The organism is Hymenobacter latericoloratus (assembly GCF_014199535.1).
In the GTDB taxonomy this organism is placed as follows: domain Bacteria; phylum Bacteroidota; class Bacteroidia; order Cytophagales; family Hymenobacteraceae; genus Hymenobacter; species Hymenobacter latericoloratus.
Window position 1 is genome coordinate 1 of record NZ_JACHNV010000010.1, and the last position, 85,924, is coordinate 85,924.

Below are 85,924 nucleotides of genomic sequence, written 5' to 3' on the forward strand. Positions count from 1 at the left end.
ACATCCGTCCATTGTGGGCGGACGCTCTTTATAGAGTTGGCAAAATCAATAGTTTATCATTCAAGCCAACTTTATTTTACTTCGCTGTCACGATGTGTACCCGCGCCGGTGTGGGCGGCGCTACCGTGCCGCGCTTGCGCAGAGCAGCCTCCACAACCTCCGTCACACCTTTATCCAGCTTCAGCACGTTCGTCCCCTGCGCGAAGGTGGTGTAGCGGTGAATGCCGGTGAGCATGCCGCTGTGCGTGACTACGCGGTAGCGGCGCTGGGCATCCAGCGGCTGCCCGTTCACCCGCACGTCGCTCACCCGCCGGCTCACGGGCAGGATCAGGTCGGCCGTCCAGTTCAGGCCGCTGGTTTGCAGCAGGCCGCCCACCCGTGCCATGTCGTTGCCGGGGTTCTGGTTAGTGGCCGTTTGCTCCAGCAACTGCCGCACCTGCGCGCCGGTCAGCGCCAGCGTGACTACTTTGGAGGGGTGCGGCAGCAGGGTATAGAGCATTTCGCGGGTGATGGGGCCCGGTTCCAAGGAAACGCCGTAACCCACGCCGGGCAGGAAGGCTAGCTCGGCGCCGGTGGCCTCGCGCAGCAGCTCGCCGGCGAGCTGGTCGAAGGGGCTGGCCGATTTGTATTGCCGCCCGATGCGGCCGGTAGCAGTGGCCAGCACTTCTTCCAACCGCGCTTTATGGGGCGCCCGCAGCGAGTCCACGAGCTGCGCCAGCTTCGTGTAAGCCGGGTATTCCGTGGTCCAAAGCGTGGGCGCGATGCCCTCGACGCTGGTTATTTTGCCCGCCTTCACCTGCACGGTAAGTTGACCCAGCACAGCCGCGTCTGACAGCGCCTGCACCACCCAGGCATTACCGACTTGGCGGGGCGGCGCAATCCGGTCGTGGGAGTGGGCGCCCACAATCAGGTCGATGCCCGGCACCTCGCGGGCCAGCCGCTCATCCACCTTGGTGCCCTGGTGGGAGAGAATCACGACCACGTCGGCGCGGGCGCGCAGGGCTGGCACGTAGCGCCGGGCTGCCTCAATACCGCTACCGAACGCCAGTTCTTTCGTGTTGTCGGGGTTGCCGGTCTGGGCCGTGTTGTGGTAAGCCAGGGCCAGCACCCCCACGCGCACCCCGCCCACGGTAAACACCTGAGCGGGCTCACCCAGAAACGGCTGGCCGGTGGCCCTGTCCGTAACGTTGGCCCCACGCATGGGGAAGTGGGCCAACTGCTGCAGCTCGCGGGTGCGGGCCGTGCCGTAGTCGAAATCGTGGTTGCCCAGGGCCATGAACTGGTAGCCCAGCGCATTCATGAGCTTGATGTTGGCCGCTCCCTTCGTAAGGTTGCCCAGCAGATCGTCGCTGAACGTGTCGCCCCCGTCGAGCAGCAGCACGTTAGCAGCCCCGCGTGCCTGCCGCACCTGCTGCACAGCCGTGGCCAGGTGGGCAAACCCGCCCACCCGCCCGGCGCGCTCGAACGAGGAGGGGCTACGGCCGGGGTCGCCGGTTTGGGCGGTGGCATTGCCGGGGCTCACGGTAAAGGGCCGGTGCCGGCCGTGAATATCGTTGGTGTGCAGAATGGTGAAGGAGCCGCTGGCTGAAGCGACACCCTGGCGGGAGTTGCTCTGACAGCTGCTCAGCGTTCCGGCGGCCGCCAGCACCGCGCTACCCAGCGCCAGCCACCGCCACGGGGCTAAAAAGCGGGTTGGAAAGGTAATAGAGTCAGTATTTGGGGAAGCTTGCATGAGCAGGTGAAATATTTTGGAACCAAAAAGAATGGGAAAGTTGTATACATGAACAAATGATCATACATTTGCAGCACCTTATGACACCGACTACCACCTCCGCCGATCTGAACCTGACCACTGAAAAGATGGAGAAGGTGGCCTTCATTCTCAAAACCACGGCCCACCCCACGCGCATTGCCATCGTGCAGCTGCTGGCGAATCAGGAAAGCCTTTCCGTCACGGACATCAGCGAAAAGCTGAATGTGGAGCAAAGCCTGCTTTCCCACCACCTGACGGGCATGAAGCTGAAAGGTATTCTGAGCAGCCACCGCGACGGCAAGAACATCTTCTACGCACTGAAGATGCGCGAAGTGGTCGACGTGATTCAGTGCCTGGCCGGCTGCACGTTCCTGTAAGGGAACCAGCCTTTTTTTTGCCAAAACGCATGAACAACTTTTCATAACTACATACGTTCACCCGTTCATCCATGTTACACATCGTCGGCTACTTCGCGGCTATATTCATCGGTCTTTCTCTGGGCATTATGGGCGGGGGCGGCTCTATCCTCACCGTGCCGGTACTGGTGTACCTGATGGGCGTAAGCCCGGTGCTGAGCACGGCTTACTCGCTCTTCGTAGTAGGCTCCACCTCCGTAGTGGGCGCCTCGGGTTATTTCCGCAAGGGACTCGTGTCATTGAAGACGGCCATTGTCTTTTTGATTCCCTCGCTGCTGGCCGTGTTTGCCGTGCGCAAGCTGCTGATGCCCGCCATCCCGCACGAGCTCTTTACCCTGGGCAGCATTGTCTTCACCAAGGACCTGCTGGTGCTGGTGGCCTTCGCAGTGCTCATGGTCGTGGCCGCTACGTCCATGATCCGCAGCAAGCAGGCCGAGGAAGTGCTCGACGAAGAGCTGCACCACAAGCACGCCTTTAACTACCCGCTGATTCTGGGCATTGGCCTGGTGGTGGGCACGCTCACGGGCTTCGTGGGGGCCGGCGGCGGCTTTTTGATTATTCCAGCCCTGGTGCTGGGGGCGCGCCTGCCCATGAAGCTGGCCGTGGGTACCTCCCTGGCCATCATTGCCCTGAATTCCCTGATTGGCTTTACCGGCGATTTGAGCGCCGGCACCCCCATTGCCTGGACGTTCCTGCTCGGCTTCCTGGCCTTTGCCCTGGCGGGCATCGTGCTGGGCACCTACCTGGCCCGCTTCATTCCCGGGGCCAAGCTCAAGCCGGCCTTCGGCTGGTTCACCCTAGCCATGGGCACCTTCATTCTGCTGCGCGAGCTGGTATTCACCCACTAAGCAGCTGGCTCTTATCCCGGTAGTTCTCGTTTCCCGGTTTACCTCTCTTTTAGTTTTTCCGCTTCCACTCACCTCCCAACCACTTTTGGTCATGAAAATCGAACAGTTTGAAGACAAGGGCTTGGCCCACTTTTCCTACGCTATTCTCAGCGAGTGCGCCCGCGAAATCGTGCTCATCGACCCCGCCCGCGATCCGCAGCCCTACTATGACTACGCCAAGGCGAACGACGCGAAAATCGTCAGCGTTATCGAAACCCACCCCCACGCTGACTTTGTGAGCAGCCACCTGGAAATAGCCCAGACCACCGGAGCCACCATCCGCGTGAGCAAGCTGCTGGGAGCTGATTATACCCACGAAGCTTTCGATGAAGGCCATTCCTTCACAGTGGGCAAACTGACTTTCCGCGCCCTGAACACGCCGGGCCACTCGCCCGACTCCATCAGCATCGTAGTGAGCCGCGAGGGCAAAGACGAAGCCGTGTTTACCGGCGACACGCTGTTTATCGGCGACGTGGGCCGGCCCGACCTGCGCGAAAAAGCCGGCAACATGACGGCCAAGCGCGAGGAGCTGGCCCGGCAGATGTATCACTCCCTGCGCGACAAGCTGATGCCGCTGGCCGGCACGGTGCTGGTCTATCCCGCCCATGGCGCGGGCAGCCTCTGCGGCAAGGCCCTCAGCGGCGCTAACAGCAGCACCATCGCCGACGAGAAATTCGGCAACCCTATGCTGCGGGAAATGAGTGAAGAGGAGTTCGTGAAAGAGCTGCTCGCTGACCAGCCCTTCATCCCGAAATACTTCGGCTACGACGTGGCCCTGAACAAAGCCGGTGCGCCCGATTACAAGCCGAGCGTGCAGAAAGTGAACCGCCTGGCTGCCGGCACGGCCCTGGAAGCCGGTACCATCCTAGTTGATACCCGACCCGAAGCAGAGTTCAAGCAGGGCCACATGGACGGCGCCATTAATATCCAGCAGGGCGGCAAGTTCGAAACCTGGCTGGGTTCCATCGTGGGGCCGGAAGAGCCGTTCTACCTGGTGGCAGCCGACGAGGCGACCCTGGAAGACCTGATCCGGAAAACGGCCAAAATCGGCTACGAGGCCCTGATCAAGGGGGCATTGGTCGGCTCGCCATCTTCTGAGGCGAAGCTACCGAAGCTGGATGTGGAGCAGTTCCGCCAGCATCCCGAGCAGTACACCATTGTGGACATCCGCAACGCCACCGAGCACCGCGACGAGCCCATTTTTGCGGACGCGCTCAACATTCCGCTGCCCGAGCTGCGGGAGCGGGCCCAGGAAATCCCCACCGATAAGCCCGTGGTAGTGCACTGCGCCGGCGGCTACCGCTCGGCCGCGGGCTCCAGCATCGTGGCCGATGCCCTGCCCGGTACGGAAGTGCTCGACCTGAGCGAGGCCGTCAAGTCTTTCCAGTCCGCCTCCGCCCAGCACTAATTCCCAACGGCCGACCGGGGAGCCGCCCTGCAGGCGGGCTCTCCGGTTGCCTGACGGCCTTATCCTATGCCTTCGCTCACGTTGCTTCTTCCCCTCTTGGCCATGCTGAATTTCTTTCAAGGCGCTACGCCCGCCTATAAAAACCTCACCCCTGCTCAATTCTCCGCGGCCCTGCGCCAGCCCGGCGCGGTGCTGCTGGACGTGCGCCGCCCCGACGAGTTTGCCGGTGGCCACCTGCCCGGGGCCGTGAACATCGACGTCACCGCGCCCGACTTCGCCCAGCGCGTGGCGGCGCTGGATAAAACCAAGCCCACCTACGTGTACTGCCGCAGCGGCGCCCGCTCGGCTAACGCCGCCGGGCAGCTGACCAAAAGCGGCTTTGCGCACGTGTCGAACCTGCTGGGTGGCGTGCTGGACTGGCCCGAAAAGCTGGTTCGCTAACCCGCATCCATTTTCCCTTCTTGTTTAGCAAGAATTCCGGCCGGCCGCTGCGGCGGGCGGGCCGGATGTCTATACTCCTGACCTTCTGACTTCATGCTTGAATTACTTCGCCAGCCCTGGCCCTGGTACGTGGCCGGTCCGCTCATCGGGCTGACCGTGCCCGCGCTGCTGCTCATCGGCAACAAGGCCCTGGGCATCAGCTCCTCGCTGCGCCACGTGTGCGCCGCCTGCGTGCCCGCCGGTATTCCTTTCCTGACCTACAACTGGCGGGCCGAACTCTGGAACCTGTTTTTTGTGCTGGGCATCGGCATCGGCGGCTTTATCGGCTACCAGCTCATGGGCCACGCCGATACGATTGCCATTTCCCCGGAAACCGTGCGCGACCTGAAAGCGCAGATGCACCTGACCGACTTCTCGGGGCTATTACCCAAAGAACTGTTTGCTCTGGAGAACCTCTCAAACTGGAAAGGCTGGGTGTTCCTGGTGCTCGGCGGTTTCCTGGTCGGCTTCGGCACCCGCTACGCCGGGGGCTGCACCTCGGGCCATGCCATTTCGGGTCTGTCCAACCTGCAGTGGGTGTCGCTGGTGGCCGTCATTGGCTTCTTCGTGGGCGGTCTGCTCATGACGTGGGTGTTTTACCCAATGATGTTTTAGCCCAGTACTGCTACCCCACCCGCCATGAACACTGCTTTCCAATCCGCGGCCGCCGAGTTCTGGGACGCCCGCTACGAAAGCGAGGCGTATGCCTACGGCACCGAGCCCAACACGTACCTCCGCCAGCAACTGGATAAGCTGCCGCCTGGCCGCCTGCTGCTGCTGGCCGAAGGCGAAGGACGCAACGCCGTGTACGCCGCCCGGCGCGGGTGGCAGGTAACGGCGGTGGACTTCAGCGACGAGGCCCGCGCTAAGGCCCAACGCCTGGCCGTATCCCAGGGCGTGCACCTGGACTACCAGGTGGACGATGTGACCAGCCTGCGCTGGCAGCAGCCCGGGCACTATGACGCCATAGGCCTGATCTATGCCCATCTACCGCCCGTGGCCCGCTGGGCCGTGCACGCGGCCGCGGCCCAAAGCCTGGCATCCGGGGGACACTTGATTCTGGAAGCCTTCAGTCCCCGCCAGTTGGGCTTGCCCTCCGGCGGCCCCCAATCGGCCGAACTGCTCTACGACCCCGACACCCTGGCCTCCGATTTCGCTGGGCTCACGGTACGGGAAAACCACGAGCTGGGTGTCGTTCTGCACGAGGGCAGCTTCCACTCCGGGCCGGCCAATATTGTGCGCCTGCTGGCCACGCGCTCCTAATTCCCTCTTCTATTACCTGACATGAAAAACCTGAAATACCTGGTGCTGGGCGTACTGTTCGGCATTATCCTCACGAAAAGCGAAGTGGTGAGCTGGTGGCGCATCCAGGAGATGTTCCGCTTCCAGAGCTTCCACATGTACGGCATCATCGGCTCAGCCATTGTAGTCGGCCTGATTTCCATTCAGCTCATCAAGCGCAACCGCCTCAAGACCATCAACGGCGAGGAAATCACCCTGGCCGATAAGAAGTACAACCACGGCACCTGGATCGGGGGCACCATTTTCGGCCTGGGCTGGGCCCTAACCGGCGCCTGCCCCGGCCCGATGTTCGCCCAGTTGGGCAGCGGCGTGGCCGGCGCGGCCGTGCTGATACTCGCGGCCCTGGCCGGCACCTGGACCTACAGCGCCCTGCGCGAAAAGCTGCCTCACTAACTACCGGGCACCGGTGCCCGCCTTCGCTACGCTGCCATGGAAACCCCGTCTGATTCCGTTGCCCGGCTGTCCCGGCTGGTGCGCATCCTGCTGCTGCTGACGTCTGCGCTGGTGTTGGTCGTGGTGGTGGTGGTGCTGACCCAGCTGTACGGCCCGGCCAGCCCGCCCCCGCTGGCCCCGGTGGCCGAAGCCAACGAGGGGCCGCCCCCTTCCGGCAGCTACCACCGCCCGGCCACGGCCGCCCCCGACACGGCGACCCTTCCCCACACCGCCGCCGGCCGGCAGATCCGCTACGGCCGCGACCTGATTGCCCACACTGCCCGCTACCTGGGGCCGCAGGGCTCGGTGGCGCACCTGACCAACGGCATGAACTGCCAGAACTGCCACCTCGACGCCGGCACCAAGGGCTTCGCCAACAACTACCTGGCCGTGGCCGCCACCTACCCCAAGCTGCGGGCCCGCTCGGGCACGATGGTCACGACGCAGATGCGGGTGAATGACTGCCTGGAGCGCAGCCTCAACGGCCGCCCGCTGGCCGACAGCAGCCGGGAGATGCGCGCCATCGTGGCCTACATCAACTGGCTGGGCCACGACATTCCTAAAGGGAAAAAAGTGTATGGTACCGGGTTCACAAAGCTGGCTTACCTGCCACGCGCCGCCGACCCGGTAATAGGAAAGGCCGTGTTTGCCGCCAAGTGCCAGAGCTGCCACGGCCCCCACGGGGAAGGCAAGCAGCTGGCCGACGGGCGCGAGTACCAGTACCCGCCGCTTTGGGGCAAGCACAGCTACAACGATGGCGCGGGCCTGTACCGCGTCACCAACCTAGCCCGGTACGTGAAGGCCGCCATGCCCTTTGGCGCGGCCTTCGACCACCCCCAACTCACCGATGCGCAGGCCTGGGACGTGGCCGCCTTCGTCAACTCCCAGCCCCGGCCGCACCTGAATACGCCCCGGGACTGGCCCGATATCAGCAAAAAGCCCGTCGATCATCCCTTCGGGCCCTATACGGACTCCTTCTCGGAGCGCCAGCACAAATACGGGCCCTACCAGCCCATCGAAGATGCCCACCCGCAACTGGCCAAGGCCAAATAAGTCGTTCGCGCTGCCGCGCACCCTCCGCCTGCTGGTGGCCAGCCTGCTGCTGCCGGCGGTGGCCTGGGCGCAACACGCCGAGCCGGCCCTGACCCGGCCGGTAACGGGGCGCACGCAGCTGCCACCCTACCCGGCGCCGACGGCGCCCGATACGGTGCAGGCCCGCTCCCTGCCGGAGGCCTTTGGCCGGGGACGCTGGCACGGGCGGGTGCGTAGCTACTCGATGGCCACCCTGAACCAAGGCCACTACCCCGACTACTACGCCCAGGGACTGGGAGCCGGGGCCCGCTTTGAAACGGCCTCTTTCCACGGACTGCAGGTGGGCGTGGGCGGCTTTTTCTGGGCCAATCTGGCCTCCAATGACCTGGCGACGCCGGACTCGCTGACCGGCGCCGTGAGCCGCTACGAGGTGGGGTTGTTTGATGTGACGAACCCCGGCCGGCGCCGGCTCACCGGGCGGGCAGAGGAGCTATTTCTGCGCTACCGCTGGCGGCAGTCCACCCTCACGCTGGGCCGGCAGTTGCTCACTACCCCGCTGCTCAACCCCCAGGACGGCCGCCTGAGCCCCAACTACGCCGAAGGGCTGTGGCTGGAGCTGCGGGAGCTTCCCCGCACCACCCTCTCCGCGGGCTGGTTAACCGGCTTGGCCGTGCGCTCCACCACCGACTGGACCTCAGTAGGCGGCTCCGTGGGCCTGTACCCGGCGGGTGTAACGGAAGCCGGTCAGCGGGCCCTGTACGCGGGCAACCTGCACAGCCGGGGGCTAGGGATTGTGGGCGTCAACCGGCAGGTAGGTGCGCGTACCACAGCCCAAGTTTGGAACTACTACGCTGACAACCTGTTCAACGCCAGCTTTGCGGAGCTGACCACCGGCCGGGTCCTGGGTATGGGCCAGCTCACGTTGGGTGGGCAGTACCACTACCAGCGCACGGTGGGCTCTGGCGGCAACCCGAATCCACAGCTGGCCTACAGCGCCCCCGGCCGCCGGGCCCATGCCCTGAGCACCCGCCTGGGCTACCAGCGCGGGGCCTGGAGCGTGAGCGGCAACTACACCCGCATCACCCGCACCGGGCGCTTTCTGTTTCCGCGGGAGTGGGGCCGGGAGCCGTTCTACACGTTTCTGCCCCGGGAGCGAGAAGAAGGCTTCGGGGGCGTGGACGCGGCGGCCCTGCTCGGGGGCTACACCTTCGCCCAAGTGCCGGGCTTGAAAGCCGAAGCCGGCTACGGCCACTACTACCTGCCGGACGTAAAAAACACCCGCCTCAACAAGTACGGTATGCCCTCGTATCGCCAGCTGAACGCTTCCCTGACCTATGCTTTCCCGGGCTGGGCCAAGGGACTGCGCGGGCAGCTGCTCTACGTGTACAAGGGCCGCCTGGGCAACACCTACGGCGAGGCCCGCTACGAAGTCAACAAAGTAGACCTGCACCTGGTGAATCTGATTCTCAACTACGATTTTTAACCCTTTCCCCTTCGCCATGAACGCTCCTCTCCGCTTTCTTGCGGCCTCTGCCCTGCTGCTGGCCAGCCTTACCACCACCCAGGCCCAGACCCCGACCGCCGGTAAACCAGCCGCCGAATTCACAGGTGCTGTGGCGGACAAAGCGGAGTACAAAGTGGTGTACCAGCTGGACAGTGACGACCCCAAGCTCATCAAGCAGACCCTGCGCAACATGAAAAACGCGCTGGAAGACCCGCGCCTCAAGGGCAAGCTGCAGATGGAGCTGGTGGCCTACGGCGGCGGCACGGACGTGTTCCGCAAAGCCCAGCCCTACGAGGCGGATCTAAAAGCCCTCCAACAGCAGGGCGTGTTGCTGGCCCAGTGCCTGAACACGATGAAAGAGCGCAAGATCAGTAAGGACGAGCTGTTTCCCTTTATCAGCTACGTACCCACCGGCAACGGTGAGCTGATCATCCGCCAGGCCCAGGGCTGGGCTATCGTGCACCCCTAAACAACTACGTTTCCTATACTTCCTCCCCCCATTAGCTACTAGCCATGACTACTCCGCGTCTGGGTCTGCGTGAAAACTGGCACCAGTTCAGCCTGCTGGTCCTGGTGAATGCCTTTGTGGGGGGCATGGTGGGGCTGGAGCGCACGATTCTGCCCCGGCTGGCGGAGCAGGAATTTCATCTAGTAGCCCGCTCGGCCATTCTCTCCTTCATCGTGGTGTTTGGGCTTACGAAAGCCGTGGCCAACTACTACGCCGGGGCCTGGGCCAATACGGTGGGGCGCCGAAACCTACTAGTTATTGGTTGGCTCATTGGTTTGCCCGTGCCCCTGCTGCTGCTCTGGGCTCCCTCCTGGGGCTGGGTGATTTTCGCCAACGTGCTGCTGGGCCTGAATCAGGGCCTGGCCTGGTCGAGCACCGTGGTGATGAAGATTGACCTGGTGGGCCCCAAGCAGCGCGGGCTGGCCATGGGCCTGAACGAGTCGGCGGGCTATCTGGCCGTGGCCGCTACAGCGTTTGCATCGGGCTGGCTGGCCACCGAGTACGGCCTGCGGCCTTATCCCTTTTATCTGGGCATCGCCCTGGCGGTGCTGGGCCTGCTGGGCTCCCTGCTGGTGCGCGATACGCGCCACCACGTGGCCCTGGAAGCGGCTCAGGCTCCGGCCGGCAGCTCAGCTGGGCCGCCGCTGTCCTTCTGGGACGTGACCTGGCGCCACCCCAACCTGGGCTCGGTCACGCAGGCCGGCTTGGTCAATAACCTCAATGACGGGATGGTCTGGGGGTTGCTGCCGTTGCTGCTGGCTTCCAAGGGATTCACCCTTACCCAGATTGGTACCGTGGCCGCCGTGTACCCGGCCGTGTGGGGGCTGGGCCAACTGGTGACCGGCCCGTTGGCCGACCGGCTCTGCAAAAAAGACCTGCTCTTCTGGGGCATGCTGCTGCAGGGGGCGGTGCTGCTGGCCATGCTGTTTACTTCTTCTTACCCGGTGTTTCTACTGCTGGCAGGTCTGCTGGGCGCCGGTACGGCCCTGGTATATCCCACCTTTCTGGCAGCTATTGCCGAGTATGCCCCCCTGGCCCAGCGGGCACACAGCGTAGGCATCTTCCGCCTCTGGCGCGACGCGGGTTACGCCATCGGCGCCTTGCTCACGGGCGTGCTGGCCGATACACTGGGCCTAGGGGCCGCTCTGGCTGCCATCGGAGGGCTGACGGTACTTTCCTCTCTCGTCATTCGCCGCCGCATGTACTGCCTGCCCGCGCCGGATAGCGTAGACGCCTCCACCGGCAGTTGCGCCCGGCCCGCTTCAACCTTTCACCTAAGCAGTAGGCGGCTGGTTCGCCCGCTAAGCTCCTATCTGTTTCAGCCCTTACTACGCTGCGCGTGAAAACGGCCCCGGTTCCCGTCTACTGCATCGACTCCTACCCGGAAGGCCACGGGCATGATGCCTTTCACGCCCAGCGGCTGGAAGATGTAATTGCCGGGTTCTCGGGTATCGACAACGCCCACACCCACGACTTTTACCTATTGCTCTACGTCACGGCCGGCACGGGCACGCACACGGTTGATTTTGTGACGTATCCGGTGCACGCCGGCAGCTTATTTTTGCTGGCTCCCGGCCAGATGCACAGCTGGAACCTGAGCGCCGACTGTCAGGGGTATTTACTGTTTTTTGAGGCCGGCTTTTACCTGCACCGCTACCCCAGCAGCCGCCTGCACGCGTATCCCTTCTTCAAGCCCCTGCACGCGCCCGTCGTGGAGTTGCCCGCGGGCGGCGGTACCTTTCCGGTGCTGCTGGAGCACGTGCTACAGGAAGCGGAAAGCCGCTTCGATAACCGGCTGGAAGTGCTACGTGCCTGCCTCTACGTGCTGCTGGAAATGGCTGCCCGCTACGCCCGCCCCGAGCCCGCCGGCAGCAGCCCGCGCCAGGTGCGGCAGCTGCACCAGTTCGAGGAGCTGCTGGAGCAACACTTCCGCACCGAGAAAACCGTGCAGGCCTACGCCCAGTGGCTCAACCTGACGCCGAATCACCTCAACGCCCTGTGCCGCCGGCACCGGGGCCACACGGCCAGCGACCTGATTCAGCAGCGGGTGGTGGTGGAAGCCCAGCGCCTGCTGGTGCACTCCCGCCAGCCCGTCAAACAGATTGCTGCCGAGCTGGGCTTCCAGGATGCGTCCTACTTCGGCCGCTTCTTCCGCAAGCGCACCGGCCTGACGCCCGACCAATTCCGTGAAAATCGTTGATCTGTACGCAAAACACCCTGTTTTGTGCCTTTACCCGCTTTTAGAGAAAGGGTAAATTTGTAAATGTACCAGAGCACCGGCGCCGCCGGTTTCATCCGCTTGGGTACTGCCCCACCCGTCCGGACGGGGTCCACTCCTTTCGCTCCTATTGGTTATGGCAACTTCCTCTTCGTCGCTGCTGGCCTTTGCAAACCAGCGCTGCCCCCGCTGCCACCAGGGCCGCGTGTTCAAAACCTCGGCCCTGAACCTGGCCCATTTTCAGGATATGCACCAGGCGTGCCCGGTCTGCCACCAGCACTACGAGCCGGAACCCGGCTTTTACTGGGGCGCCATGTACATCAGCTACGCCTTTTCGGTTGCCATCGTGGTGGCCGTGGGCATTGCTACCTACGTGCTAGGCCACGACCCCGACGCCTGGGTGTACATAACAGCCGTGGCCGTTACGACCCTGCTTATGGTTCCGCTTTCTTTCCGCTTCTCCCGCCTGGTCATGCTCCACCTGTTTGCCGGCGTCGACTACGACCCGGCCGTGGAGGCGCGCGTGACAGGCCACGGCGGCCGCCGCCACCCGGCCGCCCGGCCAATGACCGCCGAGCAGTAGGTTTTTATCCCCCTGCCGGGTATATCTCATGCTATCAGGCGCTTAGCGGCGCATTCCTTCAGGGTCTATCCGATTTGCCAGCTGCCATGTCCGTCGAAATCCTGTCCCGCATTCAGTTTGCCTTCACCATTGCCTTTCACTACATCTACCCGCCCTTGAGCATCGGGCTGGGCGTGGTGCTGGTGGGCATGGAAGGCATGTACCTGAAAACCTGCAACCCGCTTTACGAGCGGCTGACCCGGTTCTGGATTCGCATTTTCGCCCTGATCTTCGGCATCGGCGTGGCCACGGGCATCGTGATGGAATTCGAGTTCGGCACCAACTGGGCCACTTACTCTCGCTACGTGGGCGACATCTTCGGCTCGGCGCTGGCGGCCGAGGGCATCTTTGCCTTTGCCCTGGAATCGGGCTTTCTGGGCATCCTGCTCTTCGGCTGGAACCGCGTGTCGCCGGCCGTGCACTTCTTTTCCACCATAATGGTGGCCCTGGGCTCCATGTTCTCGGCCGTGTGGATTGTGGTGGCCAACTCCTGGCAGCAGACCCCGGCCGGCTTCCACATCGTGGGCTCCGGGATGACGGCCCGGGCGGAAGTGACGGACTTCTGGGCCATGGTATTTAACCCCAGCAGCGTGGACCGGCTCTCGCACACCATCATCGGTGCCCTGCTGGCCGGCTCCTTCTTGGTGCTGAGCGTAAGCGCCTGGTACTTGCTCAAGGGCCGCTTCGTGGAAAGCTCAAAAGCTGCTTTTAAGATTGCGCTGGCCGTGGCCACGGTGGCCGGTCTGGGTCAGCTCTTCACTGGCCACCATTCGGCCAACGGCGTAGCGGTCAACCAGCCCGCTAAACTGGCCGCCTTCGAGGGCCACTACGCCGCCTTCGCGCCGGCCGATATGTACCTGCTGGGCTGGGTCGACAACAAAACCCGAAAAGTCAGCGGGCTGGCCATTCCCGGCGGGCTCAGCTTTCTACTGCACGAAGACTTCAAAGCGCCGGTTACCGGGCTCAACAGCTTTCGGCCGGAAGACCGGCCGCCGGTCAACTTCGTGTTTCAAACCTATCACTTGATGGTGGCTATCGGCATGGCCCTCATCGGCCTGACGCTGCTGGCCAGCTTCCTGCTCTGGCGGGGCCGGCTCTGGCAGACCCGCTGGCTGGGGGTAGCACTAGAGAAGGAACAGAAATTCCCGCTAAGAGTATATACCGTTTCTAATACTCCGTGTGTGGATTCGGAAAAGCAGTCGGCAGAAGTTTAGACATCACCCGAAAATCACCCGGAAAAAGCGTTCGAAAAACCCTCTCAAAAACCGGCCACTAAAACGCGCTTTTCAGGGCCGAGAAGGCCGGTGCTAGAGATGTTCGAGAAACAGTAGTTTTGCGAATGGCCTTTTCATCACCCGCCCTTCGATGAGAGCTGCGATTTACGCCCGCGTCAGCACCAAGGATAAGGGACAGACCAACGAGAACCAGTTGCGGGAACTGCGCGACTTCGCTCAGCGGCTAGGCTACTCCATCTATAAAGAGTATTGCGACCAGGAAAGCGGCGGCAGCGCCGAGCGGCCCCAGTTTCAACAGCTGTTCGCGGAGGCCCATCAGCGGCGCTTTGACGTGGTGCTGTTCTGGGCCCTGGACCGTTTTAGCCGCGAGGGCGTAACCGAAACGCTTACTCACTTGCAGCGACTCACGGCCGCCGGGGTGCAGTTCAAGTCCTTCACGGAGCAGTACCTGGACAGCACCGGCTTATTCCGGGATGCCATCATCGGCTTTCTGGCCGCCATTGCCAAACAGGAGCGGGTGCGGTTCTCCGAGCGCATTAAAACCGGGCAGGCCCGCAGCAGCAAAAAGCCTGGCCGCCCCGCCCTAGCTCCGGAGGTGGTGGCCGAATTACGCCGGCTGCGTAGCACGGGCCTGAGCTTTCAAAAGATTCAGGTGGCGACCGGCATCCCCGTGGCGACGATGCACAAATACCTGGTGTAACGGCTCCGGTTGGTCTGCTGCCCGCTCCGTTATTCCACCGGGGCAAACCGCTCCTGCCAGTTTTCGGGATTGTACAACGGGCGCAACTGCCCGGCCGCAATGCTTTCGGGCAGCGTAAAATCGTAGCGGCCCAGCATGTTCACGTGCTCGTGCAACAGGGGCGAGAGGCGGGCCACATCGTCCGGTAGTAGGGCCGTTTCCGTTTCTGGCCACTGTTCCAGCGCCTGCTGCAAATACCGCGTGTTCCACAGCACCAGGGCGTTGACCACCAAGCCCAGTGCGCCTAACTGGTCCTCCATGCCCTCGCGGTAGCGTTGGCGCAATTCGCCTTTCTTGCCGTGGAAAACGGCGCGGGCCAGCGCGTGCCGGCCTTCGCCCCGATTGAGTTGCACCAGGATGCGCCGCCGGTAGGCCTCGTCGTGGACGTAGGCCAGCAGGTAGAGGGTTTTCTCCACCCGCCCCAACTCGGCCACGGCCCGGCCCAGGCCCGAGAGGGAACCGGCTCGTTGCAGCGTGCGCATGACGGCGGTAGCCTTGACCTTGCCGAGCTTGAGCGAGCCGGCCAGCCGCAGCATGTCGTCCCAGTGCTCGGCAATGAGCCGGGCATTGATGACGTGGCGGCTCAGCTCGTTGAGAGGGCCGTAGTCGTCCTCCTTTTGGAGGCGCCAGAACCGTTGGTCCGGCAGGTCGGCCAGCCGGGGGCTGAAGCGAAAGCCCAGCAAGGAAAAGAGCCCGAATACCACCTCGCTGAAGCCGTGCGTGTCGGCCATGATTTCCCTGGGGTCGAGGCTGGTTTGCTGTTCCAGCAGCCCGGCCAGGATGAAGAGCGAGTCGCGCAAGGTGCCCGGAATGACGATGCCGTGAAAGCCCGAGAACTGGTTGCTGGTGAAGTTGTAGTAGGTCACGCCCCGTTGGGAAGCGAAATACTTGCTGTTCCAGCCTGCGTAAATGGTGCGCACGGGCACGACGAAGCGCATTCCATCGGCGGAGGCCACTTCCCCGCCGCCCCAGGCCTGGGCCAGGGGCAACCCCGCCTGCCCGTCCACCAGCCGGGCATTGGCGGCCGTCAGGGTTTCCACCCGCACGTAGTTTTGCTGCACCCACGAAAGCCGGGGCAGCGTCAGGGCCGGCACCTCCGCTCGTGCCACCGTTTTCAGGCCGATGTTGCAGGCCTGGGCCAGCAGCACGGCGCAGATGCTTAGCGGTAGGTCATTCGCGGCAGTTTGCCCGTCGGCCACGTGGGTGAAGGCGCTGGCAAAGCCGGTGAACGCCTCCACCTCCAGCAGCAGCGCGGCCAATTCGACCGGGGGCAGCTGCCTCGCCAGTTGCTCGCGCAGGTGCGTCAGGCTGCCCGGCTCTTCCTGCGCGGCCAGGGGCGTTAGGGTGATGTAGGGCTGACCATCGGCCTGTAGCAGTTGCAAGGCCGTGTTGTGGGCCAGGTTGGTACCTACCTCTGTGTAGGCCGCGTGCAACTGCTGTTGCAGCCGGGCCAGCTCCACGGCCGGGTCAGTGGAGCGGTCCAGGGCCCGGGCCACCGAATCCCGCGCCGCCTCCCACGCTTCGCCCCGTAGCAATTCGGCGCGGGGGTCGCCAAACCGTTCGCTGCTCGGCACGAAGACCTCGCGGCGGCGCAGGGCCTGGTGCAGCCGGTCGAGCACGCACAGCGTGTACGCCTGCGGATTTACTTCGCCCTTGCCGGGAAAGACGCGCCGGGCCCAACTTTTGGGAATAACCGCCGCTGGCGCGGCGGCCCACTTGGGCCGGCCCCGGCCGGGCTGCTCCAGTTGCTGCAAGAAGTGCCAGGCATCCAGCAGCGGCTTGGCCGACGGGGCCCCCTCGAAGACCAAGCCATTGAGCAGCGCGGGCAAAAAGCGGCGAACCGTGGCGTAACTGCCCGCCAGCACCTGAAGCATCGGGTCGTCGTCGCTGCTGGCCAACGCCTGCACGGCATCCGCTGCTTCGCGCAACGCGGTTTCGCCCAGCGAGTTGAGCACCCGCTGCCGCAGGTCCGCATCGGGCACTGTCTCGTCGAGCAGGATACGCACAGCCTGCTGCAACAGCAGCGCGGCTTCGTCTAAGTCCTTCAGGGAGCGCAGCCGCTCGCGCCGGCGTTTGGCCTCCCCCCGCAGGGCCAGCGCACTCATCAGCCCGTCGAACAGGTCTAAAATGTCGTCGGTGGCCGTGCGTTCCAGCGCCTGCAAAGGCCAGCAGCGTGGCCAGCCGGCGCTCCGGCCCCATGCGCAAGAGCGGCTGGGCCCAGGCCAGCTGGGCGTGCCGGGCCATGCGGGCCAGCTGGGCTTCCGGCAGGTCGCGGATGGGTACGTCGCCGACGCCGATGGCCCGAATCTGGTTCAGGCGTTGCAGGGCAGCCACCAGCGCGGGCGCGGAAACCCGGGTGGGGGACGTGCGCAGCACCTCCAACGGGGTGAGCCGCTGGCCGGGCAACACCACGAGCAGCGCGTCCAGCGCGTCTTGTTGCGTCGTGCTCAGCCGGGCGGCCAACTGGCGGTAGATGTGGCGGCCGGAGCGCTCGCGCACCCGCGCAATCAGGCGGGCCAGCACCGTGACACCGGGCAGCACCACGCGCAGCGTGACCAGGTGCGCGGTGGCCAGGTCAAACAAGACGCTGGGCCGCACGGTGCTGGTGGCCACCTGCGCGTAGAGCCAGCGCGTGAGCCGAAACGCCTGTGCGGCTTCGAAAGGGGCGTAGCCCAGGTAGGCCACTACCCCCGGCTGGTGTTCGTACCAGGTGCTGAGGCGCTTGCCGTAGGCCGCCCACTCCGTGGGCGCGACGTGGAGCTGCGCGGCCAGCGTCTCCACGACGACGGCCGGCACCTGGGCGGGGTTGGGCAGGAAGGTACCCAGAAAGCGTAGCGTGCAGAGCTGCACGGCGCAACCGAGCTGATTGGGCCGGCGTCGTCGCCGGGCCACGAATGCCAGGTCGTCCGGGCTTAGGTAGAAGAAGCGGGCCAGCTGCTCGGGGCTGGGGTCGGCGTGGTAGCGGCCGTAGCGGGTAGCCTGCTCGTCGCTGAGAAATTCTACAGGCATCGGAAAAAACAAAAAAGCGAAGACGTAAACATACGCCACGCAATGTCGTATATTTGCGACATACTTCATACTTCCGATGACCTACGCCAAAACCGCTGCCTTCACCGCCGACCAGCAGCAGCTCGCCCGCGTGGCCAAAGCCCTGGCCCATCCGGCGCGGGTGGCCATCATTCAGCTGCTGGCCAGCAAGCATACCTGCATCTCGGGCGACATTGCCGCCGAACTGCCCCTCTCGCGCACGACCGTTTCCCAACACCTGCAGGAGCTGAAGGCGCTGGACCTGATTCGCGGCGAAATCGACGGGCTCACGGTCTGCTACTGCCTCAATATCGAGCTGTTGCACCAAGTGCACCAGCAGTTCACGGCCTTTTTCATCGAGGCCACCGCGACGGGGCCGGTCTGCGGGCCGGAAGACGCCTGCGCCTGCTAATTCCTTTTCCCATCCTAACCTCCCAACCCATGAACATTTCCGAAATGAAGCAGTCCCTGACGGGGCTGGACGCCGTGAATTTTCGCCTGCCTACGGGTGAATACCTGCCCCCGCACTTCCACGTCACGGAAGTAGGGCTGGTGAGCAAGCACTTCATCGACTGCGGCGGCGTCGAGCGCAAGGAAACGGTGGCCAACTTTCAGCTCTGGGAGGCCGGCGACTATGACCACCGCCTGGCCCCGCAAAAATTCCTGCACATCCTGAACCTGTCCGAGAAGATTCTAGGCAGCGAAGATTTGCCTATTGAAGTTGAATACCAGCAGGACACCATCGGGAAGTTCGGCCTCACCTTCGACGGCACCGATTTCGTGCTCACGCCCAAACAAACCGCCTGCCTGGCGCAAGACGCCTGCGGTATCCCCAATGCCTCCCTGGCCCTGCCGCAGCTGCAAGTGGCCAGCTGCACACCGGGCGGCGGGTGCTGCTAAGGCCTTCCACGGCGCAACCCATCCGGTTGCGCCGTTTTGCTTTTCATTCCTCATTATCTGTTCTTTCTAATGACGATTGCCTTCTTTTCCGACGTGCACGGCAACCTGCCGGCGCTGCAAGCGGTGCTGGCCGACCTGGACCAGCGCCGGCCGGACATGATTTTTTGCCTGGGCGACCTGGTGGGGTATGCCCCCTGGCCCAACGAGGTGGTGAACGAGGTGCGGCGGCGGGGCATCCCCACGCTGGCCGGCAACTACGACCAGGGCATTGGCCTGGCCAGCTCGGATTGCGGCTGCGCCTACCAGACGGACACCGATAAGAGCCTGGGGGCGCAAAGCATCGCCTACACCAATTCCATCGTGGGCGACGACGAGCGGCGCTACCTGCGCCTGCTGCCTAAACACATGCGCCTGGACTTTCAGGACGAGCCCTGCACGCTCAGCCTGCTCATGGTCCACGGCTCGCCGCGGCGCATCAACCAATACTTGTTCGAGGACTTCCCAGAAGGCAGTTTTTTGCGCCTGCTGGAAGGGGCCGGGGCCGACATTCTGCTCTTTGGACACACCCACAAGCCTTACCACCGGGCCATTCCCTACGAGGTGGAAGGCGAAACCCGCTACCGGCACGCGCTGAACATCGGCTCGGTGGGCAAGCCCAAGGACGGGGACGCCCGCGCCGCCTACCTGCTGCTGCACCTGGACCAGAACACCAAACTGACCGACGCCGGCAGCATCCGCTCGGAGCTGGTGCGCGTGGCCTACGATGTGGAGCAGGCCGCGCAGGCGGTCGAAGCCTCGCCGCTGCCCAACGAGTACGCCGATATGCTGCGCAAAGCCTATTAAGCCTTCGATGCCATGAAGCTGCACCCCCTCACGGCCGCCCACTGGCCCGCTGTCAAGGCCATTTACGAGCAGGGCATTGCCACCGGCAACGCCACGTTTCAAACCGACGCCCCAACCTGGGGCGAGTGGGACCGGGGCCACCTAGCGCATAGCCGCCTGGTCGCGGTGGATGCCGGCTACGGCAACAACGGCCAGGTGCTGGGCTGGGCCGCGCTTTCGCCCGTCTCGGGCCGCTGCGTGTACGGCGGCGTGGCCGAAGTAAGCGTGTACGTGGCCGGCGACGCCCGCGGGCGCGGCGTGGGCCGGCAACTGCTGGCGGCCATCGTGGCCGAATCCGAAGCAAACGGCCTCTGGACACTGCAAGCCAGCATTTTCCCGGAAAACACCACCAGCATCAGCATTCACGCTGGGGCCGGCTTCCAAACCGTCGGCCGCCGCGAACGCATCGGGCAGCTGCACGGCGTGTGGCGCTCCACGGTGCTGCTCGAACGCCGCAGCGCCATGGTCGGGGTTGAAGCTAGTCCCGTTCCTGACGCCCCTTCCTATCTTCTTTCCTCCCCCGTTCATGCCACCGCTTAGCCTCCCCACCCCCCCGGCCCCCGCCGTGCTGGCCGAAAAGAAACTCTCCGGCCTCGACCGGGGCCTGACGCTCTGGATATTCCTAGCCATGGCGCTGGGTGTGGGCCTGGGCTATTTCGTGCCCGGCATCAACGGGGCCATCAACTACTTCTCGGTGGGCACGGTGAACGTACCGCTGGCTATCGGCCTGATCCTGATGATGTACCCGCCGCTGGCCAAGGTGAAGTACGAGGAGTTGCCCAAGGTCTTCAACAACACGCGCATCATCGGCCTCTCGCTGGTGCTGAACTGGCTAGTGGGGCCGCTGCTCATGTTCCTGCTAGCTATCTGGCTGCTGCCCGACAAGCCCGAGTACATGATGGGCCTGATTCTCATCGGCATTGCCCGCTGCATTGCCATGGTGCTGGTGTGGAACGACCTGGCCGACGGCTCCCGCGAGTACGCGGCCGGCCTCGTGGCCCTGAATTCCATCTTTCAGGTGCTGTTCTACTCGGTGCTGGCCTGGCTGTTCATCACGGTGCTGCCGCCCTACTTCGGGCTGAAAGGCTACGCCGTGAACATTGGCATCTGGGACATCGCCCAGAGCGTGCTCATCTACCTGGGCATTCCCTTTGCCGCCGGCTTTCTCTCGCGCACCATCCTGCGCCGCCTGAAAGGCAATGCGTGGTATGACACGGTATTCATTCCGGCCATCAGCCCCATTACCCTCATTGCCCTGTTGCTCACCATTGTGGTCATGTTCAGTCTGAAGGGTGAAACCATCGTGCAGGTGCCGCTGGACGTGCTGCGCATCGCCCTGCCGCTGGCCCTCTACTTCGGGGTGATGTTCGTGCTCAGCTTTGCCGCCGGCAAGTGGCTGGGGGCCGACTACGCCGAGAATGCCAGCATTGCCTTCACGGCCACCGGCAACAACTTCGAGCTGGCCATTGCCGTGGCCATCGGCGTGTTCGGCCTGAACTCGGGCCAGGCCTTCGCCGGCGTGATTGGGCCGCTGATTGAGGTGCCGGCGCTCATTGCGCTGGTCAACCTGGCCTTCTGGTTCCGCCGCCGCTGGTACGGTGGTAAAACGGTCGTTGCTTCCTCTTCCACTTCCACCCCGGCCGTATGAACCAGCTGCTCGTTCTGACCGACTTTTCCGCCGCCGCCGATAATGCGCTGGCCTACGCCGCGCAGCTGGCCCAGCCCCTGCGGGCCGGTCTGCTGCTGCTGCATGTGCGCCGCACCTCGCTGTTGGACCCCGAAGCCCTGACGGGCAAGTACCCGGCCCGCACCGAAGCCGAAGCCCGCGCCTTGCTGCAGCAGCAGGCCGCGCACTGGCAGCAGCAGGGCATTGCCTGTACCGGGCAGGTAGCCGCCGGCGACGTGACCGAAGAATTTGTAGCCGCGGCCCGGGCGCACGGCGTCCTGTTGGCCGTAGCCAGCAAGTGCGACACCGAGGAATTGCCCGATGAGCTGGTCAACAGCACGGTGCTGCGTTTGCTGCGCCACACGCCCTGCCCGCTGCTGGTCGTGCCCGAAGCCTACCGGCAGCACGCGCTGCCGCTGCACTGGCTGGTAGCCCTCGACGAGCAGCCCGCCCAACTGGGGGCGCTGGCCACGGCCGTACAACCCTTGCTTGAAGCGGGCCACCCCCTCGTGCAGGGCGTGCAGGTCATCGGGGAGGGCCAGGCAATGAGTCCGGCGCATCCGGCAAACCTGGCCACGGCGCTCGGGGCCGAAGCTCCGGTGCAGGTGCTGCCCGGCTCCGATGTGGCGCTGGTACTCACCAAGCGGGCCCGGCAGCAGCTGGGCAGTTGGCTGGTGCTCTGGGCGCGCTCCCGCAGCCGGCTGAGCAACCTGTTTCACCGCAGCCGCACGGCGGCCGTCGTGCTGCACAGCCCGGTGCCGGTGCTGGTGCTGCCCGAAGCGGCAGCGTAACGCTTTCTTCCTCCTTAACTTCTTCTCCGATGAAACCCAACATCCTGGTGCTCTGCACCGGCAACTCCTGCCGCAGCCAGTTGCTGCACGGCTATCTAGAACAAGAGCTAGGCGACCGGGCCACGGTGTACAGCGCCGGCGTGGAAGTGCACGGCCTCAACCCGCGCGCGGTGCAAACGATGGCCGAAGACGGCGTGGACATCAGCCACCACACCAGCAACCACGTCGATGAGTACGCCCACGTGCCGTTCGACTACGTGCTGACCGTGTGCGACCACGCCAACGAGGTCTGCCCCGTGTTTCCGTCCACGGCCCAAAAGTGGCACCACAACTTCCCCGATCCGGCCAAAGCCACGGGCAGCGAGCAAGAAATCATGCAGCAGTTCCGCTCGGTGCGCGACCAGGTAAAATCCTACGCCCACACGTTCGTGCAGCAGATGGCTACGCCCTGACGACAGGGACGGAAGCGCTGTGCGGGCGCTGCTACTAGCCTGCCATGTGCGTGGATAGGCAACCGGACTATGCGTGCGCATTCTTAGGGCTGGCATGACCGCTAAAACCATTCCCCGCGCCCCGCGTTAAAGTCCCCAACAGTATTCGGTGATGGATTTCCACCGCGAACCGCTAACTCTTCGGAGTTGAGCTGATGATTCCTACCAAACGCGCTGCCCGTCCGGGCTGCGGGGTAGTCGTCTTGTTCGCTTGTTGCCGTGGTCATCGCCCCCTTCTTTTCTTGGTTGTTGCACGCCACTCCCCGCGCTGCCGGGCGGTGGCTTTGGCGTGGGCCCTGCCCGTCGCGTTTGGTTTCTCTGGCAGAATCGAAGGCGACGGGCTGGGCTTTTTCGTGGTGGCCCGGCCCGTTTTCGGCGCTGGGTTTTGTGTACCAATCTGGTTTACCGCACCCGTTGCACGATGGATACTTCGCCCCGCCCCGCCGTTTTTTCGCCGCGCCTGGCCTACCAGCTACGGCTGGTCGCCGCCTCCGTGCTCTGGTACGCTGCCCTGGCCATCGGGCTGCTCCGGCACGCGCCCTTTCCCCTGCCTCCGGTGTCGCTGCTGGGCCTGACGCTGGCTCCGGCCGCCCTGGGCTGGGCGGCGCTGGTGCTGGCGGCCCTGCTCTTTCCCGAATACGACGACAAAGCCGTGCAACGGGCCTGGCTTATCAGCCTGCCGCTGCTGCTGGCACTGCTGGTCAGCTGAATAGATGCTCCCTATTGACTTTCTTTTTCACCTAGTAGTTTCCTGATGACCAAACCCCTTTTTTGCGCCCTGTTGCTATCTTTTGGCTGCGATGGTCCGGCAGCCCAAACCCCGGCGGCAGCCCGCTTTGCCAGTAGCGCGGCCCCGGCAGCCAGTCCCACACGTTTCAGCCCCTATGCCTTTAACCGGGCAGCGGCTACGTATACCCTGCCGCCTGAGCTGGCCGAAATCTCGGGCGTGAGCCTGGCCGGGCCCGACCGCCTGGCCGGTGTGGAGGACGAATCGGGCACGCTCTACTTCTACAACCTGCGCACCCAGCAGATGGACAGCACGGTGAAGTTTGGCCCCAAGGGCGACTACGAAGACCTGGCCCGCCAGGGCGACGCCTGGCTGATACTGCGCAGCGACGGCACCATTTTCCGGCGCACGGCCACCCAAACCACCCTGCATGACACCGGCCTGACGGCCGCCAACGAGCCCGAAGGCCTGGCCTACGACGCGGCCAGCGGCCAGCTGCTGGTGGCCTGCAAAAGCGAAGCCGGCGCGGGCCTCGATGAGACGAAGCGCGCCGTGTACCGCCTCAACCCCCAAACCTACCGCATCGAGCCGAAGCCGGCCTACGTGCTGGACGTGCCCGCTATCCTGGCCGCCGACCCCGGCCAGCAACAGGGCAAGAAGGCGCCGAAGGTGAGCCAGTTCGCGCCCTCGGCCGTGGCCATTCAATCGGGCACGGGCCATGTGTTTGTGCTCTCGGCGCGGGGCAACGGGCTGGTGGAGCTGGACAAGCAGGGGAAGGTGGTGGCCGTGCAGACGCTGCCGGGTAAGCTGTTTCCGCAGCCCGAGGGCCTGGCCTTCGCGCGCAACGGCGACCTGTTCATCTCCTCCGAAGCCGGCAAGAAAGACGGACAGGGCCTGGTGTACCGCTTCACGGCCACGGCCGCGCTCAACTAACCCTGCTCCGGTGTTGACGACTCTTTTCGATATTCTCCGGCAGGCCGACCACGGGCTGCTGCTCGCCCTCAACGGACTTCACACGCCCTGGCTGGACTCCGTGATGGTATTTGCCTCGCAGGCCAAATCCTGGCTCAGCGGCTACCTGCTGCTCATCGTGGGGCTGGCCTACCTATTCCGGCGGCGGGCCTGGGCACTGCTGCCCATCATTGGGGCCTCGGTGGGGCTGGCCGATTTGATTTCGGCCCGGCTCTTCAAGCCCTTTTTCCACCGCCTGCGGCCCTCGCACACCCCGGATTTGGGGCCGCTGCTGCATTTGCCCGATGGGCCAGGCGGGCCGTTGGGCTTTCCCTCCTCGCACGCCGCCAACGTGACGGCGCTGGCCACGCTGCTGTGCCTGCTGCTGCCCCCGCGCTACCGGGCGGCCAAGGGATGCGCCGTGGCCTGGGCTACGCTTGTGTGCCTGAGCCGGGTGTACCTGGGCGTGCACTACCCTGCCGACGTGCTGGGCGGGGCGCTGCTGGGCGTGGCCCTGGGCTTCGGCGGGGCGGCGGTGTACGGGTGGGTAGGGCGCCGCCTGGCCAGGCCGGTGCCCGCGCCAACGCATGCGCTGCAACAAGTCTAGGTTTTCTGCCCGCCTCAACGCTTTCAATATCCCATAATCACTCGCAATACGCCATGAAAGACACCCTCGTAACCACCGCCCGCCGCGCCGCGCTCCTGCTGAGCCTGACCGCCCCGCTCACCCTGACGGCCCAGGCCCAGCAAGGCTCGCCTGCCACCATGAGCCAGGTGGAAATCCCCGCCAGCCAGCTGCCCACTGCCGTGCGCCAGGCCATTGCCAAGCAGTACGCAGGCTACCGCGTGGACGATGCTCGCAAAATCAGTGGCGGCAAAACCGGCACCACCTACCGGGTGGAGTTGGAAGGCACCGGCAAACAGGAGATGTACGTCATGTTCAACGCCGCCGGCAAGGTGCTGCGCAGCACCACTGAAACCGAGCGCGACGACGACTAACCCCGGCGCAGTCACAGAACGGTCCGCTGGTCGCCTGTTTACTCCACTTCCGCTACTTCACGGGCCAGTTGCTGCACGTCGCTTTTCATCAGGTTGACGGTGGATTCGAGCTGGTCGAAGAGGTTGGCGCGGATGCGTAGTGCGTCGGCTTTGTAGGTGCCGCCTGCGCCGAAAAGCAAGTCTTCGAGCTGCTGTTTCTCGTCCGCGTCTTTGGCCCCCAGCTCGCCGGCCGTGAGCCAGCGGCCCAGCAGGCGCTGGCGCAGCGGGGGCTGGTTCGCGCCCCGGATGCCGGGGCGGGAAAGAAAATTCCAGACCGCCGCCGGAAACACGGTCGATTCCGTAGGGCCGCGCCAGACGTCGCCCAGCGCGTTGCGGCGGTGCGAGAACGGAATGTCGGCCGCGGCCGAGGTGCGCAGGCTGCTGTAGCCCAGCGCCGCCCCGATGAGGCCAATGGCAATGCCCACGGGCCGGTAGATGGTTTTGCGCACGTCGAAGAGCGACATCAGGCCCGTGGCCACCGTGCCCAGCGCTCCCAGGAGAATGGCCAGGATGGTCAGGTTCTTGACCCGCGAGCCGGCCTCATCGAGCAGGAAGTCGGCAATCTGGTCGGCGCGCTCCTCCTCGCAGTCCAGCTCGCCGGCCGTGCTGGAAATCTCCAGCGCCACGTCGGTGAGGCGGCTGCTCACCTGCTGGCGGGCCACCACCCGCGCCAGCGTGCCGGGCGCGGTGGCCAGCATGGCCCGCAACTGGGGCACCAGCCCGCACACGTTGGCCGTGCGCAGGGCATCGGCCGAGAAGGTACGGGCCAGCAGCGAGTCGGCGGCCAGCACCGCCTCGGGCAGCACGGCGTAGCCCTTGGGCGCTACCACGGGCGTGAGCGGCGCGCACTCGCTCTCGTCGGGCACGTCCTTGGGGTTGAGCGAGCGGGGGGCGGTATTGCAGCTGCCCAGCAGCAGCAGGCCACTCAGCCCAATGACTTTCCAGAACAGCGCGGGCCGGTGGCCGGCGGGGGATGATTTCACCATAGGTACCAAACAGCGGAGCTAGGCTTACGCTAACGCGCCGCCGGGCGTGGGGGTTGGCCGGCCGCGCCGGCGCAAGTCCGCCGCCGGGTTTCCTACGGGGCCGGGCACGCGCTGCCCGTGCGGTGGGCTGGGAGAATCCGTGTACTTTTGGGAGCATCTTTCGCCGCTTCGCTTGGCCCGCCATTTCCTGTTTCGTCTGCTCACCCTGCTGTTCGGTATCGTTTACCTGGGCAGCGCGTGCGAGCTGGACGCGCAGGAATACCGGCAGCATTACGCCCACGAAACGCACGACTACCTGCCCGAAGCGGCGGGCATCGAGGTGCCCGCTCCGGAGGCGCAGCCCGCCACCCCGGCCGTTCAGCCGGAACGGCTCGGGGCCACCGACCGGCCCCGGCTGAGGTTTCGGGGCCTGCCCGGCTCGCCGGCCGCGTGGCCCTGGGTGGCCAACCCGCCGCCCCCGGTGCGCCGGCTCTACCTGCGCTACGCCGTACTGCAAGTCTGATTTACGGGTTTGAACTCCGCCACTGGCGGCTCTCGGATGAGGGTCGCCTGTCCGTGTTTACCCCGTTTTCAGCTCTATGGCGCGCGGCGCCCCTTCTCATGAAATTCTTATTTGTATTCCTGGCCCTGCTGCTGAGCAGTGCCGGCCTTGCCGTGGCCCAAAGCCCGCTGCGGGTGCTGGTGCGCGACGAGCGCACCAAAACCGCTTTGCCCGGCGTCACCGTGGCTATTCCTTCTCTCGGTCTCGGCGCGGCCACCGATGCCGACGGCCGCGCCACCCTGCCCGACGTGCCGGCCGGCCCCCAGCAGGTGCAGGTTGGAAGTATCGGCTACGAAACCCGCATCCTGACCTTCACCCTGCCCCAGGCTGGCGACGCGCCCGCCCTGGTTGAATTGGAACCCAGCAGCCTCGAATTGCAGGGCGTGGTCGTGGAGGCTACCCGCACCGGCTCGCGCATTGAGGACGTGCCCGTACGCATTGAGGTGCTGGGACCGGAAGAGCTGGCCGAAAAAAGCAGCATGCGGCCGGCCAACATTGCCATGCTGCTCACCGAAGCCTCGGGCATCCAGCCGCAGTTCACCTCCGCCAACTCCGGGAGCGTGGCCTTCCGCATTCAAGGGCTGGATGGGCGCTACACCCAGCTGCTGCGCGACGGCTTTCCCCTGTACGGCGGCTTTTCGCAGGGGCTGAGTTTGGTGCAGATTGCGCCCCTGGATTTGCGGCAGGTGGAAATCATCAAAGGCGCGTCCTCGGCCCTGTACGGCGGGGATGCTATTGCGGGCCTGGTGAACCTAGTGAGCAAAGCGCCCACCGAAACGCCGGAACTGAACGTACTGCTCAACCAGACGCAGAAGGGCGGCCGCGACCTGACGGCCTTCTACACTGGCCGCACCGGCCAGCTCGGCCTCACGCTGCTGGCCACGCAGAACACCCAGCAAGCCCGCGACGTGAGTGGCGACGACTTCACCGACCTGCCCCAAGTGCAGGCCACGACGGTCAACCCGCGCCTATTCTACTACATCTCCGATTCCACTACATTGTACGCTGGGCTGAATGCCACCGTGGAAACCCGCGCCGGGGGCTACCGGCCGGCCCTGGACAACCCGGCTACGGCCGGCTACACCGAGCGCAACCGCTCTGACCGCTACAGCACGCAGCTCCGGTTGGATACCCACCTGGGCCAAAAGCGGGTACTCACGGTGAAAAACAGCGTCAGCAGCTTTACCCGCCGCATTGAGGCCGGTAGCAGCTACTTTGCCGGCCGGCAGCTCTCGACCTACTCCGAAGCGTCGCTGCTGGTGCCCCTCGGCACGCACCGGGCCGTGCTCGGCGGCAACGTCCTCACCGATGACTTCCGCGAAACGGCGGCCGTGGCCGCTGCGGGTGCCCGCGACTACCAGTACCAGACCTACGGGCTGTTCGCGCAGGACGACTGGCGGGTACTGGAAAACCTGACGCTGCAGGCGGGCCTGCGCACCGACTACCAGCGCCCCTACGGCCTGTTCGTGCTGCCCCGCTTTTCGGCCCTCTACAAGGCCGGCGAGCACGTGAGCCTGCGGGCCGGGGGCGGCTTCGGCTACAAAGCGCCCACTATCTTCAGCAGCGCCACCGAGCAGCAGGCCTACGTGAACGTGCAGCCCCTCGATGTGCAGGGGCTGCGCGCTGAAACCTCGCGGGGGCTGAACGCCGACGTGACCCTGCGCGGCCGGCTCGATGAGCTGAACATCTCGCTCAACCAAGCCGTGTTCTACACCCGCCTCGACCACACCCTGATTCCCGACGCCGCGCAGCTGGCCACGGGCATCACCGAGTTCCGCAACGCGGCCTCGCCCGTCACGGCGCGGGGCCTGGAAACGAACCTGCGCCTGGGCGTGGAGGGGCTGCAGTTCTTCACGGCGTATACCTTCACCGACACCAAGCAGACCTACGACCAGAGCCAACCCGCGCAGCTGCCGTTTGTCTCGCGCCACCGCCTGGTGCTCACCACCGTGTACGAGCAGGAAAAGAGCTTCCGCCTGGGCCTGGAAGGCACTTACAACGGCCCGCAGTACCTGGGCGAAGGCACGCGGCAGGGGCGCGGCTTCTGGCTGCTGGGGGTGCTGGGCGAGAAGATATTTGCCCCACACTTTTCGGTGGTGCTCAACGTGGAAAACTTCCTCGACGTGCGCCAGACCCGGTTTGAGCCCGTCGTGCTCGGCACCCCGGCCGCGCCCACGTTCCGGCCGCTCTATGCCCCGCTCGATGGCATCGTGGGCAACATGGCGCTCAAAATTACCCTCTGAGCCAGCTGCAACTTAAAAAACCCCGCTCGCAGGGTGCGGGCGGGGCTTTGGAAAAGACTGGGCGCGGACGCTTACTTCATGCAGCAGCCGGGGCGGGGCGTACAGGTTGTGGGGGCTTTGGCAACCGGCTGGCACAGGCTGGCCGGGCAGTCTTTGGTGACGGGGCAGCTTTTGCGGGCGGCGGGCTTGGTAGCCGCGTGGGGGGCGGTGCCGGCCGCCAGCACCGAACCAGCGAAAAGCAGCACGCCAGCGCTCAGGGCAAACAATTTCTGTTTCATGGGAAAAAGGAAATGAGGGAAAGAGAAAAAAACAGTCCTTGCGGACGCAAAGGCAAGCAAATAAGCAGGGGGGCGGGGCGTGAGCAGCATCCAGGAATAGGAGTTAAGCAAAGTGAATTCTGGTTAGGAGCCGGGAGTAAATTCGGTTAGATAACTCAGTACCTGCGGCAAGTCCAGGTGGGCAAACTCTTTCTTGAGGCGTTCCACCCGGTCGCAGTAGTCGCACGCGCCGGGGCAAGCGTCCTGCGCGGCCACCAGGGCCAGGGCCAGCTTTTTGCGGAACAGCTCGTCGAGCACCTGCGCCACGGCCCGGTGGGCAACCCCTTCCACGGCCCGGAATTGCTGAAACAACACGTCCAGGCCCGTACCCGGGGCATCGAGCAAGGTGCGCAACCCGTCAAGTTGCCCGGTAAGGGCCGTGAGTTGCTGCATGACGACTTTGCGCTCGGCGGGGGTCAGCATAGATGGGCAGGGGAGCAGGGGAGGAACAGGACAAAGGTCTTTCGGGTACCCCGGGGTTTGTCAAGGGGAAATCACTTTTTTTTAAATTTATTTTTTTCTCCTGCCGGGGCGCTCCTGCCCCGGCTGTTTCACGCGTATGCGCCGTATCACCTCTCGCTTTTCTTACGTTACCCGCGCCGTCTGGCTGCTCTCGCTCATCAGCCTGTTCACCGATCTGGCCAGCGAGATGCTCTATCCGGTCATGCCACTGTATTTGCAGAGCATCGGGTTTTCCGTCTTCTTCATTGGCCTGCTTGAAGGCGTGGCCGAAGCCGTGGCCGGGCTCAGCAAGGGTTATTTTGGGCAGTGGAGCGACCGGCTGGGCCGGCGCGTGCCCTTTGTGCAGTGGGGCTACGGGCTCAGCGCCCTCAGCAAACCCTTACTAGCGGTGCTAGCCACGCCCGGGTGGGTGCTGCTGGCCCGCACCCTGGACCGGCTGGGCAAGGGCCTGCGCACCGGGGCGCGGGATGCGCTGCTCAGCGACGAAACCACGCCCGCCGACCGGGGCAAGGTGTTCGGCTTTCACCGCTCGGTGGACACATTGGGCGCGGTGTTGGGGCCGCTGGCGGCCCTGGGCTGGCTGGCCGCGCACCCGGGCCAGTACCGGCCGCTGTTTTGGTGGGCCTTCTTACCGGGGGTGGTAGCCATCGGCATCACCTTCGCGCTGCGGGAGCGGCGGGCCGAGCCCTCGGGCCGGCCGGTGATGCCGTTCTGGGCCTCCTTCAGCTACTGGCGGCAGGCCCCGCCCGCCTACCGGCGGGTGGTGGGCGGACTGCTCGCGTTTGCCCTGTTCAACTCGTCCGATGCGTTTTTGCTGCTGCTGGCCCGGCAGCGCGGGCTGTCGGCTCCTACCATCATCGGTCTTTACGTGCTCTACAACCTGACCTATGTGCTCAGCGCTTGGCCCCTGGGCCACCTGGCCGACCGGCTGGGGCCGCGCCGCCTGCTGGTCGGCGGCTTACTGGTGTTTGCCGGCGTGTACGGCGGCGTGGCCCTGGCCCACGAGCGGTGGGCGTTCGGGGCGCTGTTTGCCCTCTATGGCCTGTACGCGGCGGCCACCGAGGGCGTGGCCAAAGCCTGGGTGAGCACGCTCTGCAACAAAGCCGATACCGGGGCCGCGCTGGGCACCTTCGCCGGCCTGAGCAGCCTGGCGGCGCTGGGGGCCAGCACCGGGGCCGGGCTGGTGTGGCAATGGGTTGGCCCGCTGCCCACGTTCGGGCTGGCGGCGGCCGTGGCCCTGGCCGTGGCCGCGTACCTGGCCCGCGTGCGGGTAATGGTCAGCCCACCGCCCACGAGCCATCCCGGCGAAGCGTGACGGCTGCGCAACCACCCGCGCCCAGCGCGTAAAGCCGGCGGACGTGTCCGGGCAAACACCTATCTTTACCCTACAATTCGGTGATGGATTTCCACCGTGAACCGCCAACGCTTCGGGGTTGAGCTGATGATTCCTACGCATCCTCCGGGCTTTCGAGCCGGTGAGGAACCGGTTTTCGTTGGCTTTTACCTGCTGTTGTCCGTGGCACTCCCTTCTCCTTTTTCTCGCTTTCGGCGGCCTGCGCTGGCCCTGACGCCCGCGCCGCACCTGCTGTTTCTGTTGCGCTGGCTGCTGATTAGCGCCGCCGTGGGCGGACTCGTGGGTTCGGCTTCGGCGGGCTTCCTGGTCGCCCTCGACTGGGTGACGGCCTGGCGCGAAGCCCACCCCGGGGTGCTTTGGCTGCTGCCGGCCGGCGGCCTCGTCGTCGGGGCCAGCTACCACTACCTGGGCCAAGGCGTGGTGCGCGGCAACAACCTGCTGCTGGACGAAATCCACACCCCGCGCATCCGCATTCCGCTGCGCATGGCCCCGCTGGTGCTGTTCGGCACGCTGGTCACCCACCTGTTCGGCGGTTCGGCCGGCCGCGAGGGCACGGCCGTGCAGATGGGCGGGGCGCTGGCCGACCAGCTCACCCGCCTCTTCGGTCTGCGGCCCCGCGACCGAAAGCTGCTGCTCATTGCCGGCATCAGCGCGGGCTTTGCCTCCGTGTTCGGCACCCCGCTGGCGGGGGCCGTGTTCGGGCTGGAGGTATTTCTGCTGGGCACCCTGCGCTACGATGCCCTCGTACCGAGCTTCCTGGCCGCCGTCTGCGCTGACCTCGTGACCCGGGCCTGGGGCGTGGGCCACGCGCACTACCCCGAACTCAACGCGCTGCCCCTCACGCCGCTGGGGCTGGGGCTGACCTTGGGCTGCGGCCTGCTGTTCGGGCTTACGGCCCGGGGCTTTGCCACACTCACCCACCGGATTACCGACGGGTTCAAGCGCATCGGCTACCCGCCGCTGCGGCCCGTGGTGGGCGGGATGCTGGTGGCGCTGGCGGTTTTCGCGCTGGGCACCACCCAGTACATCGGGTTGGGCGTGCCCACCATCCTGGCCTCGTTTCAGACCCCGGCGCTACCGCAGGCCTTCCTGCTTAAGCTGGGGCTCACGGCCCTCACCTTAGGCTGTGGCTTCAAGGGGGGCGAGGTCACGCCGCTGTTTTTCATCGGGGCCACGCTGGGCTCGGCGCTGGCCCTGGTGCTGCCGCTGCCGGTGGCGCTGCTGGCGGCCATGGGCTTCGTGGGCGTGTTCGCGGGCGCGGCCAACACGCCGCTGGCCTGCACGCTGATGGGCCTGGAACTGTTCGGCACCCACGCCGGGGTGTACCTGGCGCTGGCCTGCGTAACGGCCTACCTGGTTTCGGGCCACACGGGCATCTACTCGGCGCAGGTCATCGGCCAGGCCAAGCACCTGCGCTTCGGCCGCGAGCAGGGCCAGTCGCTGGGCAACCTCCCAGCGCATCGGGAAAATGGCCGGGCCACCCCTTACGAGAAAGCTGAATGATGAATCGCTATAGCCCTCCCCCCAATATCCGCTATGCCATAAACTGGCACCCTTAGAGGTGGTTCCCCCTTTTCCGACTACCAGTCCAAGCTGAAAAATTATACCCCGAAAGACCCTTAGCGGGAATTTCTGTTCTTACTCTTGTGCTACCCCGGCTGCTGGGCGTATTTGTGTCGGCCGTGCTGCTGCCGCAGCTCGCCAACCAACTTGGGTGGTACTCGGCCGAAGTGGGCCGCCAGCCCTGGGTGGTGTACGGGCTGCTGCGCACTTCCGACGCACTGTCCAAGGCCGTGACGGCGGGCCAGGTGTGGTTTTCCCTGATTCTGTTCACACTGGTTTACGCCCTGCTCTTCGCCCTGTTCCTGTACCTGCTCAATAAGAAGATTCAGCACGGCCCCGACGAGGAGGAGCTCAGCGAGGCCCACCACCTCTCCCCGGCCTCCAAGCGCAACAACCCCGTCATTTCCCACGACGCGCCGGGCATTTCCGCCGCCGCGCTCCGCAACGTGTCCGACCTCTAACCCCCACCAGCTATGGCAACCTTCTAAGGACTTGACTTGGCTACCTGGTGGTTTCTAGTAGTCGGGGCCGTATTTACGGGCTATGCCGTGCTCGACGGCTTTGATCTGGGCGCCGGGGCCGTGCACCTGCTGCTGCGCAAAGAGGAAAGCCGCCGCATTGCTCTAAACGCCATCGGGCCCGTGTGGGACGGCAACGAGGTCTGGCTGGTGATTGGCGGAGGTACGCTGTTCGCGGGTTTCCCGGTGGTGTACGGCACCGTGTTTTCTGCCTTCTACGTGCCGTTCATGCTGTTTCTGGTGGCGCTGATTTTCCGGGCCATTTCCATCGAGTTCCGCAGCAAGGAGCCCATGCCGTGGTGGCGCTCGATGTGGGACTGGAGCTACTCGGTGGCCTCCGTGGTCATTGCCCTGAGCCTGGGCGTGGTGCTGGGCAACCTCATCCAGGGCCTGCCCATCGGGGCAGATCGGGAGTTTCAGGGCTCCTGGCTGACCTTCCTGAACCCCTACGCCCTGCTGGTAGGTGCCACCACGGCGGCGCTGTTTGCCCAGCACGGGGCCGTGTACCTGCTGCTTAAGACCGAGAACCGCATTTTTGCCCGCCTCACGCTCATCGTGCGCCAGACCCTGCGGGTGTTCGTGGCCCTGTACCTGGTGCTGTCGGTGGCCACGCTCTGGCACGTGCCCCACATGCTCACCGTGTTCCGCGCTCAGCCCTGGCTGTTTGCCGTGCCGCTGCTCACGCTCGGGCTGGTGCTGAGCATTGGCTGGCTGATCCGGCGCCGCCGCTACTTCGCGGCCTTTCTCTGCTCGGGCTCCATCGCTGCCCTGCTGCTGCTGACGGTGGCGGCGGGCCTATTTCCGGTGCTGGTGCGGTCCACGCTCAATCCGGCCTGGAACCTGACCATCTACAATTCAGCCTCTTCTTCCAAGTCGCTGGGCATTATGCTCACCATTGCCGCCATCGGCATCCCGCTCGTGGCTACCTACACTGGCTTCGTATTCTGGGTGTTCCGGGGCAAGGTGCGCCTGGATGAGGCCAGCTACTAGGCCTGCGCGAGCCTGCTAACCATCTTCCCCCTCTCGGGCGGGTTTTGCTCCGCCATGCTATCCTCGCCTCAATCATGTGAAAGCATGATCCTATTTACCCAGGTTCATGTAACTACCCAATTTGCCATTTCCCACTTCCCAAGTTTCTGACGCCATGCACGTACACCCTGCTTCCCATCACCAAGTGCTCATCATCGGGGGCGGCAACGCCGGCCTCTCGGTGGCCGCCCAGCTGCTGCTCGCTGACCGCCGCCTGCACGTCACTATCCTCGAACCCAGCGCCAAGCACTACTACCAGCCGGCCTGGACGCTGGTAGGCGGTGGGGCCTATGACATCCGTGACACGGAGCGCAACGAGGCCGACTTCATTCCCCAGGGCGCTACCTGGCTGCAGGACGCGGCGGCTTCCTTCGAGCCCGACGTCAACGTGGTAGTCACGGCCAGCGGCCAGCGCCTGGGCTACGACTACCTCATCGTGGCCCCGGGCATTCAGCTGGACTGGCACAAGATTAAAGGGGCTAAAGAAGCGCTGGGCAAGAACGGCGTGTGCTCTAACTACGGCTACGAGCTGGCCCCCTACACCTGGGAGTGCGTGAAGAATTTCCAGGGCGGCACGGCCCTATTCTCGGCCCCGAACACGCCCGTCAAGTGCGGCGGCGCGCCCCAGAAAATCATGTACTTGGCCAGTGACAACTGGCGCAAGCGCGGCGTGCTCCGCAAAGCCGATGTGCGGTTCACAACCGGCGGTGGGGTATTATTTGGGGTCAAGGTCTTCGCCGATGCCCTGCAAAAGGTGGTCAACCGCTACGGCATCAAGACCGACTTTCTGCACAACCTGAAGGAAATCCGCGGGGAGCAGCGCGAAGCGGTGTATGACGTGTATAAGGACGGTCAGGTGGTGGGTGAGGTCACCAAGCACTTCGACCTGCTGCACGTGGTGCCCCCCATGAGCGCCCCGGATTTCATCAAGAACAGCCCCCTGGCCGTGCCCGGCAACCCGCTGGGCTGGGTGGACGTGGACAAGCACACGCTGCGACACGTGCGCTACGCCAACATCTTCGGGCTGGGCGACGCCACCTCCACGCCCAATGCCAAAACCGGCGCGGCCGTGCGCAAGCAGGTGCCCGTGGTGGTTAAAAATCTGTTGTCGCTGCTGCGCGGGCAGCAGTTGGCCGGCAACCCGCCCTACAACGGCTATGGCTCCTGCCCGCTGGTAACGGGCTACGGCAAGCTAATTCTGGCCGAGTTCGACTACGACAACAACCCTACCCCCAGCTTCCCCATCGACCAGGCCCAGGAGCGGTTTTCCATGTGGCTGCTCAAGCGCTACGCTCTGCCGTGGCTGTATTGGAACAAAATTCTGGCCGGCAAAGCCTAACCGTTTCACGTTAGTCAGCATTCCCGCCTATCGGCCGAGGTCTGGCCGATAGGCGGGGTATCCCTGCCAGCCAACTCCCTAACTCACCCTTTCCCACCTTATGGCTACCACTCTCTCCTTCTTCCAGCTAAATGATGTGCACGGCTACCTGATTCTGCACCAGGAGCTGTTTTACGGGCCCACCGGCCCTGAGTACCGTCCCTGCGGAGGCTACGCCCGCATTGCCACCCTGCTGCAGCAGTGGCGCCAGCAGTACCCGGAAAATCTGCTTTTCGACGGGGGCGACACGTTTCACGGCACCCGGCCGGTGGTGGATACACAGGGCGAGATTCTGGTGCCCATCCTCAACGAGTTGGGCGTGGCCGGTATGACGGCCCACTGGGATTTTGCCTATGGACCAGACCGGCTGCGCCAGTTGGTTAAGCAGCTGAATTACCCCCTGCTGGCCGCCAATGTGTATGAGAAAGCCTCGGGCGAATTGGTGTATCCGCCGTATCAGGTCTACGAAACGGCTGGCCTACGCGTGGGCGTCATCGGCCTGGCCTGCCCCATCGTCGACAAGACCATGCCGGCCCATTTCGGTGAGGGCCTGCGCTTCACCGATGGCACGGCGGAGCTACCCCGCTACGTGGCCGAACTGCGCGGCCCGGAGCGCGTCGACTTGGTAGTATTGCTTTCTCACTGCGGCTTCCCCCAGGACGTGGCCCTGCTGCAGGCGCACCCCGGCGTGGACGTGTGCCTGAGCAGCCACACCCACAACCGCCTCTACGAGCCCTTCCGCGCGGGCGACTGTCTGGTAATGCAGTCCGGGGCCCACGGTTCCTTTGTCGGCCGCCTCACGCTCACCGTGGAAAACGGCCGCGTCACCGCCTACGACCATGAGTTGCGGGAAGTCAGCGCGGACCTGACGCCCGACCCGGCTCTGCAGGCGCGCATCGACGCGGCCCTGCTGCCCTATGCCAGCCTGCGTGAGGTGGTGGGCGTCACCGCCACCGGGCTTCACCGGGGCACGTCGGTGGAATGCCCGGCCGACGATTTTCTGTTGGCCAGCATCCGGGCGCTGGTGCCCGCCGACCTGTACTTCTCCAACGGCTGGCGCTACGGTGCTCCCATTCCCCCCGGCCCGGTGCAGCTCAACGACCTCTACGATCTGGTGCCGATGGACCCGGAGATTGAAACGGTCGAGCTCAGTGGCGCGGAGTTGCGCCAGATGCTGGAGAAGAACCTCGAGGGCACCTACAGCCAGGACCCGCTGCACCAGATGGGCGGCTACGTAAAGCGGGCCCTGGGACTGAAAGCGTACTTCAAAGCTGAGAACCCCAAGGGTAGCCGCTTGCAAACCGTGTTTATAAAAGACCAGCCTCTGGATCCGGAACGGACCTATAAGGCCGCGTATATCACCTCACAGGGCGTACCGCTCCAGTATGGCCGCAACCGCCGCAAAACCGGGCAGCATATAGTGGCCGTTATGCGGGCATACTTAACCCAGCACCGGCCCATGGTTGTGCATCCGCACGCGACGTTCGTAGTGGTATAATGCCCGGGGTAGCCCGGGCCTCCGCTTTACTGCTTCCGCATGCCTGCATTTCCTTCATTACCGCCCAACTATGACCAGCAGGGCCTGGCCGCGGCCCGCACCCGCATGGCCAATGAGCGTACGTTTCTCACCTACGTGCGCACCAGTCTGGCTATGCTGGGCTTCGGTCTGGCCCTGATTCAGCTTCATCCGGTGCGCGCCGGGTCGTTGGGCTACTGGGCGGTTGGTGCTGCCGGCGTTGTGCTGCTCACCGGGTGGCTACGCTTCCGGATGCGGCAGCGGGAAATTGAAGAGTGTCGGATAGCAGTCAATGCTTCTGCAACTAGCCTGCCTCGTTAGCTAGTGAACTTCTCGACGCCCGGCACCTGGCAACCCCTACCACCGGGGGCTGGTCCGGGGACGGTTTTCCGGAACTGGGGGCTTGGGCGCATGTAGCAGCTGCGCCGCTTGGCGCAACTGCAGTACGGCGGGGCTGGCTTTCAGCGTGTCCAGCGTATCCACCACCGCCAGAACCCTTGCGACATTCTCTTGGTTGATACCCGTCAGCGCCGGCCGGGTCAGCAGCTGCTTGCTGACTTCCTGCAGCCGGGCGGCCTCCAAGCCGGCGGCGCACACGCGCAGCTCGCGGACTACCTGCCGCGCCGCCTCGATGAAGTCCTGACGGGCCTGATCACGGGCGGGGGAGTCACTGGGCCGCAATGGCGGGCCAGCTTGGCGCTCCTGCTCCCGGGCGGCGGCCAGCTGCCGGCGCTCCACCGCGTCCTGCCCGGATTCTACCACCGTGACCCGGGGATTCTGCCGGAGCGCATCCACTGCGTCGCTGATGGCCGGCAACTGGGGTGATTGAACGGGGTAGCGCAGGGTCAGTTCCGTTAGTATTTCGCGGGCTACACCGGGCGGCTGCCGGGTGGCGTGGTCGATGTGCAGGCCGATGCGCTCCAGATTTTCGCGCAGGGTGGGCAGCAGCGCCGTTTCGTCCCGGCTTTCGCGCAACTCTACCACTAGCAGCCGCTCCCCTTGGGTCCGGGCCTCGGCCTGGGCTTGGTGCAGCTGGGCAATCTTCCCGCTGCCACTTATTTCCGGATTGTCCCAGTGCTGCTGGCCGAAGCCGTATTGGTCCTCGTCCACGTCACCCAGCTCGCGCCGCACCACCTGCTGCAGCTGGTCCTGCTTTAGATCCTGGTTCCAGTCCTTGCCCTGGCTTTTCACGAGTTCCACCCGGTGCTCGAAGGCCAGCGTCTGGCTGGCCGCCTGATTGAAGGCGTGCAGCGCCCCCGGGCTCATGGGCAGGTGAAACTGGTAGGTGTGGGCGCCCAGCTTCTGAGAGTGTATTAGCTCATCGCGCAGGGTCGGGCTCGTGGCCGGCGTACCGGGGGCTCCATTAGCCTGACTGAACTGCTGACTCGTCTGCTCGTTGTAAGCCTGCAGCCGCCGGCTCAATGCCTGCACGCCGGCCGGCTGGGGCGCCACGATTTCGACGGTCAGTTGGTGCTCATGCTCGCGCACCACTTTCATCGGATTCTGGTCGCTGGCCAGGCCTGCCAAGAGCCGCGTGTCGAAATGGTGCCCCTGGGTGTCATTGTCAAAGGCAGCCCGGATGGCCGGAATCTGCTCCTCGCGCAGCAGCCGTTTCAACTCGAAAATCTTATTCTGGGTGAGCGTGCCGGCGGTGGAAGCGTAGAGGGCGCTTTCCTGGGGGTGCAGCTGCGCATAGGAAAGCGTATCGAGGGCTGACTCGCTGACTACGAGCACCGCCGCCGGCCGGCCCTCGGGCAGCCGGCTCAGCCACAAGGAGCGGGAAAACTGGCTTTCCGGCGCCTGCCCCTTGAAGCCTGCGCCTTTCAGTTCCAGTCCCACTACCCGCCCCTCGTGGTAGGCCGGGAAGGCCGTGTTGACGTAGGTTTTGGGCGGCAGCCCGGCCCGCTGCACGGTGTGCCGGTGGTTGAGTATGCGCCCGACGAACTGCGGGTGCCGCAGCGTAGCTAGGCTGATGCCCCGCCCTTCGAGGTAGGTGGTGTCTTCCAGCGGCCGGCAGTCCTTAGTGAAGATGCTGTGGAACTTCTCGCCGGGCGCGGTTTCGGCAATAGGTGGCAAATCGAGCCGGGGCCGCTGCGGCTCGGGCAGGCTCAGGTAGGCGCGGAAGTGGTCGTTGACTGCCTGCCACAGAGTACGACCCGGCAGCTGGGCAATGCCAGCAATTCGTCCCGAGCTTACCCGGTTCTTCATCCAGTCGATGACGCTGCCCTTGTCGCGGTCATCCTGGGCGTTGAAATACATCCAGTCACCGCCCCGGCCCTTAAACACGACCAGGGTATCGTCGCCCTCGAATACATGCCACTTGCCTCGGCCCAACTGCTCGCCTTTTTTCAGGGTGTAGCCGAAATGGCTCAGCAGCTCGGGCAACTCCACCCGCTCCTTGATTTTTTGAAAAGTCAGCTCGTGTTCCATGGCTTGGGGATGGGTTAGACCGGGGGCAGCCCAGAAAAAAGAAGCCCGGAAAAGAGCTTCCGGGCTTGGGGTGAATAGATGATGGCGTGGAAGCAGTTGGCCCGCTTAGTGGCGCGGCCCCCGGGTTTTCACCTGCGTCGTTTGCTCCTTGGCCGGCGTGGCCACCACCGTCTTGGTAGCACCCGGTACCGCTTGCTGCACCTGCGGCGCCTGGCGCTGGATTAGCTCATGCGCGGCGGGGCGCACCTCGATGCAGGCCTTAGCAGCATTTACCTGCACGGTGCCGTCGAATTGCCGGCCACCGTCGCCGCTGGCCATGCCGGCCAGGGCCACGACTTTGCCCTCGCGCAGGTCGTGGCTCTGCTCGGGCGTGAGCTTGACGCCGGCAATAGTATCGTGCAGCGTCACCTTGTCTTCGGGCAGAATCACTACTTTGTTCATGGTCTTATCCACGGCCACGTAGCCGTTGTAGGTGCGGCCCTGCTCATCCTTTAGGCCGCGCAGCAGGCCGGCGTTGCCCTCGGCTTCCAGCCGCTGCCGCTGCTCGGGCGTGAATGGCAGCCCTCCAATCTCATTGGGAATCACCAACCGGGCCTGGGGCAACTCCATTTTCAGGGTGGCCGTGCCGTCAGCTTCGCGGCGCAGCACCATCTTCCCCGCAAACCGAACGGGGTCCTGATCCGGCCGGCCCGTCACCTGCATGGCCAGCAGGTCGGTTTGCCGCCCGCTCAGCAGCTTTTCCAGCTGCCCGCTCTGCTCCAGCATCTGCAGGGTCAGGCCCAGCGAAGCCAGCACCTGCTGCGGCACGTCGCTGGCCTGGAATGGCGGGGCACTGGGGGCCGGCGGGGCTACCACCTCGGCCGGAGCCGGCTTGCCGGCGTCGGCGACGGCCACTGCGTGGGCACCTAGGGCAGCTGGCGCCTGGTCGGGCAGAACTTCCGCCTGGGCAGTACCTGCCTTGCGAAGCAGGCGCGCCTGCAAATCCTGGCGGGTTTGCTCGTAGTCCACTTCCAGGTGCTGCCGGGTCTTTGGGCCGCCGTTCAGATGGGCGTAGAAGTTCTTCAGAAAGGCTGACGCCGGGTTGCCGCTGGTGTCAATGTCAAAAATGCTTTTCCCGTCGCGCAGCACCTGCTCGGTGGTCTTGCCCTGCTGCTGGGCCAGCTGCTGCACGCGCTGCTCGGCTGCGGCCTGCTGCCCCTGCTCCGGGACGGTTAGCGCGTGCTTGGGCACGGCCGCGAGCTGGGCGCTCAGCGCGTCCCACTGCCCGGCGCCGAATGCCTGCCGCACCTGCTTGCTGCGCGGGGGCTCATAGCTGTCATCGTAGCCCGCCTCCTGCCGGCGGGCGGCCGCCTGCTCCGGGTTTTCCATCACGCCCACGCCATTCCCTATCTGCCGGAAGCCCTGTAATGTCGCCTCCAGCTGACCCAGTTTGTTGGATTCGGGGTCGTAGCTGACCGCAAAGCCCCCCGTGAGTTTGCCCGCCGGGTTACGCTCGAACTGCAGTGCGCCCACGGCCACGCCGGCTTCCCGGAGTTGGTCGAGGTAAGCGCGCATTTCCAGCAGCGGGGCTACCTCATCGCCCTTCTGCTGCCAGGTGATGCGCAATTCGCCCACGGGCGCTGTAGCCATTGCATCGGTAGCAGGGTCGGCAGTGGGGGCCTCCTGCCCCTCCCTTACCGCTGTGGTCTGCGCCTGCGGGCCCTTGCTCGGCTGCTCATCGGGTGTCAACGCCGCAGGAGCTGTATCCCCGGCCGGCGCAACGCCTGGAGGTAGGGCCACCTCCTCGGCCTGGGGTACGGGTAGCGGCGGGGTTTGCGCCTGCCCAGTAGTCAAAGATTCGTTTGCGTCGCTGGCCTTTATCTGGGGCAACGACGCTGGGGTCATCTCGTCATCTTGCTCAGCCATTGGAAAGTGAAATAGAGGAAGGAAAAAGCCACCCTGACCGCTTAGCACGGGGCCGGGCAGCCCGGAATTCGACTTGTGCAAACCTATCGGCCACCACTAGGCGCGGAGCAGAAACTTGACGAGTGGTCAGAATTGGGGGGGTAAGGTGCCGGCTGGGTACACGAACGGCATCCTCAGGCAGGCCCACCACCGCACTATAAATGATTCTACTGCTCGGCCTTTTCCTTAATCAGATGGCGCAATGCTGGGTCCTGCTTGATGCGGGTCAGCTCGCGGGCGCATAGCTCTTTCACGTCCGTTTTCACCCGGTTGAAGTTGGCCTTAATCATCTCCTCGGCCTCGTCCTTGCCCGTAGTCGGATTGATGAAGCTGGTAATATCAGGGATGGGCTGGTAGCCGCTGGCTTCCGCCGCTACGGCCTTCACGTCTACCTGGATGCGGGCGTGAAACACCTTCTGGTCGATTTCCTCGCCGAAGTTGTCGGCTACCGCTCCCACGAAATTACCCTGGGTGAGGTTGGCAATGGTGCTGGCCGGAATCATGCTGTCCATCTGCGTGGAAAGGCTGGTGCTCGTCTCACGCATGTTGATGCTCAGGCTCTGGCGCCGCTGCAGAATCTTGCCGAACCGCTCGCTTAGCCACTTGCCGCTATTGCCCGATACCTGCCCGCTGAACACGTTGCCCACCGTGTTCTTGATGACCTCGGCCTCCTTCTGCCCGTAGTCGCGCTCCAGCTGCGAGAAGTCCTGGAAGCCCAGACAGGTGCTCACCTTGTTGCTGCGGGCCGTGGCAATGAGGTTATCGAGGCCCTTGAAGTAAATGGTGGGCAACTCGTCAATGATCAGCGACGACTTGCGCTTGCCCTTCTGGTTGACCAGCTTCACCAGCCGGGCGTTGTAGAGGCCCAGCGCGGCCCCGTAGATGGCTTGGCGCTCGGGGTTGTTGCCCACGCACAACACCTTGGGCTCCTCGTTGCTGTTGATGTCGAGCGTAAAGTCGTTGCCCGACATCACCCAGTAGAGCTGGGGCGAAGCCAGCCGGCTCAGCGGAATCCGGGCGCTGGCAATCTGCCCTTCCAGCTGCTCAATGGCGTCCTTCTGAAAGGCCGATACGAAAGGCTTCACCAGATTCTCAATTTCCGGGTACGAGGCCAGCACCGGGAAAATCTCCTCGTAGTCGCGGCTCAGAAACTCGATAACGTGGGGAAAGGTGCAGTACTTGCCCTTCTCGAACAGCTTCAGAAACCAGATGATGGCCGCCACGAAGTTGATGGGTGACTCCACGAAAAAGTCCCCCTGCTTCTGAATCCAGCTCTTGTTCAGGTTCAGCATGATGGTCGACGCGCTTTCGTAGGCGTCCACGATGTCGGTCATCAGCTCGGGCAGCAGCGGGTTGCAGCGGTGGCTTTTGCGCGGGTTGTCGAAGTTGATGACATAGAAGCCCACCGGCCTATCGAACTTGTCCTGGTGACGCAGCAGCGTGTTGTAGCAGATGCGGCTCAGGTCGTCAAACTTGTAGTCGTAGATGTACATGCAGAAGCCCTTGGCTAGGTGCTGCCGGATAAACTCGTTGATGATGGCAAAGCTCTTGCCCGAGCCGGGCGTGCCCAGCACCATCGTGGCCCGGAACGGATTCACCACGTTTAGCCAGCCGCGGTGCTTCTTGCCGCGCAGCCAGTACTCGGTGCGCAGATTCACCGAGTACTCGTTTTCCATCAGCCGCTCCTCCTGCGGGAAGCTCTCGTTTTCCTTGTTGAAGATGTCCTTCAGCAAGTCGTTGTTGAACAGCCGGCTCAGCCACGCGCCGGCACTCAGTAACAGCAGAAAACCGGCCGTCAGCAGTCCGGTGTAAAGCACCGTCGTCAGCCCGGCTCCCAGCGTCAGCCCGCGCACTGCATCCGCCCCGAAGAGCAGCAGCAGCCCCAGCGCGGCGGAGCCCGCCACCGTCCGGCCTCTGAGCTCCTGGTTAGCCCGCCCCCGCGTGCCCAGGCAGCTGAGCAGTAAGAATACCACGGCCAGGCTCTTGCTAACCCAGCTGGCTTTGAACAGAAAGGTATTTCGCGTGAAGCTCTCCAGCAGGTGCTCCACCACTCCCGTCGTCCAGCCCAGAGAGCGGAAGTATCCGAAGCAGTAGTAGTAGATGTTTACAGCCAGCAGCCCGATGGCAAACAGGCGCATAAACTCCATGATTTTCCGTAACCCCTTTTCGTCGTCCATTGCTTGAACCGCTTGGTGAATCAAGCAACTTACCGCCCTGCCTTACCTCTGGCACGGATTACTTGACGAGCGGTTCAAAGTCAGCGGTGAGATGCACGCTCAGCACACGAAGGGTGACACCCCCTGCCCCTACTGTCTACGCCCCTTCCGGCGGACTTGCTTCGGCCGTACAGGCGGCGCCGGCTGAGGCAGCGTGGTTGATACCTCGGGACGAGCCTTCCGCTCAGCTTCCGGCTCCCTAACCGGCTTCACGGATGCCGCCAGGGCCTCCCGCAGCTGCGCCCCTTTGTAGCCTACTTCCTGGCCCCTCAAAGCCACTCCTTCCGTTTCAAAGCTAACGCCGCGCAATACCCCGCCCTTGTCGTGGGTGTAGCGAATCTCGATGGCTAGTTTTTGCAATTGCAAAGCCAGCCACTGCTCCCCTTCCCTATCCGACTGCTGCAGCAGCTGCGCCAGCGCCTGACTTACCCGCTGCCGCGCCACCTCCTTGGTGGGGTCTAGTGTCTTCAAACTACGCCGCCTTTCGGGTAGCGGGTCCATGCCCAGCTCCTGGCTTATCTGCCGCGTGACGGCTGGCTGCCGGTAAAAATTATTATCCGTTCGCAACGCCGGGCCGCCGTCAATCGGCACCCGGTTCAGGTAGATGTGCACGTGGGCGTGCTGCTTGTCCCGGTGCTCATACACGACCACCTGGTGCCGATCAATCGGTGCTCCCATCAACTCACAATAGCGCTTGGCCGCCGCCACCTTTTGCGCCTGACTCACGGCTTCCCCGGCCTTCCACGAAAGGACCGTATGCCACACGGGTTTCCGCACGCGCTTGCTCCGGGCCGCCACGGCCTGCATATCCTGCGCCATCTCTTTCGGGCTTCCTGGAATTACGTTGGAGACCACTAAAAGTGGCGCCTCCCCTGGCTCCTTACCCCTCCCCTGCCGCTGCCCAGCCCCGTAAGTCAGCGCGCCCTCAAAGTCGCTACCCGTGGTTGTTTTCGCAATCATATCAGGTAGCCTCTAATAATGGTCAGCGCCTCTAACAGCTGCGCCTCATGGTTGCTAAACGACTTACCAGCCTGTGCCAGACGCGCAATCTGATTAAGGTTAGTACCAATGCCAACCAGCTGCCGTCGCAACTCTGCCGGGACGCTTTCTTTTATCTCTACCCCCCGTCCAACGTCCCGCAAATAGGCTGACACCTTCTTATAACCAGCTGCCGCCGCTTTCTCCTGCAGCTCCTTTTTCTCATCAGGACTTACGCGCACATCAATGCGTGAAGTGCGCGTAGACTCGGCAGTTGTTTCATCTTGATTCTCTGATTCCATAAGCTATTTACGGCGGTTGGTGAAGAATGGCTACTGAATAGTAATGTTCACCATTCAAGCAAATCTAAGCAGCTAGACCTAGCAAGCCAAGCCATGTGAGCCTGCGAACTTGGCGGTGTCATTGACTCTGGCAAACGAAGTTTGTCCGGACAATGACATGGCTTGCTGGTCGATGAACGAACGGATTGAACGAGGACGTTGAACGGGGCTAGGACTATAACTAGCGCGCTTCTTTGCATCATTGCTTCCTTGCTTCAATGAAGCACTTAAAACACGAATTAAACTTGGTGATGAAGGACCAGAACATTTGAATACACATTGCTACTATCTACTGCAATTTCTGCTTCAAAGAATCGGTGCTTCATTGCTTCATTGCTTCACACGTAGCTTTTATACTACTTGTAAAATTGCCACGTTACTATTGCTTCGTCGCTTCATTGCTTCATTGCTTCACTGCAGGTTTCTCAAAGTTTTATTTTTTGCTTCAGTGCTTCATTACTTCGGCGCTTCAATTTAATCATACTTCAATGCTTCATTGAAGCATTGAAGTATTGATGCGCTGACAGTCTGCTTCTATACTTCGATAATTCAACGAGGCTATGTATCTTTGATGCCTTGCTTCTTTGCTTCAGCGACTCTTGAACAGTTAGAAGCTCTGAAGCACAGAAGCAAAGAGTCAATGCTTCATTGGCACATTGTAACTTTGAAGCATTGACGCATTATGAACCGACTACCACTTTTTTAAAACCACTCACCTAATGAAAAACACTCGGGTAATTGCCTTTGCCACTCAGAAGGGTGGGGCTGGCAAATCCACCATCGGCACGCACGTCGCCTCGGCGCTCTGCTATCTCTACGGTTACAAAGTGGCGATGCTTGACTGCGACTATCCGCAGAACACCTTGCACGCCTACCGCAGCCACGAGCAGCAGCTTCTGCAATCCGACGTGGCTTTTCAGGAGCGGCTCATCAAGCAAGGGGTAACGCCTTACCCGATTGCTATTTCGAGCGTTGAAAAGGCCGTTGAGGCGATTGACACCCTAGCCGAGAAAGAGTTCGATTTTATCCTGGTGGATACGCCTGGTACGGTCAACGTTGTGGGGTTGAGCGAACTGCTAGAGCGAGTAGACTACATCTTTCTGCCCATGGAGCCGGATATGGGAACCATTGCCTCCACGATGTCCTACATGCACATTCTGGGCAACTTCACCCATAAGCAGCGGCCGGAATCCAACCTGGCAGGCTTTTACGCCTTCTGGAACAAGTTTCTCAAGGCGGAGAAGCGGACGGTTTACACGAAGACCGCCGAGCTGTTTCGTGAAAAGGGCTATCCGCTGCTCAACAGCCGGGTGGAGTCCCTGGTCAGCATCAAGGACAAGCGCTCCACGATGTTTCCTATGCCGGAAAAGGAGCTGGGCAAACTCGGCCTGGGCAGCCTGATTACGGAGATTCTGGAATTGGTGCTCGGCAAGGGCACGGTTACCCCCTCGGGCAAGACCATTGACTTCACGCCCACGGAATTCGAGCAGCCGGCCCCCGCTGCCCTTGAAACCCTCGACGACAACGCTAAATAACGCCCGCTCCCATGGCCAAGAAAACCACTGAATCCAAAGAAGCCGCGGCCGAGCGGCGCCAGCGTGAACTTGCTGCCCTCACCTCGGGCGTTGCTGCTTTCAGCCTGATGGGCGACGCCCCCCGGCCAGTGGCGCCGGCACCGGCGCCCGCTGAAGCATCCGCAGCTGCCGTTGCGGAGACTCCTGCCGCGCCGTCGATGCCCCCCGCGGCTGAAGTCGCTCCCCCCGCTGCTGCAAAGGAACCAGCGGGAAAAAAGGCGACGCCTGCGCCAGAGGTGGCGGCCGTACCCGCGGCACCCGTTCAGGCGGTAGAACCCGCAGCAGCGGCGCCGGCACCAGTAGGGGAGGAGCCCCGCGCGGCCGCCCCCGCACCACTGCCTTCGCCAGCTCCGGCCAGCGCGCCGGAAGAAGAAGACGGGGAGGAAGCCGAGGAGTTGCCCGTTGCCACACCGGTCACGGCAGGTGGGGAGCTTGACTTGGCGCAGCTGTTCGTGCCTTCGGCGGAGAAGAAAACGACCACCCTCCGCATCACGGCCGACCACCAGCAGTATTTCACCCAGCTCGGCTTTATCCTGGGCGGGGGCGCGTCGGCCCCGGATATCATTCATAACATTCTGAATCGCTTTCGGCAGGAGCACGAAGCGCAGCTGCAGAAGGCGATGAAAAAGCAGATCCGCCAGATGATGGCACCCAAAAAATAGGGCAGCCCTGGTATCCCAGGGCTATTTCATACGTATAGCGGCCGGCTCACCTTCTGTGGTTGAGCTGGCCGTTCCGTTTCCCGCTCTGGCCTTTTCCTAATACTCCACATTAACGGTGGGGGAGGGGAGAGGCTCTACTACCACCCCGCTATGTCTACACAAACCTTATATCCGTCATCACCTTACTCACAATCCGTTACCGCGTGAAGGGCGGTGCTATCTGGGCCGTGCTCGGCCTGCTACTCGTCAGCCCCGGCGCCCGGGCCAACACCCGGACGCCATCTTCCAATAAGACGCCGCAGACCATCGACTCGCTGCGGGCCTTGGTGCGCCACGCCCCGCTGCCAGATTCCGCTCGCTTTCAGGCGCTGTTGGCATTAAGCGATAAGCTATTTGCCCAGGATGTGGCCGAAGGTCGCCGGGTAGGAGAGCAGGCAGTAACGTTTGCCCGGCGCCGGCTTGACTGGTCAGGGACAGCCGACGCCTTGTATCAGCTGGTGGTAAACTGTGAGCGGGCTGCCGACTACGTGGCCGCCATGCACTACAGCCAGCAGGGCGTGGAACTCACTCGTGCGCACCGACCCCGCGACCAGTGGCGCTTCACCCAATGCCTGGGCCTGGTGGCCGTGGATACCAAGGATGCGGCCGGTGGCCTGCGCTACCTGCGCCAGGCTTACCGGCAGCAGGCCGCTACCCTCTCGGTAGGGCCCCGCGAGCGGGGTGGCCTGCTGCTGAACCTGGCCAATACCTTCCTGGTGCTGCAGCGCTACGATTCGGTGCTTCACTACGCCACGCGGGCTTTGCCTTACATGCAGCGCGCGGCCGACGCCCGGGGCCTGGGTTACGTGTACCAGTTTCGGGGCGAAGTGTATGCCAAGCTGATGCCCCGCTCGCGGGCCAGCCTGGCGGCCGCGGCCACGAACATGCAGCGGGCCCTGCGCATCATGCAGCACTACCGCTACCAGCCGCAGGCAGCCAGCTCGGCGCTTTCGCTGGCGCGCGTGTACCGCCTGCAGGGTCGGCCCCGGGCCGCCCAGCGGACGGCGGAGCTGGCCTTGGCCCTGGCCCGCGCGGAGAAAATGCCCGAGTACGAAGCGGATGCCCTCTCCAGCCTGGCCTGGGCCTATGCCGACCAGAAGCGTCCCGCTCGTGCGGATGAGCTCGACGCCCGGGCTGAGGATCTGCGCGATTCGCTCTTCAACGGCAATAAGGCGCAGGCCCTGGCCCAGCTGCAGGTGCGCTACGACGTGCAGCTGCTCACCGAGCAGAAAAAGGCGGCTGAGTTTGAACAGCGCAGCCAGCGGGCCCAGCTGCACTCACTCTGGCTGCTGCTGGGCGGCCTTGCCACGACCGTGGGCGTGGGTGGGGGCCTGTACTGGCGGCTGCGGCGGCAGAAAGCCCTGTTGGCCCTGGCCAACCAGGCCAACTGCCGGGCCGTGGCCGAGAAGGAAGTGTTGCTGCAGGAAATTCACCACCGAGTCAAAAACAACCTGCAGCTGGTCAGCAGCCTGCTGGCCTGGCAGCGCAGCACCCTGCCCGACCCCGTACTGCAGCAGGCCCTGGCCAGTTCGCAAGCCCGCATCCAGAGCATGGCCCTGGTGCACGAGTTTCTGTACCGGGCCGACAACCTCTCGCAGGTGCGCATGAACGAGTATCTGGGCGAGTTGCTGGAATCCCTGCACCGCTCGCTTACCACGCCCCAGCAGCGCATTCAGCTGAGCAGCAGCCTGACGCCCCTGGTCATGGACCCCAAAGAAGCCAGCGCCCTGGGCCTGGTGGTGAATGAGTTGGTGACCAACGCCTACAAGCACGCGTTCCAGGACCGGGACCGTGGTCATCTGCACGTGGCGCTGGCACAGACTGCTGCCGGCTTCCAGCTTACGGTGCAGGATGACGGGGCGGGCTTACCAGCGGCGGGAACTGTGCCCGAAACTCATTCGCTGGGCTTGCAGTTGGTGAATACCCTAGCTCGACAGCTAAAAGCCAGCGTGTCGACCGCTCCCATTCTTCCCACGGGCACCCAGGTTACCGTGGCCAGCGTTTGATGCCGGCCCCTCGCCTCGTCCCTTATTCCACTCTATGGCTACCATCCTCATTGTTGAAGACGAACTGCTGATTGCCGCCGAGATTGAACGCGCCCTGGTCCGGCTGGGCCACACGCCCCTGCCGCCCGTGGACAACAGCGACGAAGCGCTGAGTGTACTGGCCGCCCAGCCCGTGGAGCTGGTACTGATGGACATCAACATTGCCGGCGACTGCGACGGCATTGCGGCCGCGCTGCTTGTGCGGCGGCAGTTTGCCGTGCCGGTGGTGTTTCTGACGGCCCGCTCCGACTCGGCCACCCTGAACCGGGCCAAGCTGGCCCAGCCCTACGGCTTTCTGGTCAAACCCTTCACCGATGATTCGCTGCGGGTACAGATTGAGCTGGCCCTGTTCAACGCCTACGAGGCCGGGCCGGTGGGGCCAGTGCTGGACACGGCCGACGCCGGCACGGAGGTGCTGGGTCCCGCCGAGCGCTGCCCCAAGTTCAAGGACTACCTGTTCGTGCGCAAAGGTTCGGGCCACGTCAAAGTGCTGCTCAGCGACATCCTCTACTTCGAGGCCCTGCAGAACTACGTGCGCCTGCACACGGTGCGGGAGCGGTTTGTGTTTGACTCCACCCTTAAGGAGCTGGAGCAAAAGCTGCCCGACCAGTTTTTCAAGACCCACCGCTCCCACATCGTAAACCTGGACCACGTGCAGGCCTATGAGGAAAGTAGTGTGCTGCTGGGTACCGAATACGTGCCGGTGAGCCGTTCCTGCAAGGACGAGCTAAAGAGCCGCATTCACTTGGTAGGGTAGTCCTGCCACACCCCTATCCCCGTTTTCTGATGCCCGGCTGGCCGGCGACTGTCAGTAGTTTACCTTCGGGCTGGTATCTACGCCATTCTATCCAATCAATGAAAACACCCGAGGAACGCCACGCGCACCTGGAAACCTCCAAGGCCATGCTGGATGAGGTAATGAACGAGGCCGGGCTCAGCAACGGCAGTCAGGGGCCGGACCGGCTGGATGAACTCACCAGCAACCTCTATAAGCTGGCCGCTTCCAAAGCCATGGATGTGGCAAATGCCCGGCTGGGCGAGTTTGAAGAGGTATTGACTGCGGCCGGGCTGCCAGCGGATACCGTTATGGCAGAAACTGAAGCCTGCAGGACCGAACTCATCCACCACCTGCGGCAACTAATCCGCGAACGACTCTAATAAGTGAGCTCCTATGTGGGCCGCTACAACCCACCGGGGACCGGGCCAATTGGCTTGTTCTCCGGTGGGTTGTTGTGCTTGGGAGAATAACGGGGCCCTGCTTAGCCCAGAGCACATCGTGCCGGGGCTGGTCAGGTCCATGGGAGGCAGCAGAGATGAGGCCATTCAGCGCGAAAACGGCCAGGAAAGGACTTCCATTCGTGTGGAGTCGCTGCACCTCACCACCCGATTTTAACCGTTCGTCAACTTTCTACTAATCGGGTTTTGGGGCCGGATATGTTTGCACAAGTCAAACCTCGGTTTGGCACGCCCACGCTCAGGTCGGCCGACCCGAGGTGCCACGCTTGATTTCTGCCGATGCTCAGCGCTTACTCCTGGAGCCAGTTTGGCCTGTTTATGCTGGTCGTGGTTCTGCTCTACTACCTGATAGTCGGGTTACTCTACTACCGCGCCGAACTCGCCCCGCTACTCGCACTCGGTAAGCGCGGCGCGGGCAGCACTCCGGCCACTGTCACGGCTCCGCCCGCCCTGGTGCGCCCGACCTCGGCCTTTGCGCCACCGCAACCGGCTGCCACGGAGGCAGCACCGGAAGCTACGGTAGAGGAGGAAGGCGCCGCCGAGAACCTGCCCCCGGCCACCGAATCGGTAGTGGAAGGCCAGTTACCAGCCTCCACCGCCACGGCCACCGGCCAGGACCAGAGTGCCGACGACAGTACGCCCATGGATGCTGCTTCGGCCTCAGCTGAGGAACAAGCCGCGGCGCAGGACCAGACCCGGACCGAAGCCCCCGATCAGGCCGATGAACGCCTGGCCGAACTGGTGCGGCGCCAAGCCCACGCCGAAGCGGACCCGCCGGCGGCCGTCGACCAACCCGCTGAACTACTCGACGCCGAGCCCGCGCTTCAGCAGCGGCTGCTGGTGAGCTACGAGCCGCTGGCTTCATTCGAGGAGCCGGTCGCCTCCCCGCTGGACATCATCACCGCCGGGCCCGCGCCGCGGCTGGTGGCCGCCGAATCAGTCAGCGAATACATCGCCCTGCTGCAGGCGGGCCAGAACCCGCCCGCCCCGGCCGGCCTGCAGGGCAGCTGCCTGGCCGAGCAAATGGCCCAGCACCTGGAAGAATACCAGGCCGAGCTGGCCGCCCTGTTCGGGGCCGACGAGCTGTAGAGCCCGGCCCACCCATACCCACACGTCTCATTCTTTCCCATTCGTATGAACCAGAAGCGTTTTAGTACCTCGCTGGCCATCCTGGCCCTGCTCCTTAGCTCGCACCTGCTCTACGCCCAGACCGGGGCCGGCAACGGCACGGCCGGCATCCAGGATGCCACCACGCAGGTCACCAGCTACTTCGACCCGCTCACTAAGCTCATGTACGCCATCGGGGCGGTACTGGGCCTGGTGGGCGCCATCAAAGTATACAGCAAGTGGAACTCCGGCGACCAGGACACCCAGAAAACCGCCGTGTCGTGGTTTGGCTCCATGATTTTCCTGGTTATCGTGGCCACGGTGGTGCGCTCGTTCTTCCTGTAAGCCGGCCGACCATGCCCGTCTACGACCTTAATCGCGGCATCAACAAGCCCGTCGAATTCAAGGGGCTGGTGGGCAGCAACATCTACTTTTTGGTGGCTGGCATCGGGCTGGTGTTTGCCCTGTTCGTGACCTGCTACCTGGCCGGCGTGCCGCTGGCACTCACCGTGCTGCTCACCTTTCTGGCCGGGGGCGGCATGTGGGCCGGGGTATTTGCCCTGAACCGCCGCTTCGGCGAGCATGGGTTGATGAAAGCCGCCGCCCGCCGCTCCTCGCCCCGCTACATCACCAACCGGCACAGCCGCCTTTTCCAACGCCTCAACCAGGACCCGCCCGGCCGCGCGTAGCGGCCGGCACGGGTGCTTTCCCGCCTATGAGCAACAAGGTTCTGCCCTCCGTTTCCCTGGAATCTAAGCAGCCCATCTACAAGGTGGAGAAGGACTGCCTCGTCTCGAAAAACGCGGACGTGACGGTGGCGTTCCGGCTGGAGCTGCCGGAAATCTTTACCCTCTCGCGCGAGGACTACGCCCAGCTGCAGGCCGCTTTCGTGAAGGCCGTGCGCCTGCTGCCCGACCACTGCGTGGTGCACAAGCAGGACTGGTACGTGGAGGACAAGTACGCGCCGGGCTTCGAGGCCGAGCGCACGCTGCTCTCCGCCGCCTACGAGCGGCACTTCAACGAGCGGCCGTTCCTCAACCACTTCTGCTACCTCTACATCACCAAAACCTCGTCGGAGAGGCCCAACTGGGGCAGTACCTCGGGGCTGCTGGCCCGCCGCCACATCGTGCCCAAGGACATGCTCGACACGAAGGTGCTGGAAAGCTTCTTCGACAGCGTGGGTCAGTTCGTGCGCACGCTGGAAGGGGTGGGGCCTACCAACGCCCCCTTTATCCGCTCGCACCGGCTTACCTCCGATGAGCTGGCTGGCACCCAGGAAAAGGCCGGGCTGCTGGAAAAGTACCTCTCGCTGGACCTGTCCGACCAGGCCCTGCAGGTGGACCTGGACCTGACGGGCGGGCTGAAGGTGGGCCAGGATTTCTGCCAGATGTTCTCGGTGGCCAACCTCGATGACCTGCCCACCTCGGTGGAAACTGACATCCGCTACGAGGCCTACAGCACCGAATACTCGGACTTTCCCATCTCGTTTGCCGCGCCACTGGGGCTGCTGCTGGGTACCAGCCACATTCTGAACCAGTACGTGTTTCTGGATAACACCCAGAAAACGGTGAAGACCTTCGAGCAGAAGAAGGACCGGCTCAACTCCCTTTCGCTCTACTCCCGGCAGAATGCCATCAACGTGGAGTACTACCACACCTTTCTCAACGAGCTGATTGCCCATAAGCGCCGCCCGGTGCGGGTGCACTGCAACGTGCTGACCTGGGGTAGGAGCGAGGAGGAGCTGACGGAGGTGCGCAAGCTGGTGAATGCCGCCTTTAACCAGATGAACTGCAAGCCCCGGCAGAACACCGTGGACATTGCCGCGCTCTACTGGGGTGGCATTCCGGGCAACGCCGGCGACTTTCCCAGCGAGGAGACCTTCTACACCTTCATCGAACAGGCCGTCTGCTTCTGGGCCTCGGAGACCAACTACCGCTCCACCGGGGCCACCAAGGGCATCAAGCTTTCCGACCGCCTCACCGGCAAGCCTGTGCTGGTGGACATTTCCGACGAGCCCATGAAGCGGCAGGTCATCTTCAACCGCAACAAGTTCGTGCTCGGCCCCTCGGGCTCGGGCAAATCATTTTTCACCAACCACATGGTGCGCCAGTACTACGAGCAGGGCGCCCACGTGCTGCTGGTGGACACGGGCAACTCCTACAAAGGCCTCTGCGAGCTGGTGGGCGGGGTGTACTTCACCTACGAGGAGGATGCGCCCATTGCCTTCAATCCCTTCCTGATTTCGGGCAAGCTGGACGTGGAGAAGAAAGAGAGCATCAAAACGCTGCTGCAGGCGCTCTGGAAAAAGGACGACGAAGCGGTCAGTCAGTCGGAATACGTGTCGCTCTCCACAGCCGTGAGCCTGTATTACGTGATGCTCGAAGCCAACCCGGCTATTCAGCCCAGTTTCAACACGTTCTACGAGTTTGTGAAGGGCACCTACCGCAAAGTGCTGGAGGAGGAAAAGGTGCGCGAGAAGGACTTTGATATCGACAACTTTCTCTACGTGCTCGGGCCCTACTACCGGGGCGGCGAATACGACTACCTGCTCAACTCCGATAAGGAGCTGGATCTGGTGCAGGCCCCGTTCATCGTCTTCGAGCTGGACAACATCAAGGACCATCCCATTCTGTTTCCGGTGGTCACGCTCATCATCATGGAAACCTTCATCTCCAAGATGCGCAAGCTCAAGGGGGTGCGGAAGATGATTCTGATTGAGGAGGCCTGGAAGGCGCTGACCACGCCCGGCATGGCCGCCTACATCAAGTACCTATTTAAGACGGTGCGCAAGTTCTTCGGCGAGGCCATTGTGGTCACGCAGGAAATCGACGACATCATCGGCAACGAGATTGTCAAGGATGCCATCATCAACAACTCGGACTGCAAGATTCTGCTCGACCAGCGCAAGTTCATCAACCGCTTCGAGGAGATTCAGGCCCTGCTCTCGCTCACGCCCAAGGAGAAGGACCTAGTGCTGAGCATCAACCGCGACAACCAGCCCGCGCGGGGCCGCTACACCGAGGTATTCATCTCGCTGGGCGGGGTGGTGTCGAAGGTGTACGCCATCGAGGTGTCGAAGGAAGAATACGTGACCTACACCACCGAGGAAACCGAGAAAGTGCGGCTGTTCGAGAAGCTGCGCCAGACCGGCGACATGCCCACGGCCATCAAGCTCTTCGCCGCCGAGCTGCGCGAAGGGTAGGGGAGCACACCATCATCAACAAAAGGGAAAAAACGATGCGCAATCTATTGTTTCACCTGGCCCTGCCGCTGGCGCTGCTCAGCAGCTGCGGCAGCGATAAATCCCCAGCCGACTCGCCGGCTACGACGACCCCTGCGGCAGATGCAACGGTACCTGCGTCCACCGAGGTAGCTGCCGCGCAGGCCCTGGCCGACAGCCTAGTGGCGTTGCCCACCGCAGACCCGGCCGACAAGGCGGCGGCCCGGCGCTACGCCCAGTTCGTAGCGGCCTGGCAGGGCAGCGACCTAGACGCCTCAGTGAAGGAGCACCCGGTGGTACGCAACGGCTGGGCCCGCTACCGCTACGTGCTGCGCACGGTAGCCCGCTCACGGGGCCTGCCCCGGGTGCAGCCCGAAGACGTGGCTACCTGGAACGGCCTGGCCGGCCGCTGCGAAACGGTGGCCACGATGCTGCTGGCCCTGACCAAGGAGCCCAACATGACGGCAACGCAGGCCCTGCCCACGCTGCTGGGTTTTGAGGGCGGTACCGGCCAGGCCCGCTTCGCAGCCGAGCGGCACCTGAAGTACCTGCTGCACCCGCAAACCCGGAATCAGTAAGCCAACCACCACGCAAACGTGCCGCCCATGCAGAAGAAAATCATCCTCCTCAGCCTGGCTCTGCTGGGCCTGAGTGCTACCCGGGCCTCGGCCCAGCTGGTGGTATCGGCCCCGCTGCTGGAAGGGCAAAGCGCCGTGCAGACCGGCCTGCAGAAGACCATGAAGGGGCTGGAAGCCGCGGCCAACAAGCTGGTAGCCTTCGGGGTGAAGGAGCAGGAGCTCACCAAAACCTTTGCCCGCAAGAACCTGGAGCAGCACAAAGAATGGTACGACGGCCTGCTCAAGGTCAGCGCCGCCGTGCGCGACTACCGCCGGGTGCGCTCCATCTACGCCAAGCAAACCCAGATTATCCAGCAGTACTCGGATGCCATCAACGTGCTGCGCACCTCGCCCTACATCAGCCCCCAGCAGCTCACGCAGATGACCAGCATGTACGCCCAGCTGCTGGCCGAGGGCGCCAACACCGTGGCCGACCTGCGCACCGTGGTCAGCCCGGCCATGCTCAAGATGACCGACGCCGAGCGCATGGAATTCATCGACCAGCTGGACGCCAAAATCACCGACCAACTGGGCTTGGTCAGCTACTTCACCCGGCGCAACATGCTGCAACTGCGGGCGGCCCAACAAATCGAGCAGGACCGCCAGACCCTTCTATCCTTCATGGGCGCCAGTGCCCGCTAACCCCACCCGCTGCCGATGAAAACTATCTCCTTCTTCGTGCTGCTGGCGCTGCTGGGCCTGGTGGCCCGGCCGGCGCGGGCCCAAACGGTGATATCGGCGCCCATCTCCGAGCAAATCTCGCGCAAGCAGATTCTCCACCAAGGCGTATCGACCACGCTGAAAGGCCGGGCCAAGGTGCTGGCCGGCGACATCAAACAGCTCAGCACGGCCATCAAGGGCATCACCGACCAAACCCAGGTCCTGCACGCGCAGTGGTATAGCTCGCTGCTGCAAATCAGCGCCGGCGTGCGCAACTACCGCCGGGTGCGGGAAATCTACGACGCCCAGGCGGCCATGATTACCCAGTTTTCCAGCGGCGTGACCGAGCTGCGCACCCGGGGCCTCACGCCCGCGCAGGTCAGCGAGGCTTCCACCATGTACCAGGTGCTGCTGCAGGAAAACGTGTCGCTCATCACCGAGCTGGCCACCATCATGACCACCAACCGGGCGCAGATGACGGACGCCCAGCGCCTCAAGTTCATCAACCGCATCGCCGACCGCATGCAGCAACAGCAGCACCTGATGACTTACTACACCAACAAGTGCCGGGCCGTGGCCTACCAACAGCAGCAGGCCCGGCAGGACCGGGCCTCGGTACTGGCCCTGATTGGGGCCGCAGACGCCGCCCGCTAGCGCCCCGCCGCTTTTCTCCCACCGCATTTCCCGCCGCTATGGACATGAACTCAATCACCATGCAGATGCTGCAGATGGAGCAGATGCTGGGTCGACTCTACGATTCGATGCTGCCGCTGGTCGCGCAGTTCGTGACCCTGGGCCGTGCCGTGGGCGGTATTGCCGCCCTGATATTCATCAGCTCCCGGGTGTGGGGCCACATCGCCCGGGCCGAGCCCATCGACCTGTATCCGCTGCTGCGCCCCTTTCTGATTGGCCTGGCCATTCTATTGTTTCCGCAGCTGCTCGGCGGCCTGCGCGGCATCACGGGCGCGCTGGCCACCAGCACCGATTCGGTGCGCACCGATCAGACCGCCCGCATCGACCAGCTGCAGCAGCAGAAAAAGGCATTGCTGGCCCGCCAGCCGGGCAACGAGTACTTCGCCACGGATGAGGCCTACGAAAAGCGGCTGGAGGAGCTGGGCGGGACTACGGGCATGAGCAATATGGGCCAGCAGGCTGCCTTGGGATTTGATAAGCTCAAGTACGAAGTCAAGCAGGACTTCCGGGAATGGATGAAAAACACCCTGGAGCTCTTCCACATCGCTGCCCGCCTGCTCGTCAACGTGCTGGCCACCTTCCTGCTCATCGTGCTGTCGGTGCTGGGGCCTCTGACCTTCGGCATTGCCATTTTTCCCGGCTTCACCGGCTCCATTGCCAAGTGGCTGGGGCAGTTTGTCACCATCAGCTTGTGGGTGCCGGTGGCCAACATCTTCGGGGCCATCATGGGGCAGTTTCAGGTGATGATGCTGGAAGCCGACATCGGCCGCCTCAACACCGGCGCCGGCGTCGACTCCGCCGATTTTGGTTACCTGGTTTTTCTCTGCATTGCCATTGCCGGCTACCTGGTCATTCCCTTTATCACGGATATGATGCTGGCCGCTTCGGGCGTGAGCGGCGTGGCCCGCGCCATGCAGGGGGCGCTGGTAGGCACTGCGGCTACGGCCGGCGCCGCGGCTGGCGCGGCTACGCGTCTGGGCGCGGCCCCGGCCGCTGCGGCTGCCGCCACAGGGGCAGCCGCTACCGACAACAGGTCCTGGGGCGAGCAGCTGGGCCACCGCGCCGGCACGGTCCTCCGCGAACGGGTCTTCGGCCGCCGCTCCGCCTGAGGCCGAGCCTTCTTACTTCTCATTAGCCCTCTCCAGCCATGTTCGCATCCCTGAAAACTATTGATTCCGCTTTCCAGCAGGTTAAAACCCTGGCCCTGCTCTTCATTGTGGCGGTGCTGGTGCTGGCCGGCACCATTGCCTACTTCGCGTTTCAGACCACCACCGCGGCCGCCAATCGCATCTACGTGCTGGAAGGCGGGCAGCTGCTCACGGCCGGCGCCCGGGATGCGCGGGCCAACCGGCCGGTGGAGGCCCGCGCCCACGTCACGCGCTTCCACGAACTGTTTTTCACCCTGGACCCCGATCAGAAAGCCATCGACAGCAACGTGAACAAGGCGCTGTACCTGGCCGACAATTCCGCGAAGCGGCAATACGAGAACTTCAAGGAGAAGGGCTTCTACAACGACCTGATTGCCGCCAACATCAGCCTGGAAATGAGTGTGGACAGCGTAGTGATAACCAACTCGCGCCCGTTGGTGGCGCGGTGCTACGGCCACCAGCGCGTTATCCGGGCCACCTCGGTGACCACCCGCAACTTCCTCTCGGAATGCTCCCTGCGCGACGTGACGCGCTCGGAGAATAACCCGCACGGCTTCCTGATGGAAAATTGGCGCGTGCTGCGCAACGAAGACCTCAGTACTCAGCCCCGTTAAGCCCCACCCGATGGAAACCAAACCGCACGACGCGCAATTTCTGCGCACCCGCAAGATGGCCACCTTCCTGCCGGTAGTGGGCGTCCCCTTTCTGGCCGTCATGTTCTACCTGGGCGGCGGCGGGCAGGGCGCGCCCGCCGAGGCCCAGAACGTGCCGTCCGGCTTCAACACCACCCTGCCCACGGCCGAAAAAGGCTCCATCACCGCCAGCAAGCTCGAAGCCTACGCCAGCCCAGTGGATACCCTGCGCAACCGGGGCCTGGTCGATGCCCGTCTCGATACGGCGGCCGGCTCGGGTCTGTCGTACTCCATCGGCGCCGATGGCAAGCCCGGGCCCAATGGGTCGGTGGACAAGTCCGTGGTGGAAGCCCAGCAGCAGCTCATTGCCGCCCAGCAGGCGCAGCTGAACGGTGGGGCCGCGCCCGGCGCTGCGGCCACTCCAACTGCAGCAGCACCCGGCGCCCTCACGCCCCAGGAGCAGCTGGAGCTGATGCGCAGCCAGCACGAGCGGGAGCTGGCCGAGAAGGACGCCCAGCTGCAGATGGCCCAGCTGCTGGCGCAGAGCAACAGCGGCGGGGGAGGGGTAGCCCGCCCGGCCGTGCCGGTGGTGGCCAAGACTAAGAAAAAGGCCAGCACCCGGGCCAAGGTGGTCGATGAGGATGCCGTCGTTTCCCGATTGGGCGGGGGCGGCTCGGGCAGCCGGCGCACGGCTTCGTTCACCGGCCTGGATGATGGCCGGGCCGCCACCGAGGATGCCAACACCTTGCCGGCCGTCATTCACGAATCACAGGAAGTAGTCAGCGGCTCGCTGGTTAAAATGCGCCTGACGGAATCGGCCGTGGTCAACGGCCGCGCCCTGCCAGCCAACACCTTCATCTACGGCAAGTGCAGCCTGGCCGGGGAGCGGCTGAACATCAGCATTGAGACGCTGAAAACCGGCAATCGGGTCTTCCCGGTGGCCCTCGAAGTCTACGACGTGGACGGCCTGGAAGGCCTGCACATCCCGGGCGCCATTACCCGGGACGCGGCCAAGCAGGTCGGCGCCGACGGCCTAAATGCCGCCGATGCCATGACCATGAGCGCCGACCCCACGCTGGCCGCGGCCGGCGTGGCAGTTACCGCCGTCAAGGGCCTCGGTCAGAAGAAAATCCGCCTAGTCAAGGTGCGCCTGAAAGCCGGCTACCAGGTCATGTTGAAGATTGATAAATAAGCTACGCTATGAGAATCGCCCTTGCCCTCTGCACCCTGCCCCTCAGCCTAGCTGTGGCACCCGCCCTCGCTCAATCCACGACGCTGGCCAGCACCCGACCCGTGGCCCCAGCGGCTCCGGCTAAGCTCGCGACGTATCCGCTGTTTGTGTCGGAGCAAAAGACCACCCACTTGGTATTTCCCTCCCCGGTCACCTACGTCGATTTGGGCAGTGCCGGGCTGATTGCAGCCAAGGCTACGGGCTCCGAAAACATCGTGCGGGTCAAGGCGGCCGGCAGCGGCTTCAGCGAAACCAACATGACCGTGCTCACGGCCAGCGGCAAGCTCTACTCCTTCGTGGTGGGCTACCAGCGCAACCCGCGCCAGCTGGGCCTGGACCTGGGCGCGCCCAGCGCGGGCCCGGCTAAGCTGCCCGTGCTCCCGCTCTACGTCTCGGACCAGAAAACTACCCACCTTGTGTTTCCCTACCCGGTCACCTACGTCGACCTGGGCAACTCCGGCATTCTGGCCGCCAAGGCCACGGGTGCCGACAACATCGTGCGCGTGAAGGCGGCCAGCAACCACGTGACCGAAACCAACATGACCGTGCTGACCTCCGGTGGCAAGCTGTACATGTTCGTTGTCAACTACCAGCACGACCCGAAGGTGCTGAGCCTGGACCTGAGCACGATGACCAGTTCCACTGCCCAGGCCGGCAGTGGCAGCGAGGCCATCCTGTCGAACACGCCCATTCCGCAGGGCAACCTGGATGCCTATTCTAAGCAGGCGCTGGCACGCGGCGGCTCGGTGGCCAGCGATACGAAAAACCAGCTTAGTGTGCGCGCGGGCAGCGTGGGCTACCAGCAGGAAACTTTGTTTTTCCCGCTCCACCTGCGCAACCGCTCCAATGTGACGTATGATGTGGATTTCGTCAAGTTCTACATCCAGGACAAGAAGGTAGCCAAGCGCACGGCCGAGCAGGCCATTGAACTGACGCCTACCTACGTCTACAACGGCAACGAGAAAAAAATTGAAGCCGCCGGCAAGCTCCAGCAGGTATTCGTGTTCAAGAAGTTCACCATTCCCGACCAGAAAAACCTGGTCGTCGAGGTGTACGAAAAAGGGGGCGGGCGCAATATCAAGCTCAGGCTTTCCAACAGCGACCTGCTCCGGGCCCGCGGCTTCCGGTAGCCTTAACTCGCCTGTGCGCCTTGCTTATTGGCATCGTTGCGTGCACCAAATCAGTATCATTTCGTTTACCTAATAGAGGAAGCAGGGCAAACGACCGGCTCGATACTCACTCTCATCCATACTGCTATGCGTATTCTGCTGCTTATCGCCTTGGTTATTTTCCTCTACTCATCCTGGGCACCAAGTTGGGGAGCTCAGGTGGCCACCTGGAGCCTGTTGCTCTATTTCGGCTTCAAGTTCTTCCGCCTTTCCAGCTCCGTCATGCACCGGGCCTCTCGCAGCCCTCAAGACCGTTACGACCCGCACAACCACTAGCAGTTCCCCGCTTTTCAGTTATCCATAAGCACCCTCCTGTTGCCTCTAGACGGTAGCGAGAGGGTGTTTGGGTTTTACGTGCAAGCTGCTGCTTGAGTCCGTAACTTAGGTGGAACACAAAGCACATTTTGTAATGTTTTGCAGTCAAAAAACTTTACAATTGATGTATCTTTACCGGCCCCAAGCAGATGGAAAAAGCGCCCAAATCCACGACCGCCCGCCAGAAAATCCTCAACCGCTTGCAAAAGTTGGAGCCGGGCGCCCTCGTGCGCTACCAGGAGTTCGCCAGCTTAGGCATCGCACCGGGTACAGTGGCCGTGAACCTGAGCCGGCTCCGCCAGGCAGGAGTAGTGCAGCAGGTTACCAAAGGCACCTACCGCCTCCCCCTGCAGAGCCGGTTCGGCCCGGTCCCGGTTTCCGAGCAGCAGGTACTGCAGGTGCTGCTGCAAACATCCAGCAAAAAGCTGCGGGGCTACCCCACCGGCGTAGCGGCCTTCAACCGGCTAGGCCTGACCACGCAGGTACCGCAGGAAATTCAGATTGCCACGTCCCGGCCGGGACGGCCCAAGAAAGTCGGCAACGTGCGCGTGCGCTTCGTGCGCAGCCGGGCAGAGGTGAAGCCGGAGCAGGTAAAGCTCTGCCAGCTGCTGGATGCCCTGCGGCAGATTAAGCGCCTGCCCGACACTTCGCCAGCCGCGGCTCTGCTGCGCCTGCGCGAGCAGGTAAAGCAGCTACCACCGGCTGAGCAGGCCGCTCTGGTTCGCTTGGCGCAGGACTACAATCCGGCCACGCGCGCCCTGCTGGGGGCCCTGCTGGAAGGGCTGGGTGAAGTCAAGTTAGCCACTACGCTGAAAGCCAGCCTAAATCCCTTATCCACTTATAAGCTTGGTTTGTCCGAGCAGGCCTTACCCAACCGCGCGCAATGGCAAATCCGATGACCCTGCACACCCACGAGCAGGACTTTCGCAACCTGATTACCATCACTGCGGCGGCCCGGGGGATGCGGCAAAGCTTTATTGAGAAAGACTACTGGGTAACCTGGGTGCTGCGCAACCTGGCCGATTCGGCCGTGGCTGACCAGGTCGTGTTCAAAGGTGGCACCTCGCTCTCCAAGGGCTACGGGCTTATTGAGCGGTTTTCGGAGGATGTGGACCTGGCCGTTATCCTGCAGGAGCAGCAAAGCGACGGCGCGCTGAAACGGCTCATCCGCGACATCCATAAAATCGCCGCCGGCGACTTGCCCGAAGTAGACGTGCCGGGCTCCACCAGCAAGCGCGGCCACAACCGGCTAGTGCACCACCAGTATCCGCACCTGTTTACCGACCCGGTGCCGACGGCTACGGAGCACATTCTGCTGGAAATAACGGCCTTTGGAGAACCCGAGCCGCACAGCAAGCGTCCCTTGATTTCCTACCTTGGCCAGTACCTACTCGACCATGGGCAGCCGGACGCCGTGCAGGAATACGGCCTGGAAGCTTTCGATTTCAACGTACTGAGCCTCTCACGCACGTTTGCCGAGAAAATCATGGCCCTGGTGCGCGCGTCATACGAAGAAGACCCGCTCGCGGCAACGGGCCGCAAAGTGCGCCACCTCTACGACTTGCACCAGCTGGCCAGCCAGCCCGAGGTGGCCGCCCTGCTAGCCAGTCCCGGCCTGGCCCAGCAGCTCGCAGCCGTGCAACGCGATGATGCGCGGGCGGGCGTCATTGGCCCGACCCTGGAATGGAAAACCAAGCCTCTGACGGCGTGCTGGGCCTATACTGAGGAAGCAACGAACCTACGTCAGCTTCAGCAGCCCTACGAGCAGGAGTTGCCAAGCCTGCTGCATAGCGCACTTCCTGCGTTTGATCAGGTGCTGGCTACTATGCAGTTGATTGCTCTACAACTTCGCACCTATGATGGATTAATTACCACTTAAGTTTACGACGAGCCTATTAGCTATTGTATGCTCGGTTGATGCTCGCTGCAATACGCCGGTCAATCGCTAAGACCGAGCGGCGAAACTTCACCAACTGCAGACTGGCACCGTAAATTTCGGCAATTGCCTCGTTGGAATGTCCAGCACGTACCAATTGCATAAGCCCGTCCTCGGGTATTTGCAAGCTCCAGCCCAGCCATTCCGCTTCCGCTTCGCAACGTTCGTCGTGGCTACGCAGAGCAAAGTCCATAGCTGCCCCCAGACAATTACCTGGATGCTGGCAAATGTGATGTCCCATCTCGTGCATGATATCGCTCTCTTGACGAGCAGCAGAGGCATTGGGATTGTAGACGATGATTTTATCGCCGCACATGCCAATAGCCATGGCCGAAAACGGGCGTTCCGTATCGGTCACCAACGAGGTCAGTTGGGCAACTCTACGGTCTAGATCCGGGAATTCACCCAACGCTCCGGAGAGCAGTAGATTGTTCAGGGCAAACACCGGAAATACCCGCACCCCATAGAGTTTAGCCACGAGGCGGGCAGGGCACGCTTGCGTCAGCGAGTAACCCAGCTTACGGCGGATGGCGACAGAGTCTTTTTTAGCGACGGCTTTAAATCCCGGAGGGAGAGGTGAGCTGTTGGGTTTCATCCGGTAATAGATTGCGCCGCGCAGCTGCATAGGTCACTTCAATCATTGTGATGAGCGCCTCCCGGGTAGCTGGGGTTAATAACTTATCGGCTCTTAAATGTACAATGATATCTTCTTTTTCCAGCACTGATTCCCTTGCTCCATCCCCCTGCGCCACGGGTTTAACCGCAAAATGAGACGGGGGCACATCCAGCCAGCGGCAGATTCTCATGTAAGTGTCCAAGTCCGGTAAGTTGCCCCGCTCAATCCGCGACAGTGTGGACGAACTCACTTTTTCCATCTGCTCTGCCGCTGCCCGTACGCTCAAGCCCTCCGCATCCCGTTTGCGCTGAAGGGCTTCTGCCAGAGAAGCAATGTTAATCTCGTGTTGCATATGTGCTATACGGTCTGTCTAAAAGTAAGGATGGCGCCCGAAAAAGGAGTACTCACCCATCCAAATTTTAACAAACATAACGCAATTTAGTTGCACCACTGCATTTGTGTCATGCGTAAGTCATGACAGTTTGAGTCATTATTGGCACTGTGTCATGTATTACACATGGCACAAACCTACAAATAGGACATTGGCACGGCTCTTGATGAGGTGAAAGAGTATGATTGCTCCGGCCGGACATGAGTACTGATTTTTTCACCTTTTAACGAGCGAGCATCATGCCCCAGCCCGAACACCCCAAAAACAACGCCCCTGAGCGTAAGAAGTACAATTTCTTCGTTGACAAGACGAAATACGAAACCGACCAGCAGCACCTTACGGTGCGCCAGATATTGGTCGATTTCGTCAAGGTCGACCCAGCCACCAAGACCCTGGCCATCAAACTCGAGGGTGACTTCCGGGAGTTGACTAACCTAGAGGAGTCCGTGGACCTGCACTCGGCGCAGCACTTCGGCCTCTTCGACAATTCCACCACCCAGGTGTCATGAACTGCGGCGTTGAATTGCTCGTGGCGCACCTGCACGAACTAGGACACACGGACGCCAGCGTGCTGCGGGATGCCAACAGCCAAGCATATGCCCTAATTCCTGGATTCGAGATTCCTGCCGGCACATTTGCCGGCAGGAAAATCGACCTAGCCATTCAGACTCAGCCCGATTACCCGCGCTCGATGGGCTCGTCGATTCATATCCGCGCCACGCCTCACCTCGTGCCGTTCGGCCAAGCCTTGAAAAACGGAGTGCTTATCCGTAATGTAATAGCCAGCGGCCTTGGCACCGACTGGCAGTACTGGAGCTACCGCTTTACGGTTCACCCTGCCAATCCCGCTCTCGAACTATTAGCCCAAATCAATGGAGTCTTTCGACAAAACTGACAAAGATGAGGTCAGCGTAGCCGTACCCGCCGCGCTAAATCAGCAACTGCTGCAGCATCTACTCCGCGACGATGAGCAGGAAGATGCTACGTTTGCCCTGTATTACCCGTCGGTTGGTGAAAATCGGTTCACAGCCTTAGTTTACAAGCTGATCCTGCCAGAAGAAGGAGACCGGGAGGTACACGGCAACGTGGAAATCTACCCGCAATACTTCAAGCGCGCCTGCCGACTGGCGGCGCAGGAAAAGGCTGGCGTAGTGTTACTGCACAGCCACTTAGGCCCGGGTTGGCAGAACATGAGCCCCGACGACATCGACACGGAGGAAGGATACTCGCCGGCGGCGCTGACGTTTACTGATCTGCCACTGGTGGGCATGACCCTTGGGACAGATGGCACGTGGAGTGCGCGGGTGTGGGAGCGGCAAGCTGCGGGCTACGAACGAAAGTGGGCAGCTACTGTGCGTGTGGTAGGTCAGCAGCTGCATATGAGCTATGCCGATCACCTGCGGCCTCTCCCCAAGCTTCGCAACATCTACAAGCGCACCGCGACGGTCTGGGGACCGGACAATCACCGCAGCCTTACCCGCCTGCGCGTTGGCATAGTCGGCTTGGGCAGCGTAGGCAGCATGGTAGCGGAAGCATTAGCACGCATGGGCATGGAGCGCTTTGTGCTCATCGACTTCGATGAAGTGCAAGAGCATAACCTGGACCGGCTAATGGGTGCTACTGTTCATGATCTAGGCCAGCCCAAGGCGGAAGTTGCGGCCCGTCAGATACGTCACGCGGCCACAGCCCAACAGGTAGAAATAGCTGTGGTGCCGCACGGCATAACCGAAGAAGCTGGTTATCGGGCTGCACTGGATTGTGACGTGCTCTTCAGCTGCGTGGACCGCCCATGGCCGCGTCATGTCCTCAACCACATTGCCTACAATCATTTGATTCCCGTGGTAGACGGTGGAATCAATGTCAGGTTTGACGAGCACAAGCAGTTTGAAGGGGCAGAATGGCAACTGCAAACCGTTGGCCCGGACCGACCTTGCCTACAGTGCCTCAAGGCTTACGACAGTGCAGACGTCGCAACCGAACAGGCTGGCATGCTGGATGACCCGTCATACCTAGCTGGGCTGCCTAACACGCACCGGTTTAAGCGCAATGAGAACATTTTCCCCTTCAGCATGAATCTCGCGTCGCTGGAGGTATTGCAATTCGTTGAAATGGTCACGGGGATTGCGGGCAATTACTACCTGGGAACCCAGCGCTACGACTACAACCACGGCTTCATTCGGGTCCACGACAACCGCACATGTTTGCCGGATTGTGAATTCACTAAGGGAATAGCCTTGGGTGATAGTGTCTACCCAGCACCCATTGGTTTCGACCATTCAGCAACAGACGCCCGTAAACGTCAGCATATCAGCTAACACGTACAAGTCTACGGAACGCAAAAGGGCCTGCTCATGAGCAGGCCCTTTTGCGTTCCTATACCGAATATCCACTAGCCAATAGCCTTTGGTAACTCTGCGAAAAGGAGTATTGGTTGACTTCCTGCTAAACGAGGATAAGGTATGATAAGCTTTACTTATCATACCTTATCCATTATCTTTGAGAGACGCCAATTTTCCGGGTGTTTACTCCTTATATAATAGGCTGCCGTGAGCACCGTCCCCGTTGTCCCACCTTCCCCCGCGTCCACCGGCCTCGCACACCTAGCCGAGCAGACCGCCCGCTATGTCGAAGCCGGCCTACAGGGCGCCCCCAACACGGCCCGGGCCTACGCCGGGGACTGGCGCCGCTTCTCGGCCTGGTGTACCGAGCACGGACAGGTCGCGCTACCGGCGTCGGTGGATACGCTCGCCGGATTTGTGACCCACTTGGCCGAAACTGGCAAAAAGGTGGCCACCATCCAGCGCCACTGCGCGGCCATCAGCAAGGCCCACGCGCTGCGGGACCTGGCCTCGCCCACGGACGACAAGAAGTTCAAGGTGCTGCTCGAAGGTATCAGCCGGGTTAAGGGCACCCGCCAGAAGCAGGCCCCGGCATTTTCGCTGGCGAGCTTCAAGCGCACCGTCAAGCACATCGACCCCTCAACACCAGCTGGCCTGCGCGACCGGGTAATTTTGCTGCTCGGCTTCACGGGGGCATTTCGGCGCTCGGAGCTCTCTGCGCTTGACTTGGATGACCTCGCATTTTCGGACGAAGGGCTCACCATTGACCTGAAGCGCAGTAAGACCAACCAGTTGGGGGTAGCCGAGGAAAAAGCCATTTTCTACTCCCCGGACCCAGCACTCTGTCCCATCCGCACGCTGCAGGCCTGGCTGCGGCTGCTCGGCCGTACCACCGGCCCGGTACTGGTGTCTTTGCGAAAAGGTGGCCGGCTAACGGAGCGACGGCTGACGGATGTGCACCTGAACAAGATTGTGCAGCGGCACCTGGGCCCCAAGTTCACCGCCCACTCACTCCGCGCTTCGTTCGTGACGGTGGCTAAGCTCAACGGCGCCGACGACAGCGAGGTCATGAACCAGACCAAGCACAAAACTAGCTCCATGATTCGGCGCTATACCCGCCTTGACAATGTGCGCCAGCATAATGCGGCGCAAAAATTAGGTTTGTAATATGGATTACAAATAGCGGCGGTGATAAAGATAAACCCTTACTTTATCCGCATACTCCTGAATTAGAAAATGTATTAATACAATATTTCTTAATGATTAATTGCTATATTTTACAGCGGTTCGGTTTAGTGGAAGTCAAATGACACTTGTCCTTCCTAATTTCTAGATAATACGCATAATTTTTCGGCAGTCCATTGGGATTTTGCTTACAAAACTGTAACCTTGATCCTGGCTTATCGATACACCTTCGTACCTTTGCACGCCCATTCAACTGATTTTCTTGCATTCATGTCTGTAACTGCACCTGTAACGATCCAATTCAACGACGAGCGAGCCGACTTCCGTGGGCAAGCTTATCAGGCGCGTTTGGAGCAAATGGAACGGGAAGCAGCGGCATTGCGCAAGCATGCGGTTGTGGATCGCGAGCGGATGAAGATGCGCGCCAAGCGCTAACTCAGTCCTGCTGCAGCTTAATCGTGCAAGACATCGCATATCGGGTTTTACCTTATTCGTCCGATGCGTTAGCGGCGGAGCTTACTACAAAGCGGGTTACCGAAGCGGAAATTCGGGCAAAAGACCATTTCGCCTACCTCAGCGAATACCTAGGTTCTACCAACGATGCGTTGGGCGCCCAAACAATGCTGGTGGAGGAGCCTTATGTCAGCCAATCCTATCTAACGGATTACGCTAGCTATTACTCCCTGGGATTCGCCGATTACCCGCGTTTCTGCAAACGCATTCATTTCTTCAAGCTGGCCTTCGCACAATCGGCGTTGGAGGACGCGTTAGTCGCGCCCGATGCGCCCCCCCTTACGGAACAGGGTCAGGAGATTGACCCAGCTGCCCTCGCGCGCTGGAAGGCGGCGCAAGACTTGTGGGGCTCGTACCTAGGTTATGTTGTTGTAAAGCCTTTACCGACGGCTCCAATCGGCGCGACACTGCTCAAGCCGTACGACAACGGGGCTGAAAAAGTCCGTCATTACCCCGCCCGGCGGCCCTACCATCTCAACCTATTGGGAAAGCCACTGACCCTCAATTCGCTCATTTTTCAGGAGCAGGATTTAGTCGTGAGTGCCTGCGCGACTACCGCGCTGTGGATGGCCTTTCACAAAACAGCCCAATTATTTCAAACGGTACTGCCTTCGCCTTACCAGATTACGGCCGCTACCAAGAACTTATTCAACAGCACGGGGCGCACGTTCCCGAATGATGGCCTGGACCTTTACCAGATTGGTAATGCCATCGAGTCGGTGGGCCTTGTTGCCGAACTGCTGTTCTTCGATACACTCTCCGAAATTCAGGAGAGCAAGCGGGTCGCCATCGACCGACAACGAGCTGCTGGTTTATTCCCGTACGAGGGGTTCGAGGGACTTACTCAAGAAGATATAGCAGACTTGACTGAAGAGGAACGCGATGAATATGTCGAGCAGGAGGTAGCGGACCAGACCGAAATGGCCGGTTTTGAGCAAATGCGACGCTATAAGCGCATCATTTACGCTTATCTGCGGCTGGGCCTGCCCATTCTCTTATTCGTTCGCGGCGACGGTGCGGACAGCGAGCACCTAGTCACCGTGACCGGCTATCGCGAAGCGCCTCAAACAGTACGCCGGACTCCCGCAATTTCGCTTGTCGGCGAGCAAGTGGAGCGGCTTTACATTCACGACGATCAACTAGGTCCGTTTGCTCGCTTAGGTTTTACGGAAGACGGGCAGCTAAATACCGTCTGTGCGATGCCAGGCAGCGAAGGACCTAACGACCAGACAGCTGCCTTACTCAATATCTTCGTACCATTGGCGTCCGAAATTCGCATCAACTTCGAGCAGGTATACATCCTGGTCGAACCGTTTGATGTATTTTTATACCCTCGGCTCAACAACCCCGAGGACGTCGTGTGGGATTTGTACCTAAGCACCAGCAATCACTACAAAGACGAACTGCGTCAGAATCCTTACCTCCCTGCAGCAGAACGAATAGCCATCGGCAAGCGGCTACTGCCCAAGTATGTATGGGTAGCCCGAGCCTATTTGGGCACAACCCCCATCCTTGAATTGCTATTTGACGCTACGGACCTCCACACGGGCTTCTTTTGCCTGGGCATGACTTGGTTTAGCCAAGACTTGAAGCATCGCCTAACCTCTTGGCTCAGCGACCCATTTAACCGGCAAGAGACTGTGGAAGCAACCCGCATTCAATGGCGTTATTTGGATATGCTCTTTGCTGAACTAGGACTCCCGCTTACAAATAACGCTTCTACTAATTAGGACGTTAACTTCCTGCATGTGATGTCCCTGGCTCAGGTGCTGGATCAGCAAGAATCTTTGAGCTTTTACTACGCTTTTGTACGCTTGAGGTACTTTTTCAGCACCCATCCGTTCATTGGCAGCCGGTCGGCGTCCTGGAAAGAGATGTAGACGTATTTGCCCAGGCTATCCAGCACCATCACCTGTTGTCCTACCCCAACCACATCTACCCCTAGGCTTTTCGGGTTGGGTTTGATACGCAGGCGCAACGCCCGCTTAACGGTTCGCAACTTGCCCTGTCCGGCGGCAATTTGCTTTACCGAGTCGATGAGCTCGGCTTTAAGTTGCCGCAAATCAGCTTTCGTGGCTGGCTGCTCCAGCGGGTGCACCCTTGCCTCTACCTTACTGTAGCACCAGTCGATAAATGTGATAAAACTGATGATGCCCAGCAGTCCGCTGATGATACCCAGCTTCAGGTTGAACCGGGCCAGCGGGCTGTTACCGGCCTGCTCCAGTTGCTGCACTCCCGTGGCTACCTGAGCGGAAAGGGATGCAAAGAAGCCGTTCATCTCGCTGCGCAGCAAGGCTACATCGGCGGCCGACTCTACCCGGAAGTTGGCAAACTGAGCCCCAAAGTCTTCAAATGTTTCATCGAAGTCGGCGTCGGTATCCGTTGCGTCTTCCGCATCGACTTCTTGCTGCAGGCGTTGGATGAAGTCCTGCGTCTGCGCTACCAAAGAGCCCAGACTTTGGAACTGAGTAGCCCACGCTGCCAGGGGATTTGCCAGCTTACTGGCCACCGCCCAATCGGTCAGGAGTTGCTGCTGCATGCCTTGCACAGATGCCGCCTGCTTTATCAGATCGGATGTCTGGAATGCATCAGCCAGCATCCGTGATATGCTGCCGAGACTGCTCAAATTGGCCAGTGTATGAGCCGGAAACTTCAGTTGAAAATCGGCCAATGGTTGCGCCAGTGCCTCCAGCGACTGTAGCCCCGGTACCAGCGGCACATTCAGCAGCCCCGCCGCTTTGATCGTCTGTTGCCACTTAGCCGAACCCAGCACCTCAGCCCAGGGCGACGCAACCAATGAAGCCAGCCGGACATTGTCCAAAATTCCGCTCATGCTATTGGCGGTTATCAGGTCATGCAGCGGCTGGACTGCTTTTGCCAGGTTGCTAAGATTGTTGTAACTCCCGAACAGCTTACCGTAGTCAGGAATAGAATCGTGGATGGACATGCAGCGACACGGTTACAGAGTCGGTTCGGATGGGCAGTGTTCCGCGCCTGCGCTCTGCTAGTAGAGAGGGAGGTTAACGATCAGCAAGAGCCGCCGGCCGGGTAGAAACGAAGATACGCCACCGGGGGCAGGGCACAAGGCGCCGTGCTAACTAGTTTAGCCTGAACGCCGCAGGCCGGACCACCGCAAACTTGCCGCCCGCAGATTCGGCGCCCTCCTGCCCTTCCCGTATCTTCGTCTTTACACCTATTGCTACGTCCGCATGCCCACGCTCCACTGGATTGGTAAAGACAAAGTTATCAACCACCACCAGGACGTTCCGTTCCGACTTCTTGACCACCAGTACGGCGCCCTCGCCGACGGTACCCAAACCACCGAGCCCACCGGCAGCGGCAACCGCATCATCCACGGCGACAACCTCGAAGCCCTGAAAGCCCTGCTGCCAGAATACGAGGGTAAAGTGAAGTGCATCTACATTGATCCTCCTTACAACACGGGGAAGGAAGGATGGACTTACAATGACAACGTTTCGGACCCGAAGCTTCGCAAATGGCTGGAGGTTACGTTGCAGGCAAAGTCAAACGGCAAAGATGCGGGCATTGGAGTAGATGACCTCTCGCGTCATGACAAGTGGTTGTGTATGATATACCCACGCCTAAAGCTGCTTCACAAACTGCTGAGGGAGGATGGAAGCTTATGGGTTTCGATTGACGATACCGAATGCTTCAACCTGAAGATGACGCTTGATGAAATCTTCGGGCTTGATAATTTCATTGCGGACATTATCTGGAAGAAACGTGACAGTCCACCAAACGACAGAACCATTGGTTCTATCCACGAGCACATATTGGTGTACGGTAAGGCGAAAGCAGGGCCGGGCAAAAAGACGTTAGCAGAGGAGCAATTCAATCTGCTCCAACGGACTGAAAAGTCAAATGCAGACTACAAGGTATTTGCTGAACCAAATGGTCCTGACCCTAAAGGGCCTTTCCGAAAAATTGATACAACGGCCAATGGAAAGGGTGGACGCTTTGTAGCAAGCCTATTTTATGGCATCATCAATCCCTACACGCAGGAAGAAGTATTTCCACGGCAGGGCACTTGCTGGCGCCATAACCAGGAAGAAATGAAACGGCTGGAAAAAGATAACCGGCTGTATTGGGGAGTGAAAGGAGAAGCAAAAACTCCTATGCGCAAGCTATATCTCTCAGAAACCCGACAGGGTATGACCATACCTTCTATCTGGTATGATATTGCTCTAAATCAGCACGGTTCGGGAGATATTGAAAAGATATTCGGCGAGAAAGCTGCTTTCGACACTCCCAAACCAATTGATTTAATTCAGCAAATTGTCCATATCGCCACCGACAAAGATTCCATCGTCCTCGACAGCTTCGCCGGCAGCGGTACCACGGCCCACGCCGTGCTCAAGCTCAACCAGCAGGACGATGGCAACAGGCGCTTCATCCTCACGGAAATGGAAGACTACGCCGAGCGTATTACAGCGGAGCGGGTGAAGCGCGTCATGCAGGGCTACGCCGGCCACCCCGGCACCGGCGGCAGCTTTGACTATTACACCCTGGGCGCGCCCATCTTCACCGAGGTCGGCGAGCTGAACGAGCAAGCCGGCCTGGCGGGCCTGCGTCAGTACATCTATTACGCCGAAACCAAGCAGCCCCTGCCCGCGCCCTCGGCCGATGACAACGCGGCATTTCTGGGCCTGCACGACGATACGGCCTACTATTTCCACTACCAGCCCGACACCGTTACCACGCTGGGCCACGAGTTTCTGGCCACCATGCGCACCCGCGCCGGCCAGTACATCATCTACGCCGATAACTGCCTGCTGCCGGCCGAGTTCATGACCCGGCACGGCATTATTTTCAAGAAAATTCCTCGCGACATTTCGCGCTTCTAACCCCCGGCCGATATGGAGCTGAAACCCTACCAGCAGGAAGTCATTACGGACCTGGCCCGCTTCCTCGATTGCGTACAGGCCACCAAGAACCTGCCCGACGCTTTCCACGACTTCTGGGCCACGCACCCGCGCACGCCCCTACAGCCCTTTCCCGGCGCGGCCGTGGAGCCCTACAAGAGCACCGTGCCCGGCGTGCCGCACGTGTGCGTGAAGGTGCCCACCGCCGGCGGCAAGACCTTTCTGGCGGCCAACGCGCTGCGCACCATCTTCGCCGCCTTTCCGCCCGACCGGCCCAAGGCCGTGGTGTGGCTGGTGCCCTCCGTCACCATTCTGGAGCAGACGCTGCGCAACCTGAAAGACCCCGGCCACCCCTACCGGCAGAAAATCAACACCCACTTCGCCGGCCGCGTGGAAGTGTACGACAAGGCCGCCCTGCTGCAAGGCAGCGGCTTTTCGGCCAGCTCCGTGCAGGAGCAGCTGAGCCTGGTGGTGCTCAGCTTCGACTCGCTGCGGGCCCGCAACAAGGAAGACCGCAAGGTGTACCAGGAAAACGGCAACCTGCAGTCCTTCGGCACCCTGCTGGGCGATGACGAGGATATTACCCTCATGCGGGTGATTCAGGCCCTGAACCCGGTGGTGGTGGTCGACGAAAGCCACAACGCGGAAAGCGAGCTGAGCGTGGACATGCTCAAGAACCTGAGCCCCTCGTTCATCCTCGACCTGACGGCCACCCCGCGCAAAAACAGCAACATCATCAGCTTCGTGGATGCGCTGGCCCTGAAGAAGGAGCACATGGTGAAGCTGCCCGTCATCGTGTATAACCACAACGACCGGACGGAAGTCATCAACTCGGCCCTGCAGCTACAGCGCAACCTGGAGCTACAGGCCAAAAAGGAGCAGAAGGAAGGCGGCCGCTACATCCGGCCCATTGTGCTGTTTCAGGCCCAGCCCAAAACCGCCGACGACAACACCACCTTCGAGCTGCTCAAGCAGAAGCTCATCGACCGCAAGATTCCGGCCGAGCACATCCGCATCAAGACGGCGGGCCTGAACGAGCTGAAGAACGAGGATCTGTCGTCGCCGAAGTGCCCGGTGCGCTACATCATCACCGTGAATGCCCTGAAAGAGGGCTGGGACGCACCCTTTGCCTACATCCTGGCTTCGCTGGCCGATAAGTCGTCGGCCGTGGATGTGGAGCAGATCCTGGGCCGCGTGCTGCGCCAGCCCTACGTGGCCCCGCACCAGGCACCCATGCTCAACATGAGCTACGTGCTGACGGCCTCCAGCAAGTTTCTGGAAACGCTGGATAAGATTGTGGTGGGCCTGAACAAAGCCGGTTTCAGCGCCCGCGACTACAAAGTGGCCGACGCCACTACCCTCGCGCCCAAGCCCGACCCGCTGGCCAGCTTCGTGCAGGCCCCGCTAAACTTTGATGCCCCGGCCCCCACGCCGGCCACCGATGATCTGGCCGACATTGACTTCGGCCGCATTGCCCCGGTGGAACCCGTCACCGACGAAGCCGCGGCGGCCGTGTCGGTCACGCAGCCGCAGGCGGCCCCCACGGCCCCGGCGGCGGGCTCCGTGCAGGCCATTGCCCAGGCCGCCTTGGCCCAGCAGGCCGAGTTCGAGCAAACCGTGGCCGCCAGCACGGCCAGCGGCACCATGCCCCCTCCTAGCGCCCTCCAATCCCTCGTGAAAACTTATCCGATCAAAGAGATTTTCCGCGAGCAGGCCACGGCCCTGCGGCTGCCCCAGTTCTTCTGGAAAAAACCTGCCGCCACGCTCTTCGACGGCGACGCCGGCAGTACCAGCGTGCTGCTGGAGAAAGATTACCTGCTCGAAGGCTTCCAGCTCGGAAAGGAGAACACCGACATCAAGTTCGACGGCGTGTCGTCGGAGCTCTACCGCGTGGACCTCGACGACACCAAGAAGGAAGCCACGCCCACCTTCACCCGCATCGACGGCGACGCGAAGGAGCGCATCATGACGTTCATCCTCGACCCGACCCGTAAGGACAGTCGCGTCAAGAACTTCACCAGCCGCATCATGGGCCTGATCGGCAACCTCTACCCCATTGCCGATAAGGAAATTGAGCGTTACGTCCGCCGCATCCTCGAAGACTTCACCGACGAGCAGTTCACGGATTTCGCCAACCACGAGCACACCTACACCCAGAAGATCAAGGACAAAATCCGGCAGCTCTCGGAGGCGTACGCGCTGAAGCAGTTCCGCAACTTCCTCGACCAGGACAAAGTCTCGATGCAGCCGGCCTACGCACTGCCGGCCCAGATTACGCCCGGCGACACGGGCAAGGACATTACCAAGTCCCTGTACGAGAAGGAGGGCAAGATCAATGGCTTTGAGGAGCGGGTCATCAACGAGCTGGCCAACCTGCCCAACATTGCCTTCTGGACGCGCAACCTGGAACGCAAAGGCTTTCGGATTAACGGTTTCCTTAACCACTACCCCGACTTCATCATCCAAACCAAGAGCGGCAAGACGCTGCTGGTGGAAACCAAGGGCGACCACCTCGATGCCGAGCAGAAAATCAAGCTGGGCGAGTACTGGGTACAGAAAGCAGGCAACGATTTCCGCTACTTCATGGTGTATGAGCGCCGCGTGGTGGACGGTGCCTACAAGCTGGATGACTTCCTGAACCTTGTGAAGGGTATCTGATGTAGTTGCCTTCTACTCTAGTCCTATGCACGTTGAGCTGATTACTTCATTGCTAGCCCAACTGGAAGCCGGTAGTATCACCTGGGAACAGGCACTGACCCAGGTAACCGCCTTGTCCACCGCCTGGACCACGGCGGAGTGGAAGCAGCAGCGTGAGGCCCTCATCGGGGATACCTGCGCCGTGTGTTCTTCCGCAGAGGGGCCGTTTGTGCTGCAGCACCTGGTGCACTGCGACACCTACAAGGAAATCTGCCAGCAAGTTAAGGCCGAGTTTCGGACCCGGCTGTGGCCGCACGTGGCGCTACGGGTAACCGATGAGGAGGTAGCGGCCCATCTGGGACTCGGTGAAAAGCGGCAGGCCTGCCCCACCTGCGGCTCACTTACCATCCGGGAACGGAAGACGATGTACCCGCCCTACATCTGCCAGAAGTGCGAAAAGTACCGCCACCCCACTCCGTGGTTTGAAACACCGGTTCAGGTACGCTACTACCAGAAACAGAAAACCACCGACCGGGCAGAAGCCCTGGCTACGGCCCGGGAATACCTGACCAGCGTGGCCATGCTGGCCGAGCTGCGCCTGCATGACGATGCAATCCAGCACGAAGCGACACTCAGAAGTCTGCGCCAGAGCATTGCCTACCGCTCCCTGAAGCATACAGCCACTTACTGCAAGCGCTGCGCCTTCAAAGAAGATCTGCCCGTTATCAACCGTAAACGCTGGGACTGGGAGTAGCGCACAGCCCTGTACTCTGCAAACTGTTCCGCCACGAACGGAGCATGCTTGTCAACTAGGTAGCTGGCCCCTCTACAGCTTCGGCGCCCGGCGTTTAGGTGCTACCTGAATGGTCTGTTTGTGGGAATTTGCTTGCGTGAGTTGTTCGAGCTGCACCAACTGCTGCACGCTTTGGGCCAGGGCTATGGCCTGTTGCATTAGCGGTGCTTCATGCCGCAGCACCGGGTGCTTAGACACTTCCAAAGCCGCTTGCTGAATACCGTGACTGTGCTGGCCAGCCGTAGTCGGCTCATGCAGCACCAGCGTCATTTGCTGCAATAGTTGGTTTCCCCTGGTAGTATCGCCCCGGTCAATATCCCGTAAGGCCTCGCCGATGACATAGGCGCTGTTCTGCATCACCCGCTGTGCTTCCATGCGCTGCATGTCGGGCGTGGGGCCAGCTAAGGTTCGGGCCTGGCTAACATCGCGCAGCTGGATGGCCTGTGCGCCGGCGAGGGGCGTGGTGGCCGTGCGCAGCAGTAGCGCCAGCGGCTCCAGATTCTTATCCAGTTGGGCCAGCCCATAAGGTCGGATGATGGCCAGGTCGCGGGCGTTGTTGAGTTGCGCGGCCGCCGCCGGGCTCAGTTCGACCTGGTAACCTGCCTGCCGTCCCAGCAAGGTCATCACGCTCTGGATGGTGCGCCCGTTGCCTTCCCGAAAAGCGTGCGCGTGGTTGTATTGGTCGAAATAGTAAGCCGCCCGCCGGGCAAACTGCTCGGGTGCCAAGCCGCGTAGATAGTTCTCCAACTGCAGCTGGGCGCCGATGGCATCCAGGCGCTGGTCGAGTTGCTGGTAAGGGGCGTAACGCATTGTATCACCCCGGGCGTTGAGCACATAGGCCGGCTTCTGCCCCTGGAACGGCCCGTCTGGTCCCTCGGCACGCGTCTGGCCCGCCCACTGATACACGTCCTGAAACAGCTCCCGATGGATACGTTTGAGGTGCGCGGCGTCGAACTGGCCCGGTAGGTCAACGGCACCTACCACGATGCGCAGCAGGGCGGGAATGGACAAGGCTCCTTCCGCTTCGCGCAACTGGTCCTGATTGGTTATTCCCAACCGGTTGTAGATGACCTGGTGGGTAGAGTCGTAAAATCCATCCTGAATAGCCACGGCAAGAGGGTTGCGTGATAAAAAACCCGTCTGACCGATGGCCAGACGGGCTGTAAAGCGCGGGGGCGTTAGTCCAGCAGCGGCTGCTCCGGGCGCATGTCCGCAGGCGGCTGGGCGGCGGGTGCATCTTGCGGGCCTTCCGCCTGACTGGCGTAAAAGCTTTTCAACTCATCGGTGACGCCCTGCAGCGTCAGCTCGCCGGCCACGTACCGGGCGTACATTGCCTCGGCGGCCGGGCCGGGTACGGCCCCCTGCGCAACACTCCAGGCGCGGGCTTTATCGATGAGTTCCTGCCGCTGAGCGGGGGTAGCCTCCCGCTCGGAAAAGGTGATGGGATGAGTCATCGGTTCAGTTTAATGGTTCAGTATGACAACATATTTACCTGCTAAAAGGCTCCTGTGATAGTCAGGAAGCGCTTTTTGACTTGAGTGATTGGCCACAAAAGGGAAAGAAACCAGCCGCTAGATCTACTGCTGAGCGGTCAGAAACTGTAGCTGGTCGCGGAACGTGGCCAGGGCTTCGGCATCCGGCAGCAGGAAGCACGGTGTCTTGCTGGCCAGCGGATAGTGCAGCAGCTCGGTGGGTACCGCCAAGCAACCCAGCAGCCGTTGGAGCAGGCGCGGTTCCTGTCGTTTGAGCTTGCCGTTTTTCAGGTTGATGATGTTGGGGTACGTAAGCTGATGCGCCGCGCAAAAGGGCTTCAAGCCCCCGTTGCCCAGCATTTTCAGCCGCCCCTGCGCGTAGCAAAGCGCCTCAGCGTAGGTCACGGTCAGCTGTAAGTCGGGGAAGGGCAGCGGGGCTACTACCGGGCATTCAACTTCCATGCGGGTTCAGGATTAGGTGGGTCAGGGTAGGCACTGCGGCAGCTCGTGCAGCACCCAAACCCGACCGACGGTCTACAATTTCTGGTGCCTTCGCGACCAGGTGGACACTGCGAAGCTATCAGCTGCGGGCAGGCCCAGGGCGAAAAAAGGACGAATGGTAAAAAGTTAGCCGCGAAATGCACCACGACTACGCGAACGGTTCCGCGGACACCCGCCGCAAGTGCCTCTATGGGCCAGGCCGCAACCTAATGCTGCTGCTTGGGGCGCCCCAGCTGCGGCGCCGGCACGGCCACGGGGTGCTGCATTTGGTAGTAGGCCAGCTCAAATACCGTGGGCAGGTCGAGGCGGGCGAGCACGGCCAGGCGTTGCAGCTCCTCCAGGGTAGCGGTTTCGGGCTTCTGCATCCGCAGGGCCAGGGTGCGAGGCACCACTTTCCAGGCTTCGGCTACTTCTTTGCGGGTACCCAGCGAGTGAATCAGCTCGGCCAGTGAGCTACAGGCAACGGGGGCAACGGGCAGCTGCTCGCGCTCCAACGGCTGCACGTGCACGCTGGGCGGGGTTGACTTCGGAGTTTTCATGCCGTAAAAAAAGGTTGCTAAATTGGCATTATTACGGCCCGGCGTAATTCACGACCAATTCGGTAGCAGCATACCAGTTCTACGGCTGGTCCCGCTACAACAACAGCAAGGCGAATTGCCCACCCTGCTCCTCCCGGGTGCAGCGCAGAGCATCCTCGGCGATGGGGCGAACGGCCCGCACCAGCTTTTCGAGCACGGCAAAATCGTCCGGCGTATCAACCTTCAAGCCGAGCCGCGGGGCTACCTCGCAGGTCAGACCCTCGTAGTTCAGACTCTTGCCCAGCTGCTGCATCTGTGCGTCCACGTCGGTCACGGCGGCAATTACCCGGCTGCGGAACCTGTTCCAGTCCGGATGGCACATGGTGGGGGCTTCTGTGGCTTTCATTGGCTTGGCCATTACAGGTGGGTATCATAGCCGGTCACCGACGTGAACAGGCCCGGCAGGTCCTCCCCATACACCAAGTCGAAGGTTTGCTTGCGAGTAATAACTGCCTCACAGTCGACCAACTGCTGGTGGTAGAACTCGACCGTGTAGGTATCGGTGGGCATCAGCGTAATCTTCAGCCGATTCACGCCGGCCTCATTGCGGCGCAGATTCATGCGCAGCCAGGGGTTGGGGTTGGTGGCCGTGCGACCGGCAGCCAGTAGTTGGTTGGCCCCGGTCATAGCCAGAAACCGACGTCCTCCTAACTGCAACAGGATGATGTAGCCTTCCTCAACGATTTCAGGGTTATTAGGAGCAGGTTTATCCATGACTGACAGGTATTTATGAACGGATTGGGGTGTTATTAATAAACAGCAGCGCAGGCAATAAAGTTGCTTTTTTAGCTTATTTATAAGCGCTTTTACTGCATCTTAAAAGTAACAGTCTCCCGGATTTCCTTCCCCTCGTTATTCACTTATTAAAAGTGGTTTTTCCAGTGGCTCAGCTCTGATCTGTGATTTGGCCAGTGCTTGCTGGAGTGGCCATCGAAGGGAGTCACTCAGTACCGGGTGAATGGGCCTCGTGGGCACGGCTAGCGCCAGTGGAAGTAGCGGCCAGATAGTTCCGGGTTAGTGAAAAGGATAGAAATGGTAAGTTATCCAATAGCTCTCTCTGGTGGCTGCTGAGCAAGGCCAAAATCTTTTTAGCAGCTATCCGCTGGGTGAGTTGTAAAGGGTAACTCCCTAGCCTTGGACCGCTTATGACTAACGGTTTAGGAAATCGGGCCGGGGTGATATGGTCAGCCAAGGAAAGGATAGGTTTTGTAAGTCAACTCTGCAGGGACGGGCTGCGTAGGTCACCCTCCGAAAAGGTAAAAACAGCCTCTAAGCGCTGTAAATGCTTACCATTTCTATCCTTTAGCCATCAATCAATACCCGCTGACTTACCATTTCTATCCTTTCGGCCGCGTCGGTCACGTCCGCTCATCATTTCTATCCTTTCGGGTGTAGGGTACTTCTGATGATTTAGCAGTGGTGCGGGTAGCTGCCTATAAACTTGGCAAAGCTCCGCTCGACACAGCAGGTTTTTAGAGGTAAATTGAGCTTAAGAAAAAAGGGCGTCGTAATCTTGTAAGTCGCATTAACCTGCCTGGAAAGGCCAATAAGGTAAATAAAAGTATAAAAATTCTTGAAATAGTACAAAGCTTTTATGCTAGCTTATACTCCACCCCTTTGTTGTCTTCTTGTCCCGTTCCAGCGTTTTGTACCCTTTAAAAGCCTTTCGTTCGGACGTCATCAACAAATTTGTGAGTTTTTTTATTTGTCAAGTATTTACTCTATTTGCAGGGCTCGTAAGTCACTGACTTTGCGAGTTTTATACCACTTAAAGGATAGGAATGGTAAGCGAAAGGATAGGGATGGTAAGTACAACGGATAGGTTTTGTAAGCGAAAGGATAGGAACGGTAAGCGAAAGGATAGGGATGGTAAGCCCAATGGATAGATTTTGTAAGCGAAAGGATAGAGCTTGAAGGAAGGCTTACCTTAATGTCTGTAACTCTCTTATCTTTGATCATACGCTCTACCTATTCCCACTAGCATGAGTACCCCCGTAACCGCCAGCACTCCCTCCACGGGGGTAGAAATCCGGCAGCACAACGCCATTACCACCGCGCGCTATGAGATGAGCGCCGTTGAGATGGATATTGTCTTCTCCTTGCTTTCGGTGCTGCGCAAGGAGGACAAGCCAGGTACCATCTACCGCATCCGGGTGAAGGAGCTGGAGCAAATGACGGGGCGCTCCTGGAACTACCAGCGCCTGTTGGAGGCCACCTCCAATCTGCGCAGCCGCGAGTACGTAATTGAGGATAACAAGCACGTGCTGCAGGTAGGTTTGCTGGCCTCGGCGCTGTACGTGAAGGGGGAAGGCATCATCGAGCTGGAAATCTCGGAGCGCATGCGGCGCTACCTGATTGACCTGAAAAACAACTTCACCTCCTACCGCCTGCAGTCGGTTTTCAGCTTGTCGAGCAAGTACGCCAAGCGCATCTACCAGATTGCCTCGCAGTGGAAGGACATCGGGGAAACGAAAACCTTCACGCTGGACGAGTTCAAAATCATGCTCTCGCTCAAGGACCCAAAGGGCCACGAGCCGGAGCAGTACGAGAAGATTTCGGCCCTGCAGAAGTACGTGCTCGACGTGGCCACCACCCAAATCAACGAGCACACCGACTTGCGCATCAACTACGAGTTGATCAAGAAGGGCCGCTCCTTCCACAGCATCCGCTTCTTCGTCAACGGCCAGGTGCCCCAGCAGCTGCCGATTCCCTTCGAGGACGGCGCTGAAGAAGAAAAGCAGCGCCGGGCCCTGCTGAACCTGGAGGAGCTGGAAATCCGGGACCCCAAGCTGGTGAGCCAGATTCTGGGGGATGCCAAGAAGCTAAATGCCCTTTTTTCCTTCTGCTACAAGCACAAAACCGGCAAAGTGAAGGCCGATAAGAACCCGGGCGGGCTGTTTCTCAAGATGGTGGGCCTACGTTAAGTAGCTTGGGCCACGCGCTGGCTCGTCGCAATGGCAACAAAAGGGAAAAAGCCATACCCCTGGCCCGGAGCGTCTGGTCAGTGCCGCCCGAGGGCGGCACTTAGCCCCAGCCTACTCTTCATCCTGCGGCGGATAGTCGGGTATCCAGTCATCGGGGCCGCCAACCACCGGCGCCGGCGAGGGCTGGTAGGGCTCCAGTTCCCGGCCGAAGCAGTGGCCCAGCGTGACGCCGGGGCACTGCCGCTGAAACCAGGCGGGTAGTACCTCGGGGGCGCACACCACGCCCAGAAAGCCCTCGGCATGAAAGTAGGCTTTCACCTCGGCCGGCCCGAAGCTATTCAGGTAGATGGGTGTTGTTAAACAAATAGGGTAAAACCTCCGAGTCCATGGCTAACAGGGGTTCTTCTTCCCAAAGGGCGGATTTACACGCTAAGCACTTTTTAGCTTCTGGGCGTAATTGTAGACGGTGCCATAGGCCAGGTCTAACTGCTTGATGACTTGATTCATAGATAAGCCTTCGCGCAGAAGCTGCGCAATGGCCTCCTGCCTAACCTGCGCCAGCGGGGGGCGGGCCACGTGTTTGCCCTGGGCTTTGGCCCGGGCCATGCCGGCGCGCACGCGCTGGCTGATGAGCGTGCTCTCAAGCAGGGCCAGCGAGGCCATGACGTGGAACCCCAACTCGCCCGTGGGCGTGGTGGTGTCGATATTTTCCTGGTAGGAGACGAAGTCCACCCCTAGGCTCTGGAATTCCTTCGGCGCGTTGACCAGCGCCTGGGTCGAGCGGGCAAAGCGGTCGTAGCGCCGGACCAGCACCGCGTCGAGCTACCGGTTCTTGGCCGCCACCATCATCCGTTTGTACTGAGTTCATTCCTCGCTGGTACCCGAGGCCTAGTCCACGTATTCATCGACAACGGCAAAGCCGCGGCGCTGGGCGTACTCGCGCAGGGGGCGCAGCTGCGTCTCCCGGGCCTGCCCTTTGTCGAGGGGGGAGACGCGGGCATAGAGCGCCACGCGGGTGGGCTGGTCGGTCGGGTTGGCGGGCATCGGAGGTTATCAAAAAGGAGTTCCTTGTTGATAGGCAGCACGCACCCGCTCTACAGCGTAGAATCAGTCTTTCTCAGGCAGTACTATAACCCTTTTTGCTAACCGGGCTTAGCGTGTAAATCCGCCCTTTTGGCAAAAGAACCCCATTAAGAGGTGAAAAGCGTAGGAGGGATTATGGTTTACACGCAACATCTATGTGCCCAATGTGGCAGCGAACCTATTCGGCGCAATGGTCCGAGCCAAGGGCATGCCGAATATCAGTGTAAAGCCTGTGGCTACCAAGCGCGTTTTACGCCCGCTGCTGTCGCCAAAGCCGCCCAATATGCCCAGGTGGAAAAACTGTTACGTAGAACGCAACTCCCAACGTAGCATTGTGCACGCCACGGGCGTGGCGCGCGTGACGGTGGCTAAGCTGCTAAAAAAAGCGCGGGCAGCTTCGCCCCCGCTGCCCCGACTGCGGCGGAAGAAGTTTTAGAAAAAACGCTGTAAAGCGCATAAGGTCTGGCTCTTGCTTGCGGTCGAACGCGCCAGTCGGCGCATCGTGGCGTGGGTTTTGGGCAACCGCAGTGCTCAAACGGCGCAGCGGCTGTGGCAAGCCTTGCCGCGTCGCTACCGCCGCCACTGCTGGTATTTTACCGACCGCTGGAATGCCTATACAAACGTGCTGCCCCGCTGGCGACACCGCCCGTATCTGAAAGGCGAAGGGCAAACCAGTATTGTCGAAGCTAGTAATTGCTCCTTACGGCAGCGGTGCGGTATGCTGGTGCGCAAATCCTGCTCCTTTAGCAAAAGTTTGGCAATCCATACTGCCCGCATTAAAATCGTTATCGATAACTACACTCTCACCTTAAATTAGACCACCACCCAAGAAACAACTGCTGTAGCTACCGGTTCTCCCCTACATCGCCTTAAGTAAAGCGAGGCCAAACGAGGAACATCATGGAGAATATCGAAAATAAAGTAGTCGTCATCACGGGCGCTAGCAGCGGGCTGGGCGAAACTACGGCTCGCCATTTGGCCAGCAAAGGTGCCGCCGTAGTGCTAGGCGCGCGCCGCCTCGAAAACCTGGAAAAAATTGCTGCCGATATTCGCGCCGCAGGCGGAAAGGTAGAGATTCTGCAAACCGACGTAACCAAAGCCGAAGAAGTAAAAGCCTTGGTTGATAAGGCTGTAGAAGCGTTTGGTCGCCTCGACGTTATCATCAACAACGCCGGCCTGATGGCCATTGCGCCCATGAGTGCCACCAAGGTGGACGAGTGGAACAGCATGATTGACATCAACATCAAAGGCGTGCTCTACGGTATCGCGGCCGCCTTGCCCGTGTTCGAGCAGCAAAAGTCCGGGCACTTTATCAATATCTCGTCGGTGGCGGGCATCAAAGTGTTCAGCCCCGGCGGCACCGTGTACAGCGGCACCAAATACGCCGTGCGGGCCATATCCGACGGGCTGCGCCACGAAGTAGGCGGCAGCATTCGCGTCACCAGCATCGAGCCCGGCGCGGTAGAGTCGGAGCTACAGCACGGCAGCTCGCACGAGGAAAGTGCCAAGGGCGTGGTAGAGTTCTACAAACAGGCTATTCCAGCGTCGTCAGTGGCCCGGGCCATTGCGTTCGCCATCGAGCAGCCCGCCGAGGTAGATATCAACGAAATTGTGCTACGCCCCACGGTGCAGGAGTTTTAAGCACGTCGTCCATATCTGGTAGCTCAAAGCGCCTGTCAGGTTGAGCTGGCGCAGCATCTTCCGTTAGAAATATGATTTCTCACGCGAAAAAATGCTGCGCCAGCTCAGCCTGACAGGCGCTTTAATATAGTAGGTAGGCTGGCTATTTTAGCAGCTCGTGCAGCGAGGTCTGCATCGAGAACGTCCGGTTGCCCGCTTCCTGAATGATAAGTGAGCCCGGCGCATCGAGCACCGCGTCCGAAACTTGGCCTTGGGTAAAAGGTTGGCACAAAAGCTAAACGGGCTGGCCAGTTCGTGCTGAGCATCACCGGCGTGACAAGGCCCGGTCCATACATGTCAGTCATGAGGAGCATTCTCGAGCGCATTCCAGTTCGCGGGTGGCGACGCAGTCTGTTGCGTATCGCTTCGGCAACTGACCTGCTCCCATTTACTGGGCCGGTTGAAAGTGGAGCATCAGGCATTCTGAAGCTCGACAGTAGTAGCCGCAGCCACTACCTCATCGGGCGTTAAATTCTGTAGCGAGCTGTGCGGTCGGAAGCCATTGTATTCTTGGCGCCACTGCTCAATTTTATCTTGCGCATCGGTCAGCGATAGAAACCAATGCACGTTCAGGCATTCATCGCGGAAGCTGCCGTTAAACGACTCAATGTACGGATTATCGGTCGGTTTGCCCGGCCGAGAGAAGTCCAGCGTCACGTGCTGGTCGTAGGCCCAGCGGTCGAGGGCCTTGCTGATAAACTCGCTGCCATTGTCGACTTGGATGCGCTCAGGTACTACGCCTAACTGCTGCTGTAAGCGCTGCATCACGGCCACGACATCTTCACCTTTCAGCGACTGCCCCACGTGAATGGCCAGGCACTGGCGACTAAAATTATCGACTATCGTTAAGGCGCGGATTTTGCGGCCATCGAAGAGGTTATCGGCCACAAAATCCATGCTCCAGCTCTGATGCAGGCGGCCCAGTGGGAGACGTTCTAGCCGGTGGGCCGCGGCCCGATTGCGCCGTGGGCGCTTGCTACGCAAGTTCAAGCCTTCCAAGCAGTAAAGACGATGCACGCGCTTATGATTGTCTAGCCAGCCTTCCCGGCGTAGCAGGATATAGAGGCGCTGACTGCCGTAGCGCACTCGCACTTGCGCCAACTCCCGCAAGCGCTGGCGCAAAACGGTATCATCGCGTCCACGTGCTTGATAGGCGAAGCTCGCGCGCTGCAAACCAATGACTCGGCAGGCGCGCCGAGCGGAAATGCGGTAAGCGTCGA

General features: G+C 61.8%; 91 protein-coding genes, 1 pseudogene and 2 riboswitches. Of the genes and pseudogenes, 67 read left to right on the forward strand and 25 right to left on the reverse strand.

Annotation, left to right across the window (positions count from 1 at the left end; translation table 11 throughout):
* Positions 1-76: 76 nt before the first annotated feature.
* Positions 77-1,732, reverse strand: a complete 1,656-nt coding sequence (locus tag GGU46_RS20000; RefSeq protein ID WP_183405335.1) for a bifunctional metallophosphatase/5'-nucleotidase — start codon at positions 1,730-1,732, stop codon at positions 77-79.
* Positions 1,733-1,812: 80 nt separating this feature from the next.
* Here GGU46_RS20000 and GGU46_RS20005 point away from each other — a divergent pair, with 80 nt between their 5' ends.
* The 15 genes from GGU46_RS20005 (at position 1,813) to GGU46_RS20075 (ending at position 14,497) form a co-directional block, all read left to right on the forward strand.
* The gene (locus tag GGU46_RS20005; RefSeq protein WP_073285581.1) at positions 1,813-2,130 is read left to right on the forward strand and encodes an ArsR/SmtB family transcription factor; all 318 of its coding nucleotides are present in this window, start codon (positions 1,813-1,815) and stop codon (positions 2,128-2,130) included.
* A 71-nt stretch (positions 2,131-2,201) separates the two neighbouring features.
* Positions 2,202-3,017 (forward strand): sulfite exporter TauE/SafE family protein, encoded by an 816-nt coding sequence (locus tag GGU46_RS20010; RefSeq protein WP_183405336.1) that lies wholly within the window; start codon positions 2,202-2,204, stop codon positions 3,015-3,017.
* Between the two features lie 91 nt (positions 3,018-3,108).
* Positions 3,109-4,464, forward strand: coding sequence for an MBL fold metallo-hydrolase (locus GGU46_RS20015; protein WP_183405337.1), 1,356 nt, complete (start codon positions 3,109-3,111; stop codon positions 4,462-4,464).
* A 102-nt stretch (positions 4,465-4,566) separates the two neighbouring features.
* Positions 4,567-4,905: a rhodanese-like domain-containing protein gene (locus GGU46_RS20020; RefSeq protein WP_210116312.1), complete on the forward strand. Its 339-nt coding sequence runs from the start codon at positions 4,567-4,569 to the stop codon at positions 4,903-4,905.
* 93 nt (positions 4,906-4,998) lie between these two features.
* Positions 4,999-5,559, forward strand: a complete 561-nt coding sequence (locus GGU46_RS20025; protein WP_073285590.1) for a YeeE/YedE family protein — start codon at positions 4,999-5,001, stop codon at positions 5,557-5,559.
* Between the two features lie 24 nt (positions 5,560-5,583).
* Positions 5,584-6,207, forward strand: coding sequence for a class I SAM-dependent methyltransferase (locus GGU46_RS20030; protein ID WP_183405338.1), 624 nt, complete (start codon positions 5,584-5,586; stop codon positions 6,205-6,207).
* 21 nt (positions 6,208-6,228) lie between these two features.
* Positions 6,229-6,639, forward strand: coding sequence for a DUF6691 family protein (locus GGU46_RS20035; protein ID WP_183405339.1), 411 nt, complete (start codon positions 6,229-6,231; stop codon positions 6,637-6,639).
* Between the two features lie 36 nt (positions 6,640-6,675).
* Complete coding sequence (locus tag GGU46_RS20040) at positions 6,676-7,731, forward strand: c-type cytochrome (protein WP_183405340.1); 1,056 nt, start codon at positions 6,676-6,678, stop codon at positions 7,729-7,731.
* Entirely contained in the window at positions 7,700-9,193 is a 1,494-nt protein-coding gene (locus tag GGU46_RS20045) for an OprD family outer membrane porin (RefSeq protein WP_183405341.1), read from the forward strand. The genes GGU46_RS20040 and GGU46_RS20045 overlap by 32 nt, the downstream gene beginning before the upstream one ends.
* A gap of 16 nt (positions 9,194-9,209) precedes the next feature.
* On the forward strand, positions 9,210-9,683 hold the full coding sequence (locus tag GGU46_RS20050) for a DsrE family protein (RefSeq protein WP_125433104.1): 474 nt from the start codon (positions 9,210-9,212) through the stop codon (positions 9,681-9,683).
* Between the two features lie 44 nt (positions 9,684-9,727).
* Positions 9,728-11,065, forward strand: a complete 1,338-nt coding sequence (locus GGU46_RS20055; protein ID WP_183405342.1) for an MFS transporter — start codon at positions 9,728-9,730, stop codon at positions 11,063-11,065.
* Positions 11,062-11,922, forward strand: coding sequence for a helix-turn-helix domain-containing protein (locus GGU46_RS20060; protein ID WP_183405343.1), 861 nt, complete (start codon positions 11,062-11,064; stop codon positions 11,920-11,922). Before GGU46_RS20055 ends, GGU46_RS20060 begins: the two co-directional genes overlap by 4 nt.
* A 154-nt stretch (positions 11,923-12,076) precedes the next feature.
* Complete coding sequence (locus GGU46_RS20065; protein ID WP_246399112.1) at positions 12,077-12,523, forward strand: DUF983 domain-containing protein; 447 nt, start codon at positions 12,077-12,079, stop codon at positions 12,521-12,523.
* A gap of 86 nt (positions 12,524-12,609) precedes the next feature.
* The gene (locus tag GGU46_RS20070) at positions 12,610-13,776 is read left to right on the forward strand and encodes a cytochrome ubiquinol oxidase subunit I (protein ID WP_183405344.1); all 1,167 of its coding nucleotides are present in this window, start codon (positions 12,610-12,612) and stop codon (positions 13,774-13,776) included.
* A gap of 151 nt (positions 13,777-13,927) precedes the next feature.
* Complete coding sequence (locus tag GGU46_RS20075) at positions 13,928-14,497, forward strand: recombinase family protein (protein ID WP_215906415.1); 570 nt, start codon at positions 13,928-13,930, stop codon at positions 14,495-14,497.
* Between the two features lie 29 nt (positions 14,498-14,526).
* Here the strand turns inward: GGU46_RS20075 and GGU46_RS20080 are convergent, their stop codons facing one another.
* Together GGU46_RS20080 and GGU46_RS22635 are read right to left on the reverse strand one after the other, a co-directional pair.
* Complete coding sequence (locus GGU46_RS20080; protein ID WP_215906416.1) at positions 14,527-16,698, reverse strand: Tn3 family transposase; 2,172 nt, start codon at positions 16,696-16,698, stop codon at positions 14,527-14,529.
* Positions 16,699-17,092: 394 nt separating this feature from the next.
* A pseudogene (locus GGU46_RS22635) lies at positions 17,093-17,614 on the reverse strand (DUF4158 domain-containing protein); the annotation flags it as partial.
* 7 nt (positions 17,615-17,621) lie between these two features.
* Between GGU46_RS22635 and GGU46_RS20085 the strand changes: the two are divergent.
* The 11 genes from GGU46_RS20085 to GGU46_RS20135 all read left to right on the forward strand — a co-directional run bounded on the left by GGU46_RS20085 (position 17,622) and on the right by GGU46_RS20135 (position 24,970).
* A complete protein-coding gene (locus GGU46_RS20085; RefSeq protein WP_183405345.1) occupies positions 17,622-17,975 on the forward strand; it encodes an ArsR/SmtB family transcription factor in 354 nt (117 codons plus the stop codon).
* A 29-nt stretch (positions 17,976-18,004) separates the two neighbouring features.
* On the forward strand, positions 18,005-18,463 hold the full coding sequence (locus GGU46_RS20090) for a DUF6428 family protein (protein WP_183405346.1): 459 nt from the start codon (positions 18,005-18,007) through the stop codon (positions 18,461-18,463).
* 69 nt (positions 18,464-18,532) lie between these two features.
* The gene (locus GGU46_RS20095) at positions 18,533-19,306 is read left to right on the forward strand and encodes a metallophosphoesterase family protein (protein WP_183405347.1); all 774 of its coding nucleotides are present in this window, start codon (positions 18,533-18,535) and stop codon (positions 19,304-19,306) included.
* Between the two features lie 12 nt (positions 19,307-19,318).
* Positions 19,319-19,885, forward strand: a complete 567-nt coding sequence (locus tag GGU46_RS20100) for a GNAT family N-acetyltransferase (protein WP_183405348.1) — start codon at positions 19,319-19,321, stop codon at positions 19,883-19,885.
* The gene (gene arsB / locus GGU46_RS20105; RefSeq protein WP_183405349.1) at positions 19,872-20,993 is read left to right on the forward strand and encodes an ACR3 family arsenite efflux transporter; all 1,122 of its coding nucleotides are present in this window, start codon (positions 19,872-19,874) and stop codon (positions 20,991-20,993) included. The genes GGU46_RS20100 and arsB overlap by 14 nt, the downstream gene beginning before the upstream one ends.
* Positions 20,990-21,802 (forward strand): universal stress protein, encoded by an 813-nt coding sequence (locus GGU46_RS20110; RefSeq protein WP_183405350.1) that lies wholly within the window; start codon positions 20,990-20,992, stop codon positions 21,800-21,802. Before arsB ends, GGU46_RS20110 begins: the two co-directional genes overlap by 4 nt.
* Positions 21,803-21,831: 29 nt before the next feature.
* Positions 21,832-22,254 (forward strand): arsenate reductase ArsC, encoded by a 423-nt coding sequence (locus tag GGU46_RS20115; RefSeq protein ID WP_183405351.1) that lies wholly within the window; start codon positions 21,832-21,834, stop codon positions 22,252-22,254.
* Positions 22,255-22,392: 138 nt separating this feature from the next.
* A riboswitch (Fluoride riboswitch) is annotated at positions 22,393-22,465 on the forward strand.
* A gap of 249 nt (positions 22,466-22,714) precedes the next feature.
* Positions 22,715-23,002: a hypothetical protein gene (locus tag GGU46_RS20120; RefSeq protein ID WP_125433143.1), complete on the forward strand. Its 288-nt coding sequence runs from the start codon at positions 22,715-22,717 to the stop codon at positions 23,000-23,002.
* 45 nt (positions 23,003-23,047) lie between these two features.
* Positions 23,048-23,953, forward strand: a complete 906-nt coding sequence (locus GGU46_RS20125; protein ID WP_183405352.1) for an SdiA-regulated domain-containing protein — start codon at positions 23,048-23,050, stop codon at positions 23,951-23,953.
* Between the two features lie 10 nt (positions 23,954-23,963).
* Entirely contained in the window at positions 23,964-24,578 is a 615-nt protein-coding gene (locus tag GGU46_RS20130; RefSeq protein ID WP_183405353.1) for a phosphatase PAP2 family protein, read from the forward strand.
* A gap of 53 nt (positions 24,579-24,631) precedes the next feature.
* Positions 24,632-24,970 carry a hypothetical protein gene (locus GGU46_RS20135; protein ID WP_183405354.1) on the forward strand — a complete coding sequence of 113 codons (339 nt, stop codon included), beginning with the start codon at positions 24,632-24,634 and terminating at the stop codon, positions 24,968-24,970.
* Positions 24,971-25,008: 38 nt separating this feature from the next.
* Here the strand turns inward: GGU46_RS20135 and GGU46_RS20140 are convergent, their stop codons facing one another.
* Positions 25,009-25,995 (reverse strand): AAA family ATPase, encoded by a 987-nt coding sequence (locus GGU46_RS20140; RefSeq protein ID WP_183405355.1) that lies wholly within the window; start codon positions 25,993-25,995, stop codon positions 25,009-25,011.
* 172 nt (positions 25,996-26,167) lie between these two features.
* On the opposite strand from GGU46_RS20140, the gene GGU46_RS20145 reads away from it, so the two are divergent.
* Both GGU46_RS20145 and GGU46_RS20150 read left to right on the forward strand, forming a co-directional pair.
* A complete protein-coding gene (locus tag GGU46_RS20145) occupies positions 26,168-26,497 on the forward strand; it encodes a hypothetical protein (protein WP_183405356.1) in 330 nt (109 codons plus the stop codon).
* A 98-nt stretch (positions 26,498-26,595) separates the two neighbouring features.
* Complete coding sequence (locus GGU46_RS20150; protein ID WP_183405357.1) at positions 26,596-28,779, forward strand: TonB-dependent receptor; 2,184 nt, start codon at positions 26,596-26,598, stop codon at positions 28,777-28,779.
* Positions 28,780-28,850: 71 nt separating this feature from the next.
* On the opposite strand, the gene GGU46_RS20155 is transcribed toward GGU46_RS20150, so the two are convergent.
* Both GGU46_RS20155 and GGU46_RS20160 read right to left on the reverse strand, forming a co-directional pair.
* Positions 28,851-29,057, reverse strand: coding sequence for a hypothetical protein (locus tag GGU46_RS20155; RefSeq protein ID WP_183405358.1), 207 nt, complete (start codon positions 29,055-29,057; stop codon positions 28,851-28,853).
* A 123-nt stretch (positions 29,058-29,180) separates the two neighbouring features.
* The gene (locus GGU46_RS20160) at positions 29,181-29,519 is read right to left on the reverse strand and encodes a hypothetical protein (protein WP_183405359.1); all 339 of its coding nucleotides are present in this window, start codon (positions 29,517-29,519) and stop codon (positions 29,181-29,183) included.
* 136 nt (positions 29,520-29,655) lie between these two features.
* On the opposite strand from GGU46_RS20160, the gene GGU46_RS20165 reads away from it, so the two are divergent.
* From GGU46_RS20165 to GGU46_RS20195, 7 genes are all read left to right on the forward strand, one after another.
* Positions 29,656-30,873 (forward strand): MFS transporter, encoded by a 1,218-nt coding sequence (locus tag GGU46_RS20165; RefSeq protein WP_183405360.1) that lies wholly within the window; start codon positions 29,656-29,658, stop codon positions 30,871-30,873.
* Positions 30,874-30,943: 70 nt separating this feature from the next.
* A riboswitch (Fluoride riboswitch) is annotated at positions 30,944-31,016 on the forward strand.
* A 58-nt stretch (positions 31,017-31,074) separates the two neighbouring features.
* Positions 31,075-32,415 carry a chloride channel protein gene (locus GGU46_RS20170; protein ID WP_317171945.1) on the forward strand — a complete coding sequence of 447 codons (1,341 nt, stop codon included), beginning with the start codon at positions 31,075-31,077 and terminating at the stop codon, positions 32,413-32,415.
* Positions 32,416-32,540: 125 nt separating this feature from the next.
* A complete protein-coding gene (locus GGU46_RS20175; RefSeq protein ID WP_183405396.1) occupies positions 32,541-32,936 on the forward strand; it encodes a cytochrome ubiquinol oxidase subunit I in 396 nt (131 codons plus the stop codon).
* Positions 32,937-32,972: 36 nt separating this feature from the next.
* The gene (gene cydB, locus GGU46_RS20180; protein ID WP_246399110.1) at positions 32,973-33,983 is read left to right on the forward strand and encodes a cytochrome d ubiquinol oxidase subunit II; all 1,011 of its coding nucleotides are present in this window, start codon (positions 32,973-32,975) and stop codon (positions 33,981-33,983) included.
* A 154-nt stretch (positions 33,984-34,137) separates the two neighbouring features.
* Positions 34,138-35,361 (forward strand): NAD(P)/FAD-dependent oxidoreductase, encoded by a 1,224-nt coding sequence (locus tag GGU46_RS20185; protein WP_183405362.1) that lies wholly within the window; start codon positions 34,138-34,140, stop codon positions 35,359-35,361.
* A 100-nt stretch (positions 35,362-35,461) separates the two neighbouring features.
* Positions 35,462-36,898, forward strand: coding sequence for a bifunctional metallophosphatase/5'-nucleotidase (locus GGU46_RS20190; protein WP_215906417.1), 1,437 nt, complete (start codon positions 35,462-35,464; stop codon positions 36,896-36,898).
* 39 nt (positions 36,899-36,937) lie between these two features.
* The gene (locus tag GGU46_RS20195; RefSeq protein ID WP_125433102.1) at positions 36,938-37,237 is read left to right on the forward strand and encodes a YidH family protein; all 300 of its coding nucleotides are present in this window, start codon (positions 36,938-36,940) and stop codon (positions 37,235-37,237) included.
* Between the two features lie 36 nt (positions 37,238-37,273).
* Here GGU46_RS20195 and GGU46_RS20200 read toward each other — a convergent pair whose 3' ends face one another.
* The 5 genes from GGU46_RS20200 to GGU46_RS20220 all read right to left on the reverse strand — a co-directional run bounded on the left by GGU46_RS20200 (position 37,274) and on the right by GGU46_RS20220 (position 44,786).
* On the reverse strand, positions 37,274-39,346 hold the full coding sequence (locus GGU46_RS20200; protein WP_125433101.1) for a toprim domain-containing protein: 2,073 nt from the start codon (positions 39,344-39,346) through the stop codon (positions 37,274-37,276).
* 105 nt (positions 39,347-39,451) lie between these two features.
* Entirely contained in the window at positions 39,452-41,251 is a 1,800-nt protein-coding gene (locus GGU46_RS20205) for a DUF3945 domain-containing protein (protein ID WP_183405363.1), read from the reverse strand.
* Positions 41,252-41,457: 206 nt separating this feature from the next.
* The gene (gene mobC, locus GGU46_RS20210) at positions 41,458-43,467 is read right to left on the reverse strand and encodes a conjugal transfer protein MobC (RefSeq protein ID WP_183405364.1); all 2,010 of its coding nucleotides are present in this window, start codon (positions 43,465-43,467) and stop codon (positions 41,458-41,460) included.
* Between the two features lie 129 nt (positions 43,468-43,596).
* Positions 43,597-44,466 (reverse strand): relaxase/mobilization nuclease domain-containing protein, encoded by an 870-nt coding sequence (locus tag GGU46_RS20215; protein ID WP_183405365.1) that lies wholly within the window; start codon positions 44,464-44,466, stop codon positions 43,597-43,599.
* Positions 44,463-44,786: a plasmid mobilization protein gene (locus GGU46_RS20220; RefSeq protein ID WP_125433096.1), complete on the reverse strand. Its 324-nt coding sequence runs from the start codon at positions 44,784-44,786 to the stop codon at positions 44,463-44,465. Before GGU46_RS20220 ends, GGU46_RS20215 begins: the two co-directional genes overlap by 4 nt.
* A 758-nt stretch (positions 44,787-45,544) precedes the next feature.
* On the opposite strand from GGU46_RS20220, the gene GGU46_RS20225 reads away from it, so the two are divergent.
* From GGU46_RS20225 to GGU46_RS20315, 19 genes are all read left to right on the forward strand, one after another.
* On the forward strand, positions 45,545-46,360 hold the full coding sequence (locus tag GGU46_RS20225; protein WP_135435231.1) for a ParA family protein: 816 nt from the start codon (positions 45,545-45,547) through the stop codon (positions 46,358-46,360).
* Positions 46,361-46,371: 11 nt separating this feature from the next.
* Positions 46,372-47,061 carry a hypothetical protein gene (locus GGU46_RS20230; protein WP_125433094.1) on the forward strand — a complete coding sequence of 230 codons (690 nt, stop codon included), beginning with the start codon at positions 46,372-46,374 and terminating at the stop codon, positions 47,059-47,061.
* Positions 47,062-47,264: 203 nt separating this feature from the next.
* Complete coding sequence (locus GGU46_RS22525; protein WP_183405366.1) at positions 47,265-49,106, forward strand: sensor histidine kinase; 1,842 nt, start codon at positions 47,265-47,267, stop codon at positions 49,104-49,106.
* A gap of 34 nt (positions 49,107-49,140) precedes the next feature.
* Positions 49,141-49,902 carry a LytR/AlgR family response regulator transcription factor gene (locus GGU46_RS20240; RefSeq protein ID WP_125433092.1) on the forward strand — a complete coding sequence of 254 codons (762 nt, stop codon included), beginning with the start codon at positions 49,141-49,143 and terminating at the stop codon, positions 49,900-49,902.
* Positions 49,903-50,000: 98 nt separating this feature from the next.
* Positions 50,001-50,303 carry a hypothetical protein gene (locus tag GGU46_RS20245; protein WP_183405367.1) on the forward strand — a complete coding sequence of 101 codons (303 nt, stop codon included), beginning with the start codon at positions 50,001-50,003 and terminating at the stop codon, positions 50,301-50,303.
* A 357-nt stretch (positions 50,304-50,660) separates the two neighbouring features.
* A complete protein-coding gene (locus GGU46_RS20250) occupies positions 50,661-51,470 on the forward strand; it encodes a hypothetical protein (protein WP_183405368.1) in 810 nt (269 codons plus the stop codon).
* 45 nt (positions 51,471-51,515) lie between these two features.
* The gene (locus GGU46_RS20255; protein ID WP_125433084.1) at positions 51,516-51,833 is read left to right on the forward strand and encodes a DUF4134 domain-containing protein; all 318 of its coding nucleotides are present in this window, start codon (positions 51,516-51,518) and stop codon (positions 51,831-51,833) included.
* Positions 51,834-51,844: 11 nt separating this feature from the next.
* The gene (locus GGU46_RS20260; RefSeq protein WP_183405369.1) at positions 51,845-52,177 is read left to right on the forward strand and encodes a DUF4133 domain-containing protein; all 333 of its coding nucleotides are present in this window, start codon (positions 51,845-51,847) and stop codon (positions 52,175-52,177) included.
* Positions 52,178-52,203: 26 nt separating this feature from the next.
* A complete protein-coding gene (locus GGU46_RS20265; protein WP_183405370.1) occupies positions 52,204-54,690 on the forward strand; it encodes a TraG family conjugative transposon ATPase in 2,487 nt (828 codons plus the stop codon).
* Positions 54,691-54,725: 35 nt separating this feature from the next.
* Positions 54,726-55,286 (forward strand): hypothetical protein, encoded by a 561-nt coding sequence (locus GGU46_RS20270; protein ID WP_135435203.1) that lies wholly within the window; start codon positions 54,726-54,728, stop codon positions 55,284-55,286.
* A 27-nt stretch (positions 55,287-55,313) separates the two neighbouring features.
* A complete protein-coding gene (locus tag GGU46_RS20275) occupies positions 55,314-55,967 on the forward strand; it encodes a hypothetical protein (protein WP_135435202.1) in 654 nt (217 codons plus the stop codon).
* Positions 55,968-55,982: 15 nt separating this feature from the next.
* Positions 55,983-56,639 carry a hypothetical protein gene (locus tag GGU46_RS20280; protein WP_135435201.1) on the forward strand — a complete coding sequence of 219 codons (657 nt, stop codon included), beginning with the start codon at positions 55,983-55,985 and terminating at the stop codon, positions 56,637-56,639.
* Between the two features lie 44 nt (positions 56,640-56,683).
* Positions 56,684-57,787 carry a hypothetical protein gene (locus GGU46_RS20285; protein WP_215906419.1) on the forward strand — a complete coding sequence of 368 codons (1,104 nt, stop codon included), beginning with the start codon at positions 56,684-56,686 and terminating at the stop codon, positions 57,785-57,787.
* Positions 57,788-57,825: 38 nt separating this feature from the next.
* A complete protein-coding gene (gene traK, locus GGU46_RS20290; protein ID WP_183405372.1) occupies positions 57,826-58,440 on the forward strand; it encodes a conjugative transposon protein TraK in 615 nt (204 codons plus the stop codon).
* 10 nt (positions 58,441-58,450) lie between these two features.
* Positions 58,451-59,650, forward strand: coding sequence for a conjugative transposon protein TraM (gene traM, locus GGU46_RS20295; RefSeq protein WP_183405373.1), 1,200 nt, complete (start codon positions 58,451-58,453; stop codon positions 59,648-59,650).
* 8 nt (positions 59,651-59,658) lie between these two features.
* The gene (gene traN / locus GGU46_RS20300) at positions 59,659-60,819 is read left to right on the forward strand and encodes a conjugative transposon protein TraN (RefSeq protein ID WP_183405374.1); all 1,161 of its coding nucleotides are present in this window, start codon (positions 59,659-59,661) and stop codon (positions 60,817-60,819) included.
* Between the two features lie 126 nt (positions 60,820-60,945).
* On the forward strand, positions 60,946-61,134 hold the full coding sequence (locus tag GGU46_RS20305; protein ID WP_183405375.1) for a hypothetical protein: 189 nt from the start codon (positions 60,946-60,948) through the stop codon (positions 61,132-61,134).
* Between the two features lie 188 nt (positions 61,135-61,322).
* Entirely contained in the window at positions 61,323-62,072 is a 750-nt protein-coding gene (locus GGU46_RS20310; protein ID WP_183405376.1) for a type IV toxin-antitoxin system AbiEi family antitoxin domain-containing protein, read from the forward strand.
* A complete protein-coding gene (locus GGU46_RS20315) occupies positions 62,057-63,052 on the forward strand; it encodes a nucleotidyl transferase AbiEii/AbiGii toxin family protein (protein ID WP_183405377.1) in 996 nt (331 codons plus the stop codon). Before GGU46_RS20310 ends, GGU46_RS20315 begins: the two co-directional genes overlap by 16 nt.
* 16 nt (positions 63,053-63,068) lie before the next feature.
* Here GGU46_RS20315 and GGU46_RS20320 read toward each other — a convergent pair whose 3' ends face one another.
* Positions 63,069-63,704 (reverse strand): ImmA/IrrE family metallo-endopeptidase, encoded by a 636-nt coding sequence (locus GGU46_RS20320; RefSeq protein WP_183405378.1) that lies wholly within the window; start codon positions 63,702-63,704, stop codon positions 63,069-63,071.
* Positions 63,667-64,077, reverse strand: a complete 411-nt coding sequence (locus GGU46_RS20325) for a helix-turn-helix domain-containing protein (RefSeq protein WP_183405379.1) — start codon at positions 64,075-64,077, stop codon at positions 63,667-63,669. Before GGU46_RS20325 ends, GGU46_RS20320 begins: the two co-directional genes overlap by 38 nt.
* A 278-nt stretch (positions 64,078-64,355) precedes the next feature.
* Here GGU46_RS20325 and GGU46_RS20330 point away from each other — a divergent pair, with 278 nt between their 5' ends.
* The 6 genes from GGU46_RS20330 to GGU46_RS20355 all read left to right on the forward strand — a co-directional run bounded on the left by GGU46_RS20330 (position 64,356) and on the right by GGU46_RS20355 (position 69,883).
* A complete protein-coding gene (locus tag GGU46_RS20330) occupies positions 64,356-64,625 on the forward strand; it encodes a hypothetical protein (protein WP_183405380.1) in 270 nt (89 codons plus the stop codon).
* Positions 64,622-65,011, forward strand: a complete 390-nt coding sequence (locus tag GGU46_RS20335; protein ID WP_183405381.1) for a hypothetical protein — start codon at positions 64,622-64,624, stop codon at positions 65,009-65,011. The genes GGU46_RS20330 and GGU46_RS20335 overlap by 4 nt, the downstream gene beginning before the upstream one ends.
* A complete protein-coding gene (locus GGU46_RS20340; RefSeq protein WP_183405382.1) occupies positions 64,989-66,431 on the forward strand; it encodes a HesA/MoeB/ThiF family protein in 1,443 nt (480 codons plus the stop codon). Before GGU46_RS20335 ends, GGU46_RS20340 begins: the two co-directional genes overlap by 23 nt.
* A 231-nt stretch (positions 66,432-66,662) precedes the next feature.
* A complete protein-coding gene (locus tag GGU46_RS22530; protein WP_183405383.1) occupies positions 66,663-67,622 on the forward strand; it encodes a tyrosine-type recombinase/integrase in 960 nt (319 codons plus the stop codon).
* Between the two features lie 288 nt (positions 67,623-67,910).
* Positions 67,911-68,075 (forward strand): hypothetical protein, encoded by a 165-nt coding sequence (locus tag GGU46_RS20350; RefSeq protein ID WP_183405384.1) that lies wholly within the window; start codon positions 67,911-67,913, stop codon positions 68,073-68,075.
* A 23-nt stretch (positions 68,076-68,098) separates the two neighbouring features.
* Positions 68,099-69,883 (forward strand): hypothetical protein, encoded by a 1,785-nt coding sequence (locus GGU46_RS20355; RefSeq protein WP_183405385.1) that lies wholly within the window; start codon positions 68,099-68,101, stop codon positions 69,881-69,883.
* Between the two features lie 68 nt (positions 69,884-69,951).
* Here the strand turns inward: GGU46_RS20355 and GGU46_RS20360 are convergent, their stop codons facing one another.
* Entirely contained in the window at positions 69,952-71,100 is a 1,149-nt protein-coding gene (locus GGU46_RS20360) for a hypothetical protein (protein ID WP_183405386.1), read from the reverse strand.
* A gap of 262 nt (positions 71,101-71,362) precedes the next feature.
* On the opposite strand from GGU46_RS20360, the gene GGU46_RS20365 reads away from it, so the two are divergent.
* From GGU46_RS20365 to GGU46_RS20375, 3 genes are read left to right on the forward strand one after another with little or no spacing between them, the layout of a single operon-like run.
* Positions 71,363-73,018, forward strand: a complete 1,656-nt coding sequence (locus GGU46_RS20365) for a site-specific DNA-methyltransferase (protein WP_183405387.1) — start codon at positions 71,363-71,365, stop codon at positions 73,016-73,018.
* Positions 73,019-73,030: 12 nt separating this feature from the next.
* A complete protein-coding gene (locus GGU46_RS20370) occupies positions 73,031-75,694 on the forward strand; it encodes a DEAD/DEAH box helicase (RefSeq protein WP_183405388.1) in 2,664 nt (887 codons plus the stop codon).
* A gap of 25 nt (positions 75,695-75,719) precedes the next feature.
* On the forward strand, positions 75,720-76,427 hold the full coding sequence (locus GGU46_RS20375; RefSeq protein ID WP_183405389.1) for a hypothetical protein: 708 nt from the start codon (positions 75,720-75,722) through the stop codon (positions 76,425-76,427).
* 72 nt (positions 76,428-76,499) lie between these two features.
* On the opposite strand, the gene GGU46_RS20380 is transcribed toward GGU46_RS20375, so the two are convergent.
* The 6 genes from GGU46_RS20380 to GGU46_RS20405 all read right to left on the reverse strand — a co-directional run bounded on the left by GGU46_RS20380 (position 76,500) and on the right by GGU46_RS20405 (position 79,731).
* Entirely contained in the window at positions 76,500-77,576 is a 1,077-nt protein-coding gene (locus tag GGU46_RS20380) for a Fic family protein (protein WP_183405390.1), read from the reverse strand.
* Positions 77,577-77,644: 68 nt separating this feature from the next.
* Positions 77,645-77,920, reverse strand: coding sequence for an antitoxin VbhA family protein (locus GGU46_RS20385; protein WP_073285524.1), 276 nt, complete (start codon positions 77,918-77,920; stop codon positions 77,645-77,647).
* A 123-nt stretch (positions 77,921-78,043) separates the two neighbouring features.
* On the reverse strand, positions 78,044-78,400 hold the full coding sequence (locus GGU46_RS20390) for a hypothetical protein (RefSeq protein WP_183405391.1): 357 nt from the start codon (positions 78,398-78,400) through the stop codon (positions 78,044-78,046).
* A gap of 245 nt (positions 78,401-78,645) precedes the next feature.
* Positions 78,646-78,978 carry a hypothetical protein gene (locus GGU46_RS20395; protein ID WP_125433056.1) on the reverse strand — a complete coding sequence of 111 codons (333 nt, stop codon included), beginning with the start codon at positions 78,976-78,978 and terminating at the stop codon, positions 78,646-78,648.
* Positions 78,979-79,072: 94 nt separating this feature from the next.
* Entirely contained in the window at positions 79,073-79,363 is a 291-nt protein-coding gene (locus GGU46_RS20400) for a hypothetical protein (protein ID WP_183405392.1), read from the reverse strand.
* Positions 79,364-79,374: 11 nt separating this feature from the next.
* A complete protein-coding gene (locus GGU46_RS20405; RefSeq protein WP_125433054.1) occupies positions 79,375-79,731 on the reverse strand; it encodes a hypothetical protein in 357 nt (118 codons plus the stop codon).
* A gap of 1,268 nt (positions 79,732-80,999) precedes the next feature.
* Here GGU46_RS20405 and GGU46_RS20410 point away from each other — a divergent pair.
* Complete coding sequence (locus GGU46_RS20410) at positions 81,000-81,941, forward strand: replication initiation protein (RefSeq protein ID WP_119446561.1); 942 nt, start codon at positions 81,000-81,002, stop codon at positions 81,939-81,941.
* A 111-nt stretch (positions 81,942-82,052) separates the two neighbouring features.
* Here GGU46_RS20410 and GGU46_RS20415 read toward each other — a convergent pair whose 3' ends face one another.
* The 3 genes from GGU46_RS20415 to GGU46_RS22645 form a co-directional block, all read right to left on the reverse strand.
* Positions 82,053-82,259 (reverse strand): hypothetical protein, encoded by a 207-nt coding sequence (locus GGU46_RS20415; RefSeq protein ID WP_125433053.1) that lies wholly within the window; start codon positions 82,257-82,259, stop codon positions 82,053-82,055.
* A gap of 111 nt (positions 82,260-82,370) precedes the next feature.
* Entirely contained in the window at positions 82,371-82,754 is a 384-nt protein-coding gene (locus tag GGU46_RS22640) for a recombinase family protein (RefSeq protein ID WP_394343536.1), read from the reverse strand.
* Between the two features lie 75 nt (positions 82,755-82,829).
* Positions 82,830-82,985 (reverse strand): hypothetical protein, encoded by a 156-nt coding sequence (locus GGU46_RS22645; protein WP_394340167.1) that lies wholly within the window; start codon positions 82,983-82,985, stop codon positions 82,830-82,832.
* A gap of 174 nt (positions 82,986-83,159) precedes the next feature.
* On the opposite strand from GGU46_RS22645, the gene GGU46_RS22665 reads away from it, so the two are divergent.
* The 3 genes from GGU46_RS22665 to GGU46_RS20430 all read left to right on the forward strand — a co-directional run bounded on the left by GGU46_RS22665 (position 83,160) and on the right by GGU46_RS20430 (position 84,665).
* Positions 83,160-83,354 carry a transposase-like zinc-binding domain-containing protein gene (locus tag GGU46_RS22665; RefSeq protein ID WP_425486519.1) on the forward strand — a complete coding sequence of 65 codons (195 nt, stop codon included), beginning with the start codon at positions 83,160-83,162 and terminating at the stop codon, positions 83,352-83,354.
* 139 nt (positions 83,355-83,493) lie between these two features.
* Positions 83,494-83,841, forward strand: a complete 348-nt coding sequence (locus tag GGU46_RS20425; RefSeq protein ID WP_140467143.1) for an IS1 family transposase — start codon at positions 83,494-83,496, stop codon at positions 83,839-83,841.
* Positions 83,842-83,924: 83 nt separating this feature from the next.
* Positions 83,925-84,665: an SDR family oxidoreductase gene (locus GGU46_RS20430; protein ID WP_089334418.1), complete on the forward strand. Its 741-nt coding sequence runs from the start codon at positions 83,925-83,927 to the stop codon at positions 84,663-84,665.
* 142 nt (positions 84,666-84,807) lie between these two features.
* On the opposite strand, the gene GGU46_RS22365 is transcribed toward GGU46_RS20430, so the two are convergent.
* Together GGU46_RS22365 and GGU46_RS20435 are read right to left on the reverse strand one after the other, a co-directional pair.
* A complete protein-coding gene (locus GGU46_RS22365) occupies positions 84,808-84,936 on the reverse strand; it encodes a hypothetical protein (RefSeq protein ID WP_262706471.1) in 129 nt (42 codons plus the stop codon).
* Between the two features lie 182 nt (positions 84,937-85,118).
* Positions 85,119-85,924, reverse strand: an 806-nt coding sequence (locus GGU46_RS20435; RefSeq protein ID WP_183405393.1) for an IS3 family transposase, incomplete at its 5' end; no start/stop codon positions are given.

Bases quoted from the DNA above. Each gene is read 5' to 3' on its own strand.
- GGU46_RS20230 (WP_125433094.1), top strand. From the start codon at position 46,372: ATGGCCAAGAAAACCACTGAATCCAAAGAAGCCGCGGCCGAGCGGCGC.
- GGU46_RS20165 (WP_183405360.1), top strand. From the start codon at position 29,656: ATGCGCCGTATCACCTCTCGCTTTTCTTACGTTACCCGCGCCGTCTGG.
- GGU46_RS20225 (WP_135435231.1), top strand. From the start codon at position 45,545: ATGAAAAACACTCGGGTAATTGCCTTTGCCACTCAGAAGGGTGGGGCT.
- GGU46_RS20275 (WP_135435202.1), top strand. From the start codon at position 55,314: ATGCAGAAGAAAATCATCCTCCTCAGCCTGGCTCTGCTGGGCCTGAGT.
- GGU46_RS20360 (WP_183405386.1), bottom strand. From the start codon at position 71,100: ATGTCCATCCACGATTCTATTCCTGACTACGGTAAGCTGTTCGGGAGT.
- GGU46_RS20215 (WP_183405365.1), bottom strand. From the start codon at position 44,466: ATGATTGCGAAAACAACCACGGGTAGCGACTTTGAGGGCGCGCTGACT.
- GGU46_RS22665 (WP_425486519.1), top strand. From the start codon at position 83,160: ATGGTTTACACGCAACATCTATGTGCCCAATGTGGCAGCGAACCTATT.
- GGU46_RS20140 (WP_183405355.1), bottom strand. From the start codon at position 25,995: ATGGTGAAATCATCCCCCGCCGGCCACCGGCCCGCGCTGTTCTGGAAA.
- GGU46_RS20325 (WP_183405379.1), bottom strand. From the start codon at position 64,077: ATGCAACACGAGATTAACATTGCTTCTCTGGCAGAAGCCCTTCAGCGC.
- GGU46_RS20395 (WP_125433056.1), bottom strand. From the start codon at position 78,978: ATGAAAACTCCGAAGTCAACCCCGCCCAGCGTGCACGTGCAGCCGTTG.
- GGU46_RS20370 (WP_183405388.1), top strand. From the start codon at position 73,031: ATGGAGCTGAAACCCTACCAGCAGGAAGTCATTACGGACCTGGCCCGC.
- GGU46_RS20035 (WP_183405339.1), top strand. From the start codon at position 6,229: ATGAAAAACCTGAAATACCTGGTGCTGGGCGTACTGTTCGGCATTATC.
- GGU46_RS20200 (WP_125433101.1), bottom strand. From the start codon at position 39,346: ATGGAACACGAGCTGACTTTTCAAAAAATCAAGGAGCGGGTGGAGTTG.
- GGU46_RS20015 (WP_183405337.1), top strand. From the start codon at position 3,109: ATGAAAATCGAACAGTTTGAAGACAAGGGCTTGGCCCACTTTTCCTAC.
- arsB (WP_183405349.1), top strand. From the start codon at position 19,872: ATGCCACCGCTTAGCCTCCCCACCCCCCCGGCCCCCGCCGTGCTGGCC.
- GGU46_RS20280 (WP_135435201.1), top strand. From the start codon at position 55,983: ATGAAAACTATCTCCTTCTTCGTGCTGCTGGCGCTGCTGGGCCTGGTG.
- GGU46_RS20205 (WP_183405363.1), bottom strand. From the start codon at position 41,251: ATGGCTGAGCAAGATGACGAGATGACCCCAGCGTCGTTGCCCCAGATA.
- GGU46_RS20385 (WP_073285524.1), bottom strand. From the start codon at position 77,920: ATGACTCATCCCATCACCTTTTCCGAGCGGGAGGCTACCCCCGCTCAG.
- GGU46_RS20285 (WP_215906419.1), top strand. From the start codon at position 56,684: ATGAACTCAATCACCATGCAGATGCTGCAGATGGAGCAGATGCTGGGT.
- GGU46_RS20125 (WP_183405352.1), top strand. From the start codon at position 23,048: ATGACCAAACCCCTTTTTTGCGCCCTGTTGCTATCTTTTGGCTGCGAT.
- GGU46_RS20055 (WP_183405342.1), top strand. From the start codon at position 9,728: ATGACTACTCCGCGTCTGGGTCTGCGTGAAAACTGGCACCAGTTCAGC.
- GGU46_RS20350 (WP_183405384.1), top strand. From the start codon at position 67,911: ATGTCTGTAACTGCACCTGTAACGATCCAATTCAACGACGAGCGAGCC.
- GGU46_RS20195 (WP_125433102.1), top strand. From the start codon at position 36,938: ATGCCTGCATTTCCTTCATTACCGCCCAACTATGACCAGCAGGGCCTG.
- GGU46_RS20150 (WP_183405357.1), top strand. From the start codon at position 26,596: ATGAAATTCTTATTTGTATTCCTGGCCCTGCTGCTGAGCAGTGCCGGC.
- GGU46_RS20310 (WP_183405376.1), top strand. From the start codon at position 61,323: ATGGAAAAAGCGCCCAAATCCACGACCGCCCGCCAGAAAATCCTCAAC.
- GGU46_RS20025 (WP_073285590.1), top strand. From the start codon at position 4,999: ATGCTTGAATTACTTCGCCAGCCCTGGCCCTGGTACGTGGCCGGTCCG.
- traN (WP_183405374.1), top strand. From the start codon at position 59,659: ATGAGAATCGCCCTTGCCCTCTGCACCCTGCCCCTCAGCCTAGCTGTG.
- GGU46_RS20085 (WP_183405345.1), top strand. From the start codon at position 17,622: ATGACCTACGCCAAAACCGCTGCCTTCACCGCCGACCAGCAGCAGCTC.
- GGU46_RS20040 (WP_183405340.1), top strand. From the start codon at position 6,676: ATGGAAACCCCGTCTGATTCCGTTGCCCGGCTGTCCCGGCTGGTGCGC.
- GGU46_RS20365 (WP_183405387.1), top strand. From the start codon at position 71,363: ATGCCCACGCTCCACTGGATTGGTAAAGACAAAGTTATCAACCACCAC.
- GGU46_RS20315 (WP_183405377.1), top strand. From the start codon at position 62,057: ATGGCAAATCCGATGACCCTGCACACCCACGAGCAGGACTTTCGCAAC.
- GGU46_RS20305 (WP_183405375.1), top strand. From the start codon at position 60,946: ATGCGTATTCTGCTGCTTATCGCCTTGGTTATTTTCCTCTACTCATCC.
- mobC (WP_183405364.1), bottom strand. From the start codon at position 43,467: ATGGACGACGAAAAGGGGTTACGGAAAATCATGGAGTTTATGCGCCTG.
- GGU46_RS20010 (WP_183405336.1), top strand. From the start codon at position 2,202: ATGTTACACATCGTCGGCTACTTCGCGGCTATATTCATCGGTCTTTCT.
- GGU46_RS20160 (WP_183405359.1), bottom strand. From the start codon at position 29,519: ATGCTGACCCCCGCCGAGCGCAAAGTCGTCATGCAGCAACTCACGGCC.
- GGU46_RS20190 (WP_215906417.1), top strand. From the start codon at position 35,462: ATGGCTACCACTCTCTCCTTCTTCCAGCTAAATGATGTGCACGGCTAC.
- GGU46_RS20100 (WP_183405348.1), top strand. From the start codon at position 19,319: ATGAAGCTGCACCCCCTCACGGCCGCCCACTGGCCCGCTGTCAAGGCC.
- GGU46_RS20400 (WP_183405392.1), bottom strand. From the start codon at position 79,363: ATGAAAGCCACAGAAGCCCCCACCATGTGCCATCCGGACTGGAACAGG.
- GGU46_RS20265 (WP_183405370.1), top strand. From the start codon at position 52,204: ATGAGCAACAAGGTTCTGCCCTCCGTTTCCCTGGAATCTAAGCAGCCC.
- GGU46_RS20135 (WP_183405354.1), top strand. From the start codon at position 24,632: ATGAAAGACACCCTCGTAACCACCGCCCGCCGCGCCGCGCTCCTGCTG.
- GGU46_RS20020 (WP_210116312.1), top strand. From the start codon at position 4,567: ATGCTGAATTTCTTTCAAGGCGCTACGCCCGCCTATAAAAACCTCACC.
- GGU46_RS20340 (WP_183405382.1), top strand. From the start codon at position 64,989: ATGGAGTCTTTCGACAAAACTGACAAAGATGAGGTCAGCGTAGCCGTA.
- GGU46_RS20270 (WP_135435203.1), top strand. From the start codon at position 54,726: ATGCGCAATCTATTGTTTCACCTGGCCCTGCCGCTGGCGCTGCTCAGC.
- GGU46_RS20430 (WP_089334418.1), top strand. From the start codon at position 83,925: ATGGAGAATATCGAAAATAAAGTAGTCGTCATCACGGGCGCTAGCAGC.
- GGU46_RS20405 (WP_125433054.1), bottom strand. From the start codon at position 79,731: ATGGATAAACCTGCTCCTAATAACCCTGAAATCGTTGAGGAAGGCTAC.
- GGU46_RS20045 (WP_183405341.1), top strand. From the start codon at position 7,700: ATGCCCACCCGCAACTGGCCAAGGCCAAATAAGTCGTTCGCGCTGCCG.
- GGU46_RS20250 (WP_183405368.1), top strand. From the start codon at position 50,661: ATGCTCAGCGCTTACTCCTGGAGCCAGTTTGGCCTGTTTATGCTGGTC.
- GGU46_RS20245 (WP_183405367.1), top strand. From the start codon at position 50,001: ATGAAAACACCCGAGGAACGCCACGCGCACCTGGAAACCTCCAAGGCC.
- GGU46_RS20375 (WP_183405389.1), top strand. From the start codon at position 75,720: ATGCACGTTGAGCTGATTACTTCATTGCTAGCCCAACTGGAAGCCGGT.
- GGU46_RS20185 (WP_183405362.1), top strand. From the start codon at position 34,138: ATGCACGTACACCCTGCTTCCCATCACCAAGTGCTCATCATCGGGGGC.
- GGU46_RS20330 (WP_183405380.1), top strand. From the start codon at position 64,356: ATGCCCCAGCCCGAACACCCCAAAAACAACGCCCCTGAGCGTAAGAAG.
- GGU46_RS20110 (WP_183405350.1), top strand. From the start codon at position 20,990: ATGAACCAGCTGCTCGTTCTGACCGACTTTTCCGCCGCCGCCGATAAT.
- GGU46_RS20320 (WP_183405378.1), bottom strand. From the start codon at position 63,704: ATGAAACCCAACAGCTCACCTCTCCCTCCGGGATTTAAAGCCGTCGCT.
- GGU46_RS20335 (WP_183405381.1), top strand. From the start codon at position 64,622: ATGAACTGCGGCGTTGAATTGCTCGTGGCGCACCTGCACGAACTAGGA.
- traK (WP_183405372.1), top strand. From the start codon at position 57,826: ATGTTCGCATCCCTGAAAACTATTGATTCCGCTTTCCAGCAGGTTAAA.
- GGU46_RS20075 (WP_215906415.1), top strand. From the start codon at position 13,928: ATGAGAGCTGCGATTTACGCCCGCGTCAGCACCAAGGATAAGGGACAG.
- GGU46_RS20240 (WP_125433092.1), top strand. From the start codon at position 49,141: ATGGCTACCATCCTCATTGTTGAAGACGAACTGCTGATTGCCGCCGAG.
- GGU46_RS20120 (WP_125433143.1), top strand. From the start codon at position 22,715: ATGGATACTTCGCCCCGCCCCGCCGTTTTTTCGCCGCGCCTGGCCTAC.
- GGU46_RS20050 (WP_125433104.1), top strand. From the start codon at position 9,210: ATGAACGCTCCTCTCCGCTTTCTTGCGGCCTCTGCCCTGCTGCTGGCC.
- GGU46_RS20070 (WP_183405344.1), top strand. From the start codon at position 12,610: ATGTCCGTCGAAATCCTGTCCCGCATTCAGTTTGCCTTCACCATTGCC.
- GGU46_RS20000 (WP_183405335.1), bottom strand. From the start codon at position 1,732: ATGCAAGCTTCCCCAAATACTGACTCTATTACCTTTCCAACCCGCTTT.
- GGU46_RS20155 (WP_183405358.1), bottom strand. From the start codon at position 29,057: ATGAAACAGAAATTGTTTGCCCTGAGCGCTGGCGTGCTGCTTTTCGCT.
- GGU46_RS20410 (WP_119446561.1), top strand. From the start codon at position 81,000: ATGAGTACCCCCGTAACCGCCAGCACTCCCTCCACGGGGGTAGAAATC.
- GGU46_RS20220 (WP_125433096.1), bottom strand. From the start codon at position 44,786: ATGGAATCAGAGAATCAAGATGAAACAACTGCCGAGTCTACGCGCACT.
- GGU46_RS20030 (WP_183405338.1), top strand. From the start codon at position 5,584: ATGAACACTGCTTTCCAATCCGCGGCCGCCGAGTTCTGGGACGCCCGC.
- GGU46_RS20115 (WP_183405351.1), top strand. From the start codon at position 21,832: ATGAAACCCAACATCCTGGTGCTCTGCACCGGCAACTCCTGCCGCAGC.
- GGU46_RS20390 (WP_183405391.1), bottom strand. From the start codon at position 78,400: ATGGAAGTTGAATGCCCGGTAGTAGCCCCGCTGCCCTTCCCCGACTTA.
- GGU46_RS20255 (WP_125433084.1), top strand. From the start codon at position 51,516: ATGAACCAGAAGCGTTTTAGTACCTCGCTGGCCATCCTGGCCCTGCTC.
- traM (WP_183405373.1), top strand. From the start codon at position 58,451: ATGGAAACCAAACCGCACGACGCGCAATTTCTGCGCACCCGCAAGATG.
- GGU46_RS20090 (WP_183405346.1), top strand. From the start codon at position 18,005: ATGAACATTTCCGAAATGAAGCAGTCCCTGACGGGGCTGGACGCCGTG.
- GGU46_RS20260 (WP_183405369.1), top strand. From the start codon at position 51,845: ATGCCCGTCTACGACCTTAATCGCGGCATCAACAAGCCCGTCGAATTC.
- GGU46_RS22645 (WP_394340167.1), bottom strand. From the start codon at position 82,985: ATGCCCGCCAACCCGACCGACCAGCCCACCCGCGTGGCGCTCTATGCC.
- GGU46_RS20005 (WP_073285581.1), top strand. From the start codon at position 1,813: ATGACACCGACTACCACCTCCGCCGATCTGAACCTGACCACTGAAAAG.
- GGU46_RS20095 (WP_183405347.1), top strand. From the start codon at position 18,533: ATGACGATTGCCTTCTTTTCCGACGTGCACGGCAACCTGCCGGCGCTG.
- GGU46_RS20065 (WP_246399112.1), top strand. From the start codon at position 12,077: ATGGCAACTTCCTCTTCGTCGCTGCTGGCCTTTGCAAACCAGCGCTGC.